We start from the raw sequence: 110,940 nt of genomic DNA on the forward strand, positions 1-110,940 counted from the left end.
GCGCTGTCGCGTCAATGGTACTGCGTCTCAAGACGTGGGAGAGTAGATCGCCGCCAGACCTAGTAAAGAGCCAGATATCTCTCAATACGACATCAAAAATACACAAAACGCCCGACGCACACACGCGTCGGGCGTTTTGCGTTGCGAATAGCTCTGATGAGATCGCAGCACGCCTCTTGACCCGACACGTCGCGAAGCCATCCTTGCGGAAAGGACTGATGACAATCCCGCTCCGGCGCGATACCTCAGTTGCAAGCGACGGAGGTTCGGATGGACGGCACACTGGCAGTACTCTTTCTCGTGGCGGGGCTCACCGACATGGGCTTCAACCATTGCGGTGACGCGGGCTGTTTCGCCCGCAGCGACGAGCAGGCCCGGCTCGGCCTGTCCTTCGGGGACGTGCAATACCAGGAGAACTCGATCGATAACGAGTTCTACGTGAAATACGATTTCCCCATTGCTTATGGCCCGTTCCAGCCCATCGTCGGCGCGTCGGTGACTATGGATGGCGATGCATGGGTCGGGTTCGGCGCCGCCTGGACCAAGAATTTCTTCAACGATCGCGCTTACCTGCGGCTTTCTCTGATGCCCGGCCTCTACGCGCAGGGCGACGGCCCCGACCTCGGTCATGCGATCGAGTTCCGCTCCGGTGTCGAGGTGGGCTACGAGGCCCGGAACGGCGTGCGTTACGGCATCTCCTACGACCACCGCTCCAACGCCGATATCGAGGAGTGGAACCCCGGCATGGAGACGATCCAGGTCGGCGTCTCCTTCCCGCTCAACTAAGGCTCAGGCGCCGTAGCGCGCCATGAAGGTCTCTACCGCCTCCCGCGCCGTGCGGGCGGCGAGCTCTGGCGTGACCGTCTCGTCGATCCCGAACAGGCGGCGCATGAAGATGCCGGTCTTGCAAAGCTGGGCGAACTGCTCCGCGGCCAGGTCACAATCCTCGATCACGAGGTCGCCGCGCGCAGCGGCCCGCTGCAGGAAGGCCCCCAGCCGCGCGCGGGCGGTCATCGGACCGGATTCGTAGAACTCCCGGGCCAGGTCCGGAAACCGCTCCGCCTCGCTGACGCAGACCCGGAAGACCGCCACGGAGAGATCCGAGGTGAAGAAGGCCACCATGCGCTGCGCCGCGAATTCCAGTACCTCGCGCACGGGCATGTCTTCGTGGACCAGCCCCTCGGCGTCCTCGGCCATGCGCAGGCATTCCGCCTTGGCGACCTGCAGGAAGAGCAGCCGCTTGTCCGGGAAATAGCTGTAGAGCGTGGCCTTGCTGACCCCGGCCTCGCGCGCGATATCGTCGACGCTGGCCCGGTCGAATCCGTCCGCCATGAAGATCTGTCGGGCGCCCTCGATCACCTGATCGTACTTGCGCCCTTTCCGCACAGCGGCTTCGCTCATGCCCGTCTCACCCTTATATTCCCCGAGCCGACTATAAACTGCCCCGTTCAGTTCGGGCAAGCGACCGGATGTCCTCTTGCGGGTGCCGGTCAGGGGCGTAGGGTCCGCGCAGACGTGCAAGGAGACAGCCATGGCCCTCTTCCGCCCCAGACGGCATTTCAACGATCTGACTGAACAGGAAGTCCTCGCCCTCGCCATCTCTTCGGAAGAGGACGATGGCCGCATCTACCGGACCTACGCCGAACGGCTGAGGCAGGATTATCCCGACACCGCGGCCGTCTTCGATGGTATGGCGGAGGAGGAAGACCTGCATCGCCGGCGCCTGATCGCCCGCCACGAGGAGCGGTTCGGCAAGGTCATCCCCCTGATCCGGCGCGAACATGTGGCGGGCTACTACGCCCGTCGGCCGATCTGGCTGGTGGAGAACCTTGGCATCGACCGCATCCGCGCCGAGGCTGAGGCGATGGAGCAGGACGCCGAACGTTTCTACCACGCCGCCGCCAAGCGCAGCACCGACACGGAAACCCGCAAGCTTCTGGGCGATCTCGCCGCTGCAGAGGCTGGTCACCGCCAGACGGCACATCACCTCGAAGCCGAGAACCTCGACGAGGACAGCCTCGAGGCAGAGAAGGCGACGGCCCACCGGCAGTTCGTCCTCACCTGGGTCCAGCCCGGCCTTGCCGGTCTGATGGATGGCTCCGTCTCCACGCTGGCGCCGATCTTTGCGGCTGCCTTCGCGACGCAGAACACATGGGAAACCTTCCTCGTGGGTCTCGCGGCCTCGATCGGGGCGGGCATCTCCATGGGCTTCACCGAGGCCGCCTCGGACGATGGCCAGCTCTCGGGCCGCGGCTCGCCCTTCAAGCGCGGGATCGCGTCGGGCGTGATGACGGCCCTCGGCGGGCTTGGCCATGCGCTGCCCTACCTGATCCCGGATTTCTGGACCGCGACGATCACCGCCTTCGTCGTCGTCTTCTTCGAGCTTTGGGCGATCGCCTGGATCCAGAACCGCTACATGGACACGCCCTTCTTCCGCGCCGCCTTTCAGGTCGTCCTCGGCGGGGCGCTCGTCTTCGCGGCTGGGGTCCTCATCGGCTCCGGCTGATCATCCACTGTTCCCAAATATCCTCGGGGGGCGGGGCCGCAGGCCCCGGGGGGCAGACAGCCCCCCAACACCACCCCGGGCGACACGACCCGCTTGACCCGGCCACCCGCGCCGGGTCATGGCTTGCCCAACTCAGCCCCCGCGAAAGGACCTGCCCATGGAAACCCTCTCCGAGAACCGCTGCTTCGGTGGCCTTCAGGGCGTCTATCGCCATGCCTCCTCCTCCTGCGCCTGTGACATGACCTTCGGGCTCTTCCTGCCGGAAGAAGCCGCCGACGGCCCCGTGCCGCTGCTCTGGTTCCTCTCGGGGCTGACCTGCACCCACGAGAACGCCATGGTGAAGGCCGGTGCTCAGGCCTGGGCCGCACAGCAGGGCATCGCACTGGTCTTCCCCGACACCTCGCCCCGCGGCGAGGGCGTGGCCGATGACGAGGCCTATGACCTCGGCAAAGGCGCGGGTTTCTACGTGAACGCCACCGAGGAGCCCTGGGCACCGCATTACCGGATGTGGGACTACGTGGCCGACGAACTGCCCGAGCTTCTGTTCGAAACCTTTGCGCTTGATCCCGAGCGCCAGTCGATCAGCGGCCATTCCATGGGCGGGCATGGCGCGCTGACGCTGGCCATGTCCCTGCCGGGCCGCTTCCGCTCTGTCTCGGCCTTCGCGCCGATCTGCAACCCGGTGAAATCCGACTGGGGCAAGAAACAGCTGACGGCCTACCTCGGCGAAGACCGCGCCGCGTGGGAGCCCCATGACGCCTCGCTGCTGATGGCCGAGACCGGCTTCGACGGGCCGATGCTGGTGGATACCGGCACCTCGGACCAGTTCATCGACCTGCTGCGCCCGGAAACCCTGATGCAGGCCGCCGCCGCGCGTCGCCAGCAGGGTGAATTCCGGCTCCAGAAGGGCTACGACCACTCGTATTTCTTCATCTCGACCTTCATGGACTCCCACGTGGACTTCCACGCCGAAGCGCTCTGGTCCTGAGGCGAGGCGCGGAACGGTGACCAAACTCTACATCGACGCCGATGCCTGCCCGGTGAAGGCCGAGGCAGAGCGCGTGGCCACGCGCCACAAGGTGCCCATGCTGGTGGTCTCGAACGGCGGGCTGCGCCCGTCGCCGAACCCGCTGGTCGAGACGGTCATCGTTGCCGCAGGCCCCGATGAGGCCGATAAGTGGATCGCGGAACGCGCCGGTCCCGGCGATGTCGTCGTCACCGGCGACATCCCTCTGGCCTCGCGCTGCATCGAGGGCGGCGCCCGCGTCCTGCGCCACAACGGCGAGGCCTTCACGCCAGCCAACATCGGCCAGCAACTTGCCATGCGCGACCTGATGGCCGACCTGCGCGCCGCCGACCCGTTCCGGCAGGGCGGGGGCAAGGGCTTTACAAAGGCCGACCGCTCCCGTTTTCTGGACGCGCTGGAGCGCGAGTTGCGCGCCGCGCTGAAATCCTGAGGCGGCCCCGCCGCCCGATCCCTCCCAAGCCGGAAACGAGGCCTGCATGCGTGTCGTTGTCCCCTGCGATCTCGGGACCGTCCCGAACCGATGCTCTGCCGCCTGCGGGCTGTCCCCCTGCCGCGCCCCTATGAGAGAGACGCCATGACGCTGGCCCTGATCCTCCTTGCGGTGCTGGTCTTGGCACTGCTGCTGTATCTTCCCATCATGCTGGACCGGCGTCGCAGGCCGATGGACGCCACCGCGCGGCGGGATGCGCCGGGGGATTTCGTCAGGCTCTCGCAGGGGGTGACCCACTTCCACTGGGTGATGCCGGACAAGAACGTCGCCCATGCCCCGGTCGTTGTTCTGGTGCACGGCTTTTCGACCCCGCTCAGCACATGGGATCACCTTGCGCCGGAACTGGCGCGGATGGGCTACCGGGTGCTGATGTACGATCTCTACGGGCGGGGCTATTCCGACCGGGTCGACGGCGTGCAGGGGCGCGATTTCTTCCTGACCCAGCTCAACGACCTTCTGAATGATCAGGGCATCAACCGCCCCTTCACGCTGGTCGGCTACTCCATGGGCGGGGCCATCGCCTCGGCCTTCGCGGCCCGCTGGCCGGACCGGCTGGAACAACTGGTGTTGCTGGCCCCGGCGGGGATGGGGGCCTTTCCGCAGGGGGTGCTGAAACGCTCCCGGGACAGCCACCTGCCCGGTGAATGGCTGATGCTGACGCTCTATCCCGGGGTTCACAAGGGCGCCGCCAAGGCGCTGAAGCTGATGGACAAGGGCTGCGCCCATGCCGCGCAGGACCATCGCGATCAGCTGTCCTTTGCTGGCTACATGCAGGCCCTGCTGGCCAGCCTGCGCGGAATCCTGCGGGACGAGATGCGCCCGGAACACAGCCAGATCCAGCGCAGCAGCCTGCCGGTCCTCGCCGTCTGGGGCGGCTCCGACATCGTCATCCCGGTGGAATGCATGGGCACGCTCGCCCACTGGAACCGCTCTGTCGTGCATGTGGAGGTGCCCGGGGCGAGCCATTGGCTGCCCCTGACCCACGCCAGCGATGTGGCGCAGGCCATCCGGGACTTCGACGAGGCGCTCTGACCGCGCGGGCGTCAGGCCGCGACGGGCACCCGGTTTTCCTTCACCGGCAGGTGGACGACCGCCGACAGCGCCCCGACCGCAACGCCGATCCACCAGACCAGCGTGTAGTCGCCGTAGACGTCATACATCTTGCCGCCCAGCCAGACGCCCATGAAGCCGCCCAGCTGGTGGCTGAAGAAGACGATGCCATAGAGCGTGCCCATGTAGCGCAGCCCGTAGATATGCGCGATCAGCCCAGAGGTCAGCGGCACGGTCGCCAGCCAGAGCGCCCCCATGAGCGCCGAGAAGACCAGCACCGAGGTGGGCGTGATCGGCATCAGGATGAAGGCCGCCGCCACGATGGTGCGCAGGGTATAGATCCCCGCCAGCAGGTACTTCTTGGGCAGCGTCTTGCCGAGGTATCCCGCCAGCAGCGTGCCCATGATGTTGAACAGCCCGATGAAGGAGATCGCGATTGCGCCGAGCGCCGAGGTCGAGGTGATCCCGATGGCCGCCAGCAGGCTGCCGTCGAGGATCGGGCCGCACATCTCGGTCACCAGCGCGGGGAAGTGGGCGGTGATGAAGGCCAGCTGATAACCGCAGGAGAAGAAGCCGATGAAGATCAGCGAGAAGGAGGGATCGCGGAAGGCGCGGCGCAGAATCTGCCCCATGCTTTCCTCCAGCGCCCCCTTCGACACCGGCTTGGGGCTGCGCATCATCGGCAGAACCGCGAGCGAGCAGAGGATCACGGCGGCGAAGACGAGGAAGACCTGCTGCCACGGCATCATCCCGAGGAGCCATTCCGCCGTCGGCGCGCCAAAGACCTGACCGGCGCTGCCCGCCGCCGTCGCGATGGCCAGCGACATGGAGCGATTCTCATCCGAGGCGGCGCGGCCCACCACGGCGAGGATCACGCCGAAGCCCGTGCCCGCGATGCCGAAGCCCACAAGGATTTCCAGCATCTGGTGCGCCTCGGGCGTCACCGCCATGGAGGAGAGCACGAGGCCCGCCGCATAGAGGAGGGCACCGCCGATGATCGCGGCGCGGTCGCCCAGTTTCTCTGCGAAGGCACCGAAGAGCGGCTGCCCGATGCCCCAGGCGAGGTTCTGGATCGCGATGGCGAGCGAGAATTCAGACCTGAGCCAGCCGAATTCCTCGGCAATCGGGATCTGGAACACGCCGAAGGAGGCGCGGACCGCGAAGCTGAGGACGATGATGACGCAGCCGGCGATGAGCACCGGCGTGAAAAGGGGGGCCTTGCTGTCCATATTCTCCTCCGTTCCCGATACCACATGTTGCTGAAAGCGCAGGGCGGGTCAATTCAGCCTTTGGAATGGTCAGGATCACGGACGTTTCTGTCCGGCCGGCGCGGGGTCTCTTTCCATGCCCCAAGGGCCGCGCTATGTCGGGCGCATGAGCAACGTGTCTGACCTCTATCGTGCCCGCGTCGCGCGGGGCGAGATCAAGCCCGACCCCGCGCAGGAAGCTGTCCTGCCGGAGTTCGACCGCATCGACAACGCCCTGAACCAGCCGGTGAAACGCGGCTTCTTCGGGCGCAAGAAGGCCCCCGACGCGCCCAAGGGGCTCTACCTCTGGGGCGGGGTCGGTCGCGGCAAGTCGATGCTGATGGACCTCTTCGTGGAAAGCCTTTCGGTGCCGGTGCGCCGGGTTCACTTCCACGCCTTCATGCAGGAGATCCACGCCGGCATGACCGCCGCGCGCGCCGCCAAGGTCGAGGACGCGCTGGCCCCCGTGGCCGAGAAGGTCGCCTCCGACCTGCGGGTGCTGGCCTTCGACGAGATGCAGATCACCGACATCACCGATGCGATGATCGTGGGCCGTCTCTTCGAGATGCTCTTCGAGCGCGGCATCGTCGTGGTGACCACCTCGAACCGCGTGCCCGACGATCTCTACAAGGACGGGCTGAACCGCCAGCTGTTCTTGCCCTTCATCGAAGAGATCAAGGCGCGCATGGTCGTGCATGAGCTGGTCAGCCCGCGCGACTACCGCCAGCACCGGCTGGCGGGCGGACAGGTCTACTTTGCCCCTGCCAATGCTGAGGCACGCGGGCAGGTGAACGCGATCTGGAACGATCTGACCGGTGGCGTCGCGGGCGAGCCCCTCGTGCTGACGGTGCAGAAGCGCCCGGTGGAGATCCCGCACTTCGCGAATGGCGTGGGCCGGGCCCGGTTCTACGATTTCTGCGGCAAGATGCTGGGCGCGGCGGATTACCTCGCCATTGCCGAGACCTGCAAGGTGCTGATCCTCGAAGACATTCCGCGCCTCGGCCGGTCGAACTTCAACGAGGCCAAGCGCTTCGTCACGCTGATCGACGCGCTCTACGAGGCCAAGGTGCGCTTCATCTGCTCCGCCGCGGACGAACCGGAATCGCTCTATATCGAGGGCGAGGGCGTCTTCGAGTTCGAGCGGACCGCCAGCCGCCTGCGGGAGATGCAGGACAAGGACTGGGGCGCGGAAGAGTGACCTTGAGGGCCCCGGCGGGGCCGGACGCAGGACCTGGAAACAAAATCGGGGACCGTTGACCGGTCCCCTTTATTTTGTGCCCGTTCCGTACTTGCCCGCAACGTCTTCTCCAGTCTCCTGCCGGGCGCTGCCGTGCCGGGCGGGAGTTGCAGAAAAGACGAGATGCCTGAGGTATTAGAGCAACATTAGGCGAATCACCGCGAATCGGTCAAGGCAGCGTGATTCGCTTTCTGGGCATTTGCTCCGAATCGGACAAAGTTTTCACTTTGTGCGCGCAGAAGCGTGACCTCACGGGCACGGTTTCCTGAGGTGGTTTAAACCGGCTTTAACCGTTCTCTCTCAGGATACGACCCGCGAGGTAGAGAGAGCCGCAAATCAGCACCCGGGCGTCGGGGGTTTCGGCAGCGATCCGGGCAAGGGCCCCTGCCACGTCCACATCCGCGTGGGCGGTCATACCTACACTCCGGGCCACCTCGGCCGTGGTCTCGGCGGGCAGGGTCGCGGCCTCGCCGGGGATCGACACCGCGTCGAGAGAGACGGCATGGGGCGCAAGGGGGCGCAGGAAGCCTGCGATGTCCTTGGTGTTGAGCATCCCGCAGATCAGGTAGGTCGGTCGCGCGGGCAGGCTGGCCAGATGGGTGGCAAGCGCCTCGCCGGCGGCCGGGTTGTGCCCGCCGTCAAGCCAGAGCTCGATCCCCGGGGCGCTCTCCACCAGCGGGCCGCTGCGCAGGCGCTGCATCCGTGCGGGCCAGTAGGCCGTGGTCACCGCCGCCTCGCAGGCCGCCTCGTCGAAGCCGAGGTGGCGCAGGCCCGCAATGGCCATGCCCGCGTTGCCGATCTGGTGCGCGCCGGGCAGGTTCGGCAGCGGCAGGTCCAGCAGGCCGTTCTCGTCCTGATAGATCAGCCGTCCGCGTTCTTCCCAGGCCGTCCAGTGTTGGCCGTGCACGAGCAGCGGCGCGCCAAGACGCGCGGCGCGGGCCTCGATCACCTCCAGCACCTCGTCGGGCTGGGGGCCAACCACGCAGGGCACGCCCCGCTTGAGGATACCGGCCTTCTCGCCGCCGATCTCGGCCAGGGTCTCGCCGAGGAACTGCTGATGGTCGAGGGAGATCGGCGTGATCACCGTCAGGGCAGGGGCCTCGATCACGTTGGTGGCGTCGAGCCGCCCGCCAAGACCCACTTCCAGCAGGGTGTACTCCGCGGGCGTGCGGGCGAAGGCCAGCAGCGCGGCGCAGGTCGTGATCTCGAAATAGGTGATCGTTTCGCCGTCATTGGCGCGGTAGCACTCGTCCAGCAGCGCCGCCAGGGCCTCTTCGGTGATCAGCTCACCGGCCAGCCGGATACGCTCGTGGAACCGTGCGAGGTGCGGCGAGGTATAGGCGTGGACGCGCTTGCCCGCGCCCTCCAGCCCGGCGCGGAACATCGCCTGGGTCGAGCCCTTGCCGTTGGTCCCAGCAAGGTGGATCACCGGCGGCAGCTTGTCCTGCGGATCGTCGAGGGCATGCAGCAGACGCCAGACCCGGTCCAGCGTCAGGTCGATGATCTTGGGGTGCAGGGCCATCATCCGCTCGAGGATGACGTCCGACCCCTGCACAGACCCGGCGGATGTCACTTGGACTTGCCCTTGGCCGGTTTCTCGGCCGCCTTGGCGTCCTTCTCCGCTGCGGGCTTCTCGACCTTGGCGGTTTTCGGCACGACGGGCGCCGCATCGGGCGTGTCGCCTTCCGGCGCCTTGGCCGCAGGCGGCGGCGCGATCATCTCACTCTCGTCCGGCGCGGGGAGGTCGCCTTTCACCGCCGGCGGCTCTTTCAGCAGCATCCGGATGATGGTGATCAGCTCGTCGCGCATGTCGAGGCGGCTGGTCACGCGGTCCAGCATCCCGTGATCGAGCAGGTACTCCGACCGCTGGAAGCCTTCGGGCAGTTTCTCGCGGATGGTCTGCTCGATGACGCGGGGGCCGGCGAAGCAGATCAGGGCGTTCGGCTCGGCGATGTGCACGTCGCCCAGCATGGCGTAGCTGGCCGTGACGCCGCCCGTGGTCGGGTCGGTCAGCACGACGATATAGGGCAGGTCGGCCTCTTTCAGCATCTGGATCGCGACCGTGGTGCGCGGCATCTGCATGAGCGAGAGGATGCCTTCCTGCATCCGCGCGCCACCGGCGGCGGAGAAGAGGACGAAGGGCCGCTTCAACTTCACCGCGCGTTCGACACCTGCGATGATCGCGTTGCCGACATACATGCCCATGGAGCCGCCCATGAAGCTGAAGTCCTGCGCGGCGGCAACGATGGGCGTGCGCCCGATCTCGCCTTCCGCCACCAGCATGGCCTCATGCTCGCCGGTTTTCTTCTGCGCGGCCTTCATGCGGTCGGGGTAGCGCTTCTGGTCGCGGAACTGCAGCGGGTCCGCGATGGGATCGGGGACCTTCACCTCGGAGAAGATGCCGCCGTCAAAGAGCGCCTTGAAGCGTTCGCGCGGGCTGATCGGCATGTGATGGCCGCAGGAGCTGCAGACGTTCAGGTTGTCCGACAGTTCGCGGTGGAACAGCATGGTGCCGCAGCTGTCGCACTTGGACCACAGGTTCTCGGGAACCTCGCGCCGGGAAAAGATCGAGTTGATCCGCGGCCGCACGTAGTTGGTGATCCAGTTCATGCTTCTGGCCCTCTGCTGTTCGCTCTGCCCCCAGATAAGCGGCGGCACGGGGAATTGCAATCAACGCCTCAGGGCAAGCCGTGCTGCAAGCCAGCACAGGCCGACGATGGCCAGTTCGATCAGGAGAGTGATCGAGAAAACCGGCCCCACCAGCCCGTCCTCGGGCACCCATGCGGGCAGCAGCACATAGGCGAGGCCGGAATCGGGCGCGCCCTGTTCGCCGAAGAAGAGGAAGGAATAGGCGTTGTTGGCGAGGTGGAAGCCGATTGCCGCCCCCAGCGAGCCGGTCCGCGCCGTCAGGTCCGAGGCCGCGACGCCGAAGGCGAAGGCCCAGATCACGTATTGCGCGGCATCCGTCGGGTCGATGCCGTTCTCGTAATGCGCGAGGGCAAAGATCGCGTTGGGCAGGATCAGCCAGGCGATGGGATGGGAGAAGCGCGCCGCCACCTGTTGTTGCAGCAGGCCGCGGTAGAAGACCTCCTCCGAGCCCGTCTGCACCAGCAGCGCCGCCATCCCCAGCGGCAGGGCGGCGATCCAGCCGAGAAGCGGGCGGAACTCGGTCGAGGGTTCGAAGCCGTACCACGGCGGCAGAAGCTCCACGGCGAGGAAGACGAGGCCCGCGGCCACGAAGACCCGCAGCAGGTCCCGCGCGGCGATGCGGACCGGGCCAAAGAGACTGGCCGCGCCGCGCTGGTAGAAGGCGCGCGCCACGAGGATCACCGCCCCGGCCATGATGCCGAAGCTCAGCAGCTGCAGGCTGAGGGCGACCGGCGTGCTGCCGTCCCACATGGCAAGCGCGGCCCCGGGGGCCACCTGCATCAACAGGTAGTCGAGCGCCGTAATCCCGAGGGTGAAAAGGAACTCTACCGCGAAGAAGGCGATGACGATCTTGAACAGCGCCGGGTCCCGGCGGGCGGGCGCGATATATCCGTCGTGGGGGGCGTAGCCGCGCATCCGTTCAGCGCCGCCGGATCGCAAGGCGCGCCACGCCCCAGAGCAGGACGAGAGAGGCCAGCTCGATGGGGATCTGCAGGCGCAGCGCGGGGTCCCCGGCCGTGATCGGCAAGGTGTAGAGAGAGAGCCCGGACATCGGCCCCTCCAGCGACAGGATCGTCAGCGCCGAGACGTTGTTCAGGAAGTGCAGCGCCACCGCCGGCCCGAGGGAGCCATCGCGCGCCGTGAGGTCGGCCGCGATCAGCCCGAAGAGCGTGGGCGAGGCGATCAGCAGCAGCATCGTCCCGGCGTCCTCTGTCGGGTTCAGGTGCAGCAGGCCGAAGATCACCGCGGGCAGCACCATCCAAATCAGCGGCGAGCGGAAGCGCGCGGCCAGTTGGCTCTGCAGGTAGCCGCGGAACATCACCTCCTCGGCGAGGATCTGGATGAAGATGCCGGTCAGGGCCAGCGGCATCAGGCGCAGCCAGCGGTCGAGCGGCACGTTCGGTTCCGGCGTCAGCCCGCCGGGCATCGGCAGCAGGGCCAGCGGGATGCCTACGATCAGCGCGGCGACGAAGGTGCGCAGGAAGCCGCGCAGGAACCGGTCGCGCGGGCCCAGAAGGCTCCACGGGCTGCGGCGGTGCAGCAGCGGCACGACGATGGCGATCGCCACGAGAAGGCATAGGAAGGACCACAGCAGCAGGGTCAGGCCGGTGGCCGTGCGCCCTTCGCTGTCGAATTTCATCGGCAGGCCCCATTGGGTCTGCGCAAAGAACCACCCCGCCATCAGCCCCATGTAGAGACCGGCCACCAGCAGTGCGCCCAGCACCAGCCGCCAGAGAGCCGGGCGGCGGTGTGCAGGTTCCGAAAACTGGGCTTGGGCGGCGTAAGACATGGCGGGCACCCTAGACCTGCCCCCGGTGACCCGCAATCGGACTTGTGCCATGCGGGGGGCTCCTCTATCCCCGTCGCATGGTTCCCGCAGGCTCTGTCGCCTCCGGTCATGATGGGCCGCCGGACCGGCGGCGCCGGTACCGGAACAGGCGCCACAGAACGGGGCGGCCCCGCCGGTCCAGCCGGCGCGCTGGCCCCGCGAAACGAGCCGATGGAAACCAAGCGCATACCAAATGCGTTCATTATTCAGGTTTCACGGGCCCGCGTGGTCCGGTTTCCGGTGACGAGTGTTTCGAAACGCAAGGCAGCGCATCATGGCTGACATCCTCAGACCCCTGGTTGACCTGACCGCGAAACTGCGGGCCCCGGCCCTGCTTGTGACCGCCGCCATGGCGCTGACGGGCTGCCTGACCCTGCCCGAGGACACGGACGGTGCGCCCCAGGTGGGCTTCCTCTCCTCGTCGGAAACGCGCCCGCGCGCCCTGATGCAGGAGGCCGGGATGGCCAGCGGCGTGGTCAAGGTGAAGCCGCCGGTCGGCTATTGCATCGACGAGAAGAGCTTCCGCGCCAGCCGCAACGGGGGCTTCGCGCTCGTCGCTTCCTGCCGGGTGCTCAGTGCCGGGACGCAGGGCACCTCGGTCGCGCCCGTGGTGATGACCGTCACGGCCCTGCCCAAGGCCGCGAATGTCCCGATGCCCACGACCGAGGACCTCGCCGCCAGCTTCGCCCCCGCCAAGGCACTCTGGAGCGGAGAGACCACGGGCCTGCATATCGTCCAGCTGGCCGCGGGTGGCGATCAGGCCGTGCCCGGCGCAGATCCGCGCCATTGGCGCGCGATGATGCTGATGAACAACTACCTCATTGGCCTTGCGCTCTATGGTCCGCAGGACAGTGACGTGGTCATCTCGGGCGGGCGCGACCTGTTGACGGCGCTGGCGGCAGGCATCCGCAACGCGAGCCCCACGCCCGAGGCGCTGGCGGAACGGACCGGCGCCCCGGCCGCCTCCCCCGCTGAGGCAGAAGAGACCGCAGAGAAACGCGCCGCGGTGTCCGAGGCTTTGCCCGATCCCGTGGCCGCCGCAACCGCCAAGGGGGCGTCGGCCTCCTTCGCCGGGACAGGGGCCTCGCAGCGGCGCGGACGGCGGCAGATCCTTGATTTGTCCCGCTGACGGATTTCGGGTTATGCTGCGGCAGGTCCTTGCGGGGACGGGCCCGCAGACGGCCCGCCCGGGGCCGCGGTGAGGCAGCCGGTTAGGCAAGGCGCAGGAACACTCGGGATACGATGGGCAAACAGGGCAGTCTGATCAGAAACATGCTTGCCGGTCGGGAACTGGCTTGGTGGCGGTCCCGTGCGGATCAGGCGGCGCGCCTGTCGCTGAACGATCTGCGCAGCGGACGGTCCAAGGCCCGCGCCCTGCGGGGCGAGCTGGAGCGGTTCCTGCGGATCGCCGAAGACCGCCTTGCCCTGCCGCGTATCGGCTCTTCCGCGATCATGCTGCCGTATAACACCGACTGGTCGTGGCGGCCCGCGCTTTGGCGCACGCCCCTGCCGGTGCCGGGCCAGTCCTCCGCCCAGACCAAGACAATGCTGGGCGACGAGGTCACCCTGTTCCACGATTGCCGCCATTCCGAGCTGACGCTGCGCCAGCTGCGCAACCAGCGCGAGGCTGATCTGGCGCCCTATGGCCTGCGGATGGATGTCTTTGGATTCGATGGCTCGTTCCTGTCGATCGTGCTCGACCTGCCGCCCGAGGCGGCGCAGGGCCTGCTGCGCCGTCATCTGGTGCGGCTCGACAGCATCATCGAGGTCGAGGCCCCGCTGGAGATCTTCGCCCGGCTCAACGTGCGCCACGGCCCCAACACGGAACAATTCGTGCGGGAAATCTCGCTGGAGCAGGCCGCCGCCGTGGTCGAATTCGATCTGGCCTATTCGAACATCAACGAGAAGCGGGTCGAGAAGGTCTGGCTCGACCTGATCTTCGAGAACCCGCAGATGAACCAGGTCGTGATCCGCGACCTGACCTTCAGCCGCCGCCCGCGCGCGGAAATCTAAGGACCATGTGATGAGCAGCGAGCTGACCCTGACAAAGACCCGTCTGGCCGAGGGCGTCTGGCAAGGCGTGCTGATCGCCCCGGGCGGCACCGTGCCGAGGATCGAGGCCCAGCACGCCGGTCGTCTGGTCGAGGGGGTGTCCGTCACCGCCGGCGAGGCAGCGGGCGAGTGGACGGTGCGCGTGCCCGTCCCGATCGAGGCGATCGGGGACGGGGTGCACACGGTGACGATCTCCGAGGCGGAGGGCGGTGCGAGCCTTGGGGATTTCTCGATCCTCTCGGGCGAGGCGCTGGCCGACACGCTGCAGGCAGAGGTGGCCCTGCTGCGCGAGGAACTGGACATGCTGAAGCGGGCGTTCCGGCGTCACTGCAAGGACACCGCCTGATCCGTCTTGAGGGGCGACGCCCCGCCTGTCATGCGCGGGCGGACATCACCACCGCGGGCAGCGGTACGATCCAGCGGCCCTCTGCATCCCGCCCGCATTTCGCGCGGACTTCATCGGCCATGTAGCTGCGGATCGCCTCTGCCCTGTCGCGCGGCTGGCGCTGCATCAGAACACCCATCCGCACCGTCCCGTTGTGGAAGAGAGAGTAGAAGTCCTCCGGCTCGTCCAGCCGCCAGTGGCTGTCGACGGGCTCGGCCTGCGGATCGACGAAACCGGCGGCTTCCAGCGCGGGAAAGGCGACCTCCGGGTCGGCGAGGGCATTCGCGTCGGGCGCGGGGGGCAGCGTGATCTCGGGCGCGCCGAGGGTGCGCAGCGCCTCGGTCACCGTGCGAAACCCGAAGGAGCGGGCGGGCGGCTCCCAGATGGAGAAGGCGATGCGGCCCCCGCGCCGCAGGACGCGGTGCGCTTCGGCAAGGACGGCCTGCGGATCGGGCACATGGGGCAGGCCGAAGCCGATGGTGACGGCGTCGAACGTGTCCGGTTCGAACGGCAGGTCGGCGGCATCGCCCTGCAGCACGGCGGCATCGGGCACCCGGGTGCGCGCCAGTTCGACCATTGCGTGCGAGAAATCCAGCGCCGTGACCTCGGCGCCGGTCGCCACCAGCCCCGCGGTGACGATGCCGGGGCCGCAGCACAGGTCCAGCGCCTCCTGTCCCGGTTCGAGGCCGAGGCCCCCCACGATCGCGGGAACGCACATCATGGAGGCCGGGGCAAAGCTGTCCGCGTAGCTCTGCGCGATGTCGGCGTCCGACCATCCCGCCTGTTCGAAGTCTGCAAAGGCGTCGTACTGGCTCATGCGTGATTCCGTCCGTGCCCGGGGGGTTAAGGTTAACCATAGGTCACCCCGGCCTCTGCGCCAAACCCGGCGGGCGGGTTAAAGCATGGAAACGTGTTGTTTTCCTGTTGCCGTGCCTTCAACGATCCCAGACAAAACCCCGATATTGTCTGTCCGGTGCCCCGTTCCTGCCTGAATTGAGCTCGATAACCAGAGCCCAGAAGAAACGAGGTTAGGTGACACATGGACCGTCTTACAGAGATGGAAGCATTCGCCACCGTGGTGGACCAAGGTGGTTTCACGGATGCGGCCAAGAAAATGGGTATCTCGAAATCCGCCGTGTCCAAACACGTCTCCTCGCTGGAGGCGCGTCTGGGCGCCCGACTGCTCAACCGGACCACGCGCCGCGTGTCTCCGACGGAGATCGGACTGGCCTACTACGACCGCGCCCGCCGGGTGCTGAACGATGCCGGAGAGGCCGACGCGCTGGTGACCTCGATGCAGAGCGACCCGTCGGGCCTGCTGCGCATCTCGGTGGCCACCGACTTCGGCGTCAATCATCTGAGCCCGGTGCTGGGAGAGTTCCTCGCCGAGTTCCCGGACATCACCGTCAACATGGTGCTGAACAACCGCTACGTAGAGCTGATCTCGGAAGGGTTCGACATGGCGATCCGCATCGGGGAGCTGGAAGACAGCACCCTGCGGGCGCGCAAGCTGACCGAGACCGCCAAGCGGATGATCGCCGCGCCGTCCTACTTCGAGAAGTATGGCCGACCTGCGCGGATCGACGATCTGAACGAACACAAGCTGCTGCATTACTCCAGCCAGTCCTCCGGCAACGTCTGGAAGCTGACCGCCCCCTCGGGCGAGAAGCGACAGGTGCGCACCGCCGGGTGGCTGTCGGTGAACGATGGCCAGTCGCTGCTGAACGCCGCGATCTCGGGCCTCGGCATCGCCTACCTGCCCAGTTTCCTCTACGCCGATGCGATGCGGCAGGGGCTGGTGGAGGATGCGATCCCCGATCTGCCGCTGGAACTGCAGGGCATCTACGCGGTCTATCCGCCGGGCCGGTTCACCCAGCCCAAGGTCCGCGCCTTCATTGATTTCCTTGTCCGCTCCTTCGCTGAGAAGGGCCCGGTCAACTGGTAACCCAATCGATGCCGCCCGCGTGGCGGTGCCCCCGACCTTCCCCGTGCCTGTGAAGGCTACTGCCCCCCGGGTCCCTCGTGGTCCCGGGGATTTTTTTGTGCGTCGCCCCTCCTACGCTGCAGATCGCCCGTTTTCGGGCCGTCGGGTGGGCGGTCTCTGAGCGCCTATTGCGCCGGCGCGCCGGAGGAAAGCAGCACCGCCTCGACCCGGCGGTTGCTCTCGCGGCCCGCCTGCGTCGTGTTCGGGGCCAGCGGCGCGAGGAAGCCCACGCCCTCGGCGCTGACCTGCCCGGCCTCCGTGCCGTGGGTGCCCAGCAGACGCTCCCGGACCGAGGCCGCGCGGCGCTGCGACAGGGCGATGTTGTTTTCCAGCGAACCCTCGCTGTCGGTGTGGCCGACGAGGGCCACCCGCCGCGCAGGATCGGCGGCGAGATAGGCCGCAAGCGTGTCGAGCGAGGCATAGGCGCCCTCGCTCAGGTCCGAGGCGCCAGTGGCGAAGTTCAGATCCGCCAGCACCACATGCCCCGTCTCTTCCAGCCGGACGATCAGCGCGTCGCCGGTCCCGCGTGCCGTGGCGGGCACATCGGGCGGCGGCAGCGTGGCGCCCGCCGGCGTGATCCGGTCAATCTGGACGTAGCCCGTCAGGCCGGAGCGGGAGGCGATGACCTGCACATGCTCTGGCCCCTCGGGCCCCTCGCGCTGGGCGGTCAGGACGTGGAAATCGAAGAGGTCGATATACATGTCTGGCGCGGGCGCGACCTCCAGCGCAAAGCGGAAGTCAAAGCCGCCGCACTGCCGATCCGCGCAGTCGAGCAGCATCTCGTAGCCCGCCGCCTTCATCTGTTCGCGCAGCGGCGCGATCAGCTGGACCACCGTTTCGCCCCGTGCCTCGACGCGCCAGGCCTCGCGGGTGACGTCGCCTTCCAGCGGCAGCATCGGAACGGCGTGGTCGGCCCAGGGGCCGGTGGGCAGGGCATAGGAGCGATCACGCTCCTGCCCGCCCGCGATCATGCGGGCGTTGGTCGGCAGGCTGAAGGCCTGCGCCGCGGCCGCGACAGGGGCCCCGGCCAGCGCCGAGGCAAGCAGCAGCGCCAGCTGCCGCTTAGCGGGCCAGTGATCAGCGGGCCTGCGAATGATACGCGGCATTCGGCGCCATCTCGGCCGCGGCGGCGACCCGGTTCGTCATGTTGAAGAAGCCCGCCACGTTGGCGATGTCCCAGATGTCGCGGTCTTCGAAGCCCGCATTGCGCAGCGCCTGACGGTCGGCCTCCTCGATCCGGTCGGGCGTCTCGGTCAGCTTGGCCGCGAAGGTGAGCATGGCCTTCTGCGGCGCGGACACCTCGGCGGTGCGCCAGTTCATCACCAGTTGCTCCCCCAGCACGGGATTGCCCGACAGGTCGCGCACGGCAGCGCCGTGGGCCGTCAGGCAGTAGAAGCAGCGGTTGATCGAGGAGACGGTGACCGCGATCATCTCGCGTTCCAGCTTGGTCAGGCGGCTCTCGCCGAGCATCAGCGTGTTGTACATCGCCGCGAAGGCGTCGAACTGCGCGATGTCGACCGTGTGCACCTGCAGGACATTGGGCACGAGGCCCAGTTTCTCCTCGCAGATGGCCAGATACTTCGCCGTCCGTTCCGGCAGTGGATCGACCGGTGCAAGGTCAAGCGCGGTCAGTCTCTCGGTCATCTCAGCCCTCCCCGGCAGGTGCCTGACGGTAGTGGTACTGGCCCACCACGTCCATGCCGAGCCGGGTATAGAGCGCATTGGCCGGCGCGTTCCCGCGCGTACACAGCAGGGCAAAGGCGGTTGCGCCCTGTTTCGCCGCCCAAGCCGCGCCGTCGATGGTGGCCGCCCGGCCCATGCCGCCCCGGCGGCGGGTCGGCAGCACCTCCAGCGCGTGCAGCATGGCGATGCCGTCGTGGATGCCGACGAACCCCACCGCGCCCGGGTCATTGCCCAGACGGCCCAGAAGGCCGGTCTTGGTCCCCTCCACACGGTGCATCACCGCCAGCCGGTCCGGGCCGATCCCGCCCTCGGCCCAGATCTCCTCCATCAGGGCTAGAGGCTCCCAGATGGTGATGGTGCGGGCGTCGGTGTCGGGGCGCGGGGCAGAGGCCACGCGGCCGATCGGGGCGCTGTAGATATAGGTCGGATCGACGATGCCGTAGCCGCGCGCCTCCAGCGCCGCGTCGAGCGCGGCATCGCCCTTGCGGATCATGAAAAGCGGACGCTGACCTGCGGCCGTCATTTCGGCCTCGGCGGCGGCGATGCCCTCGGGGGTGGCCTCCGGCCCGGCGGTGGCGGCCGAGACGCGCTTGCCGCCGCCCGCCCCGTCGCGCAGCCTATAGCCCGCGCAGGACCAGAGCCGGGCCGCGGGCCAGGTGGCGTTGAGGGCCGCCAGCAGGGCGGCCTCTTCCGCGTCGGGCGCCGTGGTGCCCGGCCAGTTGTCGAGCAGGGCGCTCATTCCGGGAACATGTCCGACAGTTTCGCCATCGCCGCACCAACCAGCGCACCGTCCTGCCCGCGGATCACGATATTCGCGCCATAGGCCCCGTTCTGCTGGAACGGGTAAGAGCCGATGGAGAGATCGGGATATTCCTCCGCCAGTTTGCGCAGCGGGCCCGCGATCTCGCCCTCGCCGCGCTGGATGCGCAGGCTTTGGGACAGGAGCGGCTGGCCGCCGGTGAGCGTCGGCAGGACCGAGGCGACCATCGCCTCGAAGACCGAGGGCACGCCGGCCATGACATGCACGTTCTCGACCGTGAAACCGGGCGCGACGGAGACCGGGTTCTCGATCAGGCGCGCGCCGTCGGGGATGCGGGCCATGCGCAGCCGGGCCTCGGTCACCTCGGCGCCGGAGCGGGCGTAGTGCGCCTCCAGCAGCTCTCGGGCGTCGTCGCGCACGTCGATGTGGCGGCGAAAGGCGCGGGCGATGCAATCGGCGGTGATGTCGTCATGGGTCGGGCCGATGCCGCCCGAGGTGAAGACATGATCATAGGCATCCGACAGCGCCATGACGTTGCCGATGATGTCCTCCGCCTCGTCCCGGACGAACCGGGCCTCACAGAAGTCGATGCCCATCTTGGTGAGCTCCTGCGCGAGGTGATGCATGTTGCTGTCGCGGGTGCGGCCCGAGAGGATCTCGTCTCCGATGACCAGCATGGCGGCGGTGGGGTTCTTGGACATTTCCGTCTCCTTGAGTGGGACTTAAGAAGGGTATAGGCCCGGCTCATGCGCTTTCAAACCCCCCTCGTTCCTGCCACCCTGATCCGCCGCTACAAGCGGTTCCTGGCCGACATCCGCCTTGATGACGGGCGCGAGGTGACGGCCCATTGCGCCAATCCCGGCTCGATGCTGGGGCTGGCCGGGGAGGGCCTGCGCATCTGGGTGGAGCCGAACGACGACCCCAAGCGCAAGCTGAAATGGGCGTGGAAACTGGTGGATCACGGGGGCGGTCATTTCACGGGCGTGGATACGGCCCTGCCGAACCGCGCCCTGAAGCTGGCGCTGACCGCGGGCGAGGTGCCGGGGCTGACGGGCTATGACACCGTGCGGCCCGAACAGCAGTACGGTCAGAACAGCCGCATCGACTTCCTGCTTCAAGGCGCGGACCGGCCCGATGCCTATGTCGAGGTGAAATCCGTGACGCTGAGCCGCCAGCCCGGTCTGGCGGAGTTTCCGGACAGCGTCACCGCGCGGGGCCGCAAGCACCTCGAGGAACTGTCGCTGGTGGCGCAGGGCGGGCAGCGGGCGGTGATGCTTTACCTCGTGCAACGGACGGATGCCACGCGCGTCACCCTTGCCGCCGACATCGACCCGGCCTATGCCGCTGCCGCACGGCAGGCCGCAGCGGCCGGCGTGGAGTTCATGGCCCTCGATTGCGCGATCACGCCCGAGGAGGTGCGGCTGAACGCGCCGCTGCCCTTCGCGCAGACATGAAACCCCCGCGATGCTGCTCTGCAGCGAAGCCATGCCGGAGCCCTTTAACATGGGCCTTGGCTGGTTTATATATAAGGGAATTGAACGGAGTACGACGTTGGAAACCAAGCATTCAGGACGCATGACCCGGGACGGCATCCGCATCCACGAAGAGGCGGATTTCGCTGGCATGCACAAAGCGGGCCGGGTCGCGGCCGAGATCCTCGATGCGCTGCCCGAATTCGTCTTCCCCGGCCAGACGACCGGCGAGATCGACCGCAAGATCACCGAGATGATCGACGCGCGTCCCGGCGTGGTCTCGGCCACGATCGGCTACAAGGGCTATCAGCACGCCTCCTGCATCTCGGTGAACCACGTCGTTTGCCACGGTATTCCCGGCGACAAGAAGCTGAAGGACGGCGACATCCTGAACGTCGACGTCACGGTGATCGTGGACGGCTGGTATGGTGACACCAGCCGCATGTACGTGGCCGGCAAGCTCTCGCGGAAGTCCGAGCGCCTGCTGCAGGTGACCCATGACGCGCTGATGATCGGGCTCGAGACGGTGAAGCCGGGCAAGACCTTCGGCGACATCGGCCATGCCATCCAGACCTACGTCGAGGCGCAGCGCATGTCCGTGGTGCGCGACTTCTGCGGTCACGGGCTGGGTCAGGTGTTCCATGCGCCGCCGAACGTGCTGCACTACGGCCGCCCGGGCACCGGTGCCGTGCTGGAGGAAGGCATGTTCTTCACGATCGAGCCGATGGTGAACCTCGGCCGTCCCGACACCAAGGTGCTTGCCGACGACTGGACGGCCGTGACCCGCGACAAGTCGCTCTCGGCCCAGTACGAACATTCGCTCGGCGTCACCGCGGATGGCTGTGACATCTTCACGCTTTCGCCCGCAGGGCTGTTCCACCCGACCTACACGCCGGAGTGACCGCCTCGCGGCTGCGCCGCCCATGACGGAAGACCCATGAACAGGGCCCGCGCGCATCGCGCGGGCCTTTTTCGTGACCTCCCCGTTTCGGCGGATGTTGTCGCGAAGACTCAGCTTTCGGAATTCGGGCCGCGCCCGGCCTCGAAAGGGCTGCGCGAGGCGGCCCGCTGGGGCATCCTGTCTGCACGCATTTCTTAACCAGTCTGACCCATGCAGATCGTTTACCTTGTCCGCTATTCCTTCTTCGGCTCCTCCGGCTGGCGCTCGCCCGCCAGCAAGGACCCCGGGCTGCTGTTCGAGCCGTCCCGGCTGGAAAAGCGGGCGCGGTTCTTCGAGCAGATCACGCTGGCCAGCCTGCGGGCCCAGACGGATACGGATTTCCACGTCATCGTGCTCTCCTCCGAAGGGATGCCGCGGCGCTTCAAGACGCAGCTGCGCGAGGCGACGCAGGATGCCCTCGGCCCGCGCGGTCACGTGCTCTTCAACAAGCCCGCGCGCGCCGGCTCGCGGTTCCGGCAGTACCTCCTGCGCAACCTCGCCGACGCCCCCTTCACCGCGCAGGTCGTGCTGGACGATGACGACGCCGTCGCCACCGATTTCACCGCGACCCTGCGCGCCGAGGCAGACCTCGCCAGCCGCCAGCTGCTCGGACCGCGGGACTATTGCTTCCTCTCCTTTGCGCGCGGGGTCTCCGGCATCTTCTCGCCGGAGCTGACGGGCCTGCATCACCGGGTGAGCCCCTTCACCAACCTCGGACTGACCCTCGTCGCCCCCACGCAGACGGCCCGCAGCCCCTTCTTCGTGGCCCACAAGCGGCTTGCCCCGCGCCATCCCGCGCGGCTGATCTACAACCGCAGGCCGCTCTACCTGCGCGCCGTCCATGACACCAACGACAGCCGCGCGCAGGTCGCCGACGATCCGGTCACCGAGGCGCAGCGTGCGATGGTGCTTGAACGCTTCCCCTTTCTGGCAGAGCTTGAGGCCCAGCCACTCACCGTGGCGGCAGAATAGGCAACACGCGTGCCCGCAGGGCAGGGGGGATGGCAAATCCGCCCCCCGCCTTGCCCGTGCGCTCCCGACAGGGCATAGAACCCCCGATGGCCAAGCAACTCCCCTATCCGGTGATCCGCGAGATCTTCACCCGCTTTCAGGCGGCGGAGCCCGAACCGAAGGGAGAGCTGGATCATACCAACGCCTATACCCTCGTGGTCGCGGTCGCCCTTTCGGCGCAGGCCACCGATGCGGGGGTGAACAAGGCCACCCGGGCGCTGTTTCCGATCGCGGACACGCCCGAGAAGATGCTGGCGCTTGGCGAAGAGGGCCTGATCGAGCACATCAAGACCATCGGGCTCTTCCGCCAGAAGGCGAAGAACGTGATCAAGATGAGCCGTATCCTCGTGGAGGAGTACGGCGGCGAGGTCCCCAATTCCCGCGCGGCGCTCGAATCCCTGCCGGGCGTGGGCCGCAAGACGGCCAACGTGGTGCTGAACATGTGGTGGCATTACCCGGCGCAGGCGGTGGACACCCATATCTTCCGCCTCGGCAACCGCTCCGGCATCGCGCCGGGCAAGGATGTCGTCGCCGTGGAACGGGCGATCGAGGACAATATCCCCGCCGATTTCCAGCTCCATGCGCACCACTGGATGATCCTGCACGGCCGCTACGTCTGCAAGGCGCGCAAGCCGCTCTGCAGCACCTGTCTGATCCGCGATCTCTGTGACTACGAGGATAAGAACCTGACATGACGACTTACGACCTGGTCGGCATCGGCAACGCCGTCGTCGACGTGATCAGCCAGAGCGACGATGCCTTCCTCGACCGGATGGGCATCCAGAAGGGCATCATGCAGCTGGTCGAACAGGACCGCGGCGAAGAGCTCTACGCCGCCATGGAAAACCGCTGGCAGGCGCCGGGCGGCTCTGTCGCCAACACGGTGGCCGGTGCGGGCGCGCTCGGTCTCAAGACCGGCTTCATCGGCCGCGTGCGCGATGATGAGCTGGGTGCCTTCTACGCCGAGGGCATGGCCAAGGACGGCACCGCCTTCGTGAACGCCCCGGTGACGGGCGGCGCGCTGCCCACCTCGCGCTCGATGATCTTCGTCAGCCCCGACGGCGAGCGCTCGATGAACACCTACCTCGGCATCTCCTCCGAGGTCGGCCCGGACGACGTGGACGAGGCCGTGGCAGGCGGGGCCAAGCTGCTCTTCCTCGAGGGCTATCTCTACGACAAGGACAAGGGCAAGGAGGCCTTCACCAAGGCCGCCCGGGCCTGCCGCGACGCGGGCGGCATGGCGGGCATCTCGCTCTCCGATCCCTTCTGCGTCGACCGGCATCGCGCCGATTTCCGCAAGCTGGTGCAGGAGCTCGACTTCGTCATCGGCAACGAGGAGGAATGGCTCTCGCTCTACGAAAGCGACGACCTCGGCACCGTGGTGGAAAAGGCCGTCTCCGAGGTGGGCCTGATGGTCTGCACCCGCTCCGGCCACGATGTGCTGCTGGCCCGCGGCGACGAGGAGGTCGTCGTGCCCGTGACGCCGATCACCCCCGTGGACACCACCGGCGCGGGCGACCAGTTCGCCGCCGGCTTCCTCTACGGTCTCGCCACCGGCGCCTCGCTGGAAACCGCCGGCAAGATGGGCTGCATCGCCGCCGCCGAGGTGATCTCGCACTACGGCGCGCGCCCCGAGGCCGATGTCATGGCACTCTTCAAGGAGGCCGGCCTCGTCTGAGCCGCCGGCCCCCTGACACACCAAAGGCCGCGCCCCGGGCGCGGCCTTCCTGTTTCGCGGTCCCCCGCATCCACTGTTCCCAAATATCCCCGCCGGAGGCTCCCGCCCTCCCGGCGCTGCGCCGTCAACCGACTCGGATCACCGTCCCCGGCCGCGCCCGTTCCGCCAGCCACCGCGCGCGGTCCCGCCGGAAGGCGAGGCAGCCCGCGGTCGGGTAACCCGGTCTGCGCCACTGGTGCAGGAAGATCGCCGAGCCCTTGCCCGGCACGGCGTCCGCGTTCCAGTCCGTGATCATCACGAGGTCATAGAGCGGGTCCGCCCGGCGCAGTTCCTCGTGCGATCCCGTATAGGGCGCGCGCACCGGCCGGTTGTACTCTGCCCGCGCGGGATCGTCGGACCAGAGGTCGCCCGGCAGGATCGGCTCGGCCCAGGGGGCGGGACGCGCCATCCGGTCCGGCCGGTACAGCAGCCCCGTCACCGTCCAGAGCCCGCGCGGGCTGGCCATGTCGCCCTCGCGCTTGTCCGAGGTCTTTCCGCCCCGCCCGATCGTGCAGGGCAGCCAGCGCCCCTCTACCAGAAGGCCGCGATGGCCGAGGATCCATGTCGTCACAGCAGATGTCCCGATTTGCGGGCCTTGGTCGCGAGATAGGCCGCGTTGTGGCGGTTGCGCCCGACCTGCAGGGGCACGCGTTCGGTCACGGCGATGCCGTTCTTCTCCAGCATGGCGATCTTGGCCGGGTTGTTGGTCAGCAGGCGCGCCGCACGGAACCCCATCTGCGCCAGCAGCGCCGCGCCGAGGCGGAAGTCCCGCTCGTCGTCCTCGAAGCCGAGGCGATGGTTCGCCTCCACCGTATCAAACCCCTGATCCTGCAGAGAATAGGCGCGCATCTTGTTCGCCAGCCCGATCCCGCGGCCCTCCTGGTTGAGGTAAAGCAGCACGCCCGCGCCCGCCTCGCCCATCTGCTCCAGCGCGCCATGCAGCTGCGGACCGCAGTCGCATTTCAGCGACCCCAGCACGTCGCCAGTGAAACAGGCCGAATGCAGCCGCGCCAGCACCGGTTCGTCCCGGGGCGGGCGGCCGATCTCGACGGCGTAATGCTCCGGCCCGCCGTCCTCGGGACGGAAGACATGCAGCCGCCCGGCCTCGGCGGCCTCCATGGGCACGCGGGCATTGACCACCGGGTGCAGCGGCGAGGAGCGCGTCAGGATCTCCGCCGCGCGGGGCGCGTCGATCAGGGTCAGGCCGGTCTCGGCGGCGAAGCGGTGGCCCTCTGGGATCTCCAGCAGCAGGGCCGCCGGCAGCAGCCGGGCGGTCTTGGCCAGCTTCAGCGCCAGCCGGGCGGGCTCCGCATCGCCGTCGCGCAGGGCGCGCAGAGGGCCCTTCATCGGGCGCATTAGGTCGTCTGCCGGGTCGGCCAGGCCCACCAGCCAGGAGAGGTCCGCCTCGTCCGGCAGGGGCAGGCGGGCGACGTCGCCGTCGTAGACACGCGCCTTCAGCGTCTCGGCCCGCCGCGCGGTCAGCGCGATCTCGGGCTGGCCGCCGAGGGCGCGGAGCGCCGCCAGCCGATCCGGGCCCAGGGTTTCGATCGCCAGCATCAGGTGGCAGGTCCGGGGGCCTGCAAGCACGACGCCGAGGCCAAGCCGCAGGTCTCCCCGGGCGCGGGACAGCAGGTCGATGAGATCGGGCCGGAATGACATGAGCGGGGTCCTCTGCTTCGCCTCCATGTAGCGACTTGCGCGAGAATTTGAAACATTCAGCGGCGCAGGGACACGTCCGCGTGAGAGCACTATCACAATTCTTGTCCTCGGGGTGGGAGGCAAACATCTGTCGCTCAAGACGAAAAAAGGATGAGCCCGATGCCCCAACTGAAGAAAATCCTGCTGGTGGATGACGACGACGACCTGCGCGAGGCGCTGTCAGAGCAGCTCGTGATGACCGAGGATTTCGATGTCTTCGAGGCCGGTTCGGGCAGCGAGGCGATGCAGAAGGTCCGCGAGGGTCTCTTCGATCTCGTGATCCTCGACGTGGGCCTGCCGGACACCGACGGGCGTGAACTCTGCCGCCTGATGCGCAAACAGGGCGTCAAATCGCCGATCCTGATGCTGACGGGCCACGACAGCGACGCCGATACGATCCTCGGACTCGACTCGGGCGCGAACGACTACATCACCAAGCCGTTCAAGTTCCCCGTGCTGCTGGCCCGCATCCGCGCGCAGCTGCGCCAGCACGAGCAGAGCGAGGATGCTGTCTTCCAGCTCGGGCCGTATACGTTCAAGCCCGCCATGAAGCTGCTGGTGACCGAGGATGACCGCAAGATCCGGTTGACCGAGAAGGAAACCAACATCCTCAAGTTCCTTTACCGCGCGACCGAGGGCGTCGTCGCCCGCGACGTCCTGCTGCACGAGGTCTGGGGCTATAATGCCGGGGTGACGACCCACACGCTGGAGACCCACATCTACCGCCTGCGTCAGAAGATCGAACCCGATCCCTCCAACGCGCGGCTGCTGGTGACGGAAAGCGGCGGCTATCGGCTGGTGGCGTGACATTTTTACCAGCAGGTCAGGAAATCCAGACCTGACAGGTTGAACGTGAATATGCTAGTTATATGTCAACGTCACGTATTTGAGTTCCCGCGCATGTCCGGGTCATGACATGCAACCTCCCTGTTGGACTGAGCCCGGGCCCCTGTGCCCGGGTCTTTTTTTATTGGGGATTGGGCGCGGTCACGCAGTGATCGGCGTATGCGATAAACCCTCATAGGTTGATCTATCGGGTCACGAATCGCCTCGTTTCCTCTGGGCGTCTCGATTGTTGTGCAGGCCTCTCCGCATCGGGCGGTGCGCGACCGGTGCTGCCACATATCCTCCGGAAGGTCGCACTGTAGGGCTCGTTGCCAAGCATCTCCGCCTCGCGGCAGTCTGCGACAGGCCGTGATGCAGGCCAAGGCGTAGGCTATGCCTTGCTCCATGACCTGGGCCATGACGCGGGCGGAGAAAGGTGAAAGCCGTTAGGCGCGGGATCGGGTCGGGGCCCGTCACTCTGCCGGATCAGAACTCGCTCCAGCTGTCGTCGGCAGGCTGGCTTGGGGCGTTGACGGTCTTCCGCGCGGCCTGCAGCGGAACGACCTGGGTCGCCTGTCTGTGCTGCGGCGGGGACTCGCCGGTTTCGAACCGTTGCATCAGGTGGGACAATTGTTCGGCCTCGCGGCTGAGCGCGGTGGAGGCTGCGTTGGTCTCTTCGAACATGGCGGCGTTTTGCTGCGTGACCTGGTCCAGTTCCTTCATCGTCTCGTCGATCAGCGCGATCGAGCCGGATTGCTCATTCGCGCTCTCCGCGATCTGAGAGACGAGGGCGGCGACGTTGGAGACGGACTCGGCGATCCGTTTCAGGGCGGCGCCCATTTCGTTCACCAGCGTCACCCCGCTTTTCACGTGATCCGAGGAGGTGGAGATCAATTCCCCGATCTCGCGGGCAGAGGTTGAGGAGCGGGCGGCAAGCGCACGGACTTCCGTCGCCACGACGGAGAACCCGCGCCCGGCCTCGCCTGCGCGGGCGGCCTCCACGCCCGCGTTAAGGGCGAGGAGATTGGTCTGGAAGGCGATGTCCTCGATCACCTGGATGATGTTCGTGATCTCGGAGGAGGAGGATTTGATCGCGGCCATCGCGGCAACCGTCCGCTGCACCACTTCGTCCGAGGCGGCGGAGCGCGCCTGCGCCTCGCCGGCGGCCTCGGCCGCGCTGCGGGCGGCAGAGGCGGTGTTGCGCACATTCTCGGAGATTTCCTTGATCGCCGTGGCCGTCTCCTGCAGCGAGGCGGCCTGACGCTCGGTCCTCTGGGCGAGGTTGTTGGAGGCATTGGCGATCGAGTCGGTATCGTCCGAGACCGCCGCCGCGTTGCGGATCACCTGCAGCACGGTTTGGCGCAGTTCCTCCGTCGCGTGGTTGAAATCCTTGCGCAGGCTCTCATGCGCGGCATCGAAAGGCTGGTCGATGGCGACCGAGAGGTCCCGCTGGGCCAGCTTGCGCAGCGCCCGGCCCAGCCCGTCCACCACCATCTGCTGGCGCTCGGCCTCCGCCGCGGCCTGCGCGGCTTCGCGGGCGCCGGCGGCGCGGGATGCGGCATCAGCCTCTGCCGCGCGGGCGTCGAGGGCATAGCGCTGCTGGATCGCAAGGTAGAGCACTGCAGCCTCCATCACGACGATGGTCCCGTGCAGCGCGACCCGCTCGAGGTTGGCCCAGAGTCCGGCATCCGCGGGGTAGACCAGCGCCGGCAGTACCAGCACGAGGGCAAGGTGATGCACGGCGATGACGCCGGCGGCGACGATGATGACCGAGGCATCGGCCATGGCCATGGTGATCGCGAGCAGGGCGAAGAAGAGCATATGGCTGTCGAGCTGCCAGAGATGACCGGCGAGCGCGGCGGTAAAGGCCATGGCCTGCGCCACGAGGCCGAGGGCGACCAGCTGTCGCCCCGTTGCCCCGCCGGCCTTGGCGCCGTAAAGCGCCAGCCCGGCCGCGAGGGCGGCGAAGAGCAGGATCGGCACGGGCGCATTGCCCGCCAGAAGGGCGGCCACCGGACCGACGGGGGCAAGCGCCGCGGCGGCCCAGGCGACGCGCTGGGTCGCGAGGGCCTGCGCTGCGAGGAAATCCGAACTTGTCGTGGTCATGCGCCACCTCCGCAAAGGGCGGCAACGGCGCGTCCGTCCACCACCAGGTATCCGCCGGCGCGCCTCAGCCGGTCGGCAAAGCCGGGATCGTCGCCTTGCGCCAGTGTCGCCATGGCGGCCTGCAGCGGTCCGACCTCGTGCCCGCCCGCGCGCAGGATCGCCGCGCCCCGGTCCAGCCACGGCAGGCCGATCACCAGCAGCAGCCCGTCGCGCGCCGGGGGCAACGAGACAAGCGCCAGTCCGGGACCGGCGAGGCAGAGGGTGAGGGCGGCAAGTATCACGCGAAGATCGGGCACGGGCGTCTCCTTCAGGCCCCGGATACCGCCAATCTCCTACCGGGCGGTTAAGCGCCGCGCGGCTTTCCTTCCGGTCATGCGGATGCTACCCCGGACCGCGACCCCGCAGACAGCTGAGCAGGCCCGCCATGTCCTTCACCCTCGCCACCTGGAATATCAACTCGGTCCGCCTGCGCGAACCGCTGGTGCTGCAGTTCCTTGCCCATTCCGGGCCTGACGTGCTCTGCCTGCAGGAGTGCAAATCGCCGGTGGACAAGATCCCCGTCGAGGCCTTCCGTGCGGCGGGCTACGGGCACATGATCGCCCGCGGTCAGAAGGGCTATAACGGCGTGGCGATCCTGTCGAAGCTGCCGATCGAGGACAGGGGCGACATGGATTTCGCCGACCTCGGCCATGCCCGTCACGTCGCCGGGCGGCTGGAGAACGGCGTGACGATCCACAACTTCTACGTCCCCGCGGGCGGCGATCAGCCTGATCGCACGATCAACGAGAAGTTCGGCCAGAAGCTCGACTACCTCACCGGAATGCGCGACTGGTTCCGCGAGAGTGCGCCGGAGAAGGCGATCCTCGTGGGCGATCTGAACATTGCCCCGCGCGAGGATGACGTCTGGGACCACAAGAAGCTGCTGAAGGTGGTGAGCCATACGCCGGTCGAGGTCGAGGCCCTGGCCGAGACGCAGGAGGCGGGCAAGTGGGTGGACATCACCCGGCAGGACATCCCGCAGGGCAATCTCTACTCGTGGTGGTCCTACCGCAGCCCGGACTGGGCCGCCGCCGACAAGGGCCGCCGGCTGGATCACGTCTGGGCCACGCCCGACATCTCGAATGCGGCGCATTCCAGCGCGATCCTGCGCGAGGCGCGCGGCTGGGAGAAGCCCTCCGACCACTGCCCGGTGCTGGCGACCTTCGACCTCTGAGCAGGTGCCCCTTATCCGGCAGCCCTGATCCGGCATCGGTGCAAATTGACGATCCCCCTTTGATTTCCCGCCCGACGGGACGCATATAGGGGCCAACAGATATGAGGAGCGGACGATGCTTGAATTCGGTCAGAACGACGCCGCGCAGAACGAAACCTACGTCACCGACGTGTCCGAGGCCAATTTCATGGCCGAGGTCGTGGAGGCCTCGCAGCAGGTCCCGGTGATCGTCGATTTCTGGGCCCCCTGGTGCGGTCCCTGCAAGCAGCTTGGTCCCCAGCTTGAGGCCGCGGTGAATGCCGCTGGCGGCAAGGTGAAGATGGCCAAGGTCAACGTGGACGAGAACCAGATGATCGCGGGCCAGATGCGCGTCCAGTCGATCCCGACGGTCTATGCCTTCTTCCAGGGCCAGCCGGTGGACGGCTTCCAGGGCGCACTGCCCGGCTCCGAGGTGCAGGCTTTCGTAGACAAGATCGCGGCGCTTGCGGGCGACGACGACGGTGGCTTGGCCGAGGCCGTGGCCGCCGCAGAGGAGATGCTGGAGGAGGGGGCCGTCACCGATGCCGCGCAGACCTTCGCCGCGATCCTGCAGGAAGACCCGCTGAACGCGCCCGCCTATGCCGGCCTCGTGAAGGCCCATATCGCGCTCGACGATCTGGACCAGGCCGAGGCCGTCCTGAACGGCGCCCCGGCCGAGATTTCCGCGGCGCCCGAGCTGGAAGCGGTCCATGCCCAGCTGGAGCTGAAGAAGCAGGCCGCCGGTGCGGGCCCCGTGGGCGAGCTGACCGCCAAGGTCGAGGCCGATCCCGCCGATCTTCAGGCCCGGTTCGACCTCGCGCAGGCGCTCTATGCCAACGGCAAGGTGCAAGAGGCGGTCGATCAGCTGCTGGAACTGTTCCGCCGCGATCGCGAGTGGAACGAGGCCGCGGCCAAGACCCAGCTCTTCACGATTTTCGATGCTCTGTCCCCGAAAGATCCGATCGTGCTGAGCGGACGCCGGAAACTGAGCTCGATGATATTTGCCTGACGCGGGGATCGGCCTAGCTCCCTTCACATGATGCGATATGCCGATCTTCCCGACGTGGTTCCGATCTTCCCGCTGACCGGGGCGCTGCTGCTGCCCCGGTCGCGGTTGCCGCTGCACCTGTTCGAGCCGCGCTACCTGCAGATGTTCGAGGACGTCCTGAAAACCCCGCAGCGGCTGATCGCGATGATCCAGCCCAACGAGGTGCCCGGGCGCGAGGACGACGGGCTGCACCAGATCGGCTGTGCCGGACGGGTGACCCAGTTCTCCGAGACCGAGGACGGGCGCTACATGATCACCCTGACCGGCATGTCCCGCTTCCGCATCCGGCGCGAGATCGACGGCTTCACGCCCTATCGTCGCGCCGAGGTGGACTGGACCGGCTTCGAGCGGGACCTCGGCGCGGTGGATCGCGATCCGGGCTTTGACCGCAAGACCTTCTTCAACAAGCTTTCGCGCTACTTCGAGGCGCGCAACCTCGACACCGACTGGGATACGCTGAAGGAGGCGGAGGACGAGCTGCTGATCAACTCGCTCTCGATGCTGCTGACCTTCGCCCCGGAAGACAAGCAGGCGCTTCTGGAAGCGCCCTCGCTCTCCACCCGGCGCGAGACGCTGGTGACCCTTATCGAATACGCGCTCCGCGGGGGCGACGACACGGAGATCATGCAATAATGACCACGACTGCAGCTGATACGGCCGCCGACAAGGCGCCCGCCGCACCGCTCTTCGACCGCCGGATGCTGGAGGCCCTCGTCTGCCCCGAGAGCCACACCACGCTGGAGTATGATGCCGCAGCACAGGAACTGATCAGCCGCAAGGCGGGTCTCGCCTTCCCGATCCGCAACGGCATCCCGGTGATGCTGGTGGAAGAGGCCCGCGTCCTCGACGCCTGAGGCGGCGCCTGACTTGAGGCCCGACACTGGGCCCGTAAACCAATCCGCCCCGGCAGTCCGGCTTTCATCTTTCCCCAAACACTCCGGGGGACTTGCGCGGCGCAGTCGCGCAAGGGGGGCGGAGCCCCCCACGGAATTTTCCAAAATTCCGGTCCGGAAAATTCGGATTTTCCGGGGAGTTCCGCAGCCATGGCCTGTCTCAGCGGCCTGACCGCGGAGCCCCACCCGCGCGGCACCGGGCGAAAATTCTTCAGAAAGAATTTTCCCAAGAATTTTTCTTAAAATTCTTGGGTGCTTGGCTCAGGCGGTGACGATCTGGCAGATGCGGCGCACGGCGGCGGCGTAGCCTTCGACGCCGAGGCCCGCGATCACGCCCTCCGCGCGCAGCGAGACATAGGAATGGTGCCGGAAGCTCTCGCGCTTGTGGACGTTGGAGATATGCACCTCCATCACCGGCCCCTCGAAGGCGTTCAGCGCGTCGAGGATCGCAACCGAGGTGTGGGTGAAGGCGCCGGGGTTCATGACGATGCCGCAGGCGCTGTGCCGGGCTTCGTGGATCCAGTCGATCAGCTGGCCTTCGTGGTTGGACTGCTCGGCGCGCAGGTCAAAGCCGGGCGCCATGGCGTCATGGGCGATCCGGGCCACGTCCTCGAGGGTTTCATAGCCGTAGATCTCGGGCTGGCGCTGGCCCAGCAGGTTCAGGTTGGGGCCATTCAGCAGCAGGATCGTCTGGGTCATCGTGGGGTTCCTTCTTGCGTTGCCCCTCGATAGCCGATCCCGGCGCGCCGGGCGAGACCCGATGGCGCGCGCCACGGACCTCGTCCGGCCGCCCCAAACGGGGACGGGCCGGGGTCAGGGTGTGGCCGCACCGAAACTGGCCGGTCCGCTCGCCGGATCAGCGCCCGGCGGCCAGCACGCTCAGCATCTCGAAGAGCATCTGCGCCCCCGCCTGGGCGGTGACGTTGGTGGGATCATAGGAGGGCGCCACTTCGACCACGTCGCCGCCCTTCATGTTAATCCCCTTCAGCCCGCGGATCAGCGCCTGCACCTCGCGCGGGGCCAGCCCGCCGATCTCGGGCGTGCCGGTGCCCGGGGCGAAGGCGGGGTCGAGGCTGTCCACATCGAAACTGACGTAAGTGGGCCCGTCGCCCACGACCTCCAGCGCCTTCGCCAGAACCGCGGGAATGCCCATCTCCATCACTTCCTCGGCGTAGAGCACGGTCATGCCCGAGGCATGCGAGAACTCCCACAGGAAGTCCGAACCGCCGCGCACCCCGATCTGGATCGTGCGCGCGGGATCGAGGCTGCCCTCCAGCACCGCCTGCCGGAACGGGCCGCCATGGTGGAACTTCGCCCCCTCGTAGACCCCGGAGGTGTCGGCATGGGCGTCGATATGCACCATGCCGAGCGGCCCGTGTTCCTTGGCGAGCGCGGCCAGGATCGGGCGCGAGATCGAATGGTCCCCGCCCACGGTGAGCGGCGTGATGCCGGCGGCGGAGAGCCTGGTGAAGAAATCCTCGATATCCGCGTGGCACTGGTCGAGGGAGTAGCGGCTCTGCATCGGCACATCGCCGATGTCGGCCACCTTCAGCACCTGCCCCGGCACCACGTCGAGCACCCGGTTCCACGGGCCCACCCGTTCGATGTCGCGCACCGCCTTGGGTCCGCGCCGCGCGCCTGCGCGGTTGGTCACGCCGAGGTCCATCGGCACGCCCACCAGCGCCACGTCGAGGTCGTCCACCGGGGTGCCGGCCAGCAGGGCCTCGGTCACCTCGGGGCGGTAGGGTGCGTCGAGCAGGGTCGAGATGTCGGCGAAGGGCCATTTGCGCCGCCCGCCGGCCTGGAACACGCCATCGGCGGCGGCCTTCAGCCGCGGGTCGTGAAACACGCCGGTCTCCTCGTTGGAATAGAGGCGGCGCAGGGTCTCGAGATCGGGGGTCTTGGGCGACATGGGTCCTCCGGCGTCTGATGTCGGGGACAGGAAAGGCACAATGGGGCGGCGTGGCAAGAGGGGCGCAGGGGAAGGGAGGGAGACGGCGCCGGGATGCCGGTTTCGGAGGCGGGCGGGGTTGACCGGGGGATACCCCGCGGAACGTCCCTGCGGGCCGTCCGGCGGGGGCGCCTGCGGCGGGCGGGGTTGGGGGCTGTCTGCCCCCCTTGGCCCTGCGGGCCAATTCCCCCCGAGGATATTTGCGCAAGAAAATTGGAAAGGCGACATGGAAAAGGCCGGGGGTGTGCCCCGGCCTTTTTGTGTCGATGATGGGCTGGGTCAGCCGAAGGTTTTCGTCAGCGCCACGTCGATGGCATCGGTGATGCGGTCGATGTCGGCCTCGGTTGCGATCAGCGCGGGGCTGAGGCAGAGCGTGTTGTTGAGGCCCGGCAGCGAGCGGTTGGTGACGCCGATGATCACGCCTTGGGCGCCGCATTCCGCGACCACCTGCTGGGCGAGTTTCTCGGGCACCGGCTCCTTGGTGGCGCGATCGGTGACGAGTTCCGCGCCCTGGAACAGGCCGAGGCCGCGGACCTCGCCGATCACCGCGTGTTTCTCCTGCAGGGCGAGGAGGTTGGCGGTGAGGCGGTCGCCCATCTTCTGGGTGTTGCCGAGCAGGTCTTCGTTTTCGATGATGCGCATGTTCTCGAGCGCAGCCGCGGGGCCGGCGGTGCAGCCGCCGAAGGTCGAGATGTCGCGGAAGTAGTTCAGCGGATCGGCCGCGTCATCCTTGAAGAGGTCGAAGACCTTCTCGGTCGTGACGCAGCAGGCGATGGCGGCATAGCCGGAGGCCACGCCCTTGGCCATGGTCACGAAGTCGGGCTCGATGCCGAACTGCTGGTAACCGAACCAGGTGCCGGTGCGGCCCACGCCGCAGACCACCTCGTCGATGTGCAGGAGCACGTCGTACTTGCGGCAGATCTCCTGCACGCGCTCCCAGTAGCCCTTCGGCGGCACGATGACGCCGCCGCCGGCGGTCACCGGCTCGAGGCAGATCGCGCCCACGGTGTCGGGACCCTCGCGCAGGATGACCTCCTCGATGGCATCGGCGGCGCGCTGGCCGTAGGCCTCGCCGGAGAGGTCCCCCCAGCCCTGGTCATGTTTGCGGTATTCGAGGCAGTGCGGTACCTCGATGAAGCCCGGCGCGAAGGGGCCGTATTGCGCGTTGCGCTCGGGCTGGCCGCCAGCGGAGAGGGCACCGATGGTGGTGCCGTGGTAATCCCGCTCGCGGAAGAGGATCTTGTGCTTCTTGCCGCCATAGCGCTTGTGGGCGATCTGGCGGACCATCTTGAAGGCCTTCTCGTTGGCCTCCGAGCCCGAGTTGCAATAGTAGACGCGGCTCATGCCGGGCATCTTGGAGATCAGCTTCTCGGAGAAGAGCGCGGCCGGGATCGAGCCCGCGGAGCCGGCGAAGTAGTTCAGCTTCACCAGCTGGTCGCGGACCGCATCGGCGATGCTTTCGCGGCCGTAGCCGACGTTGACCGTCCAGACGCCGCCGGAGACCGCGTCGAGGAATTCGCGGCCCGCCTGGTCCCAGACGCGCATCCCCTTGCCCTCGACGATGACCCGCGGCTCGCCGGTCTCGAAGGGCTTGTGCTGGGTCAGGTGGTGCCAGACATGGGCGCGGTCCGCCGCAACCACGCGGGAAATGTCGTTGTCCAACATATGCGAATCTCCGGTTGGAATGGGTCTCTCTGGCCCCAGAGAACGCGCGCGAGGGGCGCCGAACCAGTGCCAGACAGGCGGAAGCCATTGGGCCACGGCCGTACAAAACCCGCGTAAAACATGGGCAGATTGCCGCGTGACGCAGAGGTGCCCGAGATAGCGGCTTGCCAAGAGGGCGCTTTGTGAGGATCAGGAGCAGACGCCGGAGCCCTCTCAGACCCCCCTCGGACCCCAAGGAAACATGTCCCTTCTGACTGCTATCACCCGCGAAAGCGACGAGCCGATCCAGGCGCAGCTGCGCCGGTCGATCGTGGAGGCGATCCATGGCGGCGAGATGACGCCGGGCCAGAAAATGCCGCCCTCGCGGCAACTGGCGGGGCGCCTGGGGATCGCGCGCAACACGGTGACGGCGGTCTACGAGGAACTGGTGGCGCGCGGCTACCTCGAAAGCGTGCCACGGCAGGGCTACTTCGTGGCGGAGCGCGACCTGCGCGAGGCGGCGGAGCCGAGCCGGGCGGAGGCGGGCATCGACTGGTCGGCGCGGCTGCGGCTCAGGCCCTCGATGATGCGCCATTTCCAGAAGCCCGCGAACTGGCAGGACTATGCCTATCCCTTCGTCTACGGGCAGGTGGACCCGCGGCTCTTCCCGATCAACACCTGGCGCGCCTGTTCGCGCGATGCCCTCGGCCGGGCGGCGATCGACTGGTGGACGGCGGACCGCGCGGTGGAGGACGATCCGCTGCTGGTGGAGCAGATCCGCAGCCAGATCCTGCCGCAGCGGGGCATCTTTGCCCGCTCCGAGGAGATCTTGATCACGCTGGGCGCGCAGGAGGGGCTCTACCTGCTGGCGCGCCTGCTGGCCCGGCCCGGCACGCGGGTGGGCTGCGAGAACCCCGGCTATCCGGATTCGCGGTTCATCTTCGGCTCGGAGGGCTGCGAGATGGTGGACCTGCCGGTGGACGACGAGGGCGCGCGGCTGGACCAGGCGGGCAAGCTCGACCTTGCGGTGCTGACGCCCGCGCATCACTGCCCCTCGATGGTGACCATGTCGCCGGCGCGGCGGGTCGATATCCTCGACCAGGCGCGGCGCGACGGCACGATCATCGTGGAGGATGACTACGAGGGCGAGACGGCCTTTGCCGACGATGGGCTGACGCTGAAATCGCAGGACCGCGAGGGCCGGGTGGCTTACCTCGGGACCATGTCCAAGGTGCTGGCCCCCGGGGTCCGGCTGGGGTTCATGGTGGCCGATGCGGCGCTGGTGCAGGAGGCGCGCTGGCTACGCCGTATGATCCACCGCTCGGCCCCGCTGAACAACCAGCGGACGGCGGGGATCTTCCTTGCGGAGGGGCATTACCTGACCCTGATCCGCAACCTGCGCAGCGCGCTGCAGCAGCGGTTCGACATCGTGACCGAGGGCTGCGCGCGGCATCTGCCGGAGTTCCGGCGCGCGCCCTCCACCGGGGGCTCCTCGGTCTGGCTGGAACTGCCCGAGGGGCTGGAGGCGGGCGAATTGGTGCGCCGCGCCATGGAGAAGGGCGTGCTGGCCGAGCCGGGCGACAGCTTCACCGACGCGGAAGGGCAGGGGCGCTTCCTGCGGCTGGGGATTTCCTACATCGAGGCGGATCGCATCGACGCGGGGCTGGCGCTGCTGGGACAGGCGGCGCAGGAGCTGGGCTGAGGCTCAGGCGGCATCCCGGCGCGGCGGACCGCGCCGGATGCCATGTTTTCACAAGATCAACGCAGACCCTGCCGGGCGATTTGCGCGGTCAGGTCGCGCACGGCGGCGCCGCGGGCTGCGGCCACGGCGGCGGCGCCCCCTGCGGGATCGAAGCTTTGGGTAAGGTCGAAGGTGCCGGACCGGTCGCGGTTTCCGCTGTCGGAGGCCACGAAATACTGGCCCGACAGGCGGAAGCTGCCGTCGGTCCCGGCCAGCATCTCCTCGACGCGCACCTCGACGATGGCATCTGCCCGGTCGCGGAACGGCCACGGCTCGGGCGCCACGCGGGCGCCGGTCGCCTGCCCCATCAGCCGGGCCATTTCCAGTGTCATGGCGCGGGCCGGGTCATCGGCCCACAGCAGCGAGGGCGAGGAGGTCAGCGCGCCAGAGGCGTCGCGCATGTAGATCTCCTCGGAGGCGGCATAGGTCGGCAGAGAGATCTCGCGCAGCTCGACCGCGTGGTAGGCGATGGACTGGCGGTCCATCGGTACGGCGGGCGCGGGCACGGCGAAACGTTCCGCGGTGGAGGTGCAGCCGGCCAGCAGGGCGGCGCCGAGAAGGGGGGCAAGGAGGGGGGCGAGAATACGCATCAGGTCATCTCCCGAAGAGCAGCGAATTGGGATTGCGTTCGATGGCACGGGACAGCGAGTCCACGGCAGCGGCGGCGCGTTCGACCTCGCGCAGGGCGCGGCTCACGTCGCGGCCCACGCCGTCGCGCCCGTCATAGGTGCGCAGCGTGCTGCCGGCCTGCGTCAGCAGGGCCTGCGTGCGGTCCAGCAGCGCGGGCAGGTCCTCGGCGGCGGTGGCGATGTTGTCGGCGGCCTGACGGGCCGAAGCCAGCGTCTGGTTCGCGTTCTCGATCAGCCCGCCTTCGCGCATCTCGTTGACCAGCTGGCGCAACTCGTCCAGCGCGGCGGAGAGATCGGCCGGCAGGGCGCGGGCGGCATCGGTGTCGATCAGGGCATCGGCGCTTTGCAGCAGCGCGTCCAGATCGGTGGCGAGCTGATCCAGCGGCACCTGTTCGGCCTTGGCGGCGATGGCGTTCAGGCGATCCATCAGCGGTTGCACGCCCTCGGCGGCGGCGCCGAAGCTGCCGACCGTGGTATTGATCGTATCCACCGCGGCCACCAGCCGGCCCACCACGTCCTGCTCGTTGAGCTGTGCCGTCAGCTGGCGCAGCTGCGCGACGGTCTGCGACAGTTCCCCCGGCAAGGCCTGCAGGTCCTCATTGCCGACAAAGCCGCGAGCCTCGCCCAGCAGGCCGCGGACCTCGCCGGGCACCGCGCGGATGTCCTCGCTGCCCACCAGACGGCTGACGTTGTCCATGACGCTGATCGCGCTTTGCATCAGCTCCTCGACGGGCAGGGCGTTGATCCGCTCGAAGACGCCCTCGGCGGTGGCCGAGACATCGGCGATCTCGCTCGCGGTGGTGGGGATCACCGGGTTCGCGCCCTCCACGACGCGGATCTCGGCGGGGGCTGCATTCTCGACGGTCAGCAGTTCGACCTTGAGGCCGCCGGTGAAGATCGAGGCCGTCACCAGCCGGGCGCGCATCCCCTGCGCCACCTGTTCGCGCAGGAAGTCGAGCGCCTCTTCCGGCGAGGCCCCCCGTTCGAGGCCCAGCTTGGACGGTCGGATGCTGAGTTCGGCCGCCAGACGCACGCGGTTGTCGCCAAAGCGGTCGCGGTCCACGATGCCGTTCAGCGCGGTGACGCGCCCGACGCGCACCCCGCCCAGATCGACGGGCGCGTCGACCGAGAGGCCGGCCACGTTCTCGTCGAAGATCGCGGTGACGTTGAGCGCCCGGCCCGAGCCGTCGTTGTCCCCGAAGAGCGAGGACCGCGCCGCATCCTCGTCCGGGTAGACGGTGAAGATGTCGTCGGCCTGCGTCGGCTCCCCGCCGGATACGACGGTCTGGAAGGTCACCCCGCCCCGGATCAGCGAGGAGACGGAGGAGAAGTCGATCTCGGCCCCGCCCGGCCCGAGCGAGAAGCTGAAGCCGGAGGTGTCCCAGAACCGCGTGGAGGAGGAGATCAGCCGGTCATGGGGCGCGTAGATGATCGCCTCGGCCTCGACCGTGGCCCCATCGGCAGAGACGACGGCGCGGCCGACCTGACCCACCTCGATGCCGCGGTAGACGATCGGCACCTGTTCCGAGAGCCCGGCATCGTTCGCCGCGCGCAGGCGAATGCGCAGCCCCTCGCGGCCGTCGCGGTTCAGCGGTGCCTCGGCGCGGCCTTCGAACTCGGGCTTCAGCCCCTCGGCGCTGCTGTCCCAGATGCCCTGAATGAAGACGCCGGAGAGGACGGTGTCGAGCCCGGTGACGCCCTGCGTGTTTACCTCGGGACGGACCACCCAGAACGCGGCGCTGTCATCCACGTAGTCGGCGATGTCCTTGTCGAGCCGGACGCTCACCACGACATGTTCGAGCGCGTCGGAGAAGGAGACCTTCTCGACCAGCCCCACCGGCACGTCGCGGTAACGCAACTCGGTCTCGTTCGCCTTCACGCCCGCGGCGCTGTCGAAGGTGATCTCGATCAGCGGGCCCTGATCGGCATAGCTGTGCCAGGCCACCGCGAGTGCGATCACGAGGGCTGTCAGGGGCACGACCCAGACGATGGAAATGCGTTCGATCAGGCTGCGACGGGCGGGCTGCACCGGCACGTCGGGCGGGGTCGTCTCGGTCAAGGCGTGGGTCTTTCTGTGAGGTCTCGCGGCCGGCGGGGGCCGGGCGACTCGGGGGATGTGTCGGCCTCGTGCGCCACGGGAGGCAGCGCGGAGAGGCCGGGCAGCGGGGGCTCCACCGGCGGATCGGCGTCGAAGATCAGGCGGCTGTCGAAGCTTTGCGCCGACAGCATGGTGAAGATCACCGAGAGCGCGAAGAACAGGCTGGCGATGCCGGGCTGGATCGCGGCCAGCGTTCCCAGCTGCACCAGCGACGACAGGATCGCCACGACGAAGACGTCGATCATGGACCAGCGGCCGATGTATTCCACCAGTTCGTAAAGCTGGTGCCGGCGTTCGGGCGAGAGGGCGGAGCCATGGCGCACGGAGAAGGCCAGCCCCGCGATGATCAGGAACTTGCCCACCGGGATCAGGACCGAGGCCACGAGGATCACCAGCGCGATGCCATAGCTGCCGTGGTGGGCCAGTTCGACCGCACCCGCGATGATCGTGTCCTCGGAGGTGGTGGCCAGCATCCTTGTGCGCAGCATCGGGTACATGTTGGCGGGGATGTAGCACATCAGGCCCACGACCCACCACGCCCAGACCTTCTGCAGGGCCAGCCGGTCGCGGGACTGCAGCTTGTGCCCGCAGCGGGTACAGCGGGCCGTGCCGCGCGGCCACACACGGGTGCAGCGCGCGCAGGCGACAAGGCCCATCTCGCGGGCGGTCCTCACTTTTCCAGCGATTTCCATACCGTGTACCTGCACATGAAGCTGTCCTGCAGCACCACCAGCACCATCAGGGCGCTGAACATCCAGAAGGCGGGGCCAAGGTGGACCTGCGCCAGATCGGCGATCTTGACCAGTGCCACGGCACAGCCGATCGCGAAAATTTCCGCCATGGACCATGGGCGCAACGCTTCCGACAGGCGGAAGGCGCGGATCGCGTGGTCTGCGGGCGGGCGGTCGCGGACGATGGGCGTCAGCACGTAGATCAGCAGCAGCGCCCGCAGCACGGGCACGAAGATGATCACCGCCGTCACCGCCAGCGACAGCACCACCAGCAGCGGCGAGGAGGAGAAGGCCAGCGCCGCATCCAGCACCGAGGCGGCATGTCCCAGCCCGCCCACGTTGATCGAGAGGAAGGGGAACAGCGTCGCCGCCACCACGAGGATCACGATGGAGAGCGCGATGGCGATCAACTGCTCGCCCGCCCGCTTGCGCGGCGCGATCAGCACCGTGTGGCAGCGGGCGCAGACCGCGCGCTGCCCCTTCTCGGGGGGCACGATGTGATAGACCGCGTCGCAGGTCGGACAGGCGATCAGGTCTTGCAGGTCCTGCTCTGTCAGGTCGGACGGGGCCATCTGGGGCAGAACTCCTTACCCTCGGATTGATCCGTGCATGGTAAGGCGGGGGGCGGCAGGGTCAACTCTGCCGCCACGCGATTGGCGCAAGGCCGATGTAGCGCGGAAACACTTGGGCTCCGCGCCGGGTCTTCAGAGGTGGGGCCGCCGGGCCATTGGCTCCGGCGCGTGACCTCGCCAACGGAGAGGTCCCCCGGACGTCAGGGTGGCCCAACTGGCGGCGCGGTCCTCTCTCAGATCGGGTAGTGCGGCGCGCCCTCGGTCACGGTGATCCAGCGCAGCTCGGTGAATTCCGCCACGCCCCAGAGCCCGCCGAACCGGCCATAGCCCGAGGCTTTCACGCCGCCGAAGGGCATCTGCGCCTCGTCATGTACCGTCGGGCCGTTGACGTGGCAGATGCCGCTCTCGATGCGCCGGGCCACGCCCATGGCGGCCATCACGTCGCGCCCGAAGACCGCCGCCGAGAGGCCGAACTCGCTCTCGTTCGCGATCCGCACCGCCTCGTCCACCGAACCGGCGCGGATGATTGCCGCCACGGGGCCGAAGCTCTCCTCGGAGTAGAGCCGCATTTCAGGCGTCACGTGATCCACGGCGGCCGCGTTCAGGATCGTGCCGCTGCCGCCGCCCGCGATCAGGGTCGCGCCCTTGTCGGTGGCATCCGCGATCAGGTCGCCGATCCGGTCTGCCGCTGCCTGCGTTACCAGCGAACCGAGCGGCGCGGCGCCCTCGTTCGGGTCGCCTGCAGTCAGGCTTGCGACCTTCTTGGCAAAGGCCTCGGCAAAGGCATCGCCCGCCGCGCCCACGGTGATGATCCGCTCGGTCGACATGCAGATCTGGCCTTGGTTCATGTAGGCGCCGAACCCCGCCGCCGCGACGGCCTTGTCGATGTCGGCGTCCTCCAGCACGATCATCGGGGCCTTGCCGCCCAGTTCCAGCAGCGCCGGTTTCAGGTAGCGGCCAGCCAGTTCGCCGATCACCTTGCCGACCCGGGTCGAGCCGGTGAAATTCACCCGGCGCACCGCCGGGTTGGCCACCAGTGCCTCGACCAGCTTGGGCGCATCCTCGGGCGCGTTGGAGATCGCGTTGACCACGCCGGCGGGCAGGCCCGCCTCGGCCACGGCCTCGATGATCAGCGCATGGGTGCGCGGGCAGAGTTCGGAGGTCTTCATGACCACGGTGTTGCCGCAGGCCAGCGGCGTCGCGATGGAGCGCACGCCAAGGATCACCGGCGCGTTCCACGGCGCCATGGCCAGCACCACGCCCGCCGCCTGCCGGATGGCATAGGCGGTGGTGCCGGGCCGGTTCGAGGGGATGATCTCGCCCTTGATCTGGGTGGTCAGGGCGGCGGCCTCCACCAGCATGTCGGCGGCCAGCATGACGTTGAACCGGGCCCAGCCCTCGGTCGCGCCGATCTCGTCCTTCATCGCCTGCACGATGTCGTCCCCGCGCGCCTGAAGCGATTGGCTGGCCGCCATCAGCAGCTTGCGCCGGGCGCCGGGCGTGGTGGCCGACCACTCGGGGAAGGCACGGGCGGCAGCATCCACGGCGGCGGCGGCATCGTCGAGAGAGGCGGCAGCGGCAGTGGTCACCACCGCGCCGCTGACGGGGTTGGCGCGGGTGAAGCTGCGCCCGTCGCTGGCGGGACGGTGGCGGCCGTCGATGTAGAGGTTCAGGCTGTCCATTGCGGGTCCTTTCGGGTCGTTCGTCGTGTCAGGTCTGGTGTTCGTGTCTGGGGCGGGCGGGCCTGGTGCGGGTCGGGCCCGCCTGCGATCCCCCTCGGTCTGTCATGCCTGCGCCGGGGCATTGCCGGAGAGGCCGCCGAGGAAGGCGCGCACCACGGCCGGGTCATTGCGCAGGGCGTCGGCCCGGCCGGTACCGATGATCCGCCCGGCCTCCAGCAGGTAGGCCCGGTCGGCAAGCGCCAGCGTGGCGCGGGCGTTCTGTTCCACGATCATGATCGTCAGGCCGGTGTCACGGATGCGGACGAGGGCGGCAAAGACCTCCTGCACCACGATCGGGGCCAGCCCGAGGCTCGGCTCGTCCAGCAGCAGGAGGTCGGGTTTCGACATCAGGGCCCGCCCGATGGCGACCATCTGCTGTTCGCCGCCCGACATGGTGCCGGCGATCTGGCGGCGGCGTTCGGCAAGGCGGGGAAAGAGCGTCAGGACCTCCTCCCGCGTGGCGGCGGCCCCGGCGCGGGCCCGCATCGGGTTGGCCCCAAGGGCAAGGTTCTCGGCCACGGTGAGGCCGGGGAAGATGCCACGCCCCTCCGGCACCAGCGCGATCCCCCGGTCCACCAGCCCATGCTGCGGCAGCCCGAGAAGCGATTGGCCGTCATAGCCGATCGCGCCGGTGCGCGGCGCGACGCGGCCCGCGATGGCCGAGAGGAGCGAGGATTTGCCCGCCCCGTTGGCCCCGAGGATCGCCACCATCTCGCCGCGCGCAACGCTGAGCGAGACACCTTCCAGCGCCACGTGACGCCCGTAGGCGATGGTCAGGTCACGGACCTCAAGCATCTTCCACCTCCCCGAGGTAGGCCGCGATCACCGCCGGGTCCGAGAGCACGTCGCCCGTCGGCCCGTCGGCGATCAGCCGGCCCGAGTTCATGACTGCGGAGCGCGGGCAGAGCGCCCGGACCGCCTCCATGATGTGTTCCACCATGATGATGCCCAGACCGCGCCCGGCAAGGGAGCGGATCAGCTCGATGCCCTCCTGCAACTCGGTCGGGTTCAACCCGGCCAGCCATTCGTCGAGCAGCAGCAGCTCCGGCTCTGCCGCGAGGGCGCGGGCCAGTTCCAGCCGCTTCTGGTCGAGGTAGAGCAGGTCGCCCGCGATGCCCTGCGCCCGCGCGCCGAGGCCAACCGCCTCCAGCGCGTCGCGGGCCACCGTCTCGGCGGCGGCCCCCCAGTGGGCGCGATGGCCGAAGACCGCGGGGATCATCACGTTCTCCATCAGCGTCAGCGAGGGCAGGATGCGCACCAGCTGGAAGGTCCGCGCCACACCGGCGCGTGCGATCTGGTCGGGGCGGCGCCCGGTCAGCACCGTGCCGTTCAGCGCGATCCGCCCCGAGGTCGCGGGCAGGGCGCCCGAGATCAGGTTCAGCAGCGTCGTCTTGCCCGATCCGTTGGGGCCCAGCAGACCCAGCACCTCGCCGGCCTCAAGCGAGAGGCTGACGCCGTCCACGGCCCGCAGCCCGCCGAACTGCTTCACCGCTTTGTCGATGGTCAGGAAGGTCATGCCTTGGCCTCCCGCGTGGTGGGCCTGCGGCGCAGGCGCAGCTTCTCCAGCCCCGCCAGAACGCCCTCCGGCAGGACGAAGACCACCGCGATGAAGAGCGCGCCGAGGAAGATCGGATAGGTGTCGGGGAAGTGGACCGAGAGATACTCGAAGAGCAGGAACAGCGGCACCGCACCGAGGAGCGGGCCCCAGAGCCGGTTGGCCCCGCCGAGCAGCGCCATGATCACCGTCAGGAAGCTGACCGTCGGGTTGAAGACGATGGCGGGCTCCACATAGACCCAGCGGGGCGAGGCGATCGCGCCCGCGAGGGTGATGATCGTCGCCGAGAGGGTGAAGGCCACCAGCTTGACCCGGGCGAGGTTGATGCCCGCATGGGCGGCCACCACCTCGTCGTCGCCGATCACCCGCAGCGCGAGTCCCAGCGGACGGCGGTGCATCCATGCGGTCAGCGCCAGCGTCAGCGCGGCCAGGGCCAGCAGCTGCCAGTAGATCTGCGCGGGCGTGATATCGAGGAAGATGTAGCGCCCCAGCGTGCCGGTGATCGTGACCTCGTACCAGGTGATCAGCTGCCGGACGAGTTCGGCCAGCCCGAAGGTGAAGATCACGAAGTAGACGCCCGCCAGCCGCAGGGTCGACAGCCCCACCAGCAGGGCGAGGGCGGCGCCGATCCCGCCTGCCGCCAGCAGGACCAGCGGATAGGGCAGGGCCTCGTTCAGGACGGCGACGGTGTAGGCGCCGGTGCCGTAGAAGGCGACCGTGGCCAGCGAGATATAGCGGGTGTGCCCGGAGAAGAGCGCCCAGCTGGAGGCCAGCGTGACGTAGCCCGCCATGCCGATCAGCAGGCCAAGCCCGTAGTCGGACAGGGCGAGGGGCGCGAGGGCCAGCAGGACAAGCCCCGCAAGGGGAAGTGCGATGCGGATCATCTCAGCCCCTCCCGAACAGGCCCTGCGGCCGCCACAGCAGGACGCAGAGGAAGATGGCGAAGGTGGCGGCCAGTGTCAGGCCCGGGTCGATGGTGGTGACCACGAAGGTCTCGACCAGCCCGAGGGCAAAGCCCGCGATCAGCGCGCCGGGCACGTTGCCGACACCGCCCATGATCACGATGATCAGCGCCTTCATGGTATAGACCACCCCGTCCGTGGCCGAGAAGGTCTGCACCATGGCGATGGAGGCCCCGGCGCAGGCGGCCAGAGCGGTGCCAAGCGCAAAGCCCTGCCGCGCCACGCGCATCACGTCGATCCCCACCAGCGGGGCCGACCCGGGCGAGAGCGCCACCGCGCGCATCACCATGCCCCAGCGGGTCCGGGCAAGGGCCAGCGTCAGCGCCCCGCCTGCCACGACGCAGACGCCGAAGGCGATCAGCCGGTTCAGCGCCACCGAAACGCCGAGGATGTTCACCCCTCGGTCGAGGTAGGAGATCGAGGTGAAATTCGCGCCGAAGGCCACCAGCAGCAGGCCCTGGATCAGGAAGAGCAGCCCGAAGGTGGCGAGGATCGAGTCGACCTCCAGCCGCCCCGAGGCGCCCGAGCGCGCCACCAGCGGGCGCATCATCACGGTATAGAGCAGCCAGCCCGCGCCATAGCCCGCGGGCACGATCAGCAGCGTGCCCAGCAGGGGCGGCAGGCCGATGGCCTTGAAGAGCGCCACCAGCACGAAGGCGGCGGCCAGGGTCACCTCGCCATAGGCAAGGTTCATGATCCGGGCGATGCCGTATTGCAGGGTCAGCCCCAGCGCCAGCAGCGCATAGGTGCCACCCAGCACCAGCCCGAGAATGAGGATCGTCAGGAACATCGTCACATCCTTGCACCGGCCAGCAGCAGGCCGGGGGAGGGGAGGCCAGCGGGCGAGGGGCGATGCCCCCGCCCGCGCGCACTCACCACTCGGGTTTCGGGATCACGGGGGCGGTGGCGCCCGCACGGTCGGCGGGGTTCACGGCGGTGAAGTGATCGCCCTGCCACTGGCCGACCCACCAGAGGTCGCGCAGCTGGTTGTCCTCCAGCTTCGTCGTGCCCAGCACCGTCTCGAAGGTCCCGGTCGAGAATTCCTCGGCCAGCGCCGCATGGTCGAGGCCGACCCGCTCGATCGCCTGCTGCAGCATCTCCAGCGAGGCATAGGTGATCGAGGAGGCCCAGCTGTCCGGCGGGGTGCCGATCTCGGCCGTGTGTTTCTCGAAGTAGGCCTGGATCGCGGGGCTGTTGCCGTCCACGCCGCCGATGGACATCACGCCCTCGGCCTTGCCATCGGCGATGCCGGGATAGATCGGGAAGGCCCCGCCGACGCCGATGTAGAAGACCTCGGGGTTGTAGCCCATGGACTGCGCCGTCTTGGTCACCCCGAAGGAACCCGGCGGATAGGCGAAGGCCACGAAGGCGCCTGCGCCGCTGGCCTTGGCCTCGCTCATCAGCGCGGCGAAGTCGGAGGTGCCCAGCGGATAGGTCTCGTCCATCACCAGCTCCAGCCCGGCCTCGGCAAAGGCGGGCCGCGCCCCCTTCACGAGGTCGATGCCGAAGCCGTCCGCGACCGAGATCATCGCGACCTTGCCGTTGAACGTGCCCGCCGCCTTGGCCGCGGCCAGCACCTCGGCCAGGCCCTTGGCATAGTCATGGCCGCCGCCCAGCATCCAGAAGCTGCGCTTCCAGCGTTTCACGAAATCGGGCGCCATGTCGGTGACGGAGGTCACGGCCAGCTGCGGATAGCCGAAGCGATCCATCAGCGGCGCGATGGCAAGGTTGGCCCCGGTGCCCCAGGGCGGCAGGATGAAATCGACCTTGTCCTGCGTCGCCAGCCGTTCGATCGCGCGCACGAGGTCCTGGTTCGAGGACCGGTCGTCATACTCGATCACCTCGATCATGCGCTGGCTGCCGTCGGGCATCTTCAGGCCGCCCGCCGCGTTCACCTCCTTCACCCAGAGCTCGTAGTTCGGGATCGTGGTGATCCCCGCGCCGGTCGCGCTGGGCCCGGATTTCGAGACGGCGTAACCGATGGTCACCGTGTCTGCGGCATGGGCCGGGCCGGTCAGCGCCGTCGTCATCCCGAGGCCGAGCCCGACCGACAGGGCAGCCGTCATGGCGCACAGCGAAGCGCGCCGCGTGAAATATGTCATGTTGTCCTCCCATCGCGTCCCTCCCGGACGCACGTCTCGCCCACCGCACTCCCCGGCGGACGATAGGCACAGGCTACGGCGGGGCAGGGCGGTTAAAAATGCACTCCTGTGGCCCATTCTTGTACTTCTGATTGATTTTGCCCGGCGGGATCGGGCATTCCCTTGGGGTATGGAGGAGAGGATTTTCAGGCCCAGCCGACGCCGCGCCGCGGCAATGGTTCAGCGGATTCGCAGTCCGCTGGGGCAGGCGGGCTATGGCCTGTCGCAGGGCGCGGCGCATCTGCTGCTGCTCGATGCGGGCGAGGCGCGCCTGTCGGCAGGGGAGGGCGGCGCGGAGGGCACGACCGCGCCCCGGCTGCTCTGGCTGCCGGCCGGGCTGCGGCGCGAACTGCTGATCGGGGCGGGCAGCCGGGGCACGCTGTTGACCCTGCCGCAGGCGGCCCTGACCGGGGCCCTGCCCGCGACACCGCTGGGGGACCAGATGCGCCGGACGCTGGGCCAGCCGATGTCGCTGGCGGGAGAGGCCGGTCGCGTACTGCTGCCGCTGATCGACGGGCTGGAAGAGGAACGACGCACGGCGGGCCCGGGCGCCGATCTGGCAGAGGTGCAGTATGTCGGGCTGATCCTATTGCACCTGTGGCGCGGCGCACGCGCCGATCTGGTGGCCCACGGCCGTGCACCGCAGGGGTTGGCGGAACGCTTCGTCATCCTTGCCGGGCAACACCTGCGCGAACACTGGAAGATCGGGGATTACGCCGCGGCCCTTGGCGTGACGCGGGACCGGCTCGGCTCTGCCGTCCGGCGGGCGACGGAACTCTCGCCCCAAGGCTACCTGCACCGGGCCCTTACGCGCGAGGCCTGCGCCCTGCTGGCCGATACCGGCATGCCGGTGGCGCAGGTCGCCTTCCGGCTGGGCTATGGCGATCCGGGGTATTTCAACCGCTTCTTCACCCGGCAGGTGGGGCAGAGCCCTGCACGCTTCCGCAAACTGGCCAAGGCGCGGCGGGCGCGGGGCGACGAAAGCTATGCCGCATGGCCCTGACGCCCTGACCCGGGCGCGGCGGTGCCCCCCGGAGCGGGGCAGGGGGGCCGTCGAGGGCAGGGGAGGGGGCCGCGCAAGGGGCGGCCCGGGCCTCAGCGCATCAGCGCGGGCAACTCGCCGGTCAGACCCGCGGCCTCGCGGATGAAGCTCCGGCGCAGGGGCGGCAGGGCGTTGATCGCCCCCATGCCGACGTCGCGCGCCAGCCGCAGCAGCGGGTTGTCGTTCGAGAAGAGCCGGTTCGACAGGTCGGTCGCCATGGCCAGCGTCGCCGTGTCGAAGCGCCGCCATTCCTGATACCGCATCAGCACCGTCTCGGCGCCGATGTCCTCGCCGCGCTGCTGGGCCTCCTCCAGCACCTGCGCCAGCGCGCCGATGTCACGCAGGCCCGCGTTGAGCCCCTGACCCGCGATCGGGTGCATCCCGTGGGCCGCATCGCCGATCAGCGCCACGCGGGGCGCGATGAAGCTCTGCGCCAGCGAGAGGCCGAGCGGATAGGAGAAGCGTTTGCCCGCAAGGCTGATCTGGCCGAGGAAATCGCCGAACCGGGGCCTCAGCACGGCGAGGTAGTCCTCGTCCGTCAGCGCGTTGATCGCCTTGGCCGCGCCGTGCCGCTCGCTCCAGACGATGGAAGAGCGGTTGCCGGGCAGGGGCAGGATCGCCAGCGGGCCGGGGGGCATGAAGAACTGGTGCGCCACGCCCTCGTGGGGCAGCTCATGGGCGATGGCACAGACAAGCGCCGTCTGGCCGTAGTCCCAGCCGGTGCGCTTGATGCCCGCCCGCGCGGCGGTGCCGCTGGCCCGCCCGTCGCAGCCCACCAGCAGCTTGGCCGAGAGGCTCTGCCCCGAGGCCAGCGTGACGGTGACGCCATCGACGCCCGGCTCCTGCGCGATCACTGTCTCGCCATGCAGGACGGTCAGGCCGGGGGCGGCCTCCATCGCCTCGGCGAAGGCACGGCGCAGGTAGCGGTCCTCGAGCATCTGGCCCATCGGGCCTTCCTCGATCTCGCGGTGGTCGAAATGCATCCAGAAGGGCGCGGGCCCTTCGCCGGCGCGGCCGTCGGTGACCTTGATGTCCAGCATCGGCTGGGCCTTGTCGCCGACCCGGTCCCAGACCCCGATCGCCGTCAGCAACCGGACCGAGGCAAGGGCGAGCGCATAGGAGCGCCCGTCGAAGTCATCGGCCCCCTGCGCCTGCGCGGGCAGCGCATCCACCAGCGTGACACGGAAGCCGGCCCGCACGAGGGCCAGAGCGAGCGCGGGGCCGTTCAGCCCGCCCCCGGTGATCAGGATATCGGCATCATGTTCCATGCGGCGCAATATGCGCCCCCGGGCGGGATTGTCCATGCGTCCCGCTGGCGCTACCGTCCCGGCGACGCAAGGAGTACCCACATGCAGGACTGGCTATGGATGACTGCCGCCGATCTCGGCCGCGGCATCGGCAGCGGCGCCATCGACCCGGTGGCGCTGACCAAGACCTATCTGGACGCCATCGACGCCCACCCCGACCGCGACCGGATCTACACGGTCGTCACCCATGACCGCGCCCTGGCCGAAGCCGGCGCCGCGGCGGAACGTGCCCGCGCGGGCCTGCGCCTCTCGCCGCTGGACGGGGTGCCGATCAGCTGGAAGGACCTGTTCGATTCGGCGGGCGTGGCGACCGAGGCCGGTTCGCGCCTGCTGAAGGGCCGGGTGCCCGATGCGGATGCGCCGGTGCTTGCCAATGCCACGGCGCAGGGCCTCGTCTGCCTCGGCAAGACGCATATGTCGGAACTGGCCTTCTCGGGGCTGGGGCTGAACCCGATGACCGCGACCTCGCCCAACGTGAACGATCCCAAGGCGGTGCCGGGCGGTTCCTCCTCGGGCGCGGGGGCCTCGGTCGCCTTCGGCCTTGCGGCGGCGGGCATCGGCTCGGACACCGGCGGCTCGGTCCGCATCCCCTCGGCATGGCAGGACCTCGTGGGGCTCAAGACCACCGCCGTGCGGATCACCCTGAAGGGGGTCGTGCCGCTCTGCCTGAAGTTCGACACCATCGGGCCGCTCTGCCGCTCGGTCGAGGACGCGGGGCTGCTGCTGGCGGCCATCGAGGGCGGCAAGCCCGCCGACCTCGCCGGGGCCACGCTGAAGGGCGTGCGCATGGCGGTGCTGACCACCTGCGTTCTCGACGACCTGCGCCCCGAACCGAAGGCCGCCTTTGAGGCCGCGCTGGAGAAGCTGCGCGCCGCGGGCGCCGAGCTGGTCGAGGTGGCCGCCCCCGAGGTGGACCGCGCCATGGCGCTCTCCGGGCTGCTCTTCACCGCCGAGGCCTATGGCCTGTGGCGCGAGGTGATCGAGGCCAACCCCGAGGTCATGTATGACCGCATCCTCGAACGCTTCCGCGCCGGGGCCACGGCCCTTGCCGCCGACTACGTGGCGGCCTGGCAGGCGCTGGAGCAGGCCCGCGCAGAGTGGGCCGCGCGCATGGCGGGCTTCGATGCCGTGCTGGCGCCGACCTCTCCGATCCTGCCGCCCGACGCGCTGCGGCTGGTGGAGGACGAGACCTATTACGTGACCGAGAACCTGCTGGCGCTGCGCAATACCCGCGTCGGCAACATGATGGGGCTTTCGGCGCTGACGCTGCCCACCGGCACGCCGTCCTGCGGGCTGATGCTGATGGGCCGCCCCATGGGCGAGGAGGCCCTGCTGCGGATTGGCGCAGTCGCCGAGAAGGTCCTGACCTAAATGCCACAAATCAGCGCCGCCCGCGCGGGCGGCGCTGGACGAATGCCCCCGGCATGCGTTACCTTCGCAGCCAACGGGGCGAAAATGATCCCGAATTCGAGGCAGTATAGATGTTTCCTGAGCGGTTTTCGAACCTTCCGGAGTATGCGTTTCCGCGTCTGCGGACGTTGCTTGATTCCCGTCCCGCGGGCGGCAACGTCGTGCATATGACCATTGGCGAGCCCAAGCACGCCTTCCCGGCTTTCGTGCCGGAGGTCATCGCGGAGAATATGGCAGGCTTCGGCTCCTATCCTCCCAACGACGGCTCGCCGCAGCTTCAGCAGGCGATCGGCGACTGGGTGACCCGTCGCTATGGCGTGACGCTGGATGCCACCAAGCAGGTGATGCCGCTCAACGGCACCCGCGAGGGGCTCTACAACATCGCCATGGCGGTCTGCCCCGAAGAGAAGAACGGCCAGAAACCGGCGATCCTGCTGCCGAACCCGTTCTATCAGGTCTACATGATCGCGGCGATTTCGGTGGGCTCGCAGCCCGTCTTCGTGCCCGCGACGCGGCAGAACAACTATCTGCCCGATTACGGTGCGCTGCCCGAGGAGGTGCTGAACCGCACCACCGCAGCCTATGTCTGTTCGCCCTCGAACCCGCAGGGCGCGGTGGCCGACAAGGGCTACTGGCGCGACCTGCTGGCCCTGGCCGAGAAGTACGATTTCCAGATTTTCGCCGACGAATGCTATTCCGAGCTTTACCGCGACACGCCGCCCCCGGGCGCGCTGGAAGTCGCGGCCGAGATCGGGGCCGACCCGGAGCGGGTGGTGATCTTCCAGTCGCTCTCGAAACGCTCGAACCTGCCGGGCCTGCGCTCGGGCTTCGTGGCGGGCGGGGTCGAGACGATGAAACGGGTGCGCCAGCTGCGCGCCTATTCCGGCGCCCCCCTGCCGCTGCCGCTGCAGCGCGTGGCCGAGCGGGTCTGGTCCGACGAGACGCACGTGGAAGAGAACCGCGCGCTCTATCAGGCCAAATACGACGCGGCGGACGCGGTCTTTGACGGCGTGCCGGGATACAAGGGCCCTGACGCGGGCTTCTTCCTGTGGCTTCCGGTGGAGGACGGCGAACAGGCCGCCGTCAAACTCTGGACCGAGACCGGCGTGCGGGTTCTGCCCGGCGCCTACCTCAGCCGCGACGTGGAGGGGGACAACCCCGGGCAGGGATACATCCGGGTCGCCATGGTGGCCCCAATAGACGAGATGACGCCGGCGCTGATCACGCTGCGCGATTGTCTTTACATGTGAGGAACGAGGAACATGGCCTTCCAGACCAGAGGACGCGATCCGCTTTTCGACAGCACCATGCAGGCCGCCATAGAGCGGCGCGGCAAGGAGCTGGGCGGGCTGGCATTGATTGCCCTCGGTCTGATGACGGCCATGATGATCGCCTCCTACACGCCCGAGGATCCCTCGTGGATGTCGGCCACCGATGCGCCGGTGCAGAACTGGATGGGGCAGGTGGGCGCCTCGATCGCGGCCCCTGTCTTCATGATCGTCGGCTGGGGCAGCTGGGGCATCTCGGCGCTGCTGCTTGGCTGGGGCCTGCGCCTTGCGCTGCACCGCGGTGAAGAGCGCGCGATCTCGCGGCTGATCTTCTCGCCGATCTGGGTGGCGCTGCTGGCGGTCTATGCCGCCTCGCTGGTGCCGGGGCCGGGCTGGACCCACAACTTCGGCATGGGCGGTCTATTCGGGGACACGGTGCTGGCCACGGTTCTGGGGGTGGCGCCGGTCGCGGCGTCGCTGGGGCTCAAGCTGCTGTCGCTGATCCTTGGCGCGGGCATGGTGGCGCTTGGCATCTTCGTGCTGGGCTTCACCGGCGAGGAACTGCGCCGCATCGGGCGGTTCCTGCTGGTGGGCGTCATCCTGCTCTATGCCAACCTGCTGAAACTGCTGGGCCATGGCGCCGTGGGCGCGGTGAAATCCGCCCAGACCCTGCAACAGAAGGGGGTCGAGCGTCGCGCCCGTCGTGCCGCCGCCGCCGAGGAACGCCGCCTCTGGGCCGAACAGGCCGCCGAGGAAGAGGAATACGCGGTCTACGAGGACTACGAGGAGCCGGTCGCGGCCCCCGTTGCGCCCCCTGTGGCCGCCCCTGCGCCGCGCCGCTCTGCGCCCGTCGTGCGCCGGGCCACGCCGGTTCCGAGTGAGGAGCCGGTCTATCATCCGCAGCCCGCTGCCTATGAACCCTATGCCGAGCCGGAGGAATACGTCCTCGACGCGGCGCCCGAACAGGAGGAGGCCCCGCGCGGGGGCTTCCTCAGCCGCCTGCCGCTGCCGGGGCTGAAACGGCGCAGCATCGAAGACGAAATGCCCGAGCCGGAGTGGGTCGATCCCGCCTATGCCGGGGCTGCCGAGGGCGAGATGAGAGACGACATGACCGGAGACGACCGGATCAAAGCCAAGATCGCGGACATCGTCCGCAGCCGCGCACGCCGCGTTGCAGGTCACACCGCGCCTGCGAACATGCCCCTGACCAAGGGCCGTGCACGCCGTCCCGGGCCGCTGATCGTCAGCGAACGGACGCAGCCCGCACGGGTCGAGCCGCCGCTGACCGCCGCCCCTGTCGCGCTGCCGCCCGAACCGCCGCTCACCGCCTCGCGCACGGCCCCGCCGGTGTCCGCCGCCCCGGTCGAAACGCCGACCCTGCGCGCAGAGCCCCGCATGGCCGCGCCGCAACCGGCGCCGGCTGCAGAGCGTCCCGTGACCGCCGCCCCCGTTGCGGCCCCGCGCGTCGCCGCGCCGCAACCCCGCCAGCCCGAAGCGCCCGCCTACCACGCGGACGAGGCACCGATGGCCTATGCCGAGGTCGAACAGGGCTATGAGGCGGGCTATGACGAGGCCGCCATCGGCACCGAGTGGGACGACTACGACGAGACGGTCGAGGCCTTCTGGGACGGTGTCCCGCACGAGATGCCCGAACCCGCGCCGCGCCGTGCCGAGCCCTCGATGGCCCGCGTGAGCGCACGCGCCGACGCGCCGCAGGCCACGACCTATGACGCCGCCACCTATGATGCCCCGGCCTATGATGCCCCGGCCTATGACGATCCGGATCATGGCGAGACCTACGAGAGCGCGGGCGCAATCGTGACCCCGCGCGCCGATGCGCCGCGTCCCGTCGTGCCCTCGGCCGAGCCCGCCCGTCGCGTCGTGCATTCCGCCACCATGAAGGCGCCGAAGCCCTCGGCCCGCGCTGAGGCGGAGGCCAACCCCAAGCTGCAGTTCGAGGAACCGGCGATCGAGTACGAGCTGCCGCCGCTCAACCTGCTGGCCAACCCCGCGAACATCCAGCGGCACGTCCTCTCGGACGAGGCGCTGGAAGAGAACGCGCGGATGCTGGAAAACGTGCTCGACGACTACGGCGTGAAGGGCGAGATCGTCTCGGTTCGTCCCGGCCCCGTGGTCACCATGTACGAGCTGGAACCGGCGCCGGGCCTCAAGGCGAGCCGCGTGATCGGTCTGGCCGATGACATCGCGCGCTCCATGTCGGCGCTTTCTGCGCGGGTCTCCACCGTGCCGGGCCGGTCTGTCATCGGGATCGAACTGCCGAACGAGAACCGCGAGAAGGTCGTCCTGCGTGAGATTCTCGCGAGCCGTGACTTCGACGACAAGAACATGAAGCTGCCGCTTGCGCTCGGTAAGGACATCGGCGGCGGGGCCATCGTTGCGAACCTCGCCAAGATGCCCCACCTGCTGATCGCGGGGACCACGGGGTCCGGTAAGTCGGTGGCGATCAACACGATGATCCTGTCGCTGCTCTACCGGCTGACCCCGGACGAGTGCCGCCTGATCATGATCGACCCGAAGATGCTGGAACTCTCCGTCTATGACGGCATCCCGCACCTGCTCTCGCCCGTCGTCACCGACCCCAAGAAGGCCGTCGTGGCGCTGAAGTGGGTCGTGGGCGAGATGGAAGAGCGCTATCGCAAGATGTCCAAGATGGGCGTGCGCAACATCGACGGCTACAACGGTCGGGTGCAGGACGCGCTCAACAAGGGCGAGATGTTCTCGCGCACGGTGCAGACCGGCTTCGACGACGAGACCGGCGAACCGGTGTTCGAGACCGAGGAAATCCAGCCCGAGAAAATGCCCTACATCGTCGTCATCGTCGACGAGATGGCCGACCTGATGATGGTCGCGGGCAAGGAGATCGAAGCCTGCATCCAGCGTCTGGCGCAGATGGCGCGGGCCTCCGGCATCCACCTGATCATGGCGACGCAGCGTCCCTCGGTCGACGTCATCACCGGCACGATCAAGGCGAACTTCCCGACCCGGATTTCCTTCCAGGTGACCTCGAAGATCGACAGCCGCACGATCCTTGGCGAGATGGGGGCGGAACAGCTGCTCGGGATGGGCGACATGCTCTACATGGCGGGTGGCGCGCGGATCACCCGCTGCCACGGGCCCTTCGTCTCGGATGAAGAGGTCGAGGAGATCGTGAACCACCTCAAGGCCTATGGCCCGCCGTCCTACATCGGGGGCGTGGTCGAGGGCCCGGATGAGGAGAAGGCCGACGACATCGACGCGGTTCTGGGCCTCTCCACCGGCGGCAACACCGACGGCGAGGATGCGCTCTACGACCAGGCTGTGGCCGTGGTGATCAAGGACCGCAAGTGCTCCACCTCCTACATCCAGCGCAAGCTGGCCATCGGCTACAACAAGGCGGCGCGCCTCGTGGAGCAGATGGAGGAAGAGGGGCTGGTGAGCCCGGCGAACCATGTCGGCAAGCGCGAGATCCTCGTACCGGAGCAGTGATGATCCGGGCCATGGTCTGACCTGACGGAGGGGCGCCCAAGGGCGCCCCGTTCCTTTTCATCAAGGGGGATCGGACCGCTGGCGCGGCCCGATCCGCGGGGGGCGCTGCCCCCCTTGGCCCGTGCCGGGCCAAGTCCCCCCGGAGGATTTATCGGAAAGAGGAAAGGGGAAGGGCGGACGTACGGGTGGCGGCCGCGTGGGGGAACCCTACGCAGATGTGTGCGTTGCTCCTCTGGTTCGTGAACGAAGGCGGGAGTAGATTGACCCCATGAAACGCAGAGAACTCATCGCCGGTGCGCTGGCCACACCCTTCGTCCTGAGTGCAGGGCGGCTGATGGCCGCGCCGGTGCCCCTGGGCGAGATTTCCACCTATCTGAACGGCATCAAGACCGCGCAGGCCCCCTTTACCCAGATCAACGACGACGGCTCGATCTCGACCGGCAAGCTCTACATCAAGCGGCCGGGGCGGGTGCGGTTCGAGTACGATCCGCCCAACGAGGCGCTGGTGATCGCGGGCGCGGGTGCCGTGAGCGTCTTTGATGGCCGGGGCGGGCAGGGCGAGACCTATCCGCTGTCGCGCACGCCGCTGTCGATCATCCTCGATGAGAAGGTGGACCTTGGCCGGGCGCGGATGGTGACCAACCACGAGAGCGACGGCACCTCCACCACGGTGACGGCGCAGGACCCGGACCATCCGGAATACGGCGATATCCGCCTCGTCTTCACCGGGGCGCCGGTGGAGCTGCGCCAGTGGGTGATCCGCAACGATGCGGGCGAGACCACCACCGTGGTCCTGGGCGGGCTTCAGACCGGCGTGCGGCTCTCCGACCAGATGTTCCTGGCAGACATGGTGCGGCCGCAGGGCGACCGGAACCGCTGAGGAGACAGGCCTCAGGATGTGCAAAGGGCCCCGCAGGGGCCCTTTTTCATGTCAGGGTGTCATCTTGGCCCGCTCAGCGGTAGCGCCAGCCGCAGTTGTTGAGCTGCGCCTCGTACTTGCGCGAGCGCTCCTGCACGTTGTTGGCGATCGCGATCAGCCAGGGCTTGGAGTTGTGGTTGCCCCGCGTATAGCCCGCGCGGCCCTCGTGATAGGCGAGGTACTGGTTGCGCGCGTCCCAGATCGGCACGCCCACCTTCTTGGTGGTCTCGTTCATGTACCAGCCCATGAAATCGGTCGCGTCGCGGATATCGTCACGCTTGGCCCGGCGGTTGCCGGAGGCGCGCTTGTAGTCATCCCACGTCCCGTCGAGCGCCTGGCTGTAGCCGTAGGCCGAGCTCTGCCGCCCCATGGGAATGATCCCGAGGGCGTATTTGTGCGGCGTACGCGCGTTGCCGATGAATTTGCTCTCCTGGTGCATGATGGCCATCTGCACGGAGACGGGAACGCCATAGCGGCGTTCGGCACCCTTGAAGGCGCGGAAATACTTGGGGCGCTCCTGCACGATGCTGCAGGCGTCATCGAGATTGTTGGGCGCCGAATACCGACCGCCACCGCAGGATGCCACCAGCATCACGATGAAAAGCGCGCGAAGAGTTCTGCTCATCTGCCTCTCGCTATGTCTTGTTTTGTTTTGATGGGATTTTAGCGGAAAGGCCCCACCGGGGAAATCACATTTCCGCAGGGTCGCAAGGGGCGTCCGAAGGCGTGGCAGCTTTGCACGCCTCCGGCCTGTATGAATGGCCCATATGAATGGTCTGTATCAATGGCCCGTGTCGGTGGCCCAGTCACGGGGGCGGATGCCGGACCGGGGGCGGCAGGGTCAGATCACGGCGGCAAGGATCAGCGGCAGGGCGATCACGGACAGCAGGGTCGAGGCGACCACCAGCGCCGCGACGCTTTCGGAATCCGCGCCGTATTTCTCGGCCAGCATGTAGGAGGTCACGGCAACGGGCATGGCCGCCTGCAGAACGAGGCAGGCAAAGGCGACGTCGTTCAGGCCGAAGGCCCGCCCGGTCACCCAGGCCACGGCAAAGCAGAGGATGTACTTGGCAATCGCCATCACCACCGCGCGGGTCATCCCCTTGGTGGTGAGCCGCGCAAGCGCCACGCCCAGCGTGATCAGCATCAGCGGGATCGCCATCTGGCCGGTCAGCCGCAGGGTGTTGGTCATGAACTCGGGCAGGGTCCAGCCTTGCCACAGGAAGATGCCGCCCAGAACCGTGCCCCAGAGCAGCGGCTCCTTGGCCGCATGCCACGGCTTGCCGCCGCCGGAGACGACCCAGATGCCGAAGGTGAAGGACCAGATCGCCATGACGGCAAAGACCACGACCGCATAGCCGAGCCCGGCCTGCCCGAAGGCAAAGAGCGCGATCGGCAGGCCCACGTTGCCGGTGTTGGAGAAAACTAGCGGCGCAAGCCACGTCCGCTGCGGCAGCTTCAGCACGTAGACCGCACCTGCGGCGGCCAGCGTGAGCACCGCGTAAAGCACGACGGAGGCGAGGGAGAGCGCGGTCAGGGCCGCGGGGTCGATCTCTGTCTCCATCAGCGCCACGAAGATCAGGCAGGGCACCGAAACGGTCATCGTCAGCTTGGTGACGAAGTTGATTCGATACTCGTGACCGGATTTGACCCAGACGTATCCGAAGGCTGCGAGCAGGAAGACGGGAGCGACGGTCTGGAGGACTGTCAGAACAAGGTTCACAAACTGTTTCTTTCGGTTTTTTGATGGCAGTTGGACAACCACCCGCCGTTCACGGTAGTAATGGGGTTAATGGGCTGCAAGATCATGATGACAACACGTGCGAAATATTCCCTGGGACAGGTGGTGCGCCATCGGAAACACCCGTTTCGCGGTGTGATTTTCGACGTCGACCCCCAGTTCAACAACACGGACGAATGGTATGCCGCCATTCCCGAGGAGAGTCGCCCGTCGAAGGAGCAGCCCTTCTACCACCTGCTGGCCGAGAACGAGCAGAGCTACTACGTGGCCTATGTCTCGGAGCAGAACCTCGTCGCGGATTACTCGGGCGAGCCGGTGGACCACCCCGATATTCCCGATCTCTTCGGTCCGTTCGAGGATGGCGCCTATCCGCTGCACTTCCAGCTGAACTGAGCCTGCGACAGTCCGACGATGCGAAAAGCCGCCCCTTGGGGCGGCTTTCGTCTTTTTCGGACCCGGGCGCGGTCAGCGCCGCAGCCGTTCCAGCAGCGCCAGCGAGGCATAGCCGTCCGGCACGAGGCCGACGCTGGTCTGGAAGGACCGGATCGCGGCCTGCGTGTTCGGCCCGATGATGCCGTCGGGCGTACCGGCGCCATGTCCCTTGCGGCCCAGCAGGGCCTGCAGTTCCTTGCGCTCGTCCCGCTTGAGCCCGCGTTCGTCCTGGGGCCAGGACGCTACGAAGGGCCCCGCGCCGCCGATCCTGTCGCCCAGGTGCCCGACGCCGAGCGCATAGGCATCCGAGGGGTTGTAGCGGCGGATCACGTCGAAGTTCTTGAACACGAGGAAGGCCACGCCCTTGGCCCCCGCAGGCAGCAGGAGCCGGGCCGAGCCGAAGTCCGGCACGGGCTCTCCGGCCACATTGCGCACGCCGAGCGCGGCCCATTCCGAGGGCATCTTCTTGCGGCCATCGGCCTGTGCATAGTCGAAGCTGGCAGGCAGCCGCACCTCGACGCCCCAGGGCTGCCCCGCGATCCAGCCGAACCTGGCGAGGTAGTTGGCGGTGGAGGCTAGCGCATCGCTGGGGTTGTCATCCCAGATGTCGCGACGGCCGTCGCCGGTGAAGTCCACGGCATATTCGAGGTAGGAGGAGGGCATGAACTGCGTGTGGCCCATGGCCCCGGCCCAGCTGCCCTTCATCCGTTCCGGCGTGGTGTCGCCCGCGTCGAGGATCTTCAGCGCGTCGACCAGTTGCGCCTCGAAGAAGCTGGCGCGGCGGCCTTCGAAGGCCAGCGTGGCGAGCGAGGAGACCACGCCATTGCCGCCCCTGTAGGAGCCGAAGTTCGTCTCCATCCCCCAGACGGCGGCCACGATGTCACGGTCGACGCCATACTGGGCCTCGATCCGGGTCAGGGCGTCCTTGTGCTGTGCCACCGCCGCACGGCCATTGCTGACGCGGGTGTCCGAGACGGCGGTCGAGAGATAATCACCGATGGTCTTGGTGAATTCCGACTGGCTGCGGTCGAGCTCGATCACCTTGGGCAGGAATTCGGCCCGGGCAAAGGCGCGGTCGAAGGTGGCGGCGGAAATGCCCTGCGACAGCGCGCGGGGGCGGAAGCCCTGCACCCAGCGGTCGAAGCCCGCGGGGTTCGACACCGGCTGGGGCGCGGCCTCCTCCGGGACGCGGGTCGCGGGTGTCGCAAGGCTGAGCGTGGCGGGCCGGATGCGGGGGCGCAGGCTGCGCGCAGGGCTGCCGCTGTCGGCGCCGATCTCGGCCACAGCCGGTTGCGGGATGGCCGCGGGCGGGGTGGCGACGGGCGCAGGGGAGGTGCTGCGCGGGGCGCTTTCGATATCGGCAAGCGCAGCGGTGACCTGTGCCACGGTGGCGGCCACGAGGTCCACCTCGACACCCGCGGGCGGGGCGATCACATCCGGGCGCGCCATCGGGCGCAGGGACCGGTCGACCGATCCCGTGGTGGTCATGGTCTCGACCGATCCGGTCGCGCTCGTCGCTGCCACGGGCAGCGAGACCATGGGCAAAGAAATCAGTACGGCCGGGAAAATGCGTTTCATCGGGTGCCTGCTCGCCTTCATGACGTTTTCCGTATCCTAGCCGGAAACAGTGTGAATCGGAAGGATTGCGGCGCGACGCGGCGGGGAGACGCGGAAAACCGCCCCGGAGCGCCGCGCAAGAGGCAGGGCCACCCCCGGCGGCGGGCCTGCCGGGTCCTCTCGACCGGGCGCGGAAAATTCTTCGAAGAATTTTCCCAAGAATTTTCGAAAATTCTTGGTGCACGCCGGGGAGGGCGTGCGGGAGGTCGGCGGGGCGGCCCCTGCGAGGGGACCGCCGCCGTCCGGGATCAGCTCCGCCGGGTACGGGTGACCTTGCGCTTGGTCTTGGCGGTCTTCTTCTTCGCCTTGGCCAGCTTGCGCCGGGGCGAGGTGCCGGGGCGCTTGCGACCGGGCTTGAAGCCGCCCTTGCGGCCCTGCGATCCGCCGCCGCCGGGCATCTCCTTGTCCTCGAGCGTGATCAGCTCCAGCTCCAGCCCGCCGGTGACGGGGGCGGCCTGCACCAGCTTGACCATGACCCGTTGGCCGGGCGTGATCACCACGCCGCTGTCGGCGCCCATGAGGGTCATCTCCTCGCGGTCGTGGTGGAAGTATTCGCGCCCAAGCGAACGGATCGGGATCAGACCGTCGGCGCCGGTCTCGTCCAGCCGGACGAAGGCGCCGAAGCGCGCCACGCCCGAGATCCGGCCCGGGAACTCGCTGCCCACCCGTTCCGAGAGATAGGCGGCGAGGTAGCGGTCGGTCGTGTCCCGCTCGGCCATCATCGAGCGGCGCTCGGTCTCGGAGATATGGGCGGCGGTGTCTTCCAGCCGCTCCACGTCCTCTTCCTTCAGCCCGTCATCGCCCCACTTGTGCGAGGAGATCAGCGCCCGGTGCACGATCAGGTCGGAATAACGCCGGATCGGCGAGGTGAAATGCGCGTAATTCGCCAGCGCCAGCCCGAAGTGGCCGAAGTTCACCGGCGAGTAATAGGCCTGCGTCATCGACCGCAGGGTCGACATGTTGATCAGCTCTGCCTGTTCGGTGCCGGCGGCGGCGTTCAGCAGGTCGTTCAGGTGCCGGGTGCGGAGCACCTGCCCCTTGGCGAGGGTGAAGCCCGCCGCCTGCGCGGTCTCGCGCAGGGCTTCCAGCTTCTCGGCCGGCGGCTCCTCGTGGACGCGGAACAGCAGGGGCGACTTCTTGGCGATCAGCGTCTCGGCGGCAGCGACGTTGGCGAGGATCATGAACTCCTCGATCAGCCGGTGCGCGTCGAGCCGGTCGCGGAAGTTGACCGAGGTGACCTCGCCCTCCTCGCTCAGCACGATGCGCCGTTCCGGCAGGTCGAGGTCGAGCGGCTGGCGCTCTTGCCGGGCGCTGCGCAGGGCGGCATAGGCGCCGTAGAGCGGCTTGATCACATCCTCGAGCAGCGGGCCGGTGCGGTCGTTGGTCTGGCCGTCCATGGCGGCCTGCACCTCGGCGTAATGCAGCGAGGCGACCGAGCGGATCAGCACCCGGTGGAAATCATGGCCGATCTTGTGGCCCTGCGCGGTGATCCGCATCCGCACGGCGATGGAGGCGCGTGGCACGCCCTCGTGGAGCGAGCAGAGATCGCCCGACAGCCGGTCGGGCAGCATCGGCACGACGCGGTCGGGGAAATAGGTGGAATTGCCGCGCTTTCGCGCCTCGCGGTCGAGGGCGGAGCCAGTCTGCACGTAATGCGCCACATCGGCGATGGCGACCCAGATCACCCAGCCGTCGCGGTTGTCCTCGGCACTGTCGGCCTCGACATAGCAGGCGTCGTCATGGTCGCGCGCATCGGAGGGGTCGATGGTGACGAAGGGCATCTCGCGCAGGTCCTCGCGGCCCGAGAGGCCCGCGGGTTTCATGCCATCGGCCTCTTCCACGACGCGGTCGGGGAAGGCATCGGGGATGCCGTGCTGGTGGATCGCGATGAGCGAGACGGCGCGCGGCGCCGTGGGATCGCCGAGACGCGCCACGACGCGGGCGCGCGGCAGCCCCATGCGGGAGCGCGGCCCGGCCTGTTCGGCCTCGATCAGCTCTCCGTCCTTCGCGCCGTGGATGGCGCCCGGCGGCACCAGCCATTCGAGGTCCGCGCCCTTGTCGATGGGCACGATGCGCCCGCCCTCGGCGGTCTTGCGGAAGATGCCGAGGATGCGGCGCGGGTTGGTGCCGATCTTGCGGATCAGGCGCGCGTCATACTGGTGATCGCCGACGCGCTCGTCCTCCTCCAGCAGGGTGAGGCGGGCGAGGATGCGGTCGCCGGGCCCGAGTGCCGGATCGGAATTGCGCAGGAGCACGTGGATCTCGGGCTCCGGCCCTTCGCCTTCCCACTCCAGCGGGCGGGCGGTGAGGTCGCCGTCATCGGTCGTCTCGCCCACGAGGAGGACGGAGACCGGCGGCAGCCGGTCGGGATCGCGGTAGGTCTTCTTGCGCTTCTCCAGCAGGCCTTCGTCCTCCAGCTCCTTCAGCAGGCGCTTGAGGTCGATCCGGGCGGCGCCCTTGATGCCGAAGGCCTTGGCGATGTCGCGCTTGGCCGTCTGGGTCGGGTTGTCCGAGATGAACTTGAGGATCTCGGCCTTGCTGGGGATATCTGTCATGCGCCAGCGGTAGCACGGGGCGGGGAGGCGCGGAAGAGGGCGCGCGCGGGCGCGGTCGAGGCGGGGCTGACAGGGGTGGGCGCTGGGGGGCTCCGGGGAGAGCCGCGTGGCCTTGGGCGCGCGTGACCGGATGGCCGCCTGCGGCGACACGATGCCCGGCCGCGCGGGACGCGCGCGGCCCGACAGTCACGCCCGTGCCGGGCGTGGGCCCCGCCCGTGCCGGGCAGGGCCGGGGGGCTGTCTGCCCCCCTTGGCCCGCGGAGCGGGCCAATCCCCCCGAGAGTGTTTGGGGAAAGATGAAGAGGGGCGGCCGGGATCAGGCGGCCCACCCCTTCGGGTCAGGCGAAGTAGTCAGCGAGGATGCGGCTGTAGATCCGCTTGAGCTGGGTGATCTGCTCGGTCTCGATCCGCTCGTCGACCTGGTGCATCGTCTTGCCGACGAGGCCGAATTCCACCACCGGGCAATGGTGCTGGACGAAGCGCGCGTCCGAGGTGCCGCCGGAGGTGGAAAGCTCGGGGGTGACGCCGGTCTCGGCGGTGACGGATTTCGCGATCAGCTCCGACAGCGGGCCCGGCGGGGTCAGGAAGGCCTCGCCGGAGATCTTGACCTCCATCTCGACCTTCACGCCGAAGGCGGTGGCGATCTGCTGGGCCTCACGCTGCATCCAGGCCGAGAGGCTGGCCCCGGTGTGGGTGTCGTTGAACCGCACGTTCACCGTCGAGCGGCACTGCGCCGGGATCACGTTGGTGGCCGGGTTGCCGGTGTCGATGGTCACCACGGCGAGGGTGGAGGCATCGAAGTGGTCGGTGCCTTCGTCCAGCGTTTCGGAGGCGAGGCGATCCATCAGCCGCGCCATGGCGGGCAGCGGGTTCAGCGCCCGGTGCGGATAGGCGGAATGGCCTTGCTTGCCGGTCACCGTGAAATGCGCGTTCATCGAGCCGCGGCGGCCGATCTTCATCATGTCGCCCATCACCTCGGGGCAGGTCGGCTCACCCACGAGGCAGTCGGTCATCGCCTCGCCATTGTCCTGCATCCAGTCGAGCAGCGCCGTGGTGCCGTCGAGCGCCGGGCCTTCCTCGTCGCCCGTCAGGGTGAGGATCACCGCGCCGTCAGGGGGCGTCGTCTGGACGAAGTCGATGGCGGCGGCCACGAAGGCGGCCACGCCGGATTTCATGTCGGTCGCACCGCGGCCCCAGAGCACGCCCTCCGCGTCGATGTCCCCGGAGAAGGGGCCATGGGTCCAGGCCGCCTCGTCTCCCACGGGCACCACGTCGGTGTGGCCGTTGAAGCCGAAGCTGCGGTTCGCGCCCTTCAGGCCCCAACGGGCGAAGAGGTTGGAGGTGCCGTTGCGGTCGACCCGGGTGCAGGTGAACCCTGCCTCGGTCAGCATCCCTTCGAGCAGCGTCAGGGCGCCGCCTTCATCGGGGGTGACGGACGGGCAGCGGATCAGCGCCTGGGTCAGGGCGACGGGATCGGTTTCGGCCCCAGCGGGGGACCGGGCATCAACGGGCATCGAGCCTCTCCTTCGGGTGGCGCCCGCATGAGGGGCGGGCGGGGCGGAGACCATGACAATTGTGCGACGCTGTCAAGCGGGCAGAGACCGTGCAAAGCTGGGGTTTCCGTGGCTGGATAGTGCATCATTCGGTGCAAGTGCCTGTTTCCGCCCGGTGAATTCGCTGTATATAGGGGGAGAGGTGGCGCAGACCGCCAAATCTGTTGCAGGACGAGGGCGCATGGGCTGGTTGGCCGTTTCACCGCTGGACGAGGGGCTGGACAGCCCCCTCTTGCGGGCGGACCTGCCACAGGTGCTGGCCTCGGGGAGCCTCGTGCTGGAGGCGACCTTCCGTCCCGGCAGCGGGGGCGCGCGACTATTTTCCCTCAAGCACAAGCGGCCATGGACCGGCGGGCTGGACATCCGGCTTCTGCCCGGGGCCCGCGTGGCGCTGCGCCTGTCGCAGGAACGGCGCAGCTGGGACGCGGAAGTGGCCCTGCCCGACGCGGAGCGGGAGGAGATGCTGCGGCTTACCTACCTGTGGCATGCCCCGGCGCGGATGGGGCGGCTCTGGGTCGAGCGGCCCGACCGGGACCTGCCGGCACTCTGCGTGGACATCGCGGGCCCCCCGCCACTGCCGACCCTCGCGCTGACGGAGGAGGTGGCGGGCCTGCGCGGCCATGCCCTTGGCGGGCGCACGGACTGGGCCGCGCTGTCGGACCGGGTGGAGCCTGTGGGCCCGATGCCGCTGCTGACCAATCTCGTGCCGGTGGAGATGGCGGATGGCCAGCTGCGCCAGCTGGACCGGCTGAAGCTGGGCGACCTCGTGCGTACGGCGCAAGGCGGCGTCGCCCCGGTGCTGGGGCTGCTGTCCCATAGCCTGCCCGCGCGCGGCCGGTTCCGGCCCCTCGTTCTGCGCCGGCCCTACCTCGGACTGCAACGCGACATCGTTGTCGGCGCGGGCCAGCGGCTGGAAAGTGCGGGCGCCGCGGTGGATTACCTCTTTGGCTGTGAAAGCGTGCTGGTGGAGGCGCGGCACATGCTGCATGGCGCGGCGGCGCTGCCCGCGCCTGCGCAGGCGCTGGTGCGGTACTGGCAGGTGCTGCTGCCGGCCCGCGAGGCGCTGGCGAGTGCTGGCATCGGGCTGGAAAGCCTTGCCATCGGGCGGATGCGGATGCGCAAGGCGCAGTGGTCGGCGAGCCTGCTTGCAGGCATGCCGCGCGGGCGGCTGCCGGATCACGGATCAGTGGCCAAGCGGGTTCTGGACCGGCACGAGGCGGTCACGCTGGCGGCGCAGCGGGTGGCGTGAGCCAGCGGAGGGGGGGGCTGAGCCGGGCGCGGTCAGGCTGGCGGCCTCATCTCCCGGGACGGCGGTGGGACGCGGTCAGTTCGGCGCGTCGTCCTCGTCACCCATCGATTCCTCGCCGTGGTAGAACGGCGTCATCTGCGCCACGATCACCGCGTTCTCATCCAGCGCGCGCTGCATCAGCTCGCGCTCGTCGGCGTCGATCTCGTGATCCTGCGCGATCCGGTCGTCGAGCGTGCCATAGCCGGTGACGTCGAGCGGGTTCAGGTCGGCCTGCTTCAGCACCGCAACCGTTTCGCGCACGGCCTCGGCCTCGTCCACGCCGGAGGCATAGCAGAGCAGCCCGGCACCGGTGGCCTTCTCCGGCAGCCCGTCGCCGTCGCGGCGGCCGACCTGCACCAGCAGCGTATAGACCTGCTGACGGGAGGGCTTCTTGGGTTTCTTGGTCTCGCCGGACATTGTTTTACCCTCTTTTCCCGATGGCTGGACCCCGCGCAGGCGGGGCCGGGAGTGGCTGTCTTCCGGAGGTCTCAGAATTGCGGGCGGCTGTAAAGGGGGCGGGCAGGGCGGAATGCGAAAACGGGGCGCCAGAAGGCGCCCCGTTTCGGGTCCTGTGTCGAGCGGTGAGGCGGGGCTCCGGTCTCCGCTCAGGCTCAGGCCCCGATCAGGCCCGGCGCAGCATCCGGTAGCCCGCGATCAGCAGGCAGGCGCCGATGATCCCGATGATCAGCTGGCCGACGACGCCGCCGAGCGTGCTGCCGACGATGGCGAGCAGCAGGAAGTTCAGCACCACCGCGCCGATGATCCCCAGCACGATGTTGGTCAGCAGCCCGTGATCGGCCCGCATGAGTTTTTCCGCGATCCAGCCCGCGAGGGCACCGACGATGATGGCGGCAAGCCAGCCCAGTCCTTGCATCTCGTATCCTTTCCGTTTGGTTGCCGGAACAACGGAAAAAGGGGGCTTCGGGTTCCCGACGGTCTTCGAAAGGGCCGCAAGAACGCGAAAGGGGCGCAGCCTGCGCCGCGCCCCTTCCCGATCAGAGATGATCCGCGATCAGTCGCGCAGCAGCTCGTTCACGCCGGTTTTCGAGCGGGTCCGCTCGTCCACGCGCTTCACGATGACGGCGCAGTAGAGGTTCACGCCGTTCTTCGAGGGCATGGTGCCCGCGACGACCACCGAGTAGGGCGGCACTTCGCCGTAGGAGACGGTGCCGGTCTCGCGGTCGACGATCTTGGTCGACTGGCCGAGGAAGACGCCCATGCCGAGGACCGAGCCCTCGCGCACGATCACGCCTTCGGCCACTTCCGAGCGCGCACCGACGAAGCAGTTGTCCTCGATGATGACGGGGCCGGCCTGCAGGGGCTCCAGCACGCCGCCGATGCCTGCGCCGCCGGAGATGTGGCAGTTCTTGCCGATCTGCGCGCAGGAGCCGACGGTGGCCCAGGTGTCAACCATGGTGCCGCTGTCGACATAGGCGCCGAGGTTCACGAAGGAGGGCATCAGCACCGCGCCGGGCGCGATGAAGGCCGACTTGCGGACCACGCAGTTGGGAACGGCGCGGAAGCCCGCGGCTTTCCACTGGTTGTCGCCCCAGCCCTTGAACTTGCTGTCGACCTTGTCCCACCAGCCGGAGCCCTGCGGGCCGCCGTCCTGCTGTTCCATGTCCTTGATCCGGAAACCGAGGAGCACGGCCTTCTTGGCCCACTGGTTCACCTTCCAGTTGCCGTCGGCCTGTTTCTCGGCCACGCGGAGCTGACCGCTGTCGAGCGCGTTCAGCGTGTCCTCGATGGCCTCGCGGGTTTCGCCTTTGGTGGCGGAGGTGATCGTGTCGCGGGCGTCCCACGCGGCTTCGATGGCGGTTTCCAGAACCTTGGTATCCATAGTGCTCCTCGTCTGCATGTCTTGCGCTTGGCGACGGTCATAGCAGATCGCGGGGAGGGTGCAATTGCGCAGGGGAAAGCAGGAGGAACTGGCCGAGCGTCCCGCGCCGGGCTAGGTTGAGGGCAAAGAAGGAGAGAGCGGATGAGTGACGACCGCCACAGCCGGTTCCGTGATGCCGGTTCCGACTACGAAGCCGCGCAAGAGGCACGCGGCACCGAGCAGACCCAGAGCCCGTCCTACCGGCTGGCCTATGCCGACGAGGACTTCCTGCTGCGCGACGAGCTGCGCCCCGTGCGCCTGCAGCTGGAACTGCTGAAACCCCAGATGATCCTCGACGAGCGCAAGGTGGAATCGACCATCGTGCTCTTCGGCGGCGCCCGTATCCCGCGCCCCGAAAGCGCCGCCGAGGCACGCACCCCGCGTCTGGCGGAACTCTCGGGCCAGTACGAGGAGGCGCGCCGCTTTGCCCGCATGGTGACGGAACGCTCGCTGGCGGGCGGCTGTCAGCATGACGTGATCTGCACCGGCGGCGGTCCCGGCGTGATGGAGGCCGGCAACCGCGGCGCGGCCGAGGCAGGGGGCTGTTCCATCGGCCTTTCCATCGTGCTGCCCCATGAGCAGGTGCCGAACGCCTATGTGACGCCCGAGCTGACGTTCAACTTCCACTACTTCGCCATCCGCAAGATGCACTTCCTGATGCGGGCCAAGGCGATCTGCGTCTTCCCCGGCGGCTTCGGCACGCTGGACGAACTCTTCGAGAGCCTCGTGCTGATCCAGACCGGCCGGATGGAACAGGTGCCGGTGCTGCTCTTCGGGCGCTCCTTCTGGGAGGAGGTCGTGAACTGGCAGGCGCTGGCCGATGCGGGCACGATCTCGCAGGAGGATCTCAAGCTCTTCCGCTTCGTCGAGACCGCCGAGGAGGCGCTGGAGGCGATGGACAGCTGGGAAGGCGCCGGGACCAAGCGGGCGCGCATCCCGGGGCGCTGACACCTGCGCGGGGCGGCGTCCGTCCCGAAAGGATCAGCCCATGCCCGAGGCGGCGAGCGCCCCCTTGAGCCATGTTCGAAACTGCCGCTGCGGAGTGGAGAGAGACCGCTCCGCCGCGGACACCAGCCAGTAGCTCAGCCCGGTGGGGTGATAGCGCGGGATCGGCGCGCTGATCTGCCCGCGCTCCAGCGCATCGTGGCAGAGCGTCTCGAAGGCTAGCAGCACGCCCTCGCCCGCCATCGCGGCGTCGAGACCCAGAGAGGCCTCGTTGAAGACCGGCCCCTCGCCGAGGATCGCGGGGCTCTCGCCTTCCGGGCCCAGCCAGACATCCCAGTCGAACATCGCCCGCGCATCGCGGATGATCGGCACCTTGCCGAAATCGGCGGGCGCCTTGATCCTGGCGGCCCAGTCGGCATTGCAGACCGGGATCACCAGCTGGTCCAGCAGGTGGTCGGCGGTCAGCCCGGGGTAGGGGCCGCGCCCGATGCGGATCGCGAAATCCACGTCGCCCGCGTTGGGATCGACCAGCGTCACGTCGGAATCGAGCCGCACCTTGATCTCGGGGTGGGCGCGGGTGAATTCCGGCAGGCGCCAGATCAGCCAGCGGGCGGCAAAGATCGGCGCCACGGAAATGGTGAGGATCTGCGCCCGGTCCCGCCGCGTCAGCTCCACCGCCGCCGCGATCCGCCCGAAGCCGTCCGAGAGCAGGCGCATCACGTCCTCCGCGCCCGGCATCACCTGCAGGCCGCCGGGCGCCCGCTCGAACAGCTGCCGACCAAGCGCGGCCTCCGTCCGGGCGACCTGCTGGCTGACCGCCCCGGTCGAGACGCCCAGCTCCGCCGCGGCGGCTCGCAGGCTGCCCAGCCGGGCCACCGCCTCGACCGCGCGCAATCCGTTCAGGGGGGCATTCCGCAAGCTGTCCATTTTAGAAAAACTAAACAGGATTTCAGCTCTTGGCCAGTTTTAAGGCGTGCGGGGCTGCCCCATATTGCCAATATCTGAAACCAGAACAGAAGGAGAAGACCATGACAAACTGGTTCAAGACGTTCTTTGCCGCCCCGGCCCGCCCGGACGGGCATCGCGGAGATCCCTTTGCGGACCCGCAGATCGCCCGGATGAGCCACCGGGATCTGGCAGATCTGCCGCTCACCCCGCCGCCGGCCCCGGGCCGTGCCGCGGAGACGGCGGCACGCTGCGCGCACCCGCGCGCGCAACGGGCCTGAAGAGGGCCCGAAACGGGTCCCACACAGGCCCACACGGGTCTGACACGGGCCACATACGGGCCCGGGCCATCGCCTCCCCCCTGACAATCGCACTTCGGCGCGGTAAGCGGGGCGGGACCAGCGAAAGGGCCCTCACATGATCCTCGGCATCGGCAGCGACCTTGCGAACATCGACCGGATCGGCGGCACGCTGGCCCGTTTCGGCGACAGGTTCCGTGCGCGTGTCTTCACCGAGGAGGAGCGCCAGCGCTCCGACCGCCTCGCCGATCCGGTGGCCAGCTATGCCAAGCGGTGGGCCGCCAAGGAGGCCTGTTCCAAGGCGCTCGGCACCGGGCTGGCCATGGGCATCTCCTGGCGCGACATGAGCGTGACCAACATGGCGAGCGGACAGCCCGTGATGCATCTGACCGGCTGGGCCGCCGAACGGCTGGCCGGGATGACGCCTGCGGGCCATATCCCGCATGTTCACGTGACTTTGACCGATGATGCCCCCTGGGCGCAGGCCTTCGTGGTGATCGAGGCCCGCCCGGCGGCCTGACGACGCCTTGACACCATTGTGCCCGCCCCGCATGAAGCCCCGGACGGCTAAGCAAAGAGGCAGGCACATGGCTTCCAAGGACGGCTCGGGCAACGCGATCTGGGAAACGGTCAAGACGATCTTCTGGGCTCTGATCATCGCGGGGCTCTTCCGCACGATCCTGTTCCAGCCTTTCTGGATCCCTTCGGGGTCCATGAAGGACACGTTGCTGATCGGTGACTTCCTCTTCGTGAACAAGATGGCCTATGGGTATTCCTACGCCTCCTGCCCCACGATCCGCATCGCCTCGCTGGGGCTGGAAGTGGACGCCAAGGACATCTGTGGCTTCCTCGACGGTGACAACACCCGCCTGCTGGGCAGCGAGCCCGAGCGCGGCGACGTGGTGGTCTTCCGCCACCCGGTGACCGGACAGGATTACATCAAGCGGCTGATCGGCCTGCCGGGCGACAAGATCCAGGTCCGCGACAGCGTGCTCTACATCAACGACGAGGCCGTGGGCCTCGAAGATGCGGGCAACTTCTCCGAGGTCTACGAGCGTCAGGGGCCGGAAGGCCGCTATCCGCGCTGCGAGAACGGCCCGGTGGGCGAGGGGGCGGAATGCCTCAAGTCCCGCCAGACCGAGACGCTGCCGGGCGGAACCTCCCACGACATCCTCAACATCGGCTTCCAGCCGCGCGCGGATGACACCGATGTCTTCACCGTGCCCGAGGGCCACTATTTCATGATGGGCGACAACCGCGACAACTCGACGGACTCGCGCTTCTCGCAGATGGCCGGCGGCGTCGGTATGGTGCCCTTCGAGAACATCATCGGTCGCGCCGACCGGATCATGTTCTCCTCGGCCGGGCGCTCGATGCTCTTCTTCTGGACCTGGCGCGGCGACCGGTTCTTCAAGGCGATCGAGTGAAACTCTCTGCGGAACTGAAGGCCTTCCAGGGCCGGATCGGGCATACCTTCTCCCAGCCCGAACTGCTGGCGCGCGCGGTGACCCATTCCTCGATGGCCTCGGTTCATCGGGATGACAACCAGCGGCTGGAATTCCTCGGTGACCGGGTGCTGGGCCTCGTCATGGCGCAGGCCCTGCTGGAGGGCGATCGCGCCGCCTCCGAGGGGCAGCTCGCGCCGCGGTTCAATGCGCTCGTGCGCAAGGAAACCTGTGCCGATGTGGCGCGCGAGGTCGACCTCGGCGCGGTGCTGCGGCTGGGACGGTCCGAGATGATGTCGGGCGGGCGGCGCAAGCTGGCCCTGCTGGGCGACGGGATGGAGGCGGTGATCGCCGCCGTCTACCTCGACGGGGGCTTCGACGTGGCGCAGGCGATGATCCTGCGGCTCTGGGGCGACCGGATCGGCAAGGTCGAGGCAGACGCCCGCGATCCCAAGACAGCGCTGCAGGAATGGGCGCAGGCCCGTGGGCTGCAACCGCCGACCTATGTCGAGACCGCCCGGCGCGGCCCCGACCATGCGCCGGTCTTCACCATCGAGGCGCGGCTCGAGAACGGCGAGACCGAATCCTCCACCGCCGCGTCAAAGCGCAAGGCGGAACAGGCGGCGGCCAAGGCCCTGCTGGACCGGCTCGAGGGCGGGGCTTGAGCGCCAACGCCCGCGGCGCGCTCTTCATGGTTCTGGCCATGATGGCCTTCGCCGGAGAGGACGCCTTCTACAAACATGTGACCGCCAGCCTGCCGCCGGGCTTTGCGCTGCTGCTCTTCGGGCTGGCGGGGCTGGTGATTTTCTCGGGCCTTGCGCTGCGGGCCGGGCAGGCGCCGTTGCACCCGGCTGCCTTCTCGAAACCGCTGCTGATCCGCTCCGGCTTCGAGACGGCGGGCCGGCTCTTCTTCGCGCTCAGCCTTGCCTACACGCCGCTCTCCACCACCTCGGCCATCCTGCAGGCGACGCCGCTGGTGGTGACGGCAGGGGCCGCGCTTCTGCTGGGCGAACAGGTCGGACCCCGGCGCTGGATCGCCATGTCGGTGGGCTTCCTCGGTGTGCTGCTGATCCTGCGCCCCACGCCCGAAGCCTTCCGCGCCGACGTGATCCTTGCGGTGATCGCCATGGTGGGCTTCGCGGGCCGCGACCTTGCCACCCGCACCAGCCCGCCGGCGGTGTCGCGCTGGCAGTTGGGGGTGCTGGGCTTCGGCGTCGTCGCCTTCTCCGGCGCGGCGCTGATGCTGATCGACCCGGCCCCGCCGCGGATGCCCAATGGCGAGACGCTGCTGTCGCTGGCGCTGACCGCCGCCTTCGGGGTGACGGCCTATACGCTGCTGACGCAGGCGATGCGCACCGGCGAGATCTCGGTCGTGGCGCCGTTCCGCTATTCGCGGCTGCTGGTCGCCCTCGTCATCGCCATCGTCTTCTTCGGCGAACGGCCCGATCTGTGGACCCTTGCGGGGGCCGTTCTGATCGTCGGCAGCGGGATTTACACCCTCCTGCGGGGCGCCCGCGTGCAGAGGACCGCAGACAGGGCTGGCCGCGCAGGTTAAACTGCCCTATGAGGCCCGCCAGCCAACAAAGGACATCCCATGACCACTCGCGCAGGTTTCGTCGCCCTGATCGGAGAGCCGAACGCCGGTAAATCCACCCTGCTGAACCGCATGGTGGGGGCAAAGGTCTCGATCGTGACCCACAAGGTGCAGACCACCCGCGCCCGTATCCGCGGCGTTGCCATCGAGGGCGACGCGCAGATCGTCTTCGTCGACACGCCCGGCCTCTTCAAGCCGCGCCGCCGGCTGGACCGTGCGATGGTCGCCGCCGCCTGGGGCGGGGCCGCCGATGCCGACGTGGTCGTGCTGATGATCGAGGCGCACCGCGGCGTGACCGAGGGCGTCGAGAAGATCCTCGAAGGGCTGACCGACATCGGCAAGGGCCGCACCGTGGCGCTTGCGATCAACAAGATCGACCGGGTCGAGGCGCCCGTGCTGCTGGCCCTGACCGAGAAGCTCAACGCCGCCTTCGACTTTGCCCAGACCTTCATGATCTCGGCCGAGAAGGGTTATGGCGTGGACGACCTGCGCAAGTGGCTGGCGGGCGAACTGCCCGAGGGCCCGTGGCTCTACCCCGAGGACCAGATCGCCGACCTGCCGATGCGCATGATCGCCGCCGAGATGACCCGCGAGAAGCTGACCCTGCGCCTGCACCAGGAACTGCCCTACCAGCTGACCGTCGAGACCGAGAACTGGGAAGAGCGCCCCGATGGCACCGCCCGGATCGACCAGATCGTCTATGTCAGCCGCGACGGCCACAAGGGCATCGTGCTGGGAAACAAGGGCGAGACGATCAAGGCCGTCTCCAAGGCCGCGCGCGAAGAGCTGGAGGAATTCCTCGGCCGTCGGGTGCACCTCTTCCTGCAGGTGAAGGTGCGCACCAACTGGCTCGACGAGGCCGAGCGCTATTCCGAGATGGGTCTCGACTTCAAGGACGGGAACTGAGCCCATGTCCCCCCGCCTGACGGCGCAATTCTGGGTGCAGGCCTACCTCGCCCGGCTGCGGCTGGCCGACATTCCCGCCTTCGTCGTGGCCCATGGCGACGACACGGCAGGCGCGGTGCTGGTGAAACTGGCCACGCTGGACGGGCAGGCGCAGGCCTTCACCCGCGGCTTTGACCTGATCTCGGGCGCGCGCCGCTGGGAGGTGCTGGCCGAGGGCGCCGAGGCCGAGGTGGATGCTGCCGTCACCCGCCAGCGGGGCTATGACCCCGACCTCTGGGTGATCGAGGTGGAAGACCGCCACGGCCGTCACCTGCTGGACGAGCCCGGCCTGTCGGAGTGACGGCGGCACGCCCCGGCGCGCGCCGTGGAAAAGGGCGCGAAACGGCGAGAAACATCGCCCCGCGCCCGTTGACTCCCCGCAAATCCCGCGTATAAGCGCGGCTTCATTGGTGTTGGTGGGCCCCGCAAGGGGATTCCTGTCATGGGTACACGCCCAAGAGGACAACGCCCTTCATAGCCGCCCCCGGGCGGCGCTCTGACGAAGGAGATCAGCCGTGACCAAACGCACGTCTGCCAAGTACAAAATTGACCGCCGCATGGGCGAAAACATCTGGGGCCGCGCCAAGTCCCCGGTCAACCGCCGCGAATACGGCCCCGGCCAGCACGGCCAGCGCCGCAAGGGCAAGATGTCGGACTTCGGTCTGCAGCTGCGCGCCAAGCAGAAGCTGAAAGGCTACTACGGCGACCTGACCGAGAAGCAGTTCCGCCGCATCTTCGCCGAAGCAGAGCGTGTGAAGGGCGACACCGGTGAGAACCTGATCGGCCTGCTCGAGCGCCGTCTGGACGCCGTCGTCTACCGCGCCAAGTTCGTCGCGACCATCTTCGCTGCACGTCAGTTCGTGAACCACGGCCACGTGACCGTGAACGGCCAGCGCGTGAACATCCCCTCCTACCGCGTGAAAGAGGGTGACGTCATCGAGGTCCGCGACAAGTCCAAGCAGATCGCCGTCGTCATGGAAGCCACCCAGCTGCCCGAGCGTGACGTCCCCGACTACATCGAGGCCGACCACTCGAAGATGACCGCGACCTTCGTGCGCACCCCCGGCCTGGGCGACGTTCCCTACGCCGTGCAGATGGAACCGCACCTCGTCATCGAATTCTACGCGCAGAACTGATCCTGCGCCGATCCGATCCGGAAAGGGCCGCACCTCTGGTGTGGCCCTTTTTGCTATTGGGGGTGCCGGGCAGGCCGCCCGCTCGGCTGGTGCGGGCAGTGTGGGCCCACTCTGCCCGCACCTCGATCACGCCTCGACCCTCGCCTCAGTCCATGGCGGCGATGATCCCGGCGGCCTGCCGCAGGTCGGCCTCGAAGGCCGCCTCGGCCTGCGGACGCTCCGACGGGGGCAGGCGCAGCAGGTAGGAGGGGTGCAGGGTGATCAGCACCGGGGTGCCGTCCTCCGCCGCCTCCAGCCGCCCGCGCCGTTTCGTCAGCTCGCGCCTGTCGCCGGTCAGGCTTTCCACCGCGGTGGCGCCCATGGCGAGGATCAGCCGCGGTTTCACCATCTCGCGCTCCAGATCGAGCCACCAGCGGCAGTGCCGGATCTCGCCGCCATTGGGGGCCTGATGCAGCCGCCGCTTTCCGCGTGGGGTGAACTTGAAGTGTTTCACCGCATTGGTCACGAAGGCCCGGTCGCGCAGGAGGCCCGCCCGCGCCGCCACCGTGTCGAAAAGCTGCCCGGCGGGTCCCACGAAGGGCCGCCCGGCGAGGTCCTCGTGATCGCCGGGCTGTTCGCCCACGATCATCAGCGGCGCATCCAGCGGACCCTCGCCCGGCACCGGCTGGGTGGCATTCTCCCACAGGGGACAACGGCGGCAGCCCGCCAGACCGGCCTTCAGCGCGTCGAGGCCCTGAGGCACCTCGGCCGCTTCGGGCGCACGCAGCCGGGCGCCGATCTTGGCCGCGCGCGATGGCGCCAGCGTCGGCGCGGCCTCGGCCATGGCACGGGCGCGGCTTTGCGCGGTGGCGATCAGCTCGGGGATCAGCTCGGCCTCGGGCATGTTGCGCCAGTACTTGCGCGGCATCTCGGCCTGCATCGCCTTCACCTTCAGCCGCGCGGGGTTGAAGATGTTCCGGAAGTAGGTCCGCCAGAGCTCCTCCGCCGCATCCTGCGGCAGGTCAGGCCGGGCCAAGGCAGGCTCGAACCGGGTCTGTCCGTCCACGAAATGCGCCGTCAGGTCCGGGGTGAAGATCGACCAGTCCATGTCGCCAAAGCGTTTCTCGAAGAAGGGCGCAGTGGGCTCAAGGATCAGGTGCGTCGGCTCGAACCACGCGGCGAAGCGGCGGCGCGGGCCGTCGTGGCCGAGGTCGCGGAACCGCACGAAGGCGGTCATCTTGTGCTTGTCCCGGCCCACCTCCTTGGCCATGCGGTTCAGCCGGTCGACGCGCGGATCGCCCCGGTCCTCCAGCAGGCCGCGGCGGTCGCGCAGCGCCCACAGCAGGGCATAGAGCCGGGCGAACCGTTCCGGATCGCGGTGCCAGACCACCATGCGGGCTAGCTGGACGAAGCCCTTGGGCACGGTGACGGCTTTGACGGGCGGGGCCGGTGTACCGCCGAAGAGGTCTCCGGACGGGCTAGGCGCCGGATCGTCCCCGCCTGCGAAGAGGTCGCGCTCTGCCGCGCCGCGATGCCACAGCACCTGCTCCGGCGGCACACCCTCGGCCAGCAGGTCGCGCGCGGCGGCGCGCCAGGCCTCGAAGGTGCCGATCTCGGGCAGGGTGATGCGGCGCATCAGATCAGCTGCAACTGCTCGGGCGGCGGGGCGAAACGGGCGCGCAGATCGGCGGAATCGGTCAGCGCGCGCGGATGCCAGTCCAGCGCCGTGAGGAAGGGCCGGGCCTGCTTCATGTTGGCCCCGATCCGCACGAGGTCCTCGTAGCGCAGCGTCCGGTGCCGCCGCGTGGCGAGGATGCGGTTCACCGAACGCACCCCGACGCCGGGAATGCGCAGCAGCATCTCGCGCTCGGCCCGGTTCACGTCCAGCGGGAAGAGGTGCCGGTTCGCCAACGCCCAGGCCAGCTTGGGATCGACTTCAAGGTCGAGGTTGCCCGTGGGCGCGGCAGAGGCGATCTCCTCCACGTCGAAGCCGTAGAACCGCAGCAGCCAGTCCGCCTGATAGAGCCGGTGCTCGCGCATGAGTGGCGGTTTCACCAGCGGCAGCGCGGCAGAGCTGTCGGGGATCGGCGAGAAGGCGGAGTAATAGACCCGCTTCAGCCGGTAGGAGGAATAGAGCCGGGTCGAGCTGCGCAGGATCGTCGTGTCCTGCGCCCCGTCCGCGCCGACGATCATCTGCGTCGACTGGCCCGCGGGTGCAAAGCGCGGCGGGCGCTTGCCGGTAAAGCTCTTCTCCTTGCGGGCCTCCTTCAGCAGGCGCACGTCGGCCATGGCGCGGCGGATGCGTTCGGGCGATTTCTCGGGCGCGTAAACGGCCACGGCCTTGTCGGTCGGCAGCTCCACGTTGATCGACAGCCGGTCGGCATAGAGCCCCGCGGCCTCGATCAGCTCGGGCGCGGCGTCGGGGATCGTCTTGAGATGGATGTAGCCGCGAAACCCGTGCTCCTGCCGCAGCAGGCGGGCGATGCGCACCATGTCGGCCATCGTGTCGTCGGGGCTGCGGATGATGCCGGAGGAGAGGAACAGCCCCTCGATATAGTTGCGGCGGTAGAACTCCAGCGTCAGCTCCACCACCTCCTCGGGCGAGAAGCGGGCGCGTTCCACGTTGGAAGAGACCCGGTTCACGCAATAGGCGCAGTCATAGATGCAGAAGTTCGTCATCAGGATCTTCAGCAGCGAGATGCAGCGCCCGTCCGGGGCATAGGCATGACAGATGCCCGACCCGGTGACCGAGCCGATGCCCTTGCCATCGCGCGAATCCCGCCGCTGCCCCCCGCTGGAGGCGCAGGAGGCATCGTATTTCGCCGCATCGGAGAGAATCGCGAGTTTCTGATCGAGAGATTTCTTACCCATGTGTTCATGGTATGTTCCCGTTGCTGCGCGATCAATGCCCCGCCTTCCTACTCGCGCGCTTTGGCGCGTCGCGGGCGATCACATCTGCGCGGGCGTCCGTGGAAGGGCCCGGGAAGAGACTGTCGCCCGCCGCTTTCGTCAGGATATCACTGACGATTTCGTGCGGGCCCCATTGCATGGACGGCGCGATTGCGCACTCTAGGTTCAGACCGGACCGCCAGCAGGAGAGAGCCCGTGACCCATCCCGTCCATGCCCGTATCGACGGCCCCGTGATCCTGATCGGCTTCGGCTCGATCGGCCGGGGCACACTGCCGCTGATCGAGCGTCACTTCGACTTCGACCGCGAGAAGCTGGTGGTGATCGAACCCAACGGTGCCGTGGCGGCCGAGCTGAAAGAGCGTGGCATCCGGCATCTGGAGGTGGCACTGACGCCTGAGAATTACCGCGAGGTGCTTGGCGGTCTCTTCGAGACGGGCAAGGGCTTCGTGGTGAACCTCTCGGTCGATACCTCCTCGCTCGACATCTTGCGGTTCTGCCGCGAGAAGGGCGTGCTCTACATCGACACCGTGGTGGAGCCCTGGGCGGGCTACTACTTCGAGACCGAGGACAATGCCGCGCGCACCAACTATGCCCTGCGCCAGAAGGTGCGGGACGAGAAGGCGGCCAACCCCGGCGGCACCACCGCGGTCAGCTGCTGCGGCGCGAACCCCGGCATGGTTTCGTGGTTCGTGAAAGAGGCGCTGCTGAAGCTGGCCGCCGACATGGGCCGCGACGCAACCGCGCCGACGGACCGCCCGGGCTGGGGGCGGCTGATGCGCGACCTCGGCGTGAAGGGCGTCCATATCGCGGAACGCGACACGCAGGTGCGCCTGACCCCGCGCGAACCGGGGCAGTTCGTGAACACATGGTCGGTGGAGGGCTTCATCGCCGAAGGCTTCCAGCCCGCCGAACTGGGCTGGGGCACCGCCGAGACGTGGCGGCCCGACAATGCGCATGGCTACGACTACGGTTGCCTTGCGGGCATCTGGCTGGAGCAGCCCGGCGCCAACACCCGCATCCGCACATGGTGCCCCACGCCGGGGCCGCAGTTCGGCTTCCTCGTGACCCACAACGAGGCAATTTCCATCGCGGATTACTACACCGTCGGCATGGTCGAGGCGCCGGAGTTCCGGCCCACCTGCCACTATGCCTACCACCCCTGCGATGACGCGGTGCTATCGCTACACGAGATGTTCGGCTCGGAGCAGATCCAGACCGATCACCACATCCTCGGCGTCGACGAGATCGAGCCGGGCGGCATCGACGAACTGGGCGTGCTGCTCTACGGCCACGAGAAGAACGCGCTCTGGTACGGCTCGCGGCTGTCCAACGAAGAGACCAAGTCGCTCGCCCCGGACCAGAACGCGACCGGCTTGCAGGTCTCCTCTGCCGTACTGGCCGGGATGGTCTGGGCGCTGGAGAACCCCGAGGCGGGCATCGTCGAGACCGACGAGATGGACCACGCCCGTTGCCTCGAAATCCAGAAGCCCTACCTCGGCCCGGTCGAGGGGCATTACACCGACTGGACGCCGCTCACCAATCGCCAGACCCAGTTCCCGGAGGAGCTGGACGAGGAGAACCCCTGGGCCTTCCGGAACGTGCTGGCGGGCTGAGGCCTCTGCGCAGGCAGATCAGGGCTTGGACGGGTCGGGCTGACGAGGATCAGGGCGCGGCCAGCAACTCGTTCGGATAGGCGCCCTCGCCGATGCGGAAGACGGTCTGGCCGATGCTGACGAAGCCGCAGGCGGCGTAGAACGCCAGCGCCCCGGTGTTCTCGGAATTCACCGCCAGCCACGGGCGCGGCAGGCCGCGCGCCTGCGCTGCCTCCAGCCCCACGGCCAGCAGGGCCCGGCCCAGCCCTGCGCCGTGGAAGCGGGGCCGGACATAGAGTGTGACGATCTCGGCCGGCGAGACGCCGGGCGCCATCACCGGGGCCGGGCGCGCCTCTTCCAGCCGCAGGTAGCCCACCGGCCCGGCGGCGTCGCGCGCGACGAGGAAAACCCCCTCCGGCGCGGCGATCCAGCCCGCCACGGCCTCTGCGGTGAAGTGGCGCAGCGCGTAGTCGGCAAAGACCGGGGCCACGCCCTCGCGGATGTAGGTGCCCAGCCAGACCTCGATCGACAGCGCCGCCAGCGCTGCGGCTTCCTCGGCCCGGGCGGGGCTGATCTGGTAGCTTGTGCTGGTTTCCGGCATGTTTCGCCCCTTTCAACCCGTTGCGGCGCGACCCTAGACCGGGCAGGGGCGGGGAAAAAGCACCCCCTGCGGCCTTGTTGCAACCCTGCCGCAATGACAGGGCTGACATGATCGGCCTATGCTGGTCAGACCGGTCGGCCCCCGCTATGGAGGGCCGATATTTCAGGTGAGACACATGACCCATTCGATCAGACCTCAGCCCGGCATCATGGACATCGCGCTCTACCAGAGCGGCGCGTCCAAGGTCGCAGGCCAGACCGACGTGGTGAAACTCTCGTCGAACGAGAACCCTTTCGGCCCGGGTGAAGCGGCTGTCGAGGCCGTGCGGCGCTCGGTCTACGACCTGCACCGCTATCCCCCCACCGATCATGCCTCGCTGCGCCGGGCCATCGCGGACACCCACGGGCTCGACCCCGAGCGGATCATCTGCGGCGTCGGCTCGGACGAGATCATCGCCTTCCTGTGTCAGGCCTATGCCGGGCCGGGCGAAGAGGTGCTCTTTACCGAACACGGCTTCTCCATGTACCGGATTTCGGCCCTTGCCGCGGGCGCGACGCCCGTCGAGGTGAAGGAGCGCGAGCGTGTCACCGATGTGGACGCCCTTCTGGCGGCCTGCAACGAGCGCACGCGGCTGGTCTTCATCGCGAACCCGAACAACCCCACCGGCACGATGATCGGCGGCAACGAGGTCGCTCGCCTCGCCGCCGGCCTGCCGGAGCAGGCGCTGCTCGTCCTCGACGGCGCCTATGCGGAATATGTCGAAGGCTTCGACGGCGGTGCCGCGCTGGTGGACAGCCGGTCGAATGTCGTCATGACGCGCACCTTCTCCAAGATCTACGGCCTCGGCGGGCTGCGGATCGGCTGGGGCTATGGCCCGCAGGAGGTGATCGACGTTCTCAACCGCATTCGCGGGCCGTTCAACCTGTCCTCCACGCAGCTGGCCGCGGCCGAGGCTGCCGTGCGCGACCGTGCCCACCTGGAGCGCTCACGTTCGGAAAACGCCCGCCTGCGGACGTGGCTGGCCGAGGCGCTGGCCGAGCACGGCGTGCCTTCCGACACGTCGACCGCCAACTTCATCCTCGCGCGTTTCGCCGACGAGGACGAGGCCATGGCCTGCGACACCTACCTGAAATCCCAGGGGCTGATCGTGCGCGGCGTGGCGGGCTACAAGCTGCCCCATTGCCTGCGCATCACCGTGGGCGACGAGTCGAGCTGCCGCCGCGTGGCCCATGCCATCGGCCAGTTCAAGGGCGGCGCACGATGACCACCGACGTGACGACCCCGGGGGCCGCCGCGGCCCCCGTCTACCCCAAGCTTGCGCTGATCGGCCTCGGCCTGATCGCCTCCTCCATCGCATGGGCCACGCAGCGTGGTCAGGTTGCGGGCGAGATCATCGGCTATGACCGCGACCCGGGGGTGCGCGAGACCGCCCGCCGGATCGGCCTGTGCCACACCGTCGCCGACACCGCCGCCGAGGCCGTGGCCGACGCGGACCTCGTGATCTTCTGCGTGCCCGTGGGCGCCATGGGCGCCGTGGCCGAAGAGATCGGCGGCGCGCTGAAACCCGGCGCCACCGTCTCTGACGTGGGCTCGGTCAAGAAATCCGTGATCGACGCCGTGGGCCCGCATATCCCCGAGGGCGTGCATTTCGTGCCCGCGCACCCGCTGGCGGGGACCGAGCATTCCGGCCCCGAGGCGGGCTTTGCCGAGCTTTTCGACAACCGCTGGTGCCTGATCGTGCCCTCCGATGGCTCCGACGCGGAGGCCATCACGACACTGCGCCGGTTCTGGGAAGGGCTGGGCGCCAACGTCAATGAGATGGACGCCGAGCATCACGACCTCGTCCTTGCCGTCACCAGCCACACGCCGCACCTCATCGCCTACACGATGGTGGGCGTGGCCGACGACCTGCGCCGGGTGACCGACAGCGAGGTGATCAAGTATTCCGCTGCCGGTTTCCGGGACTTCACCCGGATCGCCGCCTCGGACCCGACCATGTGGCGGGATGTCTTCCTCTCGAACAAGGAAGCGACGCTGTCGATCCTCCAGCGCTTCACCGAGGAACTCTTCCGCCTGCAGCGGGCGATCCGGCGGGATGACGGTGACCTGCTCTTCGATTACTTCACCCGCACGCGGGCGATCCGGCGCGGCATCATCGAGGCCGGTCAGGATACCGCGGCCCCGGACTTCGGCCGGGGTGGGCCGCGTCAGCCCAAGGCGCCCGACGCATGACGGCCCGGGCGCGGGTCGCGGCGGCTCTGGCGCTGGCGGGATGTCTCGCCGCACCGCTGAGCCTGCTGGCGAACGCGCCCGATCAATCTTTGCGCCCCGTGGCGCGGGGCCAGATCGTGCAGGGCCAGATCCTGCCCGCCGATGCCTTCATCTCGCCTGCCGATCTCGGCGTGCCGGAGCAGGTGGTGGTGCCGGGGACGCTCGCGCCCGCCGCCCGGCCCCCCGCGCGCGCGCTATCGCCCAGCACCTTCGGCGTCCGCCCCGAAGCCGAGCCGCGTGATCCCAACCGCTTTGCCGCGATGCGCCCCCGTGCCCGTCCGCCCCGGATCGAGGACACCGCCCGCCGCACCGAGGCCCTGCTGCGGCAGGGCGCGGTCTGTGGCGATCCATCCCTGCAGGGCATTCACGTGGGCCGCGTGGCGGGCAACTCCGGCTGCGGGATCGAGGATGCGGTGCGGCTGCGCTCGGTCTCGGGCGTTGCGCTGTCGACCCATGCGCTGATCGATTGCACCACCGCCAAAACGCTGAAGACCTGGATCGATGGCGCGCTGAAGAAAGAGGTGGGGCGGCGCGGCGGCGGGGTCTCCGAACTGAAGGTCGCGGCCCATTACGCCTGCCGACCGCGCAACAACCAGCGCGGGGCCAAGATCTCGGAGCACGGCAAGGGCCGGGCGATCGACATCTCGGCGATAAAGCTGCGCGACGGGAGTGAGATCACGGTGCTCGATGGCTGGAACACCCGTAAGGATGGCAAGCTGCTGCGCCGGCTGCACAAGGCGGCCTGCGGGCCGTTCGGCACGGTGCTGGGGCCCGAGTCCGACCGCTTCCACCGCAACCACTTCCACTTCGACACGGCGCGCTATCGCTCCGGCGCCTACTGCCGATAAGGCGGGGCTGCCTGCACGTCGCACGACGCTGATGTTGCGGCGGCTGCGCCCGGGCAGTCTGGCCCCCTCAGCCTGCCGGGGCGCTCACTCCCACCACGGGTCGATGCGGGCGATCTCGGCGTCGGACCAGCCGAAGTGATGCGCGAACTCGTGGATCGTGACATGGGCGATCAGGTCTTCCAGCGTCACGTCGCCCCGGTCGCGCCACTCCGCGAGGATCGGTTCACGGAACAGCCAGACCGCATCGGGCTGCGTCGGCAGGTCCCAGATGGATTTCTCCGTCATGGGAATGCCCTCGTAGAGACCGGTCAACTCCAGCGGATCGTCGATCTCCAGTTCTGCAAGCATCTCTGCATCGGGATAATCGGCGACAAGCACCACCACCTCCCGCGCCCCGGCGCGGAAAGCCTCGGGGAGGTCGGCCACGGTGCGATGGGCGATCTCTTCGAAATACGCAAGCGAGATATTCTGAGCCATGCCTTGGATATGGCGCAGCGGGCCGGGTCTGGAAAGGGGCAGGGGCGGGTCTGGCTGCGGGAAAAGGCCTCTGCATCTCTGCACAGCGGGTTTGCGCCGGTGCCCGTCGTCGGAGGGGGGCCGTCGCCCTACCTTTTTCCCAACAGCCGAAAGGAGACCCCCATGGCACAGCCGAAAATCGTCATCCCCTTCTACTCCACCTACGGCACCAACCACGCCGTTGCCCTCGAGGCCGCGAAGGCCGCCGAGGCCGCGGGCGCCGAGGTTCGCCTGCGCCGCTTCGCCGAGACCGCACCGATGGCGGTTGTCGAAGGGCAGGAGGCCTGGAAGGCGCAGTACGACAAGATGCAGGACATCCCCGAAGTCACGCTCGACGACATGGACTGGGGTGATGGCTACTACTTCATCTTCCCCACCCGCTACGGCTCTGCGCCCAGCCAGGTCCGGTCCTTCATCGACATGATGGGCGGCATCTGGAACGAGGGCAAACTGGTCAACAAGGCGGTCACCGCCTCGACCAGCGCCGGCAATGTCCACGGCGGGCAGGAAAGCACGCTGCTGAGCTTCTACTTCTCGGTCATGCACTGGGGCTCGGTCATCGTGGCGCCCGGCTACACCGACGGGTCGATCTTCGAGGCGGGCGGCAACCCCTATGGTTATTCCGCCAAGGCCGGTGAATTCGACGAGGCCGGGAAGGCCGCCGTCGCGCATCAGGCGAAACGCCTGGTCGAGATCACCGCGAAACTGGCGGTCTGATCCGCTCTGACGCCGGGCCGGGGGCGCGTCCCCCGATCTCTCGTACACGGATCGCCGCCTGCCAGATCGCAGGTCTGGGGGCGGCGGTCCGAGAGCGTCCGGCAAAGGTGTAGAGCCGCCGGCCCGCGCCATTCAGGGCCCGGCTGCCCCATCGAAACCGGCTCCCCGGTGACGGATTGGCAAGCTGCGCCGCTTCAGATCGCCATCGGCTGGGCCAACCGGGCGCGCAGCAGGCCGGTCACGCGGGCAACATCGCCTGCATGGGCGGCGCCCTGACGGCGTGTTTCCTCCAGTTGCTTCACGGCCTGCAGCAGCACGATATCCTCCGCGTCCTGCGCCACGCCCTGCAGGAACTGGCGCGCGTAGTCGACCACCTCCACCGGGACGTCCGGCGCAAGGATCGCCGCCAGGTGGGCCATGTCGTCCCGGTAGGCAATCGGGTCCGGCTCCACCCGGTCCGAGAGGACTTCCCGCGGGCCGCGGGGATGATACTCCGGCGGCAGATGGCGGAGGATCGCATCCTGAAACGCCATCACGCTCAGCATCGGTTTCGCCAGGAACCCGTCCGCCCCCGCCGCGAGGGCCTCGTCGCGCAGTTGCGTCTCGCCGCTGGTGGCGAGGATAACCGCCACCCGGGGCGTGGCCCGGGCCAGGTCGGCGATCAGCTCCGCCCCGTCGCCATCGGGCAGGCCGAGGTCGATGATCGTGATCGAGGGACGATAGACCCGAAGGTGCCGCCGCGCCGCCCGCAGGCTGTCCGCCCGCCGGATGCGCGCCCCGGACCGCAGGCAGAGCAGGCGCATCGCGTCGCTGGCATAGCGGCTGTCCTCGACCACCAGAACCGTGAGCCCCAGCAGGGGCCGGTCCCCTGTCGGGGCGGGAGAGCTGGCACGTGTGTCGAGATCGTCCATCGCATGTCTCCTGTCGGTCTGCGGGCCCACTGGCCCGGCCCCTCGACCCTAGCCCTCCGCGGCTAATGAAAGCTTAATCCGCGCCCGCCGCGCAGCCCGTCCCGCGTCCTGCACACCCGCCGTTTCACGATTGGACACCCGACACCGCCCCCGGCCCTGCGCGGACCTGTCGCTTGCGTGGTGCCCCACTGCTGCGCATAAGGAGGGAAAGGATGAGGAGAGAGATCATGATCGGCCGCCTGAACCATGTCGCCATTGCCGTGCCTGACCTGGAGGCCGCTTCGGCGCAGTACCGCGATACCCTCGGCGCCACGGTCGGCGCGCCGCAGGACGAGCCCGATCACGGCGTGACCGTGGTCTTCATCGAACTGCCCAACACCAAGATCGAGCTGCTCTACCCGCTGGGCGATGCGAGCCCGATCCGGGGGTTCCTCGACAAGAACCCGGCTGGCGGCATTCACCACATCTGCTACGAGGTCGAAGACATCCTCGCCGCCCGTGACCAGCTCAAGGAAGCGGGTGCCCGGGTGCTGGGCGATGGCGAGCCCAAGATCGGCGCCCATGGCAAGCCGGTGCTCTTCCTGCATCCCAAGGATTTCAACGGCTGCCTCGTCGAGCTGGAGCAGGTCTGATCCATGGCGATCACCTCTGCCCTCGTGCTCTTCGCGGTGATCTGGTTCCTCACCCTGCTGGTGGTCGTGCCGATCCGGCTCAAGACCCAGCAGGACATGGGCAAAGTCACGCCCGGCACCCAGTCCGGCGCGCCCGAGCACCACTACCTGAAGCAGAAGGTCTGGATCACCACCGGCATCACCCTGGTCCTCTGGGCCATCGTCTGCGGCATCATCCTGTCGGGCTGGGTCACCATTGCCGACATCGACCTCTTCCACCGCATGAACCCGCGCAGCCCCGTCAACTGACGCGGCCTCCTCCCATCCACTGTTCCAAAATATCCCCGGGGGCTTGCCGCCCCGCAGGGCGGCAAGGGGGGCAGGCAGCCCCCCCACGCGCGGCGCAAGCCGCGGCCAGGCATCGCGTGCGGCGCAGCCGCTCCGCACGGTCAGGCCCGCTTCAAGCCCGCTTCAAGCCCGCTTCAAGCCCGCTTCAGGCCGCCATTCAGACGATGGAAGATATGGGTGAAGGTTGCCGCCCCGAAGATCGGGATCACGAGGTTCACCAGCGGCACCGACAGCGGCACAGCCATCAGAACGCCCGCCGCCCAGATCGACAGCCAGTTGCGGCCGCGCAGGCGGTTCGCCTCCTCCCGGCCCACGCGCCGGATCGCGGCCAGCGTGTAATATTCCCGCCCCAGCAGGAACCCGTTCAGCCCCCAGAAGATGAAGAGCGCGAAGGGCGGAAACAGCACGTAGAGCGCCAGTGCCACGATATTCGCCCCGATCAGCACGCCAAGGAACCCCAGCGAGTCCTTGATCTGCTCGGGGATCGGCAGCCGGGGCACCGCGGGCAGGTGGGGATAATGTCGGTCCTCCACCGCCTGCGCCACATCGTCGAGGAAGAGCGAGGTGATGGCCGAGGCCACCGGCACCATCAGGAAGACCGAGAGCGCCATCATGGCGAAGAAGCTGGACCACGTGACCAGCTCTCCGACCCATGTCACCTCGCCGATCAGCGGCAGGGTGGCGCTGTCGCCCACCAGCCACTGCAGCAGCACGAGGAGGCCGGCATAGGCCGCCACCAGCAGGGCGAAGGTCAGCACGATCCCGAGGAAGAGCACCCGGCGGAACCGCCGGTCCCCGGCCTGCGACAGCGCGAGGACAAAGCTCTGCAGGATCACTCCGACAGCCATGTGACCACCTTGGCGAGGTCGGGGCGCGGGCGCTCCGGCGGGGCGACGGTTTCCGTGCCGAGGTAGACCAGCCCGGCGAGGCTTTCCTGCGGCGCAAGGCCCAGGCCCTCTTCGAGGAACGGCCGGTCGAAGGCGTGCCAGCCGGTCAGCCAGCCCGCGCCCCAGCCCGAGGCCAGCGCCGCGTTCACGAGGCCGAGGCAGACGGCGCCCGCGGAATAGGTCTGCTCGATTACGGGGACCTTGGGGCTCTCCTTCGGGCTTTCCACCACGGCCACGCAGACCACGCCATCCTCGAACTGCTTGGCCGCCTTGGCGATGTCGGCCTCGTCCTTGCCGAGTGCTGCGCCCCGGGTCTTGGCCAGGGCGGCCAGACGATCCAGCGCCGCGCCGTCCAGCACGATGAAGCGCCAGGGCTCCAGCTTGCCGTGGTCCGGCACGCGGGCGGCGGCGGTCAGGATCACTTCCATCTCGTCGCGCGACGGGCCGGGGGCGGTCAGCGTCTTGGGCGGACGGGACCGGCGGGTCAGCAGGAAATCGAGGGCGGCTTGGTTTCTTTCGGGCATAGATCACTCCTGTCGCTGCCCGACATGTCGGCGCTGCGGCGCAGGGTTTCAAGCGTAAAACCTTGGAAAAGCCTCAGGATCGGCGTCGGACAGGGGCGCGCCGACGGGCCGGACCCCGGACAGTGCCCCGCTGCGGGCCTCAGCGTGCCCCGGCGGCGGCCAGCCGTTCCTGCGCCTCGGGATCGCCGTTGGCGGCGCGGTGCGTGAGGATCTCCGGCACATGGTTCTGTGCCCAGATGCAGATCTGATCCATCAAACCGGCCAGTTCCTCTCCGAGCGCGGTCAGTTCATAGTCCACCCGCGGCGGCACCTCGGCATGGACGGTGCGCGAGACGAGCCCGTCATGTTCCAGCCCGCGCAGGGTCTGGGACAGCATCTTCGGAGAGATCCCCTCGATCTTCCGTGCAAGCTCGGCATTGCGCATTCGACCCTGTCTCAGGGCGGTGACCGTAAGGTAGGTCCACTTGCCCGAGAGCAGGTCGAGCACCATGTGCGAAGCGCAGTGCCGTTTAAACACATCGAAGGTATAGCCCTCAGTCGCATTAGTAACCATTGGGTAACTACTTTCCAAAAAGGTGCCTACTTCACAAACGGAAGTTATGGTGGAATCAAGGCGCTCGTCAACGTCGCAGAGAACGACAGGAGCATTTCATGCAGATCATTACCCAGGAACGCACAGGCAGTGCGCAGGTCTTGCAGTTGTCCGAGAAGCCCACGCCCGAGCCGGGACCGGGCGAGCTGCGCGTGCGCGTGATGTCCGCGGGGGTGAACCCCGTCGATGCCGCTGTGCGCGCCGGGCATTTTCCCCTCATCGGTGAGCCGCCCTTCACCATCGGCTGGGACCTTGCGGGCGTGGTCGAGGCCGTGGGCCCCGGCGTGCGCTGGTACCGCCCCGGTGACCGGGTGGCCGGTCTGGCGCGCTTCCCGCAACAGGCGGCGGCCTATGCCTCCCACGCCATCGTACCGGAGGAAGAGATCGCCCGCGTCCCCGCGCAGGTCGACCTGCAGCAGGCGGGTGCCCTGCCGCTGGCCGGTCTGACCGCGTGGCAGGCGCTGGTGGAGGCCGGTGGCCTCGCCCCCCGTCAGCGGGTGCTGATCCATTCGGGCGCGGGCGGCGTCGGTCATCTGGCCGTCCAGATCGCCAAGGCCCGCGGCGCCCATGTCACCGCCACGGCAAGCGCCGGCAAGCTGGATCTGCTGCGCGAGCTGGGGGCCGACATCGCCGTGGATTACCACCGCACCCAGCCGGTGGGTCCCTTCGATCTGGTCCTCGACCCGCAGGCCGGCGTTCAGGCAGAAACCTCCGTCGCCCTCACGCGGCCGGGCGGGCGGGTGATCACCCTGCTCGACTTCACCGAGACGGCGGCGCAGCTGGCGCAGTCGCGGGGCGTGCATCTGCAACGGATCATGGTGCGGCCCGGGGCCCATCACATGGCCGCGCTGATGACGCTGATGGCCGAGGGCGCTTTGCGCGTGGTGGTCGACCGGACCTTCCCGCTGGCCGAGGCCGGGGCCGCGCAGGACTACCTCGCCGAGGCCCGTCCGGCAGGCAAGGTCGCGCTGATCCCCTGACGGCAGGCCCCTGCGGATCGGGCCCGCGCAGATCCAACCGCTGGCCGGTGGTCTCCCTCCCACCGGCCAGCGGGCCTTACCAGTCGCGAAGCATCTCCCGCAGGTCCGCGCCCGGCTGCCAGAGCCGTGCGTCCCAGCCCGCGGCCATTGCGGCCCTGACATTGGCGGGCGTGTCATCGACGAAGCGGATCGCCTCGCGGGGCACCTCCGCCGCCGCCTGCGCCCGCGCGAAGAAGGCCGCCTGCGGCTTGGCCACGCCGAGGCCTGCAGAGAACAGCATCCCGTCCACATGCGGTGCGAGCCGCAGCTCCTCCATCAGGTAGCGGGCCCTGAGCGGCTCTTGGTTGGTGGCGAGGAAGACGCGCCAGCCCTCGGCGCGCAGGCTGTCGCAGGCCGCCAGCACGGCGGCGTCCACCTGCGCATCGCGGGAAAACCAGTAGTCGAGGAAGTCCGCCACCGTCAGGTCGCGGCGCAGCGACGGCAGGCACCGGGCGAGCACCTCGTCCAGAGCCTCCTGCCCGGACAGGATCGCGGGCCAGTGCGGGCGGAAGAAGACCCGCTGCAGGGCCTCCGGGTCGATCCTCAGGTCCTGAGCGATGGTTCCGGCCCAGCTGCCGCCCTGACGCGGATGGATCAGCACCCCATCCACGTCGAGCATCAGGCAGCGCGGGCCGGGACCGGTCTCAGCCAAGATGAACCGCGGCCATCTCGTCGATCAGAGTCGAGTGGAAGGCGCGCACCCGCTCGTTCGGCTGGCGGGTGGCCACGGTCTTGGCCATCGGGTCCGGGGCGACATGGTCACTGCCCGCCAGCGTTTCGATCACCGCGTGACCGCAGAACGGCACATAGGCCTCGGAATACCCGCCCTCGTGCACGGCCAGCAGCTTGCCGCCGCAGTGACGGTCGGCGGCGGCCATCATCAGCTTGGTCATCTCGGCATAGGTCTCGGCGGTGCACATCATGTGGGCCAGCGGATCGAAGGGCCCGGCGTCGAAGCCGCAGGCGATGACGATCACGTCCGGCTTGAAGCGGTCGATGGCGGGCACCACGATCTTTTCCATCACCTCGAGGTAGCCGTGATGGCCCACACCCGGCGGCAGGGGGATGTTGATGTTGCAGCCCTCGCCCGCGCCCTTGCCGCGGTCTTCCACTTCGCCGCTGTCGAGCGGGTAGTTGTGTTCCTGATGGATCGAGATCGTCAGCGTGTCGTCCCGATCGTAGTAGATCGCCTCGGTCCCGTTGCCGTGGTGCACGTCCCAGTCGACCACGACGGCACGGCCAAGCAGGCCCTCGGCCCGGGCGGCTTCCAGCGCGACAGGGATATTGGCCAGCAGGCAGAAGCCGTTGGGCCAGTCGGGCAGGCAGTGATGCCCCGGCGGACGCGAGAGCGCATAGGCGTTCTTCACCTCTCCTTTCAGGACGGCACGCAGCGAGGCCGTGGCCAGCCCGGCCGAGAGCGCCGCGATCTCGTAGCCGCCCTTGCCGAAGGGCGTGCGCAGGCCCAGTTCGCCGCCGCCCGCGTCGGAGGTTTGCTTGAATTTGTCGAGGAAGGCGGCGGGGTGGATGCGCTCCAGCTCTTCGCGGGTGGCCTGCGGGGCGGAGGAGACATGCAGGTCGCCCATCAGCCCGGTCACATCCATCAGGTTCTTGAGCCGCCGCTTCGTCTCGGGGCTTTCGGGCAGGCCGCCCGCGGCCAGCGGCTGGACGAGGTCCCCCACCGGCAGGGTCAGCGCGTAGTTGCCACCCGAGTGCCAGAAACAACGCTCATCCCAGTAAAAACCCGTTTTCATATCGGTCTCCATCTTCCGTCGGCGCGATCCGATCACCCCGGCGACGGATTGGCAAGGGCGGCCACGGCACCGGGGCGGCGGTCCTTGGCCGGTGGGGCAGAGTTGACAGCGGCACGCGCCCCCGCCATGCCGGGGCCATGGCACAGCTTCCCGATCTCTCCGACCTTGCGCAGCCCGGCGCGGAAATCGCCCTGCGCGTGACGCCCAAGGCGTCGCGCAACCGGATCGAGCGGGGCGAGGACGGCGGGCTGCGGGTCTACGTGACGGTGGTGCCGGAGGACGGCAAGGCGAACGTCGCCGTGCAGAAGCTGCTGGCCAAGGCCATGGGCATCGCGCGGTCGCGGCTCACGCTGCTGCGCGGGCAGACCGCGCGGGATAAGGTCTTCCGGGTGGACTGACGCGCCTCAGCCCTTCTTGGGCGGCAAGACGTAGCTGCCTTCAGGCAGGTTCAGCGCCGCGGCCAGATCGCGCAATTGCGACGGGGAGAGCGTGATCTTCAGCACTTCGTCGGTCCGCGCGTCGTATTGTTCCAGCGTCACGCATTCGGTGAAGGCGTTGATCGAGATGTCTTCCTGAAGCGGCGCCGGGCCGTCATCGACCAGCGTGATGACCGTGGAATCAAACTCGTGCTCGATCGTGAACATGATCTACCTCTTGGGCTGACGTTGGTCCTTGTCCCTCGGGCGCCACGTCCTCCGCGCCCGGATGGCAGGTGTCTTATCTCTCCCCACGGTGCTTGAGAACTGCCAAACCTGCAAGCAGGCCCTTGCAAGAACTCCCCTTTTCGGGCGGGGCAGGGCGGAAAGGGTGCCCACATGGGCGCAGCCCGGCGGCCTGCATTCTCGGAAAAATATTTCCTATAGGAAAATTCCTGCGCTAGATGTTCAGGCGATCCGGCTTTGGATCGGGTCTGGTGGAGAGGGTTGCAGTGCGGATTGCGGTAGTGGGCGCGGGAATCATCGGCGTGAACGCGGCGCTTGCCTTGCAGGCGCGCGGAGCGGAGGTCGTGCTCTTCGACCGGGCCGCGCCGGGGCAGGGGGCCTCCTTCGGCAATGCGGGCTGCTTTGCCTTTTCCGAGGTGACGCCGATCTCGATGCCGGGGCTGGCCTGGTCCGTGCCGGGGATGCTGGCCGATCCCCACGGGCCGCTGGCGATCCGCTGGTCTTATCTGCCCCGTCTGGCGCCGTGGCTGATGGCCTTCCTCAAGGCCGGGCGCAGCGCAGAGGTGGCGCGGATCTCGGATGCGCTCTCGGCGCTCTGCGCCCGCGCCAAGGCGGAGTACGCCCCGCTGCTCGCCGCCTCGGGCGCGGAGGCGCTGGTGCGGCGCGAGGGGGCGCTCTTCGTCTTCCGGGACCGCAAGGCGCTGGAGGCGGAGCTGCCCGAATGGGAGATGAAGCGCGCCCGCGGCATCACGGTGGAAGAGATCGGGCCGGAGCGGCTGCGCGAGATGGAGCCCGCGCTGTCGCCGGACTACACCTGCGCGTTCCATGTGCCGGACTGGCATCACACGGTGAACCCGGAGGCCATCGTCACCACGCTGGCCGCGCATTTCCGCAGCAAGGGCGGACGCCTGCGCCGCGCCGAGGTCGACCGGATCGAGGACCGGCCCGAGCGCCTGCGGCTGAAACCGGCAGGCGCCCCGGCAGAACCCTTCGACCGCATCGTGATCGCCTGCGGGGCGCATTCCCTGCATCTGTGCGCCCCGCTCGGCTACAAGCCCCTGCTCGACACCGAGCGGGGCTACAACCTGACATTGCCCGATCCGCAGGTCACGCTGACGCGGCCCGTCTGCGTGATGGACAAGGGCTATTTCATGACGCCGATGGAGATGGGCCTGCGCGTGGGCGGCGGGGTCGAACTGGGCGGTCTGGCCGCCGCGCCGAACTGGGACCGGCCCGAACGCATGGTCTCCCATGCCGAGACGGTGCTGCCCGGCCTGAACCGCGCAGGTGGCGCGCAGTGGATGGGCTTCCGGCCCTCGATGCCCGACAGCCTGCCCGTCATCGGCAAGATGCCGGGCCACGAGCGGCTGCTGGTGGCCTTCGGACACGGGCACATGGGGCTGACGCTGGGCGCGGTGACCGGGCGGCTGCTGTCCGAGATCGCCTTCGATGCGCCGCCCTGCGTGGACCCCGCCCCTTACGACCCGGCGCGGTTTGCCTGACGCGGCAGTGACGGCGGGTGGGCGCCGCACCGCAGGCCGCCGTCGCGGGGCCGGGCCCCACGAGACTGAACGACAGAAGGAGGACGACCCATGGACAAGACGACCCTGACCCGCGAGGCGCTGACACGGCTGCTCGAACGGGTTTTCATCGCCAATGGCTGTAGCGAGACAGTCGCCGGCATCCTCGCCGCCAATGTCGCGAATGCGGAGGCGGCGAAGTCTTACAGCCACGGGGTGTTCCGCATCGAGGGCTTCGTCAGCACGCTGCGCTCGGGCTGGGTGGATGGCACGGCGGTCCCGGTGGTCGAGGACGTGGCGCCGGGCTTCCTACGGGTCGATGCCCGCAACGGCTTTGCCCAGCCGGCCCTCGCCGCGGCCCGGCAGGCCTTTGTCGCGCGGGTGCGCCGGCAGGGCGTCGCACTGCTGGCCCTGCGGGACTCGCATCATTTCGGCGCGCTCTGGCCCGATGTGGAAGCCTTCGCGGACGAGGGGCTGATCGCGCTGTCGATGGTCAACAGCATGACCTGCTCGGTCCCGGCGGGGGCGGTGAAGCCGGTGCTGGGGACGAACCCGATCGCCTTTGCTGCGCCGATTGCCGGCAAGGCGCCGCTGGTGTTCGACTTCGCCACGACGACCATGGCCCATGGTGACGTGCAGATCGCGGCGCGCGAGGGACGGACCCTGCCCGAGGGCACCGGCGTCGATCGCGACGGCGTGCTGACCGGCGATCCCAAGGCGATCCTCGAAGGCGGCGCGCTGGTGCCTTTCGGCGGTCACAAGGGCTCGGCCATCTCGCTGATGGTGGAATTGATGGTGGCGGGGATCTCGGGCGGGAATTTCTCGTTCGAATTCGACTGGTCCGGCCATCCCGGGGCGCAGACCCCGCGCACCGGCCAGATCCTGCTGGCAATCGACCCGTCCCACGGGGCAGGGACCGCCTTTGCCGACCGGGGGCGCGTCCTGATCGACCGCCTCGCCGAGGCAGGCTTTGCCAGCTATCCCGGGGCCCGGCGCCGCGCTGTCGAGATCGGCCCCGATACGGAGGTGCCGCTCTCCGCCGAGGTGCTCGCCCGTCTTCAGGACCATGCCGAGGGGCGGACCTGAGGATGCAGGGCCCGCTCGACCCGATGCTGCGGCTGCCCTCCATCGGGGAGCGTGTCCAGACCCTGCGCAAGCGCGACCGGCTGACGCTGAACGATCTGGCCGGGCGCGCGGGCATCTCTGCCTCGGCCGTTTCCAAGATCGAGAACGGCCAGACCTCGCCGACCTATGAGACCATCGTGCGGCTGGCGGTCGGGCTCTCCGTGGATGTGGCGGAGCTCTTCGGCAGCGAGGGCAGCACCCCGGTGAGCGGACGGCGGGCGATCACCCGCGCCGGGGAGGGCGTCGCGCAGTCCACGCCGCATTACGACTACCAGATGCTCTGCACCGATCTGGCCACGACGGCCTTCATCCCCTTCCTGACCCGCATCCGCGCGCGCTCGGTCGCCGAGTTCGCCGGGCTGCAGAGCCACCGGGGAGAGGAGTTCTTCTACGTGCTCGACGGGGCCGTCGAACTCCATACCGAGCATTATGCCCCGGTCCGGCTCGACCGGGGCGACAGCTCCTATTTCGACAGCGGCATGGGCCATGCGCTGATCTCGGTCAGCCCGGAGGAGGCCACGGTGCTCTGGATCGCGACCCGCGTCCACGGTGTGCTGGAGCGCTGACACCGGATGACGTTCCGGCGCTCTTGCGCTGCGCGCCACTTCGCGGTCCTCTCGCGCAAGCATTCAATCAGGGATCCCGACCATGACCGCCGTTACCGATTTCCTCGCCTCCCGTTTCGAGGGCCACAAGGCCCTGCGCCGCGACATCCACGCCCATCCCGAACTGGGCTTCAAGGAGACCCGGACGGCGGCCTTGATTGCAGAGCGCCTTCGCGCCGCCGGTTACGAGGTTGTCGAGGGCGTGGGCACCACGGGCCTTGTCGCGACCCTGTCGCGTGGCGCGGGGCCGACCATCGGCCTGCGGGCCGACATGGACGCCCTGCCGATGGACGAGGAAACGAACCTGCCCCATGCGTCGAAGACCCCGGGCGTCTTCCACGGCTGCGGCCACGATGGCCATACGGTCAGCCTGCTGGCCACGGCCGAGGCGCTGGCGGCCGAGGGCGGCTTCTCCGGGACCCTGCGGATGATCTTCCAGCCCGCGGAGGAGGGGCTTGGCGGCGGGCTGCGAATGATCGAGGAGGGGCTCTTCGAGCGCTTCCCCTGCGATCTGGTCTATGGCTTCCACAACATGCCGCTGCTGCCCTTGGGCACGGCGACGGTGCGCCCCGGCCCGGCGATGGCCTCGGCCGACGAATTCAAGGTCACCTTCACCGGCAAGGGCGGCCATGCGGCGATGCCGCACCTGAGCAAGGATTGCGCGCTGGCGCTCTCGGAACTCACGGTGGCCTTGCAGCGGCTGGTGGCGCGTGGCGTCGATCCGCTGCGGTCGGCCGTGCTCAGCGTGACGCAGATCCACGTGGGCCAGGCGCATAACGTCATCGCCGGATCGGGCTGGCTGGGCGGCACCGTCCGGACGCTTGGCGCGGAGGAGCGCGACTTCGTCGAGGCCGGGATGCACCGGCTGGCGAAGGCCGTGGCGCTGGCCCACGAGATGGAGGTGGAGGTCACCTATACCCGTGGCTACCCGCCGCTGGTGAACGACTCCGCAGTGGCCACCCGGGTGGCCGAGGGGCTACGGGCGAGCCCCGTAGTGGAGATGGTCGAGGATGTGCCGCCGATCATGGCCGCCGAGGACTTCGCCTACATGCTGGAAAAGGTGCCGGGCGCCTACCTCAACTTCGGCATGGCGAAGGAGGGGGAGGCCAACCCGATGGTGCACAACCCGGCCTACGATTTCCGGGACGAGCTGATCCCCGTGATCGCCGCGACCATGGTCGAGCTGGTGCGCGCGGAGCTGCCCGAAACCTGATCGCGACCTCTCGGCGGGGGCGGAAAATTCTTCGAAGAATTTTCCCAAGAATTTTTGAAAATTCTTGGGTGCCTCGCGGCGGTGGCCCGCTCCGGACTTGACGTCGGGGCGGGTGCTTCGGCGCAGCCGATCCTGCAAATTTCGCTGCGTCACGAGCGTCGCGCCGCCTTGAGGATCGGCGCGGTTTCCGACTTCATCGGGCGCGAGAGGATCGTTTCGACGGAAGCGGCGCTCCGGCCTCAGGGCCGAACGGGAGGAGAGGAGGACGCGGGCGCAACCGGCCCGCGTGGAAGACGACCCCCGGCCGTTCGCCTGCTGGCCCCGTGCCGCCCGCGCTGTCCTGCGCGTGCCGTCCATGCCAGTAGAGGAGACCCGCATGGCCCAGACTTTTGCCTTTCCGCTGACCCTGAACCACGTGCTGGAGACCGGGCTTGCCCGCGCGGGTGCGCACCGCATCCATGGCGCCGATGGCACCAGCCGCAGCTATCCCGAGTTCGCCGCCCGCGTCGCCCGCTTTGGCGCGGCCCTTGCGGGGATGGGCCTGCGCCCGGGCGCGGTGATCGGCATGCTGGATTTCGATACGCCTGCGTATCTGGAGGCCTTCTTTGCCGTGCCCATGTCGGGGGCGGTGCTGCATACGATCAACCTGCGGCTTTCGCCGGAACAGCTGGTCTATACGATCAACCATGCCGAGGATGACGTGCTGATCGTGAACCGCGCGCTTGCCCCGCTGCTGGCCGCCGTCTGGGACGAACTCCGCCCCGGGATGCAACTTGTCTTCCTCGGTGAAGGCGACACCGGCGGCCTGCCGGACGGCATTGACTTCGAGGACTGGCTTGCGGCCGGCGATCCCGCCCATGTCTTCCCGGACCTGCCCGAGGACAGCGAGGCGACGCTCTTCTACACCACCGGCACCACCGGCCTGCCGAAGGGGGTGCATTTCACCCAGCGGCAACTGGTGCTGCATACTTTCGCGCTGGCGGCGGTCTTCGGCTCGGCCCCGCATGGCAGCTTCGGCCCCTCGGATGTGTATCTGCCGCTGACGCCGATGTTCCATGTCCATGCCTGGGGGCTCCCCTATCTCGCCACGATGCTGGGGGTGACGCAGGTCTATCCGGGGCGGTTCCAGCCTGACGTGACGCTGGGCCTGCTGCGCACCCATGGCGTGACCTTCACCCATTGCGTGCCGACGATCCTGCAGATGCTGATGCAGGAGGCCGGCGAGGACCGGACGGCGCTGCAGGGCCTCAAGATGATCATCGGCGGCTCGGCCCTGCCGCAGACGCTGGCCCGGGCCGCGATGGACCGGGGCGTCGACATCTTCACCGGCTACGGCATGTCGGAGACCGGGCCGGTGCTGACGCTGGCGCTTCTGACGCCCGAGGAACTGGCCCGACCGGTCGAGGAGCAGGTCACGCGCCGGGTGCTGACCGGGCGCACGATCCCCTTCGTCTCGATCCGGGTGGTGACCCCGGAGATGGAGGATGTGCCCCATGACGGCAAGACCGCCGGCGAGGTGGTGGTGCGCGCGCCCTGGCTGACGGCGGATTACCTGAAGAACGCGGAGGCGAGCGAGGACCTCTGGGCGGGCGGCTGGCTGCATACCGGGGACATCGCGGTGATGCATGCCGACGGGATGCTGCAGATCACCGACCGGCTGAAGGACGTGATCAAGACCGGGGGCGAATGGGTTTCCTCGCTGGCGCTGGAAGACATGCTGCGCCCCCACCCTTCGGTCCGCGACGTGGCCGTGGTGGCAGTGCCCGATGCAAAGTGGGGCGAGCGTCCGCTGGCGGTCGTGGTGCCCTCCGAGGGCGGGCTCGACGTGGCGGCGCTGAAGGCGGAACTGCAGAAGCATGTCGACAAGGGGGACCTGCCGCGCTTTGGCATTCCCGAGCGGTTCGAGGCGATCGACGACCTGCCCAAGACAAGCGTCGGCAAGATCGACAAGAAGGTGCTGCGCGCGCGGTTCGCCGCCTGAGGTGAAGACGGGAAGAGGCCGCGCGGCCTCTTCCCCAGCACGACGGTGTGCGCGCTCTAAAGGCGGGTGCTCCCGGTGGCGATGTCGCCCGTTTTCTTCGAAGAAAACGGACCGGAAAATGCGCATTTTCCGGGGGAGAGCCGGTGAGGCCAGTCAAGATTCGCTGGCGTAGGGGCTTCTCAGGAGCGCTCGATGATCCCCGGCGCGCGGATCGCCCAGTACTCGAGCCAGGCGAGCGCGCCCGTTAGTACCGCGTCATAGACCGCGCGGCCCGTGGCCTCGCCCGCCGCCGTATGCAGCCCGCAGTAGGCCTCTGCCCCGGATGGGGCGGCGACGGCGATGCAATCGGTCCCCGTGCCCGTGGCGCGGCCGGTGGGCAGGCGCATCCCGGCCTCGATCACCGCGGCGGTGCGGGCCTGCGTGGCGATCGACAGCGCCTCGATCAGCGCGGCCTGCGTCAGCCCGCAGGAGAGCCGCAGCGCCACGTTGATCGTGCCCCAGTCGCGGCCCGTGTAATCCATCCGGTGGCCGACGCGCTCGGCATTCGACAGGCCGACGGTGGCGACGGCCATGGCGCGGATGCCCTCCACCTCGGCCTCGGCCACCTCGTAGGCGCTGACATCGCGGGAGGTGAGGAAGGTGACGGCGTCGCTCTGCCCCACGGCTGCAAGCTGCGCGGTGAGCCAGTCGGTCACGTCGAGGTCCGGCGTCAGGTCGCTGTTGCGGACCTCGCGCCAGAGGATGCGGTCGGCGGTGACAAGGCCGGCGCGGTGCGGCGCCCAGCTGAGCACCTGCATCTCGCGGCCAAGGTCGAAGCGCAGCCAGGGTCGGTCCAGCGTCACGCTCATCCCAGCACGCCCATCGGCAGGAAGACCGGGCCGTCCTCGGTCTCGGCGTGGTAGATCGAGACGCCGAAGGCCTCGGCCATGCGGGCGGGGGTCAGCACCTCGGCGGGCGTGCCGTCGGCGAGGATACGGCCATGGGCCAGCAGCACCAGCCGGGTGCAATGCCGAGCCGCGAGGCCAAGGTCATGGAGCGAGGTCACCACCCCGCGGCCCTCGGCGGCGAGACGGGCGAAGACCTGCATCGTGGCGATCTGGTGCGCCGGGTCCAGCCCCGCGACCGGCTCGTCCGCCAGCAGCAGCGGGCATTCCTGCGCCAAAGCCCGGGCGATCAGGGCGCGGGCCTGTTCCCCGCCCGAAAGCCGCGTGGCCGTCCGGGCCCGGAGCGGGCTCAACTGCATCTGGGCCAGGGCATCCTCGATGGCGGCCGCATCGGCTTCGGTGCCGCCGCCATGGGGCAGGCGGCCGAGGGAAACCAGCGTCTCGACCGAGACGGGCCAGGCAATCTCGCGCGCCTGCGGCATCCACGCGGCCTGTTTCGCCCGCGCGGCGGGGGAGAGGGCGGCCAGCGAGGAGTGGCCCGCGCAGGGCACCAGCCCGAGGGCCGCACGCATCAGCGTCGTCTTGCCCGCGCCGTTGGGGCCGATGAGGCCCACGAACTCGCCTTCGCTCACGGAGAGCGTGATGCCGTCCAGTACCGGACGGTTGCGTAGGGTGACTGAGAGGTCGGAGAGCGTCAGCAGCGTCATGCCTGCTCCCCCCGTGTTTTCCAGATCAGGTGCAGGAAGAGCGGCGCGCCCACGAGGGCCGTCACCACGCCAAGCTTCAGGTCGCGGTCGGGCATCACCACGCGCACCGCGATGTCGGCGGCCAGCAGCAGCGCCGCCCCGCCCGCGGCGGAGGTCCAGAGCAGGGCCGAGGGCCGCGCGCCCACCACGGGGCGCAGCAGGTGCGGCACCACGAGGCCGACGAAGCCGATGGCCCCCGCCACGGCGGTGCCCGCGCCCACGACACAGGCGGTGCCCAGCACCAGCGCCAGCCGCAGGCGCGTCAGGTGGACGCCCATGGCGCCTGCCGCATCCTCGCCCAGTGTCAGCGCGTCGAGCCCGCGGCCCGTCCGGGCCAGCAGCAGCGCGCCCGCCGCCATGAAGGGCGCCGCCAGCCAGACATGCACCATGGACCGGTCGGCGAGCGAGCCCATCATCCAGAAGACGATCTCCCCGGCGGCATAGGGCGAGGGCGAGAGGTTCAGCACCAGCGAGGTCAGCGCCGAGGCCATGGCCGAGACGGCGATGCCCGCAAGGATCAGCGTCAGCGAGCCGCCGCGCGGCCCGGCCAGCAGGACCAGCAGCAGCACGGCCCCCACGGCGCCTGCAAGCGCCATCAGCGGCAGGGCGAGGGCGAAGGCAGCGGAGAGGCCGGTCTGAATTGCGATCACGGCGCCAAGGGCGGCAGAGCCGGAAATGCCGATCAGGCCCGGCTCGGCCAGCGGGTTGCGCAGATAGCCCTGCATCGCGGCCCCGGCGAGGCCGAGGGAGCCGCCGATCAGGATCGCCAGCAGCATCCGCGGCAGGCGGATCTCGCGCATCACCAGCGGCAGGGGGCCATCGCCCCCGGCCACAAGCGCCTTGAGCGCGGCCAGAGGCCCGATATCGGCCGGGCCGATGACGAGGGAGGCCAGTGCCAGCAGGGCAACCAGCGGCAGCAGGACGGCAAAGGCTTTTTTCACTGCGCGGGCCTCATCCGCTCGCGCATCTCGGTCAGTTTCTTCATCGCACCCAGGACTTTCGGCGTTCCGCAGATCCAGTCGGCATCCGACATGATCGCGCCGGGGACGGCATCGCGCAACCGTTCCACCACGGGATGTTCGAGGATTTCCTCCGACCGCGATCCGCCGGGATAGGCGCGCGAGGTGATCAGGGCGTCGGGTTCGGCCATGGCGAGCAATTCCAGCGGCATCGGGCCGCCATAGGGGAAGCCCGCCTCGGCTGCGACATTGGCGAAACCGGCGGCCGCGAGGATCTGGCCTGCGAGGGTCTGGTCGCCGGTGGTGTAGCCATTGGCGTAATAGAGCGCGGCGCGGGGGTGGGGCCCGCCGGCAGGGGCGCGCAGCGCGGCGAGGTCAGCGTCGAATTGCGCGGTCAGCGCCTCGGCCTCGGCCTCGCGGTGCAGTAGCGTGCCGACCTCGGCGATGTGGTCGCGGACCTCCTCCAGCGAATTGGCGGGGGCGATCTGGGCGACGCGGACGCCCAGTCGGCGCAGCATGGCGACGGCAGCGAGCGAGGAATACTGCCCGGCGAGGACCAGGTCGGGCTGCATCAGCCAGACTTCCTCGGCAAGAGCGTGGTTGATGTCATAGGCCTGTGCCTCATCCACCATGGCGGAAGAGCGCGGATCGACCGCCAGCATGGAGACCGAGCGCAGCTGGCCCGGCGCGGCCAGCATCATCGCCAGCTGATCGGTGCACAGGTTGATCGAGACGACCCGGCGCGGCGCGGCGTCTTGCGCCTGCGCTGCTGCCGGGAGGCCGAGGCAGAGGGCGGCCAGAAACGCCCGGGCGGATCGCATCCCTGATCCCCGTCCCGGACGCGGGGCTTTCCGGCCGTACCGCACCGCCTCTTACCAGGACGAGCTCAGGCCGATGTAGGCCGTGCGCCCGCGAGAGGCATAGCCCCAGGTGTCGGAGTAGTCCTCGTCGAAGAGGTTCAGGACCCGGCCCGTCACCTTGACGGTGTCGGTCACCGCGTATTGCGCAGAGACGTCGACGACCGTGTAGTCAGGCAGTTTCTCGACGCCGTAGCTGCCGAAATACTGGCTGTCGTAGTTGCCTGCCACGTGGCGGATGTCGCCGTTCAGCAGGAGGCGCCCGTCCAGCGAGGTCCAGGTCGCGCCGAGGGTGAGCGTATGCTCGGGGCGGCGCTGCTCGACCGAGCCATCGGGGTTGGTGGCATCGAGATAGGTATAGGCGGCGCGCAGGCTCAGCTGATCCGTCGCCTCGAACCGGGCCGCCAGTTCCACACCCTGCCGGTCGCTGTCGCCGGTCTGGTTGATGTAGGTATAGGTGGTGGCATCGGTCATGACCGCGGTGATCTCGTCGGTCAGCGTCTCGTTGAAGTAGGTCACGTCGATCGTGCCGCGGCCCGAGGCAAAGGGCACTTCGACGCCGATATCGAAGGACTTGTTCTCCTCCGGCTTCAGGTCCGTGTTCCCCTTGTAGGCGATGCCGCTGTAGACGTCGTCGGCGAAGAGTTCGTAGTAGCTCGGGTTGACCGAGCCCTTGCCCGCCGAGGCGTGCAGCCGGATGCCGTTGGCCAGCGTGTAGCTGACGCCAGCGTTCCAGGTGGTCACGTTGCCGAACTGGTCGTTGTCGTCATGACGCACGCCGACCTGCAGGTCGAGGCCGGGGGCAAAGCTGCCCCGGTACTCCGCCGCGATCGAGTTGGTCTCGCGGTTGTAGAGCGAATTCGTGGTCGAGCTGTCCTGCTCGTTCTCCAGCATCAGGGTGACGAGGTGATTGGCCGAGGCCACCGTGCCGTCGATGCCGTAGGACAGGCGGTACTTCAGCACCTCGGTCTCGGTCTCGGTCGGGGCAAAGCCGTTGTAGCCCTGATCGAAGTCGGTGCGCTCGTAGCTCAGCCGGTTGACCATGCGCCCGCCGAGGCTTTCGTATTCCAGCCAGACCTGCGCGGTCTGCTCTTCGCGGTCGCTCCACTGGGTCGGATCGTCCACGACGTATTCGTCTGCCGTGGTCGCCGTCCACGACGTGTTGTCGTAGTCGTAGGTCTCTTCCGAATGGCGGTAGGACGCGCCGAGGGTCAGGCCGGGGATCAGTTCGTAGTCCGCGGCAATCTGCCAGGTCTCGCGGGTGATGCCATCCTTCTCGCCGCCGGAGCCGGAGTAATCATACCCCTCGTCGTCGCGCTTGGCGTAGTTCAGCGAGATGCCGCCCTTTTCGCCCCGCTGCGAGACGAAGCCCGAGACGGCCCAGCCGCTGCCCGCTTCCACCGTGCCGCCGTAGTGCAGGCCGCTCTCGGTGCCCTTCTTGGTGATGATGTTGATCACACCGGCCGAGGCGTTGGAGCCGTAGAAGGCCGACTGCGGCCCGCGCAGCACCTCGATCCGCTCGATATTGGCGGTCTCGAGGCCGGTGAGGATATATTCGCCGTCGCCGCCGGCGGCCTCGACCCCGTCGATCAGGATCAGCGTATGGCTCGACTCGCCACCGCGGATGCGGACCTGCGTGTAGCTGGAGCCGGTGGAGGAAACCGTCAGGCCGGGCACGCGCCGCAGCGCGTCCTGCACCGAGGCCACGCCCTGCTGGTCCAGCTCTTCGCCGGTCAGGACGGTGGCGGACCGGCCATAGCGGGCCGCGTCGATCGGGGTCAGACCGCCCGAGACGATGATGTCGTCCAGTTCGATCATGTCCTGCGCGCGCAGCGCGAGCGGAGCGGTTGCGGCGGTGATGGCCAGAACGGCCGTCGTCATCTTGAATGTCATCTCTGTCCCTTCCGGGCGCCCCGTTGGCCGGGGCAGGTGCTTGCGTTCAGCAACCGGATTCTGGACGTAATGACCCCTCCGGCAGCGGTGCGGTGTCACCACATACGGACAGGTCCGTTGCCCCGGGCGCCCTCCGCGCCCCGAACAGGGTGAACGGCTTCGACAGGTTTCCTGACTTGCGGGTCATCGCCTTACCGGGCCTTCCCGCCGCGCCCTCATGGCGCCGCAGTGGCATGATCCGGCATCGCTCGCCGCTTACAGTTGCGGGGGCAGTTGCGGCATTGGGCCCAAGGCCCGCACCGCATTCCCTTTTGCACCGGGCGTGGGGACACCCGGACCGAAGCTGGCCGGAACCCTAGGCAGGAGAACCCTTTTTTGCAAGTGCGAAAGCCCTGCGTCGGGCCGTCACATGGGACGCGTCGCCCCATGCGGCAGGAAGACCGCTTTCCCGAAACCTGTAACCAGATTAAACGTTTGCGCGAAAGGACGGCCCCCTCATGTCCCGGACTTCTGCTCTCTCGCGCCTCGTGGCGCCCGCCGCCGCGCGGCATCTGCGCCTGTCTTCCGGCCTTGGCCTTGCCGCGGGGCTGCTCTGGCCCGTGCAGGCCGGTGCCATCGCATGGGCGATTCCCGCATGGATCGACGGGCGCTGGGCCGCAGGCCTCTGGGCTGCCGCTCTCTTCCTCGGCGCGGCCCTGATCCGGGCCGGGCTGGAGGCGCTGGCCGCCCGCCGGGCCTACCGCGGCGCGGACATGGTGATCACGGAGGCGCGCGGGGCACTGCTCGACCGCGAGGTGGTGCAGCTTTCGGGCGGGGTCTCCTCCGCGGCGCTGGGCGCGATGGTGGCGCAGAAGCTGCCGCTGCTCTCGCCCTATCTCACCCGCTACCAGACGGCGATGGTGCGCGTCATGGTCCTGCCGTTGCTCTACCTCTGCCTCGTCTTCCCGGTGTCCTGGGCGGCGGGTCTCGTGCTGCTGGTGGCGGGGCCGCTGATCCCGGTCTTCATGGCCCTCGTCGGCATGGCCGCGAAGGAGGCGAGCGATCGCCAGATGGCCGAGATCGGCGACATGAACGCGCTGCTGATCGACAATATCGCCGCCCTGCCGGACATCCGCCTGCTGAACGCGACCGAACGGGCGCGTACGGACTTCGCGGCCCGGGCCGAGGCGCTGAAGACCCGCACGATGGCGGTGCTGCGCGTGGCCTTCCTCTCCTCCACCGTGCTGGAGCTCTTCGCCGCGCTCGGCGTGGCGATGGTGGCGGTCTATGTCGGCTTCTCGCTGCTTGGGGAGATCCCCTTCGGGGCCTATGCCACGCCGCTCACGCTGGGGCAGGGGCTGTTCCTGCTGCTCATGGCGCCCGAGTATTTCCAACCGCTGCGCGACCTTGCCGCTGCCTGGCATGACCGCGCTGCGGCCCAGTCCGTCGCGGATGAGCTGGAGACGCTGGCCGCAAGGCCCGCCGAGCCGATCCTCGGCACCGGCGGGCTGGCCGAGGCGATCCCCGGGCCTGCCACGCTGGCGATGACCAGTGTCGCGGTGCAGCGTGGGACACGCCGGTTGGCGCTGCCCGAGATCACGCTGCAGCCGGGCGAGATGGTCGTTCTGGCGGGCCCCAGCGGGGCGGGCAAGTCCACCGCGCTCGACCTTGCCGCAGGATTGCTGCGGGCCGGGGAGGGCGAGATCATGGTGGCCGGACAGGTGCTCGACGGGCTGACCGCCGATGGCTGGCGCGCGCGGATTGCCTATATCCCTCAGGCCGTCCGGATGCCCGATGCGCCGCTGCGCGACATCCTCGACCCGCACGGACGGGGTGGCGACATGACGGCGGCGCTGCAGGCGGCGCGGGCCGATCACGTCGTGGCGGCCCTGCCCGAGGGGCTGGACACACGGCTGGGCGAGACCGGCGCAGGCGTTTCGGGCGGCGAGGCGCGGCGGCTGCTGCTGGCCCGCGCCTTCCTTGCGGGTGCCGAGGTGATCCTTGCGGATGAGCCCACCGCCGATCTTGACCATGCCACGGCGCGACAGGTGATCGACGCGCTTGCCGCGCTGAAGGGGCAGGGGGCCGCGCTGCTGGTGGCGACCCATGACCCGGAGCTGATGCACCGCGCCGACCGGGTGGTGCGGATCGGGGAGGATGCGGCATGAGACAGCTGTGGCGCGTGCTTCGCCTGCTTTGGTCCGCGCGGCCCGGGGGCATGTGGCGCGGGGCGATCCTGTCGGTCGTGGTGCTGGTTATGGGGGCCGCGCTGCTGGGGCTGTCGGGCTGGTTCATCACCGCGACGGGCATGGCGGGGCTGGCCGGTGTCGGCATCGCCTTCGACGTGTTCCGCCCCTCGGCCGGGGTGCGGATGCTGGCGCTTGGCCGGGCCGCCGCGCGCTATGCCGAACGGCTGCTGACCCATGACGCCACGCTCTCGGCGCTGGCGGTGCTGCGGCTCGACCTGCTCAAACGCCTCTCCGCCCGTCCTCTGGCCGAACTGCGCCAGCTGCGCGGCGGCGTGGCGCTGACGCGGATCACGGCGGATGTGGATGCGCTCGACGGGGTGGCGCTGCGGCTGGCACTGCCGATCGCGGCGGCGCTGCTGACCCATGGCTTTGCCTTCCTGATGCTCTGGTGGCTGGTCACGCTGCCCGTCGCGCTGACGGTGACGGCAGGCTACCTCGGCGGGGCCGGGGTGATCCTCTATCGCGTGGGGCGGCGCGGCTTTGGCCCGTCCTCGCGGGCCGAGGCGGCGGGACAGGAGATGCGCCGCGCGGCCATCGGGCTCTTCCGGGGGCAGCGGGACCTGATCCTGCAGGGCCGGATGCCCGCGGCGCGGGCCGCCCTCACCGGGGCCGAGACCGAGGCGCGGGCGGCCCATGACCTCCTCGACCGGCTGGATGCGCGGGCGGGTCTGGCGCTGGCCACGCTGGTGGCGCTGGTCACCACGGCCGTGATGCTGCTGGCCCTGCACGCGGTGCAGAGCGGCGCGGCGCAGCCCGCGGCGGCGGCCATCGGGGTCTTTGCGGCACTGGCTTTGGCCGAGACGGTGATGCCCCTGCGCCGCGGGCTGGCGGAACTGGGCCGGATGCGTGACGCGGCGGAGCGGGTGCTGTCGCAGCCCGAGACCGTCGTCGCTGCGCCAAAGGCACTGCAGGCGCCCGATACGGCGGCCGGGCTGCGGGTGCAGGGGCTGACCCTGACCCGCCCCGACCGGGTGAAACCGCTGGTGGAGGGGCTCTCCTTCGTGGTGGCCATCGGCGAGACGGTGGCGATCCGGGGCGAGAGCGGCTCTGGCAAGTCGACGCTGCTGGACGTGCTGGCGCGGGTCACGCCCTCGGATGGGGCGGTGCACCTGCTGGGCCAGCGGCTGGAGGATTACCCCGAGGACCAGTTGCGCCGCCTGCTGACGCTGGTCCCGCAGCGCAGTGCGCTGATGGGCGGGACGATCCGCCAGAACCTCGCCCTCGCCCGGGCCGACGTGAGCGATGACGCCGCGTGGCAGGTGCTGCGCGCGGTGGCGCTGGACGGCGTGATTGCCGAGCGCGGCGGGCTGGAGGCGATGCTGGGCGAAGGCGGTGCGGGCCTCTCCGGGGGCGAGGCGCGGCGGCTGGTTCTGGCGCGCGCTCTGCTGCGGCGCCCGGCTGTGCTACTCTTGGACGAGGCGACCGAGGGGCTGGACGACGTGACCGCCCGCAAGGTCCTCTCCGGCATTCGCGAGACCCTGCCGGAGGTCGCCCTGCTGCTGGCGGCGCACCGCCATGCGGAACTGGAATTCGCTGACCGGATCATCCAGCTTTAGGAAGGGGTGTTCAAAAAACACAAGCCTGTGAATGGCATAACGTCACATTCCGCTAATTGCATCCAGTTGATGCAGATCAAACGCATCCGGATTGGCGGGGTGTATTGCGCGGCAGAAACCTGCATTTTCGAGACATTATACGGTTTCGAGTAACCACGGGAGTTCCCTCATGGAGTTCGACGTCGTCGAGCTGTCACGCCTCCAATTCGCGATGACAGCGCTATATCACTTCCTCTTCGTGCCGCTGACCTTGGGTCTGTCGATCCTCGTCGCGATCATGGAGACGGTCTATGTCATGACCAACCGCCCCATCTGGCGCCAGATGACGAAGTTCTGGGGAACCCTCTTCGGGATCAACTTCGTGCTTGGCGTCGCGACGGGGATCACCATGGAGTTCCAGTTCGGCATGAACTGGTCCTACTACAGCCACTACGTGGGCGACATCTTCGGGGCACCGCTGGCGATCGAAGGGCTCATGGCCTTCTTCCTCGAGGCGACCTTCGTCGGGCTCTTCTTCTTCGGCTGGGACAAGCTGAGCAAGGTGGCCCACATGGTCGTCGCGTGGCTGGTGGCCATCGGCTCCAACTTCTCGGCGCTGTGGATCCTGATCGCCAACGGCTGGATGCAGAACCCGGTCGGCGCGCAGTTCAACCCCGATACGATGCGGATGGAGATGACCTCCTTCTTCGAGGTGATGTTCAACGAGGTGGCGCAGGCCAAGTTCGTGCACACCGTCTCGGCCGGCTATGTCACTGCCTCTGTCTTCGTCCTCGGCGTGTCGGCGTGGTACATGCTGAAGGGCCGTCACATCGAACTGGCCCGGCGCTCCATCGCGGTGGCCTCTTCCTTCGGTCTGGCCGCGGCGCTCTCGGTCGTGGTGCTGGGGGATGAAAGCGGCTACTCTGCCTCCCACACCCAGAAGATGAAACTCGCCGCGATCGAGGCGATGTGGGAAACCCACGAGGCGCCCGCACCCTTCACGCTGATCGGCTTCCCCGATCAGGAAGCGCGCGAGACGCATTACGCGATCCATATCCCCTATGTGATGGGCCTGATCGGCACCCGGTCGCTGACGCAGGAAATCCCGGGCATCGACGATCTGGTCGCGGAATCGGAGGACAAGATCCGTTCCGGCCTGATCGCCTATGACGCGCTGATGACCATCCGGTCCGAGCGGGACGCAACCCCCGCCGATGTGCGCGCCACCTTCGAGGAGCATTCCGAGGACCTCGGCTATGCCCTGCTGCTGAAGCGCTATGTCGATGACCCGCGCGAAGCGACGGAAGAGCAGATCGTCATGGCGGCGGAGGATACCGTGCCGCACGTCTGGCCGCTGTTCTGGGCCTTCCGCATCATGGTCGGCCTCGGCTTCAGCTTCATCGCGGTGATGGCGGGCTTCTTCATCATGGCACAGATCAAGGGCATGCGGTTCCCGCGCCCGGCGCTCTGGCTTGCCGTGATCATGATCCCGGCACCGTGGATCGCAGCCGAACTGGGCTGGATCGTCGCGGAATACGGGCGGCAACCCTGGACGGTGGACGGCGTGCTGCCGACCGCGCTGTCGGCCAGCCACCTCAGCGTCGGCGATCTGCTGATCACGCTGGCGGGCTTTGTCCTCTTCTACTCGGTGCTCTTCATCATCGAGATGGGCCTGATGGTGAAATACATCCGCAAGGGCCCGCAGGAAGATGTCGAGGCCACCGAGGTCTGGATGGAAAAACACGAACGCCGGATGCGCAGCTCCGGTGAAGTCAGCCCCGCGGAGTAACTGACATGATCCTTTATGAACTGATCGACTTCGATGTGCTGCGGGTCATCTGGTGGGTCCTGCTGGGCGTGCTGCTCACAGGCTTTGCCCTGACCGACGGCTTTGACATGGGCACCGCGGTGCTGCTGCCCTTCGTCGGCAAGACCGACGTGGAACGGCGCATCGTCATCAACACCATCGGCCCGGTCTGGGAAGGCAACCAGGTGTGGTTCATCCTCGGCGGCGGCGCGATCTTCGCCGCCTGGCCGCCGCTCTACGCGGTGAGCTTCTCGGGCTTCTACCTCGCCATGTTCCTCGTCCTTGCGGCGCTGATCCTGCGGCCCGTGGGCTTCAAGTACCGCTCCAAGCGAGACGGCGTGAAATGGCGGCGCAACTGGGACTGGGCGCTCTTCGTCGGCGGTGCCGTGCCTGCGCTGATCTTCGGCGTGGCCATGGGCAACGTCCTGCGCGGCGTGCCCTTCCACCTGACCGAGGACCTGATGCCGATCTACGAGGGCGGCGTGCTCTGGAAGCTTCTGGGCCTGCTGAACCCCTTCGCCCTGCTGGCCGGTGTGGTCTCGCTCTCCATGCTGACGATGCATGGCGCGGCGTGGCTCTCGCTCAAGGCCGAGGAGCCGGTGGCGGGCCGTGCCCGGGCCATCGGCGCCAAGGCGGGCATCGTGGCGGCGGCGGCCTATGCGCTGGCCGGTCTGTGGCTGGCCTTCGGCATCGACGGCTATTCCATGGTCAACCCGGTGCCGGCAGATGGTCCGTCGAACCCGCTCTACAATGAAGTCGTGCGCGGCGGATCGTGGTTCGCGGCCTATGCCCAACGGCCGTGGATCGCGATTGCGCCGATCGCGGGCTTCGTCGGCATCGCGCTGACGGTGCTGGGCCTGCGGGCCGGGCGCGAGGCCTCGACCTTCCTCGCTTCCAAGCTGGCGATCACGGGGATCATCTCCTCGGTCGGGCTGGTGATGTTCCCCTTCATCCTGCCCTCGCGCACCAACCCCGACAGCTCGCTGAGCGTCTGGGACGCCTCCTCCTCGCACCAGACGCTCTTTGTCATGCTGGTGGCGGCGGTGATCTTCATGCCCATCATCCTCGCCTACACGGCGTGGGTCTACAAAGTCCTCTGGGGCAAGGTGACGGCGGATGACGTCACCGGCGAGTCCCACAGCTACTGACCGAAAGGAACTGAACGATGTGGTATTTTGCATGGCTCCTCGGCCTTCCGCTGGCCGCGATGTTCGCGGTGCTGAACGCGATGTGGCTCGAACTGCGCGAAGACGCGCGGATGGCCGAAGAGGGCGAAGAGTGACCTGAGGGCCCCGCGCCCCACGAGATACCGCCGCGCCGCGTTCCGCGCGACGGGACTGGCCGGACAGGGAAACCTGCCCGGCTTTTTTGTCCCCGGGATCGGCGGTTGCTTGGCTCGCTTCGGGCTGGAACGTTGGCCCGGGCCCGAGGTGAAGGCGGGACAATAGACCCGGTGG

At 68.5% G+C, this 110,940-nt stretch carries 110 protein-coding genes and 1 riboswitch; of the genes, 56 read left to right on the forward strand and 54 right to left on the reverse strand.

The features are described from left to right. The first annotated feature begins 270 nt into the window (after window positions 1–270). On the forward strand, window positions 271–786 hold the full coding sequence (locus LCM32_RS15525; protein ID WP_224822002.1) for an acyloxyacyl hydrolase: 516 nt from the start codon (window positions 271–273) through the stop codon (window positions 784–786). Between the two features lie 3 nt (window positions 787–789). On the opposite strand, the gene LCM32_RS15530 is transcribed toward LCM32_RS15525, so the two are convergent. Further along, window positions 790–1,401, reverse strand: coding sequence for a TetR/AcrR family transcriptional regulator (locus LCM32_RS15530; RefSeq protein WP_224822003.1), 612 nt, complete (start codon window positions 1,399–1,401; stop codon window positions 790–792). A 130-nt stretch (window positions 1,402–1,531) separates the two neighbouring features. Here LCM32_RS15530 and mbfA point away from each other — a divergent pair, with 130 nt between their 5' ends. The 4 genes from mbfA (at window position 1,532) to LCM32_RS15550 (ending at window position 5,055) form a co-directional block, all read left to right on the forward strand. Next, window positions 1,532–2,506 carry an iron exporter MbfA gene (gene mbfA / locus LCM32_RS15535; protein WP_224822004.1) on the forward strand — a complete coding sequence of 325 codons (975 nt, stop codon included), beginning with the start codon at window positions 1,532–1,534 and terminating at the stop codon, window positions 2,504–2,506. A 157-nt stretch (window positions 2,507–2,663) separates the two neighbouring features. Continuing rightward, the gene (fghA, locus tag LCM32_RS15540; protein WP_224822005.1) at window positions 2,664–3,494 is read left to right on the forward strand and encodes an S-formylglutathione hydrolase; all 831 of its coding nucleotides are present in this window, start codon (window positions 2,664–2,666) and stop codon (window positions 3,492–3,494) included. A 16-nt stretch (window positions 3,495–3,510) separates the two neighbouring features. After that, window positions 3,511–3,963: a YaiI/YqxD family protein gene (locus LCM32_RS15545; protein WP_224822006.1), complete on the forward strand. Its 453-nt coding sequence runs from the start codon at window positions 3,511–3,513 to the stop codon at window positions 3,961–3,963. Between the two features lie 144 nt (window positions 3,964–4,107). Next, a complete protein-coding gene (locus tag LCM32_RS15550; protein ID WP_224822007.1) occupies window positions 4,108–5,055 on the forward strand; it encodes an alpha/beta fold hydrolase in 948 nt (315 codons plus the stop codon). A gap of 11 nt (window positions 5,056–5,066) precedes the next feature. Here the strand turns inward: LCM32_RS15550 and LCM32_RS15555 are convergent, their stop codons facing one another. After that, window positions 5,067–6,302 (reverse strand): MFS transporter, encoded by a 1,236-nt coding sequence (locus tag LCM32_RS15555; protein WP_224822008.1) that lies wholly within the window; start codon window positions 6,300–6,302, stop codon window positions 5,067–5,069. Window positions 6,303–6,447: 145 nt separating this feature from the next. Between LCM32_RS15555 and zapE the strand changes: the two genes are divergently transcribed. After that, a complete protein-coding gene (zapE, locus tag LCM32_RS15560; RefSeq protein ID WP_224822009.1) occupies window positions 6,448–7,518 on the forward strand; it encodes a cell division protein ZapE in 1,071 nt (356 codons plus the stop codon). A gap of 325 nt (window positions 7,519–7,843) precedes the next feature. On the opposite strand, the gene LCM32_RS15565 is transcribed toward zapE, so the two are convergent. Genes LCM32_RS15565 through LCM32_RS15580 form a run of 4 tightly spaced genes read right to left on the reverse strand, consistent with a single transcriptional unit; the run spans window position 7,844 to window position 11,995 of the window. Next, window positions 7,844–9,082: a bifunctional folylpolyglutamate synthase/dihydrofolate synthase gene (locus LCM32_RS15565; protein WP_224822209.1), complete on the reverse strand. Its 1,239-nt coding sequence runs from the start codon at window positions 9,080–9,082 to the stop codon at window positions 7,844–7,846. Window positions 9,083–9,126: 44 nt separating this feature from the next. Next, window positions 9,127–10,167, reverse strand: a complete 1,041-nt coding sequence (gene accD, locus LCM32_RS15570; protein WP_224822010.1) for an acetyl-CoA carboxylase, carboxyltransferase subunit beta — start codon at window positions 10,165–10,167, stop codon at window positions 9,127–9,129. A gap of 60 nt (window positions 10,168–10,227) precedes the next feature. Then, entirely contained in the window at window positions 10,228–11,121 is an 894-nt protein-coding gene (locus LCM32_RS15575) for a CPBP family intramembrane glutamic endopeptidase (protein WP_224822011.1), read from the reverse strand. Between the two features lie 4 nt (window positions 11,122–11,125). Further along, a complete protein-coding gene (locus tag LCM32_RS15580) occupies window positions 11,126–11,995 on the reverse strand; it encodes a CPBP family intramembrane glutamic endopeptidase (protein WP_224822012.1) in 870 nt (289 codons plus the stop codon). A 313-nt stretch (window positions 11,996–12,308) separates the two neighbouring features. Between LCM32_RS15580 and LCM32_RS15585 the strand changes: the two genes are divergently transcribed. The 3 genes from LCM32_RS15585 to LCM32_RS15595 all read left to right on the forward strand — a co-directional run bounded on the left by LCM32_RS15585 (window position 12,309) and on the right by LCM32_RS15595 (window position 14,432). After that, complete coding sequence (locus LCM32_RS15585; RefSeq protein ID WP_224822013.1) at window positions 12,309–13,163, forward strand: hypothetical protein; 855 nt, start codon at window positions 12,309–12,311, stop codon at window positions 13,161–13,163. A gap of 113 nt (window positions 13,164–13,276) precedes the next feature. Then, window positions 13,277–14,047 (forward strand): DUF6478 family protein, encoded by a 771-nt coding sequence (locus LCM32_RS15590; protein WP_224822014.1) that lies wholly within the window; start codon window positions 13,277–13,279, stop codon window positions 14,045–14,047. A gap of 10 nt (window positions 14,048–14,057) precedes the next feature. Further along, a complete protein-coding gene (locus LCM32_RS15595; protein WP_224822015.1) occupies window positions 14,058–14,432 on the forward strand; it encodes a hypothetical protein in 375 nt (124 codons plus the stop codon). A 28-nt stretch (window positions 14,433–14,460) separates the two neighbouring features. On the opposite strand, the gene LCM32_RS15600 is transcribed toward LCM32_RS15595, so the two are convergent. Beyond that, window positions 14,461–15,288 carry a class I SAM-dependent methyltransferase gene (locus LCM32_RS15600; protein ID WP_224822016.1) on the reverse strand — a complete coding sequence of 276 codons (828 nt, stop codon included), beginning with the start codon at window positions 15,286–15,288 and terminating at the stop codon, window positions 14,461–14,463. Window positions 15,289–15,510: 222 nt separating this feature from the next. On the opposite strand from LCM32_RS15600, the gene LCM32_RS15605 reads away from it, so the two are divergent. Then, window positions 15,511–16,416 carry a LysR family transcriptional regulator gene (locus tag LCM32_RS15605; RefSeq protein WP_224822017.1) on the forward strand — a complete coding sequence of 302 codons (906 nt, stop codon included), beginning with the start codon at window positions 15,511–15,513 and terminating at the stop codon, window positions 16,414–16,416. A 164-nt stretch (window positions 16,417–16,580) separates the two neighbouring features. On the opposite strand, the gene LCM32_RS15610 is transcribed toward LCM32_RS15605, so the two are convergent. The 4 genes from LCM32_RS15610 to LCM32_RS15625 are packed head-to-tail and all read right to left on the reverse strand — an operon-like array spanning window position 16,581 to window position 19,599. After that, window positions 16,581–17,561 carry an OmpA family protein gene (locus LCM32_RS15610; RefSeq protein WP_224822018.1) on the reverse strand — a complete coding sequence of 327 codons (981 nt, stop codon included), beginning with the start codon at window positions 17,559–17,561 and terminating at the stop codon, window positions 16,581–16,583. Then, window positions 17,533–18,099: a peroxidase-related enzyme gene (locus tag LCM32_RS15615; protein WP_224822019.1), complete on the reverse strand. Its 567-nt coding sequence runs from the start codon at window positions 18,097–18,099 to the stop codon at window positions 17,533–17,535. The genes LCM32_RS15610 and LCM32_RS15615 overlap by 29 nt, the downstream gene beginning before the upstream one ends. Window position 18,100: 1 nt before the next feature. Next, complete coding sequence (locus tag LCM32_RS15620; protein WP_224822020.1) at window positions 18,101–18,877, reverse strand: GNAT family N-acetyltransferase; 777 nt, start codon at window positions 18,875–18,877, stop codon at window positions 18,101–18,103. Further along, window positions 18,874–19,599 (reverse strand): competence/damage-inducible protein A, encoded by a 726-nt coding sequence (locus LCM32_RS15625; RefSeq protein ID WP_224822021.1) that lies wholly within the window; start codon window positions 19,597–19,599, stop codon window positions 18,874–18,876. Before LCM32_RS15625 ends, LCM32_RS15620 begins: the two co-directional genes overlap by 4 nt. A 45-nt stretch (window positions 19,600–19,644) precedes the next feature. Here LCM32_RS15625 and sfsA point away from each other — a divergent pair, with 45 nt between their 5' ends. From sfsA to LCM32_RS15650, 5 genes are all read left to right on the forward strand, one after another. Further along, on the forward strand, window positions 19,645–20,352 hold the full coding sequence (gene sfsA, locus LCM32_RS15630; protein WP_224822022.1) for a DNA/RNA nuclease SfsA: 708 nt from the start codon (window positions 19,645–19,647) through the stop codon (window positions 20,350–20,352). A gap of 121 nt (window positions 20,353–20,473) precedes the next feature. Next, window positions 20,474–21,271 (forward strand): type I methionyl aminopeptidase, encoded by a 798-nt coding sequence (map, locus tag LCM32_RS15635; RefSeq protein WP_412070693.1) that lies wholly within the window; start codon window positions 20,474–20,476, stop codon window positions 21,269–21,271. A gap of 210 nt (window positions 21,272–21,481) precedes the next feature. Further along, window positions 21,482–22,282, forward strand: a complete 801-nt coding sequence (locus LCM32_RS15640; RefSeq protein ID WP_224822024.1) for a glycosyltransferase — start codon at window positions 21,482–21,484, stop codon at window positions 22,280–22,282. An 86-nt stretch (window positions 22,283–22,368) separates the two neighbouring features. After that, window positions 22,369–23,016, forward strand: coding sequence for an endonuclease III (gene nth, locus LCM32_RS15645; RefSeq protein ID WP_224822025.1), 648 nt, complete (start codon window positions 22,369–22,371; stop codon window positions 23,014–23,016). Next, the gene (locus LCM32_RS15650) at window positions 23,013–23,999 is read left to right on the forward strand and encodes an adenosine kinase (protein ID WP_224822026.1); all 987 of its coding nucleotides are present in this window, start codon (window positions 23,013–23,015) and stop codon (window positions 23,997–23,999) included. Before nth ends, LCM32_RS15650 begins: the two co-directional genes overlap by 4 nt. 124 nt (window positions 24,000–24,123) lie before the next feature. Here LCM32_RS15650 and LCM32_RS15655 read toward each other — a convergent pair whose 3' ends face one another. Continuing rightward, entirely contained in the window at window positions 24,124–24,609 is a 486-nt protein-coding gene (locus LCM32_RS15655; protein WP_224822027.1) for a L,D-transpeptidase family protein, read from the reverse strand. After that, complete coding sequence (ribA, locus tag LCM32_RS15660; RefSeq protein WP_224822028.1) at window positions 24,606–25,697, reverse strand: GTP cyclohydrolase II; 1,092 nt, start codon at window positions 25,695–25,697, stop codon at window positions 24,606–24,608. The genes LCM32_RS15655 and ribA overlap by 4 nt, the downstream gene beginning before the upstream one ends. A gap of 159 nt (window positions 25,698–25,856) precedes the next feature. On the opposite strand from ribA, the gene LCM32_RS15665 reads away from it, so the two are divergent. After that, window positions 25,857–26,543, forward strand: a complete 687-nt coding sequence (locus LCM32_RS15665; RefSeq protein WP_224822029.1) for a response regulator transcription factor — start codon at window positions 25,857–25,859, stop codon at window positions 26,541–26,543. 504 nt (window positions 26,544–27,047) lie between these two features. Here the strand turns inward: LCM32_RS15665 and LCM32_RS15670 are convergent. Together LCM32_RS15670 and LCM32_RS15675 are read right to left on the reverse strand one after the other, a co-directional pair. Then, window positions 27,048–28,667: a methyl-accepting chemotaxis protein gene (locus LCM32_RS15670; protein ID WP_224822030.1), complete on the reverse strand. Its 1,620-nt coding sequence runs from the start codon at window positions 28,665–28,667 to the stop codon at window positions 27,048–27,050. Further along, complete coding sequence (locus LCM32_RS15675; RefSeq protein ID WP_224822031.1) at window positions 28,664–28,963, reverse strand: hypothetical protein; 300 nt, start codon at window positions 28,961–28,963, stop codon at window positions 28,664–28,666. Before LCM32_RS15675 ends, LCM32_RS15670 begins: the two co-directional genes overlap by 4 nt. A 128-nt stretch (window positions 28,964–29,091) precedes the next feature. Here LCM32_RS15675 and LCM32_RS15680 point away from each other — a divergent pair, with 128 nt between their 5' ends. From LCM32_RS15680 to LCM32_RS15695, 4 genes are all read left to right on the forward strand, one after another. Beyond that, entirely contained in the window at window positions 29,092–29,880 is a 789-nt protein-coding gene (locus LCM32_RS15680) for an exodeoxyribonuclease III (protein ID WP_224822032.1), read from the forward strand. A gap of 115 nt (window positions 29,881–29,995) precedes the next feature. Further along, window positions 29,996–30,907, forward strand: a complete 912-nt coding sequence (locus tag LCM32_RS15685) for a thioredoxin family protein (RefSeq protein ID WP_224822033.1) — start codon at window positions 29,996–29,998, stop codon at window positions 30,905–30,907. Window positions 30,908–30,934: 27 nt separating this feature from the next. Then, window positions 30,935–31,579, forward strand: a complete 645-nt coding sequence (locus LCM32_RS15690; protein ID WP_224822034.1) for an LON peptidase substrate-binding domain-containing protein — start codon at window positions 30,935–30,937, stop codon at window positions 31,577–31,579. Beyond that, a complete protein-coding gene (locus LCM32_RS15695) occupies window positions 31,579–31,800 on the forward strand; it encodes a Trm112 family protein (protein ID WP_224822035.1) in 222 nt (73 codons plus the stop codon). Before LCM32_RS15690 ends, LCM32_RS15695 begins: the two co-directional genes overlap by 1 nt. Before the next feature lie 300 nt (window positions 31,801–32,100). Here LCM32_RS15695 and aroQ read toward each other — a convergent pair whose 3' ends face one another. The 3 genes from aroQ to LCM32_RS15710 form a co-directional block, all read right to left on the reverse strand. Continuing rightward, entirely contained in the window at window positions 32,101–32,538 is a 438-nt protein-coding gene (aroQ, locus tag LCM32_RS15700; protein ID WP_224822036.1) for a type II 3-dehydroquinate dehydratase, read from the reverse strand. A 157-nt stretch (window positions 32,539–32,695) separates the two neighbouring features. Then, a complete protein-coding gene (speB, locus tag LCM32_RS15705) occupies window positions 32,696–33,751 on the reverse strand; it encodes an agmatinase (protein ID WP_224822037.1) in 1,056 nt (351 codons plus the stop codon). A 318-nt stretch (window positions 33,752–34,069) separates the two neighbouring features. Beyond that, window positions 34,070–35,455, reverse strand: a complete 1,386-nt coding sequence (locus LCM32_RS15710; protein ID WP_224822038.1) for an aspartate aminotransferase family protein — start codon at window positions 35,453–35,455, stop codon at window positions 34,070–34,072. A gap of 241 nt (window positions 35,456–35,696) precedes the next feature. On the opposite strand from LCM32_RS15710, the gene LCM32_RS15715 reads away from it, so the two are divergent. Further along, window positions 35,697–37,136, forward strand: a complete 1,440-nt coding sequence (locus LCM32_RS15715; protein WP_224822039.1) for a PLP-dependent aminotransferase family protein — start codon at window positions 35,697–35,699, stop codon at window positions 37,134–37,136. A gap of 56 nt (window positions 37,137–37,192) precedes the next feature. On the opposite strand, the gene LCM32_RS15720 is transcribed toward LCM32_RS15715, so the two are convergent. The 10 genes from LCM32_RS15720 to LCM32_RS15765 all read right to left on the reverse strand — a co-directional run bounded on the left by LCM32_RS15720 (window position 37,193) and on the right by LCM32_RS15765 (window position 47,509). After that, window positions 37,193–37,765: a membrane integrity-associated transporter subunit PqiC gene (locus tag LCM32_RS15720; protein WP_224822040.1), complete on the reverse strand. Its 573-nt coding sequence runs from the start codon at window positions 37,763–37,765 to the stop codon at window positions 37,193–37,195. 4 nt (window positions 37,766–37,769) lie between these two features. Next, window positions 37,770–39,863, reverse strand: a complete 2,094-nt coding sequence (locus LCM32_RS15725; RefSeq protein ID WP_224822041.1) for an MlaD family protein — start codon at window positions 39,861–39,863, stop codon at window positions 37,770–37,772. Beyond that, window positions 39,860–40,558, reverse strand: a complete 699-nt coding sequence (locus tag LCM32_RS15730) for a paraquat-inducible protein A (RefSeq protein WP_224822042.1) — start codon at window positions 40,556–40,558, stop codon at window positions 39,860–39,862. The genes LCM32_RS15725 and LCM32_RS15730 overlap by 4 nt, the downstream gene beginning before the upstream one ends. Window positions 40,559–40,572: 14 nt before the next feature. Then, window positions 40,573–41,205: a paraquat-inducible protein A gene (locus LCM32_RS15735; RefSeq protein WP_224822043.1), complete on the reverse strand. Its 633-nt coding sequence runs from the start codon at window positions 41,203–41,205 to the stop codon at window positions 40,573–40,575. A 233-nt stretch (window positions 41,206–41,438) separates the two neighbouring features. Beyond that, window positions 41,439–42,887, reverse strand: a complete 1,449-nt coding sequence (locus LCM32_RS15740) for an aldehyde dehydrogenase (protein ID WP_224822044.1) — start codon at window positions 42,885–42,887, stop codon at window positions 41,439–41,441. Window positions 42,888–42,989: 102 nt separating this feature from the next. Beyond that, window positions 42,990–43,721, reverse strand: a complete 732-nt coding sequence (locus LCM32_RS15745) for an ABC transporter ATP-binding protein (RefSeq protein ID WP_224822045.1) — start codon at window positions 43,719–43,721, stop codon at window positions 42,990–42,992. After that, window positions 43,714–44,442 carry an ABC transporter ATP-binding protein gene (locus LCM32_RS15750; RefSeq protein ID WP_224822046.1) on the reverse strand — a complete coding sequence of 243 codons (729 nt, stop codon included), beginning with the start codon at window positions 44,440–44,442 and terminating at the stop codon, window positions 43,714–43,716. The genes LCM32_RS15745 and LCM32_RS15750 overlap by 8 nt, the downstream gene beginning before the upstream one ends. After that, on the reverse strand, window positions 44,439–45,365 hold the full coding sequence (locus tag LCM32_RS15755; RefSeq protein WP_224822047.1) for a branched-chain amino acid ABC transporter permease: 927 nt from the start codon (window positions 45,363–45,365) through the stop codon (window positions 44,439–44,441). Before LCM32_RS15755 ends, LCM32_RS15750 begins: the two co-directional genes overlap by 4 nt. A 1-nt stretch (window position 45,366) precedes the next feature. Next, window positions 45,367–46,233, reverse strand: coding sequence for a branched-chain amino acid ABC transporter permease (locus LCM32_RS15760; protein ID WP_224822048.1), 867 nt, complete (start codon window positions 46,231–46,233; stop codon window positions 45,367–45,369). Window positions 46,234–46,315: 82 nt separating this feature from the next. Next, entirely contained in the window at window positions 46,316–47,509 is a 1,194-nt protein-coding gene (locus tag LCM32_RS15765; protein ID WP_224822049.1) for an amino acid ABC transporter substrate-binding protein, read from the reverse strand. A gap of 250 nt (window positions 47,510–47,759) precedes the next feature. Here LCM32_RS15765 and LCM32_RS15770 point away from each other — a divergent pair, with 250 nt between their 5' ends. Continuing rightward, a complete protein-coding gene (locus tag LCM32_RS15770) occupies window positions 47,760–48,587 on the forward strand; it encodes a helix-turn-helix transcriptional regulator (RefSeq protein WP_224822050.1) in 828 nt (275 codons plus the stop codon). A 92-nt stretch (window positions 48,588–48,679) separates the two neighbouring features. Here LCM32_RS15770 and LCM32_RS15775 read toward each other — a convergent pair whose 3' ends face one another. Next, the gene (locus LCM32_RS15775; RefSeq protein WP_224822051.1) at window positions 48,680–49,894 is read right to left on the reverse strand and encodes an FAD-dependent monooxygenase; all 1,215 of its coding nucleotides are present in this window, start codon (window positions 49,892–49,894) and stop codon (window positions 48,680–48,682) included. 81 nt (window positions 49,895–49,975) lie between these two features. On the opposite strand from LCM32_RS15775, the gene LCM32_RS15780 reads away from it, so the two are divergent. The 4 genes from LCM32_RS15780 to LCM32_RS15795 all read left to right on the forward strand — a co-directional run bounded on the left by LCM32_RS15780 (window position 49,976) and on the right by LCM32_RS15795 (window position 56,977). After that, window positions 49,976–51,304: an amidase gene (locus tag LCM32_RS15780; RefSeq protein WP_224822052.1), complete on the forward strand. Its 1,329-nt coding sequence runs from the start codon at window positions 49,976–49,978 to the stop codon at window positions 51,302–51,304. 110 nt (window positions 51,305–51,414) lie between these two features. After that, window positions 51,415–52,593, forward strand: a complete 1,179-nt coding sequence (locus LCM32_RS15785; protein ID WP_224822053.1) for an aminotransferase class I/II-fold pyridoxal phosphate-dependent enzyme — start codon at window positions 51,415–51,417, stop codon at window positions 52,591–52,593. A 12-nt stretch (window positions 52,594–52,605) separates the two neighbouring features. After that, window positions 52,606–56,097, forward strand: coding sequence for a DNA translocase FtsK (locus LCM32_RS15790; protein WP_224822054.1), 3,492 nt, complete (start codon window positions 52,606–52,608; stop codon window positions 56,095–56,097). A 268-nt stretch (window positions 56,098–56,365) separates the two neighbouring features. Beyond that, a complete protein-coding gene (locus LCM32_RS15795; protein ID WP_224822055.1) occupies window positions 56,366–56,977 on the forward strand; it encodes a LolA family protein in 612 nt (203 codons plus the stop codon). Window positions 56,978–57,050: 73 nt separating this feature from the next. Here the strand turns inward: LCM32_RS15795 and LCM32_RS15800 are convergent, their stop codons facing one another. Then, on the reverse strand, window positions 57,051–57,641 hold the full coding sequence (locus LCM32_RS15800) for a transglycosylase SLT domain-containing protein (RefSeq protein ID WP_224822056.1): 591 nt from the start codon (window positions 57,639–57,641) through the stop codon (window positions 57,051–57,053). Window positions 57,642–57,857: 216 nt separating this feature from the next. Next, window positions 57,858–58,739, reverse strand: a complete 882-nt coding sequence (locus LCM32_RS15805) for an AEC family transporter (protein WP_224822057.1) — start codon at window positions 58,737–58,739, stop codon at window positions 57,858–57,860. Between the two features lie 84 nt (window positions 58,740–58,823). Here LCM32_RS15805 and hspQ point away from each other — a divergent pair, with 84 nt between their 5' ends. Beyond that, window positions 58,824–59,150, forward strand: a complete 327-nt coding sequence (hspQ, locus tag LCM32_RS15810) for a heat shock protein HspQ (protein ID WP_224822058.1) — start codon at window positions 58,824–58,826, stop codon at window positions 59,148–59,150. Window positions 59,151–59,222: 72 nt separating this feature from the next. On the opposite strand, the gene LCM32_RS15815 is transcribed toward hspQ, so the two are convergent. The 3 genes from LCM32_RS15815 to dapE all read right to left on the reverse strand — a co-directional run bounded on the left by LCM32_RS15815 (window position 59,223) and on the right by dapE (window position 64,875). Further along, a complete protein-coding gene (locus LCM32_RS15815; RefSeq protein WP_224822059.1) occupies window positions 59,223–60,767 on the reverse strand; it encodes a lytic murein transglycosylase in 1,545 nt (514 codons plus the stop codon). Window positions 60,768–61,054: 287 nt separating this feature from the next. Then, window positions 61,055–63,361 carry a ribonuclease R gene (gene rnr / locus LCM32_RS15820; protein ID WP_224822060.1) on the reverse strand — a complete coding sequence of 769 codons (2,307 nt, stop codon included), beginning with the start codon at window positions 63,359–63,361 and terminating at the stop codon, window positions 61,055–61,057. A 338-nt stretch (window positions 63,362–63,699) separates the two neighbouring features. Beyond that, window positions 63,700–64,875 (reverse strand): succinyl-diaminopimelate desuccinylase, encoded by a 1,176-nt coding sequence (gene dapE, locus LCM32_RS15825; RefSeq protein WP_224822061.1) that lies wholly within the window; start codon window positions 64,873–64,875, stop codon window positions 63,700–63,702. 220 nt (window positions 64,876–65,095) lie between these two features. Between dapE and LCM32_RS15830 the strand changes: the two genes are divergently transcribed. Continuing rightward, a complete protein-coding gene (locus tag LCM32_RS15830; protein ID WP_224822062.1) occupies window positions 65,096–66,163 on the forward strand; it encodes a Hint domain-containing protein in 1,068 nt (355 codons plus the stop codon). 75 nt (window positions 66,164–66,238) lie between these two features. Here the strand turns inward: LCM32_RS15830 and LCM32_RS15835 are convergent, their stop codons facing one another. The 3 genes from LCM32_RS15835 to dapD all read right to left on the reverse strand — a co-directional run bounded on the left by LCM32_RS15835 (window position 66,239) and on the right by dapD (window position 68,042). After that, window positions 66,239–66,619: a hypothetical protein gene (locus tag LCM32_RS15835; protein WP_224822063.1), complete on the reverse strand. Its 381-nt coding sequence runs from the start codon at window positions 66,617–66,619 to the stop codon at window positions 66,239–66,241. Window positions 66,620–66,824: 205 nt separating this feature from the next. After that, entirely contained in the window at window positions 66,825–67,076 is a 252-nt protein-coding gene (locus LCM32_RS15840; protein ID WP_224822064.1) for a GlsB/YeaQ/YmgE family stress response membrane protein, read from the reverse strand. Window positions 67,077–67,214: 138 nt separating this feature from the next. Beyond that, complete coding sequence (gene dapD / locus LCM32_RS15845) at window positions 67,215–68,042, reverse strand: 2,3,4,5-tetrahydropyridine-2,6-dicarboxylate N-succinyltransferase (protein ID WP_224822065.1); 828 nt, start codon at window positions 68,040–68,042, stop codon at window positions 67,215–67,217. 141 nt (window positions 68,043–68,183) lie between these two features. Between dapD and LCM32_RS15850 the strand changes: the two genes are divergently transcribed. Further along, complete coding sequence (locus LCM32_RS15850) at window positions 68,184–69,029, forward strand: TIGR00730 family Rossman fold protein (protein WP_224822066.1); 846 nt, start codon at window positions 68,184–68,186, stop codon at window positions 69,027–69,029. Window positions 69,030–69,062: 33 nt separating this feature from the next. Here the strand turns inward: LCM32_RS15850 and LCM32_RS15855 are convergent, their stop codons facing one another. Further along, window positions 69,063–69,953 (reverse strand): LysR substrate-binding domain-containing protein, encoded by an 891-nt coding sequence (locus LCM32_RS15855; RefSeq protein WP_224822067.1) that lies wholly within the window; start codon window positions 69,951–69,953, stop codon window positions 69,063–69,065. Between the two features lie 101 nt (window positions 69,954–70,054). Between LCM32_RS15855 and LCM32_RS15860 the strand changes: the two genes are divergently transcribed. From LCM32_RS15860 to rpsD, 8 genes are all read left to right on the forward strand, one after another. Continuing rightward, complete coding sequence (locus tag LCM32_RS15860; protein WP_224822068.1) at window positions 70,055–70,252, forward strand: hypothetical protein; 198 nt, start codon at window positions 70,055–70,057, stop codon at window positions 70,250–70,252. A gap of 136 nt (window positions 70,253–70,388) precedes the next feature. Then, the gene (gene acpS, locus LCM32_RS15865; RefSeq protein ID WP_224822069.1) at window positions 70,389–70,790 is read left to right on the forward strand and encodes a holo-ACP synthase; all 402 of its coding nucleotides are present in this window, start codon (window positions 70,389–70,391) and stop codon (window positions 70,788–70,790) included. Window positions 70,791–70,857: 67 nt separating this feature from the next. Further along, window positions 70,858–71,697 (forward strand): signal peptidase I, encoded by an 840-nt coding sequence (lepB, locus tag LCM32_RS15870; RefSeq protein WP_224822070.1) that lies wholly within the window; start codon window positions 70,858–70,860, stop codon window positions 71,695–71,697. Next, on the forward strand, window positions 71,694–72,380 hold the full coding sequence (gene rnc, locus LCM32_RS15875; RefSeq protein ID WP_224822071.1) for a ribonuclease III: 687 nt from the start codon (window positions 71,694–71,696) through the stop codon (window positions 72,378–72,380). Before lepB ends, rnc begins: the two co-directional genes overlap by 4 nt. Then, window positions 72,377–73,270, forward strand: coding sequence for a DMT family transporter (locus LCM32_RS15880; protein WP_224822072.1), 894 nt, complete (start codon window positions 72,377–72,379; stop codon window positions 73,268–73,270). The genes rnc and LCM32_RS15880 overlap by 4 nt, the downstream gene beginning before the upstream one ends. Before the next feature lie 39 nt (window positions 73,271–73,309). Then, window positions 73,310–74,215, forward strand: a complete 906-nt coding sequence (gene era, locus LCM32_RS15885; protein ID WP_224822073.1) for a GTPase Era — start codon at window positions 73,310–73,312, stop codon at window positions 74,213–74,215. Window positions 74,216–74,219: 4 nt separating this feature from the next. Beyond that, a complete protein-coding gene (locus tag LCM32_RS15890; protein ID WP_224822074.1) occupies window positions 74,220–74,555 on the forward strand; it encodes a DUF1491 family protein in 336 nt (111 codons plus the stop codon). A 214-nt stretch (window positions 74,556–74,769) separates the two neighbouring features. Continuing rightward, window positions 74,770–75,390: a 30S ribosomal protein S4 gene (gene rpsD / locus LCM32_RS15895; RefSeq protein WP_224822075.1), complete on the forward strand. Its 621-nt coding sequence runs from the start codon at window positions 74,770–74,772 to the stop codon at window positions 75,388–75,390. 145 nt (window positions 75,391–75,535) lie between these two features. Here rpsD and LCM32_RS15900 read toward each other — a convergent pair whose 3' ends face one another. Both LCM32_RS15900 and LCM32_RS15905 read right to left on the reverse strand, forming a co-directional pair. Further along, a complete protein-coding gene (locus LCM32_RS15900; protein WP_224822076.1) occupies window positions 75,536–77,005 on the reverse strand; it encodes a UdgX family uracil-DNA binding protein in 1,470 nt (489 codons plus the stop codon). Beyond that, window positions 77,005–78,240, reverse strand: coding sequence for a putative DNA modification/repair radical SAM protein (locus tag LCM32_RS15905; protein WP_224822077.1), 1,236 nt, complete (start codon window positions 78,238–78,240; stop codon window positions 77,005–77,007). Before LCM32_RS15905 ends, LCM32_RS15900 begins: the two co-directional genes overlap by 1 nt. A gap of 234 nt (window positions 78,241–78,474) precedes the next feature. On the opposite strand from LCM32_RS15905, the gene LCM32_RS15910 reads away from it, so the two are divergent. Beyond that, window positions 78,475–79,893 (forward strand): homospermidine synthase, encoded by a 1,419-nt coding sequence (locus LCM32_RS15910; protein ID WP_224822078.1) that lies wholly within the window; start codon window positions 78,475–78,477, stop codon window positions 79,891–79,893. Window positions 79,894–79,942: 49 nt separating this feature from the next. On the opposite strand, the gene LCM32_RS15915 is transcribed toward LCM32_RS15910, so the two are convergent. After that, on the reverse strand, window positions 79,943–80,473 hold the full coding sequence (locus LCM32_RS15915) for a GNAT family N-acetyltransferase (protein WP_224822079.1): 531 nt from the start codon (window positions 80,471–80,473) through the stop codon (window positions 79,943–79,945). A 175-nt stretch (window positions 80,474–80,648) separates the two neighbouring features. Here LCM32_RS15915 and hisC point away from each other — a divergent pair, with 175 nt between their 5' ends. The 3 genes from hisC to LCM32_RS15930 are packed head-to-tail and all read left to right on the forward strand — an operon-like array spanning window position 80,649 to window position 83,592. Then, a complete protein-coding gene (gene hisC / locus LCM32_RS15920; RefSeq protein WP_224822080.1) occupies window positions 80,649–81,737 on the forward strand; it encodes a histidinol-phosphate transaminase in 1,089 nt (362 codons plus the stop codon). After that, window positions 81,734–82,705 (forward strand): prephenate/arogenate dehydrogenase family protein, encoded by a 972-nt coding sequence (locus LCM32_RS15925; RefSeq protein ID WP_224822081.1) that lies wholly within the window; start codon window positions 81,734–81,736, stop codon window positions 82,703–82,705. Before hisC ends, LCM32_RS15925 begins: the two co-directional genes overlap by 4 nt. Continuing rightward, window positions 82,702–83,592 (forward strand): extensin family protein, encoded by an 891-nt coding sequence (locus LCM32_RS15930; RefSeq protein ID WP_224822082.1) that lies wholly within the window; start codon window positions 82,702–82,704, stop codon window positions 83,590–83,592. Before LCM32_RS15925 ends, LCM32_RS15930 begins: the two co-directional genes overlap by 4 nt. An 84-nt stretch (window positions 83,593–83,676) precedes the next feature. Here LCM32_RS15930 and LCM32_RS15935 read toward each other — a convergent pair whose 3' ends face one another. Further along, complete coding sequence (locus tag LCM32_RS15935; RefSeq protein WP_224822083.1) at window positions 83,677–84,069, reverse strand: metallopeptidase family protein; 393 nt, start codon at window positions 84,067–84,069, stop codon at window positions 83,677–83,679. Between the two features lie 162 nt (window positions 84,070–84,231). Here LCM32_RS15935 and LCM32_RS15940 point away from each other — a divergent pair, with 162 nt between their 5' ends. Further along, window positions 84,232–84,825 (forward strand): NAD(P)H-dependent oxidoreductase, encoded by a 594-nt coding sequence (locus tag LCM32_RS15940; protein ID WP_224822084.1) that lies wholly within the window; start codon window positions 84,232–84,234, stop codon window positions 84,823–84,825. 194 nt (window positions 84,826–85,019) lie between these two features. On the opposite strand, the gene LCM32_RS15945 is transcribed toward LCM32_RS15940, so the two are convergent. Continuing rightward, window positions 85,020–85,736 carry a response regulator gene (locus LCM32_RS15945; RefSeq protein ID WP_224822085.1) on the reverse strand — a complete coding sequence of 239 codons (717 nt, stop codon included), beginning with the start codon at window positions 85,734–85,736 and terminating at the stop codon, window positions 85,020–85,022. A gap of 227 nt (window positions 85,737–85,963) precedes the next feature. Between LCM32_RS15945 and mce the strand changes: the two genes are divergently transcribed. Both mce and LCM32_RS15955 read left to right on the forward strand, forming a co-directional pair. Further along, window positions 85,964–86,368 (forward strand): methylmalonyl-CoA epimerase, encoded by a 405-nt coding sequence (gene mce, locus LCM32_RS15950; protein WP_224822086.1) that lies wholly within the window; start codon window positions 85,964–85,966, stop codon window positions 86,366–86,368. Window positions 86,369–86,371: 3 nt separating this feature from the next. After that, entirely contained in the window at window positions 86,372–86,656 is a 285-nt protein-coding gene (locus LCM32_RS15955) for a DUF1467 family protein (protein ID WP_224822087.1), read from the forward strand. A 173-nt stretch (window positions 86,657–86,829) separates the two neighbouring features. On the opposite strand, the gene LCM32_RS15960 is transcribed toward LCM32_RS15955, so the two are convergent. The 3 genes from LCM32_RS15960 to LCM32_RS15970 all read right to left on the reverse strand — a co-directional run bounded on the left by LCM32_RS15960 (window position 86,830) and on the right by LCM32_RS15970 (window position 88,659). Further along, a complete protein-coding gene (locus tag LCM32_RS15960) occupies window positions 86,830–87,543 on the reverse strand; it encodes an EI24 domain-containing protein (RefSeq protein WP_224822088.1) in 714 nt (237 codons plus the stop codon). Then, complete coding sequence (locus LCM32_RS15965) at window positions 87,528–88,106, reverse strand: nitroreductase (RefSeq protein ID WP_224822089.1); 579 nt, start codon at window positions 88,104–88,106, stop codon at window positions 87,528–87,530. The genes LCM32_RS15960 and LCM32_RS15965 overlap by 16 nt, the downstream gene beginning before the upstream one ends. A 139-nt stretch (window positions 88,107–88,245) precedes the next feature. Continuing rightward, the gene (locus tag LCM32_RS15970) at window positions 88,246–88,659 is read right to left on the reverse strand and encodes a winged helix-turn-helix transcriptional regulator (RefSeq protein WP_224822090.1); all 414 of its coding nucleotides are present in this window, start codon (window positions 88,657–88,659) and stop codon (window positions 88,246–88,248) included. Window positions 88,660–88,757: 98 nt separating this feature from the next. On the opposite strand from LCM32_RS15970, the gene LCM32_RS15975 reads away from it, so the two are divergent. Continuing rightward, complete coding sequence (locus LCM32_RS15975; RefSeq protein ID WP_224822091.1) at window positions 88,758–89,678, forward strand: NADP-dependent oxidoreductase; 921 nt, start codon at window positions 88,758–88,760, stop codon at window positions 89,676–89,678. 76 nt (window positions 89,679–89,754) lie between these two features. On the opposite strand, the gene LCM32_RS15980 is transcribed toward LCM32_RS15975, so the two are convergent. Together LCM32_RS15980 and LCM32_RS15985 are read right to left on the reverse strand one after the other, a co-directional pair. Further along, entirely contained in the window at window positions 89,755–90,369 is a 615-nt protein-coding gene (locus LCM32_RS15980) for an HAD-IA family hydrolase (protein WP_224822092.1), read from the reverse strand. Beyond that, complete coding sequence (locus LCM32_RS15985) at window positions 90,362–91,468, reverse strand: class II histone deacetylase (protein WP_224822093.1); 1,107 nt, start codon at window positions 91,466–91,468, stop codon at window positions 90,362–90,364. Before LCM32_RS15985 ends, LCM32_RS15980 begins: the two co-directional genes overlap by 8 nt. Window positions 91,469–91,605: 137 nt before the next feature. Here LCM32_RS15985 and LCM32_RS15990 point away from each other — a divergent pair, with 137 nt between their 5' ends. After that, a complete protein-coding gene (locus LCM32_RS15990; protein ID WP_224822094.1) occupies window positions 91,606–91,866 on the forward strand; it encodes a DUF167 domain-containing protein in 261 nt (86 codons plus the stop codon). A gap of 6 nt (window positions 91,867–91,872) precedes the next feature. On the opposite strand, the gene LCM32_RS15995 is transcribed toward LCM32_RS15990, so the two are convergent. Beyond that, a complete protein-coding gene (locus tag LCM32_RS15995; RefSeq protein ID WP_224822095.1) occupies window positions 91,873–92,112 on the reverse strand; it encodes a hypothetical protein in 240 nt (79 codons plus the stop codon). 284 nt (window positions 92,113–92,396) lie between these two features. Between LCM32_RS15995 and LCM32_RS16000 the strand changes: the two genes are divergently transcribed. The 5 genes from LCM32_RS16000 (at window position 92,397) to LCM32_RS16020 (ending at window position 98,574) form a co-directional block, all read left to right on the forward strand. Further along, on the forward strand, window positions 92,397–93,632 hold the full coding sequence (locus LCM32_RS16000) for an NAD(P)/FAD-dependent oxidoreductase (RefSeq protein WP_224822096.1): 1,236 nt from the start codon (window positions 92,397–92,399) through the stop codon (window positions 93,630–93,632). Window positions 93,633–93,722: 90 nt separating this feature from the next. After that, window positions 93,723–94,736, forward strand: a complete 1,014-nt coding sequence (locus LCM32_RS16005) for an Ldh family oxidoreductase (RefSeq protein ID WP_224822097.1) — start codon at window positions 93,723–93,725, stop codon at window positions 94,734–94,736. Between the two features lie 2 nt (window positions 94,737–94,738). Beyond that, the gene (locus LCM32_RS16010) at window positions 94,739–95,341 is read left to right on the forward strand and encodes a helix-turn-helix domain-containing protein (protein WP_224822098.1); all 603 of its coding nucleotides are present in this window, start codon (window positions 94,739–94,741) and stop codon (window positions 95,339–95,341) included. An 82-nt stretch (window positions 95,342–95,423) separates the two neighbouring features. Next, on the forward strand, window positions 95,424–96,593 hold the full coding sequence (locus LCM32_RS16015; protein ID WP_224822099.1) for an amidohydrolase: 1,170 nt from the start codon (window positions 95,424–95,426) through the stop codon (window positions 96,591–96,593). Between the two features lie 376 nt (window positions 96,594–96,969). Beyond that, entirely contained in the window at window positions 96,970–98,574 is a 1,605-nt protein-coding gene (locus LCM32_RS16020; protein WP_224822100.1) for a fatty acid--CoA ligase, read from the forward strand. Between the two features lie 179 nt (window positions 98,575–98,753). Here the strand turns inward: LCM32_RS16020 and LCM32_RS16025 are convergent, their stop codons facing one another. The 5 genes from LCM32_RS16025 to LCM32_RS16045 are packed head-to-tail and all read right to left on the reverse strand — an operon-like array spanning window position 98,754 to window position 103,913. Then, window positions 98,754–99,422: an adenosylcobinamide amidohydrolase gene (locus tag LCM32_RS16025; RefSeq protein WP_224822101.1), complete on the reverse strand. Its 669-nt coding sequence runs from the start codon at window positions 99,420–99,422 to the stop codon at window positions 98,754–98,756. Beyond that, window positions 99,419–100,165 carry an ABC transporter ATP-binding protein gene (locus LCM32_RS16030; protein ID WP_224822102.1) on the reverse strand — a complete coding sequence of 249 codons (747 nt, stop codon included), beginning with the start codon at window positions 100,163–100,165 and terminating at the stop codon, window positions 99,419–99,421. Before LCM32_RS16030 ends, LCM32_RS16025 begins: the two co-directional genes overlap by 4 nt. Next, window positions 100,162–101,145, reverse strand: coding sequence for a FecCD family ABC transporter permease (locus LCM32_RS16035; protein ID WP_224822103.1), 984 nt, complete (start codon window positions 101,143–101,145; stop codon window positions 100,162–100,164). The genes LCM32_RS16030 and LCM32_RS16035 overlap by 4 nt, the downstream gene beginning before the upstream one ends. Then, the gene (locus LCM32_RS16040) at window positions 101,142–101,984 is read right to left on the reverse strand and encodes an ABC transporter substrate-binding protein (RefSeq protein ID WP_224822104.1); all 843 of its coding nucleotides are present in this window, start codon (window positions 101,982–101,984) and stop codon (window positions 101,142–101,144) included. The genes LCM32_RS16035 and LCM32_RS16040 overlap by 4 nt, the downstream gene beginning before the upstream one ends. A 51-nt stretch (window positions 101,985–102,035) precedes the next feature. Then, window positions 102,036–103,913 (reverse strand): TonB-dependent receptor plug domain-containing protein, encoded by a 1,878-nt coding sequence (locus LCM32_RS16045; protein ID WP_224822105.1) that lies wholly within the window; start codon window positions 103,911–103,913, stop codon window positions 102,036–102,038. 143 nt (window positions 103,914–104,056) lie between these two features. Continuing rightward, window positions 104,057–104,270: riboswitch (cobalamin riboswitch) on the reverse strand. Window positions 104,271–104,410: 140 nt separating this feature from the next. Between LCM32_RS16045 and cydD the strand changes: the two genes are divergently transcribed. The 5 genes from cydD to cydX all read left to right on the forward strand — a co-directional run bounded on the left by cydD (window position 104,411) and on the right by cydX (window position 110,765). Further along, a complete protein-coding gene (gene cydD / locus LCM32_RS16050; RefSeq protein ID WP_224822106.1) occupies window positions 104,411–106,060 on the forward strand; it encodes a thiol reductant ABC exporter subunit CydD in 1,650 nt (549 codons plus the stop codon). Then, window positions 106,057–107,697, forward strand: a complete 1,641-nt coding sequence (locus tag LCM32_RS16055; protein WP_224822107.1) for an amino acid ABC transporter ATP-binding/permease protein — start codon at window positions 106,057–106,059, stop codon at window positions 107,695–107,697. The genes cydD and LCM32_RS16055 overlap by 4 nt, the downstream gene beginning before the upstream one ends. A 169-nt stretch (window positions 107,698–107,866) precedes the next feature. Further along, window positions 107,867–109,465 carry a cytochrome ubiquinol oxidase subunit I gene (locus LCM32_RS16060; RefSeq protein ID WP_224822108.1) on the forward strand — a complete coding sequence of 533 codons (1,599 nt, stop codon included), beginning with the start codon at window positions 107,867–107,869 and terminating at the stop codon, window positions 109,463–109,465. Window positions 109,466–109,470: 5 nt separating this feature from the next. Next, the gene (gene cydB / locus LCM32_RS16065; protein ID WP_224822109.1) at window positions 109,471–110,631 is read left to right on the forward strand and encodes a cytochrome d ubiquinol oxidase subunit II; all 1,161 of its coding nucleotides are present in this window, start codon (window positions 109,471–109,473) and stop codon (window positions 110,629–110,631) included. 17 nt (window positions 110,632–110,648) lie between these two features. After that, entirely contained in the window at window positions 110,649–110,765 is a 117-nt protein-coding gene (gene cydX, locus LCM32_RS16070; RefSeq protein ID WP_222491339.1) for a cytochrome bd-I oxidase subunit CydX, read from the forward strand. Window positions 110,766–110,940: the final 175 nt, after the last annotated feature.

The organism is Pseudooceanicola nanhaiensis (assembly GCF_020171315.1).
Lineage (GTDB): Bacteria > Pseudomonadota > Alphaproteobacteria > Rhodobacterales > Rhodobacteraceae > Pseudooceanicola > Pseudooceanicola nanhaiensis_A.

Coding starts and splice junctions, on each gene's coding strand:
- LCM32_RS15525 (WP_224822002.1), top strand. CDS start 271: ATGGACGGCACACTGGCAGTACTCTTTCTCGTGGCGGGGCTCACCGAC.
- LCM32_RS15530 (WP_224822003.1), bottom strand. CDS start 1,401: ATGAGCGAAGCCGCTGTGCGGAAAGGGCGCAAGTACGATCAGGTGATC.
- mbfA (WP_224822004.1), top strand. CDS start 1,532: ATGGCCCTCTTCCGCCCCAGACGGCATTTCAACGATCTGACTGAACAG.
- fghA (WP_224822005.1), top strand. CDS start 2,664: ATGGAAACCCTCTCCGAGAACCGCTGCTTCGGTGGCCTTCAGGGCGTC.
- LCM32_RS15550 (WP_224822007.1), top strand. CDS start 4,108: ATGACGCTGGCCCTGATCCTCCTTGCGGTGCTGGTCTTGGCACTGCTG.
- LCM32_RS15555 (WP_224822008.1), bottom strand. CDS start 6,302: ATGGACAGCAAGGCCCCCCTTTTCACGCCGGTGCTCATCGCCGGCTGC.
- zapE (WP_224822009.1), top strand. CDS start 6,448: ATGAGCAACGTGTCTGACCTCTATCGTGCCCGCGTCGCGCGGGGCGAG.
- LCM32_RS15565 (WP_224822209.1), bottom strand. CDS start 9,082: ATGATGGCCCTGCACCCCAAGATCATCGACCTGACGCTGGACCGGGTC.
- accD (WP_224822010.1), bottom strand. CDS start 10,167: ATGAACTGGATCACCAACTACGTGCGGCCGCGGATCAACTCGATCTTT.
- LCM32_RS15575 (WP_224822011.1), bottom strand. CDS start 11,121: ATGCGCGGCTACGCCCCCCACGACGGATATATCGCGCCCGCCCGCCGG.
- LCM32_RS15580 (WP_224822012.1), bottom strand. CDS start 11,995: ATGTCTTACGCCGCCCAAGCCCAGTTTTCGGAACCTGCACACCGCCGC.
- LCM32_RS15585 (WP_224822013.1), top strand. CDS start 12,309: ATGGCTGACATCCTCAGACCCCTGGTTGACCTGACCGCGAAACTGCGG.
- LCM32_RS15590 (WP_224822014.1), top strand. CDS start 13,277: ATGGGCAAACAGGGCAGTCTGATCAGAAACATGCTTGCCGGTCGGGAA.
- LCM32_RS15595 (WP_224822015.1), top strand. CDS start 14,058: ATGAGCAGCGAGCTGACCCTGACAAAGACCCGTCTGGCCGAGGGCGTC.
- LCM32_RS15600 (WP_224822016.1), bottom strand. CDS start 15,288: ATGAGCCAGTACGACGCCTTTGCAGACTTCGAACAGGCGGGATGGTCG.
- LCM32_RS15605 (WP_224822017.1), top strand. CDS start 15,511: ATGGACCGTCTTACAGAGATGGAAGCATTCGCCACCGTGGTGGACCAA.
- LCM32_RS15610 (WP_224822018.1), bottom strand. CDS start 17,561: ATGCCGCGTATCATTCGCAGGCCCGCTGATCACTGGCCCGCTAAGCGG.
- LCM32_RS15615 (WP_224822019.1), bottom strand. CDS start 18,099: ATGACCGAGAGACTGACCGCGCTTGACCTTGCACCGGTCGATCCACTG.
- LCM32_RS15620 (WP_224822020.1), bottom strand. CDS start 18,877: ATGAGCGCCCTGCTCGACAACTGGCCGGGCACCACGGCGCCCGACGCG.
- LCM32_RS15625 (WP_224822021.1), bottom strand. CDS start 19,599: ATGTCCAAGAACCCCACCGCCGCCATGCTGGTCATCGGAGACGAGATC.
- sfsA (WP_224822022.1), top strand. CDS start 19,645: ATGCGCTTTCAAACCCCCCTCGTTCCTGCCACCCTGATCCGCCGCTAC.
- map (WP_412070693.1), top strand. CDS start 20,474: ATGACCCGGGACGGCATCCGCATCCACGAAGAGGCGGATTTCGCTGGC.
- LCM32_RS15640 (WP_224822024.1), top strand. CDS start 21,482: ATGCAGATCGTTTACCTTGTCCGCTATTCCTTCTTCGGCTCCTCCGGC.
- nth (WP_224822025.1), top strand. CDS start 22,369: ATGGCCAAGCAACTCCCCTATCCGGTGATCCGCGAGATCTTCACCCGC.
- LCM32_RS15650 (WP_224822026.1), top strand. CDS start 23,013: ATGACGACTTACGACCTGGTCGGCATCGGCAACGCCGTCGTCGACGTG.
- ribA (WP_224822028.1), bottom strand. CDS start 25,697: ATGTCATTCCGGCCCGATCTCATCGACCTGCTGTCCCGCGCCCGGGGA.
- LCM32_RS15665 (WP_224822029.1), top strand. CDS start 25,857: ATGCCCCAACTGAAGAAAATCCTGCTGGTGGATGACGACGACGACCTG.
- LCM32_RS15670 (WP_224822030.1), bottom strand. CDS start 28,667: ATGACCACGACAAGTTCGGATTTCCTCGCAGCGCAGGCCCTCGCGACC.
- LCM32_RS15680 (WP_224822032.1), top strand. CDS start 29,092: ATGTCCTTCACCCTCGCCACCTGGAATATCAACTCGGTCCGCCTGCGC.
- LCM32_RS15685 (WP_224822033.1), top strand. CDS start 29,996: ATGCTTGAATTCGGTCAGAACGACGCCGCGCAGAACGAAACCTACGTC.
- LCM32_RS15690 (WP_224822034.1), top strand. CDS start 30,935: ATGATGCGATATGCCGATCTTCCCGACGTGGTTCCGATCTTCCCGCTG.
- LCM32_RS15695 (WP_224822035.1), top strand. CDS start 31,579: ATGACCACGACTGCAGCTGATACGGCCGCCGACAAGGCGCCCGCCGCA.
- aroQ (WP_224822036.1), bottom strand. CDS start 32,538: ATGACCCAGACGATCCTGCTGCTGAATGGCCCCAACCTGAACCTGCTG.
- speB (WP_224822037.1), bottom strand. CDS start 33,751: ATGTCGCCCAAGACCCCCGATCTCGAGACCCTGCGCCGCCTCTATTCC.
- LCM32_RS15710 (WP_224822038.1), bottom strand. CDS start 35,455: ATGTTGGACAACGACATTTCCCGCGTGGTTGCGGCGGACCGCGCCCAT.
- LCM32_RS15715 (WP_224822039.1), top strand. CDS start 35,697: ATGTCCCTTCTGACTGCTATCACCCGCGAAAGCGACGAGCCGATCCAG.
- LCM32_RS15720 (WP_224822040.1), bottom strand. CDS start 37,765: ATGCGTATTCTCGCCCCCCTCCTTGCCCCCCTTCTCGGCGCCGCCCTG.
- LCM32_RS15730 (WP_224822042.1), bottom strand. CDS start 40,558: ATGGGCCTTGTCGCCTGCGCGCGCTGCACCCGTGTGTGGCCGCGCGGC.
- LCM32_RS15735 (WP_224822043.1), bottom strand. CDS start 41,205: ATGGCCCCGTCCGACCTGACAGAGCAGGACCTGCAAGACCTGATCGCC.
- LCM32_RS15740 (WP_224822044.1), bottom strand. CDS start 42,887: ATGGACAGCCTGAACCTCTACATCGACGGCCGCCACCGTCCCGCCAGC.
- LCM32_RS15745 (WP_224822045.1), bottom strand. CDS start 43,721: ATGCTTGAGGTCCGTGACCTGACCATCGCCTACGGGCGTCACGTGGCG.
- LCM32_RS15750 (WP_224822046.1), bottom strand. CDS start 44,442: ATGACCTTCCTGACCATCGACAAAGCGGTGAAGCAGTTCGGCGGGCTG.
- LCM32_RS15755 (WP_224822047.1), bottom strand. CDS start 45,365: ATGATCCGCATCGCACTTCCCCTTGCGGGGCTTGTCCTGCTGGCCCTC.
- LCM32_RS15760 (WP_224822048.1), bottom strand. CDS start 46,233: ATGTTCCTGACGATCCTCATTCTCGGGCTGGTGCTGGGTGGCACCTAT.
- LCM32_RS15765 (WP_224822049.1), bottom strand. CDS start 47,509: ATGACGGCTGCCCTGTCGGTCGGGCTCGGCCTCGGGATGACGACGGCG.
- LCM32_RS15770 (WP_224822050.1), top strand. CDS start 47,760: ATGGTTCAGCGGATTCGCAGTCCGCTGGGGCAGGCGGGCTATGGCCTG.
- LCM32_RS15775 (WP_224822051.1), bottom strand. CDS start 49,894: ATGGAACATGATGCCGATATCCTGATCACCGGGGGCGGGCTGAACGGC.
- LCM32_RS15780 (WP_224822052.1), top strand. CDS start 49,976: ATGCAGGACTGGCTATGGATGACTGCCGCCGATCTCGGCCGCGGCATC.
- LCM32_RS15785 (WP_224822053.1), top strand. CDS start 51,415: ATGTTTCCTGAGCGGTTTTCGAACCTTCCGGAGTATGCGTTTCCGCGT.
- LCM32_RS15790 (WP_224822054.1), top strand. CDS start 52,606: ATGGCCTTCCAGACCAGAGGACGCGATCCGCTTTTCGACAGCACCATG.
- LCM32_RS15795 (WP_224822055.1), top strand. CDS start 56,366: ATGAAACGCAGAGAACTCATCGCCGGTGCGCTGGCCACACCCTTCGTC.
- LCM32_RS15800 (WP_224822056.1), bottom strand. CDS start 57,641: ATGAGCAGAACTCTTCGCGCGCTTTTCATCGTGATGCTGGTGGCATCC.
- hspQ (WP_224822058.1), top strand. CDS start 58,824: ATGATGACAACACGTGCGAAATATTCCCTGGGACAGGTGGTGCGCCAT.
- LCM32_RS15815 (WP_224822059.1), bottom strand. CDS start 60,767: ATGAAACGCATTTTCCCGGCCGTACTGATTTCTTTGCCCATGGTCTCG.
- rnr (WP_224822060.1), bottom strand. CDS start 63,361: ATGACAGATATCCCCAGCAAGGCCGAGATCCTCAAGTTCATCTCGGAC.
- dapE (WP_224822061.1), bottom strand. CDS start 64,875: ATGCCCGTTGATGCCCGGTCCCCCGCTGGGGCCGAAACCGATCCCGTC.
- LCM32_RS15830 (WP_224822062.1), top strand. CDS start 65,096: ATGGGCTGGTTGGCCGTTTCACCGCTGGACGAGGGGCTGGACAGCCCC.
- LCM32_RS15835 (WP_224822063.1), bottom strand. CDS start 66,619: ATGTCCGGCGAGACCAAGAAACCCAAGAAGCCCTCCCGTCAGCAGGTC.
- LCM32_RS15840 (WP_224822064.1), bottom strand. CDS start 67,076: ATGCAAGGACTGGGCTGGCTTGCCGCCATCATCGTCGGTGCCCTCGCG.
- dapD (WP_224822065.1), bottom strand. CDS start 68,042: ATGGATACCAAGGTTCTGGAAACCGCCATCGAAGCCGCGTGGGACGCC.
- LCM32_RS15850 (WP_224822066.1), top strand. CDS start 68,184: ATGAGTGACGACCGCCACAGCCGGTTCCGTGATGCCGGTTCCGACTAC.
- LCM32_RS15855 (WP_224822067.1), bottom strand. CDS start 69,953: ATGGACAGCTTGCGGAATGCCCCCCTGAACGGATTGCGCGCGGTCGAG.
- LCM32_RS15860 (WP_224822068.1), top strand. CDS start 70,055: ATGACAAACTGGTTCAAGACGTTCTTTGCCGCCCCGGCCCGCCCGGAC.
- acpS (WP_224822069.1), top strand. CDS start 70,389: ATGATCCTCGGCATCGGCAGCGACCTTGCGAACATCGACCGGATCGGC.
- lepB (WP_224822070.1), top strand. CDS start 70,858: ATGGCTTCCAAGGACGGCTCGGGCAACGCGATCTGGGAAACGGTCAAG.
- era (WP_224822073.1), top strand. CDS start 73,310: ATGACCACTCGCGCAGGTTTCGTCGCCCTGATCGGAGAGCCGAACGCC.
- LCM32_RS15890 (WP_224822074.1), top strand. CDS start 74,220: ATGTCCCCCCGCCTGACGGCGCAATTCTGGGTGCAGGCCTACCTCGCC.
- LCM32_RS15900 (WP_224822076.1), bottom strand. CDS start 77,005: ATGCGCCGCATCACCCTGCCCGAGATCGGCACCTTCGAGGCCTGGCGC.
- LCM32_RS15905 (WP_224822077.1), bottom strand. CDS start 78,240: ATGGGTAAGAAATCTCTCGATCAGAAACTCGCGATTCTCTCCGATGCG.
- LCM32_RS15915 (WP_224822079.1), bottom strand. CDS start 80,473: ATGCCGGAAACCAGCACAAGCTACCAGATCAGCCCCGCCCGGGCCGAG.
- hisC (WP_224822080.1), top strand. CDS start 80,649: ATGACCCATTCGATCAGACCTCAGCCCGGCATCATGGACATCGCGCTC.
- LCM32_RS15925 (WP_224822081.1), top strand. CDS start 81,734: ATGACCACCGACGTGACGACCCCGGGGGCCGCCGCGGCCCCCGTCTAC.
- LCM32_RS15930 (WP_224822082.1), top strand. CDS start 82,702: ATGACGGCCCGGGCGCGGGTCGCGGCGGCTCTGGCGCTGGCGGGATGT.
- LCM32_RS15935 (WP_224822083.1), bottom strand. CDS start 84,069: ATGGCTCAGAATATCTCGCTTGCGTATTTCGAAGAGATCGCCCATCGC.
- LCM32_RS15940 (WP_224822084.1), top strand. CDS start 84,232: ATGGCACAGCCGAAAATCGTCATCCCCTTCTACTCCACCTACGGCACC.
- LCM32_RS15945 (WP_224822085.1), bottom strand. CDS start 85,736: ATGGACGATCTCGACACACGTGCCAGCTCTCCCGCCCCGACAGGGGAC.
- mce (WP_224822086.1), top strand. CDS start 85,964: ATGATCGGCCGCCTGAACCATGTCGCCATTGCCGTGCCTGACCTGGAG.
- LCM32_RS15955 (WP_224822087.1), top strand. CDS start 86,372: ATGGCGATCACCTCTGCCCTCGTGCTCTTCGCGGTGATCTGGTTCCTC.
- LCM32_RS15960 (WP_224822088.1), bottom strand. CDS start 87,543: ATGGCTGTCGGAGTGATCCTGCAGAGCTTTGTCCTCGCGCTGTCGCAG.
- LCM32_RS15965 (WP_224822089.1), bottom strand. CDS start 88,106: ATGCCCGAAAGAAACCAAGCCGCCCTCGATTTCCTGCTGACCCGCCGG.
- LCM32_RS15970 (WP_224822090.1), bottom strand. CDS start 88,659: ATGGTTACTAATGCGACTGAGGGCTATACCTTCGATGTGTTTAAACGG.
- LCM32_RS15975 (WP_224822091.1), top strand. CDS start 88,758: ATGCAGATCATTACCCAGGAACGCACAGGCAGTGCGCAGGTCTTGCAG.
- LCM32_RS15985 (WP_224822093.1), bottom strand. CDS start 91,468: ATGAAAACGGGTTTTTACTGGGATGAGCGTTGTTTCTGGCACTCGGGT.
- LCM32_RS15990 (WP_224822094.1), top strand. CDS start 91,606: ATGGCACAGCTTCCCGATCTCTCCGACCTTGCGCAGCCCGGCGCGGAA.
- LCM32_RS15995 (WP_224822095.1), bottom strand. CDS start 92,112: ATGTTCACGATCGAGCACGAGTTTGATTCCACGGTCATCACGCTGGTC.
- LCM32_RS16005 (WP_224822097.1), top strand. CDS start 93,723: ATGGACAAGACGACCCTGACCCGCGAGGCGCTGACACGGCTGCTCGAA.
- LCM32_RS16010 (WP_224822098.1), top strand. CDS start 94,739: ATGCAGGGCCCGCTCGACCCGATGCTGCGGCTGCCCTCCATCGGGGAG.
- LCM32_RS16015 (WP_224822099.1), top strand. CDS start 95,424: ATGACCGCCGTTACCGATTTCCTCGCCTCCCGTTTCGAGGGCCACAAG.
- LCM32_RS16020 (WP_224822100.1), top strand. CDS start 96,970: ATGGCCCAGACTTTTGCCTTTCCGCTGACCCTGAACCACGTGCTGGAG.
- LCM32_RS16025 (WP_224822101.1), bottom strand. CDS start 99,422: ATGAGCGTGACGCTGGACCGACCCTGGCTGCGCTTCGACCTTGGCCGC.
- LCM32_RS16030 (WP_224822102.1), bottom strand. CDS start 100,165: ATGACGCTGCTGACGCTCTCCGACCTCTCAGTCACCCTACGCAACCGT.
- LCM32_RS16040 (WP_224822104.1), bottom strand. CDS start 101,984: ATGCGATCCGCCCGGGCGTTTCTGGCCGCCCTCTGCCTCGGCCTCCCG.
- LCM32_RS16045 (WP_224822105.1), bottom strand. CDS start 103,913: ATGACATTCAAGATGACGACGGCCGTTCTGGCCATCACCGCCGCAACC.
- cydD (WP_224822106.1), top strand. CDS start 104,411: ATGTCCCGGACTTCTGCTCTCTCGCGCCTCGTGGCGCCCGCCGCCGCG.
- LCM32_RS16055 (WP_224822107.1), top strand. CDS start 106,057: ATGAGACAGCTGTGGCGCGTGCTTCGCCTGCTTTGGTCCGCGCGGCCC.
- LCM32_RS16060 (WP_224822108.1), top strand. CDS start 107,867: ATGGAGTTCGACGTCGTCGAGCTGTCACGCCTCCAATTCGCGATGACA.
- cydB (WP_224822109.1), top strand. CDS start 109,471: ATGATCCTTTATGAACTGATCGACTTCGATGTGCTGCGGGTCATCTGG.
- cydX (WP_222491339.1), top strand. CDS start 110,649: ATGTGGTATTTTGCATGGCTCCTCGGCCTTCCGCTGGCCGCGATGTTC.